The sequence below is a fragment of the Haloarcula hispanica ATCC 33960 genome (genome assembly GCF_000223905.1).
Taxonomy (GTDB): Archaea; Halobacteriota; Halobacteria; order Halobacteriales; family Haloarculaceae; genus Haloarcula; species Haloarcula hispanica.
The window spans coordinates 662,024-771,076 of sequence record NC_015948.1 but is presented as its reverse complement, the minus strand read 5'-3'; the positions used below and the strand labels follow the sequence as shown (position 1 = coordinate 771,076).

The following is a 109,053-nucleotide window of genomic DNA, read 5'->3' as shown; positions in this document are numbered from 1 at the left end:
CCGACGAGACGGAGATGCCGTTCCTCGGGGAGATCCCGCTCAACCCCGAAGTCAGGGAAGGGGGCGCGACCGGGGAACCGCTCGTCCTTGATGAGGACAGCGACGTCGGCGAGTCGTTCCGCGACATCGCCGCCCGCACCGCCAACATGCAGGGCATTATCCACCGAAAGCGACAGAGCGACAGCCAGCGCGCCCAGCCAGAGCAGTAAGGGTTCAGAGCCGATACAGCAGCGGCTCAGTCACCGGCAAGAAACAGAGAGAAAGAACCGAATTACGCTTCGACCGGGTTGTTCATCTTCCGGGTGACGTAGCCGGCGATGCGGTTGCGGACACCCTTGGACTCGATGTTGGTCAGTTCCTCGACGACGTCTTTGTTGTGTTCGAAGTCTGCACCGAAGGCGTCAGGGTATCGCTCCATGAGGAGCGTCCCGGTCTTCTTGACGTAGGCGGGTTTGATTGCCATGCGCGCTACTTGCTTGGTCGCACTCAAAAAGGGTTCGGAACGGACCACGCACGCGAACGTTTATCAGTAGGGGTGGAACGATCCGTTACCGTGCGCTGAACGTCGCCGTGGCAGGGTCCGCGAGAGTGCGACACAGTCTGTCACGGGTCGTCGTGTGTCGCCTGTGTGCCCCTCATTCCGTGCGGCGTCCCTACCACTCGGCATCGATCAGGTCGCGTACGCGCTCGAAAGCCGCTCGCTCGCGTTCGCCGCCGGCCGTTTCGACCACGGACTCGAAGTACGCGAGACGGTCTAGCAGCGTCTCGCTGTCGTAGCTGGGCACGTCAAGTCGCGAGGCCGCGACGGTCGCCTCGACGACGGCGGCGTGGCCGCGGTTCGTCGTCGGCACGACCCGCCGCGTGACGGCGCTGTCGACGGGGTGTAGCGCCCATTCGACCCACTGGGTGTCCCCCTTCGAGCCAGAGTCACGCCGCTCCACATCGACTTCGACCCACGCGTCCACGCTATCGAGGACAGGGACGTCTTCCTCGCGGACCGACAGCGCCGCCTCGGCGAAGTCGACCGGGTCGCGCGTGAACTGGACGTAGCCGCCCCCACGCTCCCGGAAGTTCCGCCAGGTCCGGGTCCGGCCCCACGTCGTCGCCGTGGCTGGTCCGTCGCCGTCCGGCGCATGGACACCCAGTGCGGCGACGTTCCAGCGGTCGTTTGGTCCAAGCGTAGTGACGACGGTCTCGGAGACGCCGGAAAGGGCGACCGGCCACTCCGTCCCGGAGCCACCGGAGTCCGGGCCGCCATCTCCAGAGGAATCCCTGGTCACACTTCGAGCCCCCGTTCGAGCGCGACGAACAGCGCGCCCGCAACGAGATCAGCAGTCGTTCCGGGGTTGATGTCCCGCTCGACGAACTCCTCGGCGAGGCCGGTCGCGGTTTCCGCACCCTCGAGGACAGCCTGTGCCCGTCGCTGGACCTCCTCAGCGGTTTCGCGGTCCTGCCGCGTGACGATGAAGGTGTCCGGTTCCGCCGCGAGCAGTTCGATGAACACGTCCGATGCGCGGTCGGCGACCGGACCGGATCCGTCCAGTAGCCACTCGCTGGCCTCGAACACGCGCTCGAAACCAGACACCCACTCGGCGGCCACGCCATCGACATCCACGCTGGACTGCATCACGTCGAACAGCGTCATCTCACGCGCGCGGAGTTCCGGAATCGCGTCGCGTCCGCGGCGAACGTCGAGCGGCTCCAGCCCGTCGGGCGGGTCGTCGACGGCCACGTCGACATGTTCGAAGGCGCGGTAGAACGCCGCCGCGTCCTCGACGGTCGTCTCATGAACCACAGCATCGACATCGGATGGTGACAGTCGCCCGTCCGCGGCCGCGGCGGCAAGGGGCGTGAGTACCAGCAGGGCCCCGAACTGGGTGTTCCCGCCGGACTGGTCCGCCATCCCGTCGACGGCGGCCTCGAACGCGGGACCAACCGGGTCGCCCGCAGCCGCGCGGTCAAGCCCCGGACGCGCCCCCACAGCCCCGGCCATGAAATGCTCGAACCGCAGGTCGTCGTACTCCCGCTCGCGGTCGACGTTGCCGGGCTTCGGCGTCCCGGAGACCTCCAGCAGCAGTGCAAGCTGGGCGTTCTGTGCAACCGACCGTTCGCTCACAGTGGCACCTCCAACGCGAACCACTCCGCTGTCGTCGCTCGGATCTCGTCGAGCGTCTCCGGCTTGTCGCTCGCGCGACCGACGCTGACGGCGTCAGCGCCGTACGAAAGGTACTCCCGTGCCGTCTCTCTCCCTCGAACGCCGTTGTTCGCGACGACGAACAGGTCGGTGGCGTCGGCCACGTCGGCGACGACCGACTCGGAGTCCATCGCGTCGACGTGGAACAGGTCTCCACCAGCGTCTTCGATGGCTTGAGCGACAGCTGGGAGCGAGACGCCATCAAGTTCGGCACGGCCCTTCACCGACACCGTCGCCCCTGTCGACGCTGCTGTTTCCACGAACGCCGCCAGTCGTTCCGGCTCCCGGAGCAGCGCCTCGCCGGCACCCGCGGCGCACATCTCGTCCTGCCGACAGTGGGCGTTGATCTCGATGATGGCGTCGTGGCGCTGACAGACGGCGGCGACACGCTCGACGGGGCCAAGCGTCGCGCTCCGGACGTTGAACGCCGGGCGCAGTGGTGTGTCCGCAAGCGCGCCGAGCTGGTCGTCGACGAACGCGACCGGGTCATCGGGCAGGAACTCGGAGCGGTCGCGGTCCGTCATCGCTCGGGCGGCCTCGCGGGTCCGGTCGTCGAGCGCGATACCGCCGAGGAACGCACACCCGACGTGGGACTCGACCGTGCGGGCCCACGACGCGTCGGCCTCGCCGCTCAGACTCGCGAGGGCGAGTCGCGGCTCGAACATCAGGCCACCTCCGAGAGAGCTGTTTCGACGGCACGGTTCACCCGTTCAGCGTCGGCCGCGTCGTCGAGGGTCGTATCGGTTCTGACGACCGGCACGTCGAGCAGCGTGGAATCGTCGTCGTCCAGTACGAACGCGTCAGCGAAGGGGTACGCCTCGGCCACGCCGCCAGTGCTGGGCTCCAGCCCGACGCCGGCCATCAGGTCCGCCGCCGGCCCGGAAAACACCGTGTCCTCGATAAACGGCGAGACGGCGACGACCGTTGTCTCGTGTAGCGCCTGCTCGAACTCATCGATGGCGAGCATCGGCCCGAGCGAGGTCACGGGGTTCGACGGGCCGATGACAACCGTATCGTCAAGTGCGGTCAGGACGGCATCCGTCGCGCTGGCCCGTTCTGCGCCCCTGAACTCAACATCTTCGACCGGCGGCACCCCGTTCCGACCGACCCACCACTCCTGAAAGTGCATCGGACCGCTCGGCGTGTGGATGATGGAAGCGACCGGGTCGTCGCTCATCGGTAACAGTGTCCGGTCCAACCCGAACGCGTCGGCGAGCGTCCGCGTCACGGCTGTGAGTGATTGGCCCTCGTCTAGGAGCGAGGTGCGCGTGACGTGGACCGCGCGGTCCCGGTCGCCGATGTGCATGAACTCCGCAACGCCGGAGAAGCGGCGCCAGCGGGCAATACTTCGGCCCTCAGTCTGCGCGTCGTCGGGGAGGTATCGTGGGCCGCCATCGAGCCCGGCGGCGTCGGCGAGCCGCGTCAGTTCACTGTGTGTCTCGGCGGTGTCGTCGGCGATACCCCACCAGGTCTCCCGGTCGAGGACCTCACCGTCGAGAAACAGGACGGTATCGAGGTCCGGGCACACGAGATGGCCTCCCAGTTCGATATCGTCGCCGGTGTTGGCGACGACAGTCGTCGCCGCCGGCCAAAACACGTCGTCGGCACCGGCGAGGAGCTTCGGCGTTCCCGTCCCGCCGGCAAGAAACGTCACCATGTCTCGACGTAGGGGGAACTGACAGTATAAACGTGGCCACTGAAACTGGTCGGAGCTGGAAAGCAGTCTGGCGGAGACAGTGTTCTATTCAGAGAATCACAGCTGAGAATTGGGTGGGTAGAGTGAAGGGTATCGGTAGGATAGGCAGGGTAACGGGTGCTATGCCCATCGTGAATCCACACCGCTTCGCGCCTGCAGCCTCCAACGAAGAGTACGTCTACGGGTCCTGTGCGCCGGGCTGGCATTCGGCCGCCACGCACCAGGACGCGCTCGACGATTGGATCGCACACATGCAGGCACACGACATCGAGCGGGTCTGCTGTCTGCTTCCCGGACAACAGCTCGACGACGCTGGGGCCAACATCCAGCGCTATCGGGAGGCCTTCGGAGCGTCATCAGTCCGCCACGTACCGGTTCCCGACCACCAACTCATCCCCCAAGACCGCCTCCACGACGATATTCTGCCGTTCCTGGTTGACGCCTGTGAGACAGAAGAGCGGGTCGTCGTTCATTGCCTGGCCGGCATCGGCCGCACCGGACAGGTACTCGCCGCGTGGCTGGTGTATCATTACGACTACGGCCCCGACCGCGCCATCGAAACTGTCCAAGAGATGGGCCGTGACCCGCAAGACGCTATCGAATCGGGGAACGCGACTGAAGCGGAGCTGTCCAGTCTGCTGTCGTCGGTCGCACGCTTGTAAAAGGCCCCGTCGGTGCTCAGTCCGTCCGCGGGAGGAGCCGCGCACCGACGGCAAAGCCGACGACGGCACAGACTGTGAGAACGGCGAGTGGGGCGAGTGCTTCACCGGTTCCGGTTGTCGCCGCACGGACGCCACGCGAGAAGTACGTCAGCGGCGAGAGCCAGGTCGGGAGCCACGCGGGCAGGAGGGTCTGTGGGACGAACGTCTCCGAGAGGAAGAGCAGCGGGAGCGCGAGGCCGTTGCTCGCCGCGATGACGCCGTCCTGTGAGTCCGCAAGGCTGCCCAGCATCGCACCGACGGCACAGAACAGCGCGACGCCGAGGCCGACAAAGGGGAGTAGGAGCACAGAGGGGCGGATGGTCGCGCCGGTCAGCCACACCATCATGCCGAGTATGATGAGGCCGGCGATGCCGATGATGACGACGTTGACGAGCGTCTGCGCCAGTAGCCACTCAGTCCGGGTCAGCGGCGTCGTCGCCAGTTTCTCGAAGCGGTTGCCGTCCCGATGCCGCGCCACCTCGCTACCGACGCGGGAGAGTGGCGTAAACAGGACGACGACGGCCAGATAGCCCGGCGCGTAGAAGCTCGGCGGTTCCGTGAACAGGCCGCCGCCGCCAGGCTGGGTCTGGACCAGCACACCGAAGATGACGACGATGATGACCGGGAAAAAGAACGTGAAGAAGACGGCCGTCCGTCGCCGGAGGAAAGCCAGCGACGCCGCGCGCGTCTCCGATGCGAGTCGCCCCAGTCGGCTCATTGGACACCACCTGCCGCCGGCTCTGTCCGGCGCGGTTCACCGCGCTGGCCGACAGCCGTTCCGGTGAGTTCGAGGTACACGTCCTCTAAGTCAGGCTGTTTCCAGGTGAGGCTGTCGTACTCGATGCCCGCCTGGCCCAGTTGCTCGGTGATGTTGCCGATGGACTCCGGGCGGATGCCGTAGACGACCAGCCGGCCGTTCCGGATCGCTGTCTCCGCCGGGTAGTCGATGGCTGAAACGGCGGCCTCGTCGAAGGTTCCGTCGACGATGAGTTGGCTGTCGCCGCCGTGTTCGACCACGAGCTGGTCCGGCGAGTCGAGTGCGATGAGTGTCCCGTCGGCGAGGAGGCCGACGCGGTCCGCGAGCCGCTGGGCCTCCTCCATGTAGTGGGTCGTGACGAGTATCGTCACGCCGCGGTCGGCAAGCCCCTCCAACAGTCGCCAGAGGTCACGCCGACCGGCCGGGTCGATGCCGGTGGTCGGTTCGTCCAGCACAAGTAGGTCCGGGTCGTTGATGAGCGCCGTCGCGACGCAGGCCCGTCGCTGCTGGCCGCCCGAGAGGTTCTCGTATGTCGTGCTGGCAGTGTCGGTCAGACCGACGTCGTCAAGCACGGCTTCGACATCGCGAGTGTCGTCGTACAGGCCGGCGTAGTATTCCAGCAGCTCCCGCGCCGTCAGCCGCTCGTGGGGCGAAAACGACTGTGGCAGTAGACCGATTCGGTCGCGGGCGACCGTTCTGGGCGACTGGCTGAACAGCCGAACCTCGCCGGTCGCGTCTGTCGTTCCGGTCAACGCCCGTACCAACGTGGTCTTGCCAGCCCCGTTGGGACCGACCAGCGCGAGTACCTCTCCGGCGGTCGCGGTCAGCGAAACGCCGTCGAGTGCGACCGTATCGCCGTACCGCCGCCCGACATCCGACGCGACCAGTACCTCGTCCATGCGCCCTCGTCCGGTCGGGTCGCCGAAAGCAGTTCCGTTCTCGTGCGGTCAGCGGCCTACACGTTGCGGCCACATCTCAGACAGACGGCCGGAAGCCACGGCTTGTCCGTGACAACTGGCTGAGTGTCTTCGCAGTGGTCACAGAATTCGGTTTTCGTCGCCATTTACGGAAAATGTCACAGCAAAACAATAAATAGTTTGTTGTGCGGTATACCGTCTCAAACCGATGGCAGCGTCGGCACGGGATTCCACTGATAGCATCGCGATGTCCCGTTACATGACGTGTGAACGGACCGCACGGACTATAGCGTCCACGTCGAACTCGTCGCTGGCCTCGGCTTTGTCGTAGATCGTCTCGTCGTCCACGCTAATCCTGAACACGCCGTGGTCACCCATGACCAGTCGGACGCTGTCGAGTTCCTGCTCAAGTCCGGACAGAATCGCCTGCTGAACGTGTAATGCCCGTTCGCGGAACCCACACGGGACACAGTATTCGATTTCGACAGTGCTCATACCGGTGTTCACGCCTGTCAGCCTGAAAGCTCTATGGCCGACCGACTAACGTTCGGAGACGGCCGATGACCGTCACGTCGAAGCGGTGGACGCCGTAGAGCAGTCCAACGGAGACGAGGAACACCACCGTCGAGAGACCGTACGACTGGGAGAGGGCCGCCTGGGACAGCGTCGCCCCGACACCGACGAACCCGCCCAGTATCGACGCGATAATCGGAAGGACACAGGAGACACAGGAGAACAGGCCGACGATGCCGCCCACCGCGCCGCCACTCGCGTCGATAGCTGTCACGAACACCAGATACGAGAGGGTCAGGTAGCCGGCGACCTTCCACGGGATGAGCACCACGCTGAGGGTCGCGCCGCTGAACACGACCGTCGGCGAGAATCCAGGCGGGGCCTGCGTGACCAGGCGGAGGCCGGTCCCCTGGCCGCCTGTGCCGTACACGCCGCCGACGTATCCCAGTACGAGCAGGTAGCCCAGGGCGACGACCGCACTGCCGAGCGTCCGCCGGCGACTGGTCAGTTCCGGGCGCACTCGCAGGACAACGAGACCGGCGACGTTGAGCCAGATGAACGGGAACAACAGCAGAAACGGATCCGTCGCGGGTTGGGCCGTGTTGACGACGTAGCCCAGAATGAGGATGAACTCCGCGTTCAACACGGCTGCCCAGGTTACCAGCGAGCGCGTGTCCGGGATTGCATCTCTGAGGGTCGCTGTCGTGGTGCTCATAGTGCGAGAGCGTCGATAACGATGGCGACGAGGACCGCCCCGAGGTAGGCGTTCGACGCGTGGAACGCCCGGAACGCCGCCGCTTCGGTCTGCTCGTGGTGGAGTTGGACGACGGCCCAGAGGAACACTGCGCCCAGCAGCACCGACGTGACGGCGTACAGCCAGCCAAGCGACGTGAGCACGCCCAGCACGCCTGAGGCGATGAGTGTCGCGCCGAGGTAGTAGACGATGTGCTTGCGCGTCTCGGTCTCGCCGCGGACGACCGGCATCATCGGGAAGCCGCCCGCCTCGTAGTCGTCCTTGTACGCGAGCGCGAGATTGTAGAAATGCGCCGGCGTCCAGAGGAAGATGACCACCGCGAGGACGACGCCGGGGAGGCCGATCGACCCGTCGGCGGCGACCCAGCCGATGAGCGCCGGCAGCGCGCCGGCGGCCCCGCCGATGACGGTGTTCTGGACGGTGTTGGGCTTCAATACGAGCGTGTAGATGACGCTGTAGAACACAATCGCAGTCAGCCCGAGCAGCGCCACGAGCGCGTTCACCTGCCAGAACAGCCCCAGTGACGCAAACGAAAGCAGCAGGCCGAAGGCCAGCGCATTCCGGACCGGAATCTGGTGGGTCGCGATGGGGCGGTCCGAGGTCCGGTCCATCCGCTTGTCGATGTCCCGTTCGAGGACGTGGTTGAACGTCCCCGACGCGCCGATAGAGAGGACGCCGCCCCCGAGCGTGAGCAGCACCGTCCGAACGGCGAGCGTCTGCCCGGCGGCGAGTGCCATCCCGGCCGCGGCGACCAGACACAGGAGCCACATCAGCCGGGGCTTCATCAGGCGGAAGTACGCTGATGCGGTCTCGACGATGCGCTCGCGGGTGGAAAGCGTCGGCGACCGTGCCGGACCGTCGTCGGCTGGCTCCGGCGCGAGTGTCGGGTTCTTCACGGGGGTCTCGTCATCACTGCCCGTCTCAGCTTCGAGGTGCCACGCCAGAGCCAGCACGAACGAGCCGAAGATGCCCATCCCCAGAGCGAGGTGGGCGCCGGGGAGCGCCGTCTCGGTGCTCGTCGCGACGACGGCACCGAGCGCTATCTGGACCGGGTACAGCGCGGTGCCGAGGAGGATAGCTGCCTTGACGCGGCCGCGACAGCTGGATCGGAGCCCGATAACGGCCACAGCCACCACGAAGAGTCCGACGGCGGCTGCGACGAGTCGGTGTCCCCAGGCGACCAGCAGGGCCGTGTTCGTCACGTCGACCGGTCCGTCACACAGCGGCCATGTAGTACAGGCTGCTGCCGCATCGGTGAGCGTTGTCGTCGCGCCGGCGAGAACTAGCAAGTACACGCCGACGGCGGTCGCGGCGAGCAGCCCGGTGAAGGTCCGGCTCTCTGCCATTATTGTATCCTTCGATGCTGGCCACTTAGACCTCGCGATTCCGCTGTCTCCGTCCGGAGCCGTTCCGCTGCCCTATCGCTACAAATCGGGAGCCTGCGGCGAAGACAGCAGTTATTTATCCCCGAAATCCTAAGCCGCATCCATGACCCGGAAACGCGCCGGTCTGGTCGCTCTGTTCGGTGCTGCGTTGCTCGCGCTCGCCGCCGAGCCGGCCGCCGCCGCACAGATTCAGGACTCGACGACGGATAGCCTCATCTGGGGGCTGAACATGAACCTCCTGTACGTCGCTCTCCCGATTACGGTCCTCGTCGAAGGGATTCTGATCTACACTGTCTGGCGGTTCCGTAATCAGGAAGAGGCGCTTCCCACGCAGGAGAACCGCCGACTCGAAGTCACCTGGACCATCGCGACGGCGATCATTCTCCTGTTCGTCGGTGTCGCCTCCTACCAAGTGATGGCAAGCCCGTACGTCACCGCCGAGGCCGGCGATCAGGCTGCACTGCAGGAACAGGACACTGAACTCATTACCGTCGAAGCACAGCGGTACGGCTGGACGTTCTACTACAACGAATCGAGTTGGGATGGCGAGGCGGAGGTGACCACCACGACAGACCTGAAGATACCGGCTAATCAGGACGTATCCTTGCGGGTTACATCGACTGACTGGCTACACGCGTTCCACGTTCCCGGACTTGGACTGAAATCCGACGCGTTCCCCGGCCAGTACAACCGTCTCCGAACCAACGCGGGTAACACCGGCACGTACCAGCTCTACTGTGCCGAGTACTGTGGCTCTGGTCACTCACAGATGCTCGGGACCGTTGAGGTCGTCCCGCAGGACGAGTACGAGGACTGGCTGGCAGAGCAAAAGAGCGGCGGCGACGACTCCGAAGGCAGCGACGAGTAGCGCGGTAACTGGGCGTCTTTTCCCTTCGAGAACTGCCGGGTTACGGAAGATTATTCTCAGCCAGCAGATCACGAATTTCCGGCAGGGTGAATGGGAGTCACGATCAGATTGAAGTACCGCGCTGAAGCGGCCTGTCAGTCCGTTACTGAACGACCCATCTTTCAGTCACTTCGCCACTCGAATCAACGGTCAGGTTCAGGCTTTGGTGGCTGCTAACCCTATCACTGAATGCGTGCTTGCCGTCGATATATAATCTGATTCCACAGACCTCAGCGTCCGCCTCGCGGTTGATTCGGGCTGATTCGCCTGGTTGAACTGAAAACTCCTTGTTCTGACAGGTGGCAGTTAGCACAACGTCGCCCGAAAAATCACCTGCGACTTGGACTGCCACGAGTTTCGATCCGGCACACATCGATGGCCAACATTCCGGTGTCGATACATCGGAAGGCGGCGTCCCGGTTTCAGTGGCAGTGTCGTTCGGCGTTTCTGTCGCCTTCGGTGCTGAAGAGTTGTTTTCGGTAGTACCGTCAAAATTCCACTCAACACAACCGGAGAGAGAGCTGGAAAGTGCTGAGATTGAGAGGAACTGTCGGCGATGCATGATAGCTGGTGAGACCGGTTGTGTAAGGGTCTTGTGAGGGGCAGGAGAACAGCCACTGGTTTAGCCACGCTATGAGGGGCAGCAGCATGCCGGGGAACGCTATAGACGGATTGAGTACTGCCACCAGCGATTCCCCGACCACAGAGAACAACGAGACAGCGACGGCGCTGCTTGCATTTGGACGAAAAGCGTAGAATCTGAACAGAGAGAGGACGGTGGCAGCAAGACAGCACTCACGAGCAGCCCGGTGGTCAGAACAATTGCCGCGTCGGTCGTCCAGTCCGACCGCTATCCGCAGATGTTGGCAGTCGCGTACACGTTGCCGGTATCGGTTATCTCCACGCCGATGCCGACGAGATTAGCGTTGCGGAGCGTGAGCCGTTCGCGGTAGTCCGGCCACGCCATCCAGTCGTCGACGATCTTTCTGGCGACTTCCTTGTCGGTGGCGTGGAACCGCTCTTTGCCGTCCTCTTCGTACGTTTGTCCGGCGACTGTCTGCTCAACCGCCTCGAACCGGTTTCGGTCCGGTTGCTCTATGTACTCACCCTCCGCAGAGTCGAACGTACACCGGTCATAGAGCCCGGTGTTTTCGTATCGGTCTTTGCTGGAGACACCGTCGATCTTGTGGATCGCCTGCCCTTCGACGGCCATCTGCTCGCTGTGGCCCTTTGCCATCTCGTTCAGATCCTCTTCAGTCCGGAGTCCCGACTCGAACGCTGGGACACCTGCAGCCTTGCGTTCCTCGTTGAGGAACTGCCGGACGTAGTCGGAGACGTTCTGTTCATTGAACTTCCGTGCCGGGATCGACTCCTGTTTCGGGGTCGCAGTCTCGGCCGGTGTCGCCGTCCCGTTTGCTCCTGGCGTCGGTGTTGGCGTAGTACTATTGCCCGCCGTCGCCGTCGTCGTTGAGCCACCGCTACCGTCGTCGCTCTGTGAGTCAGTTGTCTGTGTCGTCGTATCCGCTGTCCCGCCCGCAAACTGTGCTCCGACAAGCACTCCCGTCCCCAAGACCACGAGGAGCACCACGGCGGCGATAGCGAGTAACCCTTTCTTTACCATATACGACGGATAGATTACAGAGGTATGTAAGCTTGATTCTTCATATACTTCATCTGATTTTCATTTCGTCTACTGTCGCCGGTGACGATAACCCATATATGCCACGGGCGGCCACTGCCGGTATGGTCGAGAACGTTATCTGGCCGGCGGCACTCGACGCCAACCGTTCGCGCAGCGACGGGCGTCGCGTGTCACTGGATCTGGCCGTCGAGGACCCGACTGTCGACGAGATCGCTAAAGCCGTCCAGCAGGTCGGTTACGACGCGGTCATCGAGCGGGACAAGACGTATCCACGCGAGTACGAAGGCCGCGGGCGAGTCGTCGTCAAGGACGCGGACGACGCGACGAAAAGCGACCTGCTCGGGGCTGTGGCGGCCTACATGCAGGCGCTACGTGAATGAAACGCATCGGCACTGTCTCGCGGGTCGCACAGGGACTGGCCGTCGTCCGGGCACCCGACGACGAGTACGCGTCCGTGGGAACCGACGTGGTCGACGAAGAACTCCAGACGGTTGGCTCCGTCGTCGACGTGTTCGGTCCGGTCGAGCGCCCGTATCTCGCTGTCTCGCCGAACGACAGCGTGCATCTCCCAGCGCTGGTCGGCACAGTCCTGTACGCGCGGTAAGAGCCCTCCGAACCGCCGACGTCTGTCAACATCTGCTTCGTAACGCTCAAACCGGTTCCTGCAGGACGTGTGTGCATGGAGCGACGGTGGCGAATCCTCGGCGGTTGTGGCCTTATCGCTGGTATCTTCCTGTTCGTCCAACTCGGCGCGCTGGCGCTGGTCCAGCCCTTCGAATCGGCTGGGTACCAGGCCGTCGAAGACCCGTCTGACCCCACGAACAGCCTCATGTACGTCGGGGCGATTCTGGTCGCAACGGCAGTTATGTTGCTTGCCTTCCGCTACGACGTTGACCAGCTCATTCGCGGGCTCATCGTCTTCTCGTCGGCCTGGCTCTCCCTGTACGTGTTTCAGGTGCTGGTCCCGCCGGTGCTCACGTACGCCGGCCTCAACGTCGTTGCCGTCCTGTTGGCGCTGGGCCTGGGGACGGCACTGCTGGTCTATCCCGAGTGGTACGTCATCGACGCCGCCGGTGCGGTGATGGGTGCTGCCGCAGCCGGCCTGTTTGGCATCAGTTTCGGGGTGTTGCCAGCGCTCGTCCTGCTGACTGTACTCGCCGTGTACGATGCGATCAGCGTCTACGGGACTGAGCACATGCTCACGCTGGCCTCGGGCGTCATGGACCTCAAGGTCCCCGTCGTCCTCGTGATCCCGATGACGCTGTCGTACTCCTATCTCGACGCAACGGCGGCGGATTCGGTAGCAGAAGACGAGACTGACGACGACGCAACGGCGGCGGACGACGCGGCCGAGGAGCCGGCGACCACAGAACACGGAGCCGACGCGGACGGTCCGGCGGTTGCGGATGGGAGCCAGCCGGCGGAGCGTCCCGACGACGCGACAGAGACTGGCAAAGCAGACGGAACTGCTGACGTTCACGCCGACCCGCTAGAGCGCGACGCGCTGTTTATCGGTCTCGGTGACGCCATCATCCCGTCGATACTCGTCGCCAGCGCCGCCTTTTTCGCCTCGTCGGACGTACTGTCAGTGTTCGGCGTCCCGTTGCCGGCGCTGACCGCGATGCTCGGGTCCTACGTCGGCCTGGCGATACTGCTGTGGATGGTGCTGAAGGGGCGCGCACACGCAGGACTCCCGCTCTTGAACGGTGGAACCATCGCCGGCTACATCGTCGGCGCACTCGCCGCCGGTATTAGTCTGATAGACGCCCTCGGTCTCGGCCCGTACCTCTAATTCTCCTGCAGCCGCTACCGTCCGGTCAGGGCCTTGCTCGCGGGCGCGAAATCGATCTCCTCACCCCGGCCTTCTGCCTTCGCCCGCTCGTACAGCATGTGGCCCGCGGCGACGGTTTCGATGGCTGTGCCGCCGGAGTCGAAGACTGTAATCTCCTCGGGTGACTGCCGCCCGGGCGCGTTGCCGGCGACGATATCACCTAGCTCGGCGTGGACGTGGTCCTCGTCAATGACGCCCGCATCGAGGGCGTTAATGAACGACCCGGCGTCCTGTGTCACCCGCTCGCGCAAGTCCGGAACGTACGTGGCGCGTTCGATCGTCGTCGCGTCCAGTTCGTTCTTCTCGGGGTGGTACTGGCCCATCGCGGTTACGTGAGTTCCCGGCTCGAGTAGATCGCCGTCGAACACCGGTTCGCTCGCGCTGGTCGCCGTGATAACGACATCGGCCCCCTCGATTGCTGCGGCCGGGGACGCGACAGCAGCCACTGTCGGGTCCAGCGCGTCGTTCATCTCCGCGGCGAAGGACTCGCGGCTACTGGCCGTCGGGGAGTACACCTCGATGCGGTCGAAATCTCGGACTGTCGCCGTCGCACGGACCTGGCCGCGAGCCTGTGCGCCACTGCCGATGACTGCGAGGTCGCTGGCGTCCCGACGGGCCAGTGCGTCGACACCGACCGCCCCGGCCGCGCCAGTCTTGTGGGGGTTCATGCTCGCACCGTCGAGGACAGCAAGCGGGTCACCGCTGTCGGCGTCGAAAATCGGGAGCGTGAAGTGTGCATCTTGCCCGCTGAAACCGGCTGCGTAGGTGTACCCGCCCATCGCACCGGTGTCGGGGAGAATCGCGAGATAGCCCGTCAACATTCCCGCGGGCTCGTCCGAGAACAGCGTTGTTCTGGGAGTCGCCGGGGCACCTTCGCCACGCTGGCGATACCCCTCTCTGACGGCGTCGACGTACTCGGTGGGTTCAGCGAGGTCAGCTACTTCGTCGCTCTGCAGGAACAGCGCTGTCGCATCTGTCGTCATACTCCGTCGTTTGGGCGACCGACTCTTATACTGCCCGGCGGTGCCAATCTGTACGACCGGTTACGGATATCTATCGAAAACGGGAGAGTAGACGGACAGGAAAGCGCCTAGTCCGCAGTCTGTAGCGGGTCCGACTGCGGGCTCTGTTGGGTCGACGTGTCGTTTGGAACCGGGTCGACGGGGGCACGGACGAACATCGCGTGGCCGATGAGGCCGACTGTTACGACAGAGGCCAGCGGAATCGCCGTCGTCAGTTCGAAGCCGACAACGAACAGAGAGGCGGTGATGCCGGCCATGGCGAGCGGAATGAGTCCAAGAATGATGTCGTAATATCCCGTCATAAGTATGAATCAATCTACGATAGCGGAGTATATGAATGTTTCCCTAAAATACGGGATAATACACTCAATGGCCCCTGAGAATTTATTCAGTACCCGCTGAGTAACAAACTCATAAGTTATGAGTTGGATTTTGGGGAAAGATTAATATATGCCTATTCTTGTGGACGGTTCACAATATAAGGGCGGGGACGACCTGTTGTTGCTGGCCCGCAGCCGTACGCAGGATATGATATTTCACCCCAAAGCTGGAATGCGGTGTTTGCCGGCCGGGATGCGATGTCTGCTGTGACGGTTATCTGTTTCTCGGGATAGAGCCCACCGACTCACCTGTTTTCAGAATTTGAGAACTGGATTAGGTGATTCATGGTGTGGTAATGCCCCCTATTTTCTCCGATGATAACTGGGTCCATGTGCTTATTAGGTACGCCAAGATACGTTGAATCGGAGAAAAACGGAACGCCGATTCCCAAACGAGACAATGAGCACGAACGCAACGGACAACACGACAGACGCCGCGACCGACGAGCAAGAACGACGATACGCAGAACTGAATATCGGCGACGAAGAGTTCGTAATCTACGACCGGGAGAACCACCAGGCATGGATTCAGTCGACAGAATCGCTCGAAGTCGCCGACCTGCGATAGTCCGTCAGCGACACCGCAGCTCTGTTACAGGCCGCTTATTTTGCGACTGCAATCGCACCGCGCCAGCACAGCAACAGTGTGCCACCGACGAGCACGGAGACGAGCGCGAACGTCACTGCCGCATTGCCGGGGAACATCGACGTCGAACGGAGCCCCTGCGCGATACCGACTGCCAGTACCCACCCCACGATAGTGCGGCCGAGAGCCGCCCGCACCGTTCCGGTCGCCGCGGCGGTGTACAGCCCCCCGAGTCCGGCGACGAGGAGCCAGCCGACGTAAAATGGCGTCAGCGTCCCAGCGAATCGAGCCGGGCTCAGTATCGGATTGATGCCGTGGGTCAGCTCACCGATACCGACGAACAGGGCAATCGCCAGCAGGTCGCCGACGGCCACCAGCGCCGTCCGGGCGGACAGTTCGATACGACCGTTCCCCACCGTCGAGACGCTCATACAGGTAGTTCCGGCTCCGGCCACTTCGCTCTCCCGGATTCGACGACGGCGGTTGGTGCCTTAGAACAGGGACCAGCACTGATTACAGTGGGCGGCCCCAGTGTCGGTGTATGGAGTTCACGCTGCTCGGCTGGCCCGAGGACGGCCACCGGCTCCGGCTAGATCACGAGCAGTTCGCGTACGCGGGCAAGTTCGTGATGACCTCGACCGGGAAGGCCGTCGTCGGGGACGATGGCGTGGTGGCCGCGGCCGCGTTCGACGCCGACCGGACCGACCCCGACACGCTCTGTGTCCGGTATATCACCGTTCGGCAGGACCGGCAGGGCGACCGGCTCGGTGCCCGCCTCCTCCGGTTCGTTCGGGACCGCGCTACGGAGCGGGGCTTCGAGCGCGTGTCCATCGGTGTCAACAATCCGTTTTCCTACCAGGCCGCCTACCGGGCCGGGTTTTGCTTCAGCGGCGCGGAGTCGGGGATGGCCGAACTCGACCTCGTCTGGCCGGGCGACCGCAGTACCGAACGGTATCAGGCCGGTCTGGACCTGTTTCGGGAGCGCGATCTCTCGCCAGAGGAAGAGTCGTTTCTCGCGGCGAAGGCCGACGCCGACCCGCCGTCGGTCCTCGACGACTGGGCCGAACCGCCGTCCGGACGGACAACCACATCAGGCTGATCGGCCCGATCGAGTCGACTGGCCTGTAGAGTCGTCCCATCTCCGAGAGATTCAAGCGGCTGTCGGCCAAAGGCCTGCCAATGGGAAACGCTGATTTACGGTCGCTCGCGGCGCTGTCGGACGTGTCGTTCGGCGACCTCGGCGGGAGCGTCGTCGCCGTAGACGCCCACAACTGGCTCTATCGCTATCTGACGACGACGGTGAAGTTCACCAGCGAGTCGAAGTACACCACCAGTGACGGCGAGGAAGTGGCGAACCTCATCGGCGTCATCCAGGGGCTACCGAAGTTCTTTGAACACGACCTCACGCCGGTGTTCGTCTTCGACGGCGCGGTCACGGACCTCAAAGACGACGAGGTCGAGAAACGCCGCGAGCAACGCGAGAAGTACGAGTCCGAACTGGAGGCAGCCCGGGAAGCGGGTGACAGCACCCGCGTCGCCAAGCTTGACTCCCGCACGCAGCGGCTGACCGATACCATCGTCGACACGACGCGGGACCTGCTGGAACTGCTCGACGTGCCTATCGTCGACGCCCCCGCTGAAGGCGAAGGGCAGGCGTCGGTGATGGCCCGGCGGGGCGACGTGGACTACGTCGGGACGGAGGACTATGACGCGCTCCTGTTCGGTGCGCCGATGACGCTCCGCCAGATTACGTCGAAGGGCGACCCCGAGCTGATGGACTTCGAGGCGACACTCGAACAGCACGACCTCACCTGGGAGCAACTGGTCGACGCCGCCATCCTGATGGGGACGGACTTCAACGAAGGGATCTCCGGTATCGGTCCCAAGACCGCCGTTACGGAACTCCACGAGCATGGCGACCTCTACGCCGTTCTCGAAGCCCGGGACGAACACATCGACCACGCCGACCGCATCCGGAACCTGTTTCTCGACCCCGAAGTCACCGACGACTACGAGATTCCGGACAGCATCGAGCCGGACGTCGACGCCGCCCGCGCGTTCGTCACCGATAAGTGGGAGGTCGACGCCGACGAGGTCGCTCGCGGGTTCGAGCGCATCGACGAGTCGGTCGTCCAGACGGGGCTAGACCGCTGGGCGTGACAGCGAAAACCCACGACTGACCAATAGCGCACTAAAAACGACCGCGGACGATTTCAGCTCAGACGACCGACTCGACCGTTTCGATCTCGTCGAGCGTGCGGTTCCGGATGGCTTCACCGCTGGCCGTGTCGAAGAGGTGAATCGCGTTCTCGGGGAACCGGACTTTGACGCGCTGTCCGGCCTTGAGCTGTTTCATGCCGCCGACCGTCGCGATGAACTGGTCGTCCATCGGCTCGTCGAACTGCAGGTGGGCCGTGTTCTCGTTCCCGCGTGGCTCGACGACGTTGACCGTGGAATCGAACACGTTCGGGCCGGTGTCAGTCTGGACGAACTCGATGTCTTCGGGTCTGATGCCGAGCGTGATGTCGGTCGTCCCCTCGACTTCGGCGACCGTCTCGTCGCTGAGTTCGTACTCGAACCACTCGCCCCGTAGCGTCGACCCCTCCAGAGTCGTCGGGAAGAAGTTCATCGACGGCTCGCCGATGAAGCCGGCGACGAAGAGGTTGTTCGGCTCGTGGTAACACTCGAGCGGCGTCGCACACTGCTGGAGGACGCCGTCGTTGAGAATGGCGATACGGTCGCTCATCGTCATCGCCTCCGTCTGGTCGTGGGTGACGTAGACAGTGGTGACGTCGAGATCCTGCTGGAGCTCCTGGAGTTCCGTCCGCATCTCCGCTTTGAGCTTCGCGTCGAGGTTCGCCAGCGGCTCGTCCATCAGGAACACTTCGGGGTCCCGGACGATAGCGCGGCCGAGCGCCACGCGCTGTTGCTGGCCGCCGGAGAGTTCGCCGGGCTTGCGGTCGATGAGTTCGAAGATGTCCATGTCCTTGCACGCCTTCTCGACGCGCTCGTTGATCTCGTCGTCGGGCATGTCCGTCGATTCCTCCAGCCCGAACGCCATGTTCTCCCGCACGGTCATGTGCGGGTACAGGGCGTAGGACTGGAACACCATCGCCACGTTCCGGCGGGCCGGCGGCTGGTCGTTGATTATCTGGCCGTCCAGCCGGATCTCGCCGCGCGTAATGTCTTCGAGCCCAGCGATCATCCGCAGGGTCGTCGATTTCCCACAGCCCGATGGGCCGACGACACAGAGGAACTCGCCGTCCTCGATGTCGACCGATACCTCGTCAACTGCGATGATTTCGCCGTCGTCGTCTTGGAACGTCTTCGTTACCTCGTCCAGTGTGAGTTGTGCCATTGTGAATACCTCCGTAATTACTCTCCAGCGACGCCTTTCGCGAACTGTTCGCCGAACACGATGTAGACGAGCAGCGTCGGCAGTGCTGCGACGATGGCGCCCGCCATCGTGGTGTTGAACGACTGGACGACCCCGCCAGTGAGCGCCGCGAGGCGCTGGGTCGCCACCTGCGAGGCCGGCTCGTTGATGAGCACCAGCGCAAACAGCAGGTCGTTGTACACCTGCGTGAACTGGTAGATGAGCGTCACCGCGAACATCGGCAGCGACAGCGGGAGGATGATGTTGCGGTAGATGCTGAACGCGCTCGCGCCGTCGAGGCGAGCGGCCTCGATCATCTCCTCGGAGATGCTCTGGTAGTACGACCGGAACAGCAACGTACAGATCGGAATCCCGTACGCAGCGTGGGTCACCGACAGCTGCAGCAACTGCACGTAGCCGTTACGGCTCGGATACTGCCAACTGCCGCCCGTAATAAAGCCGAAGAGAGTGTTGACGAAACCCTCGACTAGTCCGGGGAACACCTGGAACCAGAACTGTGCTAGCGGGACCAGCACGGCCTGGTAGGGGATGAAGATGCCCGCGATGATGAGAACGACCACGCCGACCTGGCCGCGCCAGCTAATCGTCGTCAGTCCGTACGCGGTCAGGCTTCCAAGCAGCGCAGACATAATCGTCGCCGGGATCGCCATCAACAGCGAGTTTATAAGTCCCGGCCGGAGCGTGTTCCAGGCGGTGCTGAGCGCTTCAAGCGTGAAGCCGTCAGTGCCCGGCGGCGCGAACGGGAGCGTCCGGGCGAACGCGCTCTCGGTCTTGAACATCGTCATCACGGCCGTCTCTACCGGGAAGAGGTAGAAGGCGATACCCGCCAGCAGGAGGGCATACAGGCCGATACGACTGTTCTCTGTACTGCGGAGTTCGTCGATGAAATTGCCGCCTCTGATACTCATAGTTCACCCCGTCGGTATTCGCTGTAGAGGTACGGGCCGATGACCAGCAGCGCGAGGGCAAACAGCACGATAGCGACGGCTGACCCGTACGCCCACTGGAGGCTGTCGAACGCGACCCGATACATCATCGTCGCCAGAATGTCCATGTTCGCCCCCGGCTGTGAGCCACGGAGCGCGTAGATGAAGTCGAACGCCTTCAGCGCGAACACCATCAGCACCACCGACGCGGACACCGCGGAGGCACGGAGTTGCGGGATGATTACCCGCGCATACATCCGAACCGTCGACGCACCGTCGACCCGCGCGGCCTCGTAGTGTTCGGTCGGAATTGCTCGAAGGCCGGCGAGGAAGACGACCATCGCGTAGCCGCTGAACTGCCAGATGAGCGCGAAGATGACCGCCGCCAAGGCGGTCGTGTTCCAGGAGAGCCACTGAATGACCTCGGCGTTGACCCCGGCCGGGCGGAGTAGTCCCACGATGGCACCTTCGAGATTGAACACTCGGAGGAGCTGATTGAGCACGCCGTTGCGGGCGTTGTACACCCACGCCCACATCGTCGCTGTGACGACGAACGAGAGGCTCATTGGGAGCAGGTATATCGTTCGGAACGTGTTCTCGAAGCGTATCTGCTGGTCGATGAGGATGGCCACGAACAGGCCAAGCGCCAGACAGAGAACGGTGAACACGACGAGTAACACCACCGTGTTCTGTGCTGCCTGCCAGAACGCCCCGTCGTTCAGCATACGGCTGTACATACTGAGGTCGAAGGTCTCGTACTGTGCACCGCCGAGGCCGTTGTAATCGGTCAGCGACAGGAGGAAGTTCCAGGCGATAGCGCCGTAGACGAAAAAGCCCGCAAACAGGACTGGTGGGAGCCAGAACGGGGCGGATTCGACGAGTTCCCACTCGACCGGCAGTGAGTTCCGGAGCGAGTCGCCCCGGGTCGTCTTCACGGTCGCCCCCCCGTCTGTTGCCAGTTGGTCGCCGTCCGATTCGTCTCTCGATACCGCCGACCGGAGCCTACCCCCGGTGGCGAGGAGTCTACTGAGTATCTCGCGCATGGTTGTTCAGTGGTTCGCCGACGTGAGTTCGCCGTCCATCGTCCCGACGGATGTGTCGTCAGTCACACAGTCTCGCCAGCCAGCACGCGCGTAACCACGCGACCCGGCCAGCCTGTCGCACCAACACAGGCTGGCAGGCGGCGTGGGAACGCACGGTGACGGGTGTGCCATCCCGTCGTCGTGCCGAGCGGGCGAGCGGTTGCAACGCGGCGGGTACACCGGCTGCGAGCGTTCGCGATGTGTCACGTCCGTCGGTGTCCCATCGGGCCCCGACAGCCGACGACGGCAGCGACACACCGCCGTCACCGGACATTGTGGGGGCATCAGTCATGAACGTCTCTGTGGCGTCGAACTCATGGTAAGTGGAGAGAGATTCTACTTAATATTTCCGAATGATAATACACGTTTATCCAGGTCACGGGTTCTGAGCCCTACGGTCTCCGCTGTCCGACCGGGGACCCGTGGTGCGCAGTGAGCGACTGTCCCGGCAGCCCCAGGCCTGTGCCGAGTGGTGTCCCGACTCGTACCGGTGGGTTTTACGACCGGGCGGACCACCCCCCGGACGTATGACCGACGAGTACCGGACAGAGCAGGACAGTCTGGGTGAAATGCAGGTGCCAGCCGACGCGTACTGGGGCGCACAGACGCAACGCGCCGTCGAGAACTTCCCGATCAGCGACGTGACTTTCGGGCGGCGGTTCATCCGAGCGCTCGGCGTGGTCAAGAAGGCGGCCGCGCAGGCGAACCGCGACCTCGGAACGATACCGGAAGATAAGGCGGACTGTATCGTCGAGGCCGCCGACGAGGTCATCGCTGGCGAACACGACGACCAGTTCCCCGTCGACGTGTTCCAGACCGGGTCAGGCACGTCCTCGAACATGAACGCCAACGAGGTCATCTCCAACCGCGCCACGGAGCTGTACGGCGGTGACATCGGGACCCGCGAGATCCACCCGAACGACCACGTCAACTTCGGTCAGTCCAGCAACGACGTGATTCCGACGGCGATGCACGTCGCCTCGCTGGAGGCCGTCGAGAAGGACGTGATTCCCGGCCTGAAGACGCTTCGCGACGAACTCGAAGCCAAGGAAGACGAGTTCGAGAACGTCGTCAAGACCGGTCGAACCCACCTCCAGGACGCGACCCCGGTGACGCTGGGCCAGGAGTTCGGCGGCTACCGCACGCAGGTCGAGAAGGGAATCTCCCGGGTGCAGGACACGCACGGTCGCCTCGCCGAACTCGCCCTCGGCGGAACCGCGGTCGGGACCGGCCTGAACACTCATCCCGAGTTCCCGGCGAAAGCGGCGGCGTACATCAGCGAGGAAACCGGCCTGGAGTTCCGCGAGGCCGACAACCACTTCGAGGCCCAGGCCGCCCACGACGCGATGTCCGAGGCCCACGGTGCGCTCCGGACGGTCGCCGGCTCGCTGAACAAGATCGCAAACGACCTCCGACTGCTTGCGTCCGGGCCCCGCAACGGCCTCGGAGAGATCGACCAGCCGGAGAACCAGCCCGGCTCCTCGATCATGCCCGGGAAGATCAACCCCGTCGTCGCCGAGGCGGTCAATCAGGTCCACAAGCAGGTCGTCGGCAACGACGCCGCCGTCTCGGCCGGCGCTGCCGAGGGCCAGATCGACCTGAACCTCTACAAGCCCGTGCTGGCCTCGAACTTCCTGCAGTCGGCCAAACTCATCGCCAACAGCAGCGCGGTGTTCGGCGAGAAGTTCGTCGCCAAACTGGAGGCCGACGCCGAGCACTGCGCCGAACGCGTCGAGCAGAGCATGGCGCTGGCGACGGCGCTCAACCCCGCCATCGGCTACGACAAGGCGAGCAAGGTCGCGAAGAAGGCGCTCGCCGAGGAGAAGACCATCCGCGAGGTGGTCCTCGAAGAGGGCTACCTCGACGAGGACGAGGTCGACGACGTGCTCGACCCCGAGAAGATGACGAAGCGTGGTATCCTCGGCGACGAGTAGCGAGGGGCGCGAACGGAGTGAGCGGCCCTCGTACCGGAACGGCGACGTGAGGAGCCGTGATGGAGTAGCGAAGGCTGAGCGAAGCCTTCGGAAATGCGAGCGACGACAGCGGGAGCCGCGAACAGCAGTGTCCCCTGTTGTGTCTCTGTTTTCTGGTCGGTTCTGTGCCGACGGACAGCCGTCACCGCGGGAAACAGCATTGGGCCACCACGGCTGATGCTTCTAGACCCGCGACTCGTCCGCAAGGACGTAGCGGCTCTCGGGGTAGCGCTCGCCGCCGATTTCGGTTTCGCTCTCGTCGGCGAACTCGAACCCGAACCCATTGTAGAACTCGGCTCCGGGCTCGTTCGCCGAAAGGACCATCGCGTTGATCCGGTCGATGTCGTGCTCGAACAGTTCCTCGCAGGTCCGTTCTAGCAGGGTCCGGCCGATGCCCTCGCGCCTGTAGTCGGGATGGACGTACAGCCGGAGAATGTACCCCACGCGGTCGGTTTCGTGCCACGTCGCGTGTGCGAACCCGACAACGCGTCCCTCGCGCTCGGCGACGAACAAGAGCGTCTGCGATTCGACCAGTTCCGATTCGATCTGCTCGGGCGAATACCAGTCGCCAACGCCGTCTTCGACTGTTTCCTGGGTGAGCAACGGGTAATCCGTCTCCCAGGCAGCCGTCGCAACCTGGTTGATTGCCGTCACATCATCCGGAGTTGCCGGTCTGACTGTCATATGGAAACGTATGTCACGGTGTGTGATATGTTTTCCCGCGCAAGTGGATCGAAATATCAGGTCTCGCCTCAACAACCGGATCTGGTCGGCGAGGATGATCACCGGACAATCCAAATTCATAATGTTTTTTAATTATGAAATGGGGTATGTGATACAGATGCGTTACTCGGAAACGTTGCAGTTGTTCGACCAGGCCTGTGAGTTCCCCGCCGACCACACCACTATCGTCCACCAGCTCGGCGACGTCGAGCTGGTCGCCCAGAACGGCGACTCCGTCGAAATGAGTGAGGTGCTGGCTCGGACCAGCGAAGCCACGTACCAGTCCGCAGAGGGGCTGTATAACTCCCTCGTCGGGAACCTCGACGACGATTTCATCGGCCGGAAGTACTACGACGACCGGGCCGGGAGCACGTCCGGAACCGACGAAGTTCGAACGGAAACGGACCGTCTCTAGCCGCTGGATGCGCGGTGCCGCGTGCTGGCCCGACTCAGTTCATCGGCGTTGATTCGTTGAGCCACGCCGGCCGCTCCGCCGTCGTCTCGCCGATGTCCTCGTACCAGAAGCTGTATTCGACGATGCGGTCTTCGGTGCGATACCAAAAGCTGAATCGGCGGACGAGGCCCGCGGGTTCGACCAGCAGTTCAATTCGGAGTTCCTCCAGCCGTTCTGTAGTCGGAATCTCACCGCCGGAACCGCGAATCCGGTAGGCCTGGCTGCCGTCACTGGTGACGACGGTCGTAGAACTCTGGTTGACCACGGCGTAGCGATTCAGGTAGAACGCCGTCCGGTAAGCGTACTTGTCGCGGCTGAAGCGGACCTCGCCGCGCTGGCGCTCGACGGTGCCGTCGTCCCGTCGTTCGTACCAGTTGGTGCCGTCGGCGTAGGTCGACTGCTCGTACCGCTCGACGGTCCCGTTCGAGTCAGTCGTCACTCTGACCATCTCGTCGCGATACCGCGTCGGTGATTCGACGGCGACAGTCTCGGTGCGCCGGACGGAGCTGCTGTCGTTCCCGATTGTGAGCTCGGTGTAGCGTTCGTTCAGAGTGTAGGTAGTGCCGTTGAGTGCCTGCCGGTGGGCGGCGGACAGGAGCGCGACGTTTTCGAGGCGCTCCGTGGTAACGCCGGGCGGCGAGTCCAGCGTCGTTGCCGTGTCCGACTCCGCTGCTGTCGGGACCGGGGCCGGCGTGACGGTACCCTGATTTGCGGCCTCAGCGCCGACGAAGGCGTTACAGCCGGCTGTCAGGAGCAGGACGGCCACCGCGGCTGTCGACAGCCAGCGCATACTGACAGTGAGGGAGAGAGCGTCAAAAGCACGGCGGCGAGCGCGGGAAGGGTGCGTTTTTTGGCCCCCGGTCCCGGACACCTCGACAATGACCGAGTACGACTACGAGGAGCTGGGGCTCGTCGCCGGGCTGGAGATCCACCAGCAACTCGACACCGCGACGAAGCTGTTCTGTGACTGTCCGACGACGATCCGCGAACCCGAGGAGAGCGAGCGCTCCTTTACCCGCTATCTGCACCCGACAAAGAGCGAGCTCGGGGAGATCGACCAGGCGGCCTTAGAGGAGAGCATGGTCGACCGGGAGTTCGAGTACCTGGCCTACGACACGACCTGCCTCGTCGAGGAGGACGACGAGCCACCCCACCGCGTCGACCGCGAGGCGATGGAGACGACGCTGGAAATCGCCCAGCTACTGGATATGTCCGTCGTCGACCAGGTGAACGTCATGCGAAAAATCGTCGTCGACGGGTCGAACACCACGGGGTTCCAGCGGTCGATGCTGGTCGCTAACGACGGGGCCATCGAGACGAGCGCCGGCCCGGTCGGTATCGAGGACATGCTACTGGAGGAGGAGTCCTGCCAGCGCGTCGAGGAGACCGCCGACGGTGTCCGGTTCTCGCTCGACCGGCTCGGCATCCCGCTGGTCGAAATCGGCACGAAGCCGGACATCAGTTCGCCCGAGCAGGCCCGCGAGGCCGCCGAGCGAATCGGGATGCTCCTCCGTTCGACCGGGAAGGTCAAGCGCGGCCTCGGGACCATCCGACAGGACGTGAACGTCTCCATCGAGGAGGGCGCACGAATCGAACTGAAGGGCGTCCAGAGCCTCGACGACATCGACGACCTCGTCCGCAACGAGGTCCGCCGGCAGGTCGAACTGCTGGACATCGCCGACGAACTCGCCGGACGCGACGCCGCCGTCGGCGAGCCACAGGACGTGACCGGGGTGTTCGAAGACACGGAGTCGGGCGTCATCGAAGGCGCGCTCTCCTCGGGCGGCGAGGTACAGGGCCTCCTGCTTTCGGGCTTCGACGGCCTGGTCGGCCGCGAGATTCAGCCCGACCGCCGGCTCGGGACGGAGCTGTCCGACCACGCCAAGCGCCACGGCGCGGGCGGCATCTTCCACACCGACGAACTCCCGGCCTACGGCGTCACCGAGGCGGAAGTCGAGGCACTTCGGGACGCTGTCGGCGCAGGTCCCGAGGACGCTGTCGCCATCGTCGCCGACGACCCGGAGACCGCCGAACTGGCTATCGACGCCGTTGCCGAACGGGCCGAGACCGCGCTCGAAGGCGTCCCCGAGGAGACGCGGGACGCGAACGAGGACGCCACGTCGCGGTACCTCCGACCGCTCCCCGGCGCGGCCCGGATGTACCCCGAGACGGACGTGCCACCGGTCGAACCCGACGTGACCGAAGTCGAGACTCCGGAGCTACTCACCCAGAAGGTCGACCGGTACGAGAGCGAGTTCGACCTCGGCTCCGGCCTCGCCGAACAGGTCGCCTACGGCCAGCGGTGGCCGCTGTTCGAGGCGCTTGTGGAAGGCGAGGGCGTCGACCCGACGCTGGCCGCCGGGACGCTGGAGTCGACGCTGACCGAACTCCGCCGCGACGACGTGCCCGTCGGGAACCTCACCGACGAGCACCTGTGGGGCGCAATCCTGCTGGTCGATGGCGGAGACGTGCCGCGTGAGGGGATCGAGGACCTCCTGACAGCCCTCGCAGAGAAGCCGTCGCTGACGGCCCAGGAAGCCGTCGAGCAGGAAGGACTGGGCGGCGTCGACGAGTCGGAGGTCCGGGACGCCGTTGTCGAGGTCGTCGAGCGCCACGAGGACCAGATCGCCGAAGAGGGGATGGGGGCGTTCTCGGCGCTGATGGGCGAGTGCATGGGCGCACTCCGTGGCAAAGCTGACGGCGATACAGTTAGCGACGTGTTGCGCTCGGAGATACAGAAGCGGGCTTAATTGCTCCGTTCGGGGCGTAAAGAGTCGATATCGACGGCGTTCGATGACAGGCCATTACCGCTCGCGGACAGGTCGTGTTCGATCGTCGACTCGAGCAGCGGGACGAGGGCCGGCGCGTTCGGCCCGATATCGACCATATCTTCCGACTGGTTGTACTGGACGACACCGGCATCGACCAGCCGCGGAAGGTGGTTGTGATAGAGGGCCGTGTAAATCTTGAGTCGCTCGTCGCGGTGCTGTTCGGCCGGTGTCCCGTGTTCGAATTCGGTCACCGTATCCGTGAGTACGGCTAGTGAAACCGGCGTCGTGTACTGTGAAAGCCCGTACAGGAGGTACCGCCGGTAGTGCGACGACAGGAGCGACAGTCGGTCGTCCAGCGGAAGCGAGTCGGGGATCTCAGTTTGTTTCGTATTCATTTTGATTGGTATGGTGCTGGATGGGGACAGCTATCGTGGCAGGTTTGGGGCGGTTCGAACGCTATTGTACCACGGTACGCTCGTGCTCGAGTTTGTCGGCTAGGTCTGCGGCATCCGCGAGACGGTTGACACGGTCGGTGACGCGGTGGACCGTTCCATCCCGCGTACAGGGGGCGACGTGCGTGAGGTCATCATCAACGTATTCGGCGAGGGCAAGCGTCGGCAGCGTGATCACGCTGACCGATTCGTCAGAAACCATGTTCGTCAGCGGGTGCTCCCAGTCGAAGGCGGCAAGCGAGGCATCGGCGTCGCGCTCCCACTGTTCGAACATGGAAAGCCGCTCCAACAGGTGTCGTCCCTCCGCAGTCCGCTGTGCGAGCCGCGGTTCGATCCGGCGCCCCCAGATTAATATCGACAGATCCTCGATATAGCCCGCGTCCTCGAGAGCCTGTAACCGGTCAATCAGGTAGTTCTGTTGTTGCGTTGCATCTCCCGGACAGAGGGACCGGACGAACAGTTCGACGCGAACCGGATTGGCAGTGGAATCCATAGTGAGATGTTGAGTATCCTGTGCCTCGATACAGCGGTAACTGTCCTAAGCACTCTCTCTAGGCCCCTAGAATAAATCGGGACGAATCGGATTCATGGGTGATATATCTGGGTCAATCGGTAATTGGTTAGTATGTGAATATCTGGTAGTTGTTTTGCCAAGTTTGTGTTCAAATCAGCCCGAATAGAGCTCTGGAGTTCGATTTCTGCATAGTATTCACCACAGACGTGTTCCCCGAGAAAATATTACTATTCTAACTAGACACCGGGCGTTAAGTAGCTCGCCGCCACACTTGACTCATGGTCACAAGTGTCATGGATGGCCATGATATCCCAGCCCTGTACGAGCCAGCCATGGATACACTACCACTCATGTTTGCGATCGTAGACGAGTCCGGGGTGATCCTCTCGACGAACGAGACGTGGAGCGAGTTCGGCCGGGCAAACGGAACAGAGCTGACACCGAATACGCTGGGCGTGAACTACTTCGACGTCGCTGACATGGCTGACGACGCGACCGGGCAACAGGCAGCCGACGGGATCAGAACCGTCCTCGCTGGCGAACAACCCACGTTCGAACTTGAATATCCATGTCACGCCCCGTCATCGCAACGGTGGTTCCGGTTGTACGCCGCCCCGTTCACTATCGACGGGGAGACGTATGCGTCCATCGCACATATCGACATCACGGCCCGCAAGCAACGGGAGTCAGTGCTCGAAGCGGCCTACGATATCTGTACCGACGCGAACCGGACATTCACAGAACAACTCGACGCGCTGCTAGAACTCGGCTGTGAGACGCTCGATACGTCGTTTGGGACGCTCTCCCGGGTCCACGGTGACGAGTACGTGTTCGAGGCAGTCGCTGCACCGGCGACTGCCGACCTCGAAGCCGGCAGCACGACCAGCATCGAGGACCTCCCGAACTGCAGACACGTCGTCGAACACCGCGAACCGCTCGCGATCAGTGACGTTGCTGCGGACGCGCCGGACCTCGCTGACCCGGAGTGGGGAATCGCGAACTACATCGGCGCGCCCGTCGTCGTCGACGGGGCCGTGTACGGGACGTTCTGCTTCTACGGGCTGGAACCACGCGAGACAGTGTTCACGCAGTGGGATCTGACGTTCGTCCGGTTGCTCTCGGACTGGGCAGGGTACGAACTCGAACGACAGCGCCACACGGAACAGCGAAGCGCGTTGAATACTGCCCTCCCAGACCCCAGTTTCATCATTGATGCGGAAGGGCGATTTCTCGACTGTCCGACAGATCCCGAGACGATGGTGACGGTCGACGATACGGACACGCTTGTCGGTCAGACGCTACACGAGTTTCTTCCCCACGACACCGCTGATTCGCTACTGGCGACCGTTCGTGCAGCCCTGCGGACCGGGTCGTTCCAATCTGTGGAGTACAAACTGCAGCTTCCCGGTGGCAAGCGGTGGTTCGAGGCGCGGGTCGCGCCGCTGGAAAGCCGCACGTACGACCTCGATACCGTCATTTTCGTCGCCCGAGACATCACTGCGCACAAAGACCGACAGGCCGAACTCGAACGACAGCGTGACGAACTCGAACAGACACAGCGGCTCAACGTGCTGGGCAGAGAGATCGCGAAGGCGCTACAGGACACACAGACGCGTGAGGAAATCGAATCGGCAGTGTGTACGCATCTCACTGAATCGGACCTGTACCAGGCCGTGTGGGCCGGGAGCCGCGGGAGTGCCACGAGGATAACACTGAGTGCCGCCGCTGGGATCGACACGGCAACGCCGGAGCATATTTCGCCCGGCGAGCACAGTCTCGCCATCGATGCCATCGACACCGGCGAGGTACAGGTCGTCGAGGATATCACCGACGTGTCGACGCCCTCGGACACCGGGATGGACCGCCCACTACTCGCAGACCGCTGCTCCGTCGCGGCTGTTCCCCTGACAACTGGCGAGACCACGTACGGCGTCCTGATGGTGTATGCATCGACAGAAGCCACGATTGGCTGTCGTGAGTCGAGTATCCTGGCCGATCTAGGGCGACTTATCGCGCTTTCTATCCAGCGAGTCCACAGTCAGCAGTCACTGCTGGCGGCGACAACGGTCGAACTCGAATTCCTGACGCCGGACTCCGATGACGCCTTCGCCGGCCTCTCAGCGATGCTCGACTGTTCGTTTACGCTCGAACGGCGCGTCCCGACCAGTTCCGGGAACTGCCTCCACTACGTTCGCATCAGCGGTGTGGACACTGACCGGGTGTGTCAGGCGCTCACTGAGACGCCCTCGGTCGAGTCCTGTACCGTCGTGGAAACGGCGGCGGAGAACCGAGCGCCCCTGCTCGAAGTCGCGCTCGACGAGATATCCGCATCGCCGCTCGACACGCTCGCAGATTACGGCGGGGCCGTGCGGCGGGCCGTCGCAGCGGACGGCGACCTGCGGTTCACAGCGGAGATGGCACCGGACATCAACGTCCGCGCCGTCGTCGAGGCGATTCAAGAGATCGCGCCCGGGACAGAACTGCGGAGCAAGCAGTACGTCGACCAGCCAGTCTCGACGGCCACGGATTTCCAGACGCGGATACGCGACCGGCTGACGCCGAAACAGGCCGCCGCACTCAAGACTGGCTACGCACGCGGCTACTACGACTGGCCGCGAGGGAGTTCCGCCGAGGAACTGGCTGAGACACTCGACATCTCCGCGCCGACCTTACACTACCGTCTGCGGAAGGCTCACGACGCCGTCATCGGCGCGCTGTTCGACTCCGACACTGGGTCTGAAAAGCTCGACTGACCCTCAGTCGTCTTCGGCACGCTCGATTCGCTGTCGGGCCTGCCGGAACAGGCCGCGAAGGGTCTTCGTCTCCCGGCCAGTGGGTTGTGCACGCCCGAGCACCCGGCGGAACAGCCGCCGGGCCTTGTGCTGTTTCTCTTCGGGGTGACCGATAGCGCCGAGGAAGCGGTCGAACTCCTCGTGTAGCCCCTCGACGGCCGGCGTCGCGGCGAGCGTGTGCAGCTGTTCGGGGTGCTGGGTCTCGTCGACAGTTAGCTCGCGGAGTTCGTAGAGCACGATGGTGGCCGCCTGACCGAGGTTCAACACCGGGTACGACGCGCTGGCCGGGATAGAGCAGACGACGTCCAGCCGTGCGAGTTCGTCGTTCGAGAGCCCGACCCGTTCGCGGCCGAAGACGACGCAGATGTCGCCCTCGACATCCTGAAGCGAGTCGGCAAGGTCGGCCGGCGTCGTCGCCGGATACCGGACGTGGTTGGCGGGGTCCTCGTTCGTCGTCGCCGTGCAGGCGACGGTGTGGTAGTTCTCGACGATCTCGTCGAACGTTACCGTCCGGGCGTTCGGGAGGATGTCGTCGCGGGCCTGTCCGGCGAAGCCGTACGCTTCGCCGTCGGGGTCCAGCTCCGGCGGGTCGACGAGCAGCAGTTCCGACAGGCCGAAGTTCTTCATCGAGCGGGCGATGGTGCCGACGTTGCCCGGCGTCTCCGCGTCGACGACGGCGACCGAAATCATACGTCCAGGTCGCTCAGGTCCATATCAATTGTGTCGAGGTCTTCCTCGTCCATCTGCTCGACTTCCTCTTCGAGTCCCGGAATCGCTTCGTCCCTGTCGGGGGCCTCCGGCAGCGCTGTCGGGTCCTCCTCGACGTGTTCGAGGCCGACATATCCCTCGGGGGCGCGGTTCCCGTCGAGGAACCACTCGTGGAAGGCCGAGGCCAGGTCCGTCTCTCCAGCGTGGGCCTCGCCGCCCTCCTCGCGGAACCAGTAGATGAAATCCGTCTCGTGGTCCGAACAGACAACCACCTCGCCCATCGGCTCCCCGTAAATAGCATCCGCGACGTTGCACTGCTCGATGTCTTCGTCGCCGTGAATCAGCCAGCAGGCGTCACAGGGGTCGACGACCCGCTCTGCGAGCACCAGCAGCCGCTGGCGGGTTTCCGGTTCCATCGTCTTGAGCGGCCGGACCCGTCCGTCCGGCCCGAGTACGTCCTCGTCGAAGCGCCAGCCACGAAGCCCGATATTGACCTTGCTCATACGTCAGAGTGGGAGAGTCCCGGACTAAAAGAGCGCGATATGCCGGTCGACTGCTACCGATCCGTCCGCGCTCCAGCATCATCGCGGAGTGTGAACCGGGTGTGTCAGCCGGTTACACCCACCGCTCGTTCGAAACATAGACAGTTCTAGCTAAATTTAACATGATTATTCCAGCTAGCATCCGCGGCCAGCATCCAGATCAGGCAAAACTGTTGGTCTCGCCCAAACATTTATACGTGATTGGCTTTTCTCCGTAAAAGAACACATGGAACGGCCGACGCGCCAGCGGGATTCTGACCAGGAGGAACGCGAGGAGGAGTCCGAGAGCACGGGCCAGCAGACCTGCCCCGAGTGTGAGTCGGAGTCCATATCTAGCGACGGCGGTGGTGAACTCGTCTGCGAGGACTGTGGCCTCGTCATCGAGGACGAGAACATCGACCGCGGGCCGGAGTGGCGGGCGTTCAATCACTCCGAACGCCAGTCCAAGTCACGCGTCGGAGCCCCCACGACCCAGACGATGCACGACAAGGGGCTGACCACACAGATCGACTGGAAGGACAAGGACGCCTACGGTCGGTCGCTCTCCTCGGAGAAGCGGAGCCAGATGCACCGCCTCCGGAAGTGGCAGGAACGCATCCGAACCAAAGACGCCGGCGAGCGGAACCTGCAGTTCGCGCTGTCGGAGATCGACCGCATGGCCAGCGCGCTCGGTGTGCCACGGTCGGTTCGAGAGGTCGCGTCGGTCATCTACCGACGCGCGCTCAACGAGGACCTCATCCGCGGTCGCTCCATCGAGGGCGTCGCCACGGCCTGTCTGTACGCGGCCTGTCGACAGGAAGGTATCCCACGGAGCCTGGAGGAGGTCTCGGACGTCTCCCGGGTCGAGCAGAAGGAGATCGGGCGGACGTATCGGTACGTCGCCCAGGAACTCGAACTGAAGATGGAGCCGGTCGACCCCAAGCAGTACGTGCCCCGCTTTGCCTCCGAACTGGAACTCTCCGAGGAAGTCCAGTCCAAGGCCAACGAGATCATCGACACCACCGCCGAGCAGGGCCTGCTCTCGGGGAAATCACCCACCGGCTACGCCGCCGCGGCCATCTACGCCGCCTCGCTGCTCTGTAACGAAAAGAAGACCCAGCGCGAGGTCGCCGACGTGGCCCAGGTGACAGAGGTCACCATCCGCAACCGGTATCAGGAGCAGATCGAAGCGATGGGCATCCACTGACCGGGCGCGTTCCCTGTTGTGCAGTAGCGTCGTTCTCTGGTCGCCGTTTATTCGCTGCGCTGACAGCTGTCGTGTAACGTAGCCGCCCGGTACTGGCTGGGTAGGCGTGCAGAACTATCTGTCTGGACGCCAATACCGTAGGTATGCCTGTCTCGCCCGCACAGAAACGGCTCGCAATTCTCGTTATCGGACTCGTGATCCTCTTTGCACCCGCGCTGTTCGTCGTCGCCACGCTGGAGTTTCTTATCCTGTCCGGTGACCTCGCGCTCAGCGAAATCTCGCTCCTCGAGTTCGTCGAACTGTATCTCATCGACTTAGTGCTGTTCGTCCTGCTCGGCTACGGCGTCTACCGGTTGACGTTCTGGCTGATTGAGAACCAGCTTCCGGAGGCACTCGATAGCGTAGACGAGACCGAGGCAACCGACGCGACTGACGAAGCAGAACCGTCTGGTGGCGTCAATGAGGACCGGTCCTGAAAGACCGGCACTGCTGAGGCGACACAACGACGTGCCGTGAGTTTCTCGCAAAGTCGGGACCGCTCGCGGGTTTTCCGCCGCCGACCGCGTCAACGAGGCCGACCCAGTGCTTGCGGGTCGCTCTCCCCGCTCGCATTTTCGAGGGCGACTCAGTGCTCACGGCTCCTTCCGTCGCCGCTCGCAACAACGAGGGCCGCTCACTGCTCGCGGATCGTTCCTCCCCGCTCGCGACAACGAGGGCCGCTCACTCTGTTCGCGCCCCTCGCTTCGTTCGCGCCCCTCGCTAGTCCCCTGCAACCGCCGTCGGCTCCTCGGCACTCTCGCCGACTGAGCCGAGGTCCATCATTGCCAGCAAGGCAATGACGCCGAAGCCGACTTTCGTGACCACGTCGAGGTACACGATCACGAGTGTCGCAGTCTCGACGTCCATGAGGCCCACTCCTGCCGCACCGAGCAGCCACACGACCGGATACACCATCCAGAGGACGACGACGAAGTTCCGGAGCGTGCGGTACAGGCTGATCTCTATGTCGGACAGGGTCGACTTCGCAGCCGCCGCAATGTTCCCGTAGAGGAGATAGATGACGCCGCCGAACAGCGCCGCGCCGACCGCGAACAGCACGTAGCTGACCGGCGATGGCGTGACCGCGCCGGCGAACCCGAAGACGATAGTCAACGCCTGCAGGACGACGAGTTTCACCGTGTCCTCCCGGCTTGCACCGGCAAGGAGCGCCAGGAACCAGACGTTGAGCGGCGTCGTCAACAGCCAGTCAACGTAACGGATCACGTACACCGTGTGGCCCTGGCTCTGCATCGCTCCGAAGCCGAGCGCCATCAGGGCGTAGGCGACGATGGCGATACCGGGAATCGCTATCAACAGGAGGTAGCGCTTCCGCGTCTCTTCGGGGACGAGCGTGTAGCCGTATGCCAGCACGGCCGTCCCGAGCAGTTCACCCAGTAGTCCCAGCGTGAACCAGGTCGTTATGGTTGCCATTGTTAGTCGTCCCCCACCACAGCCGTGCTGTCGGTGTCCGTCCCGGCCGAGCTTTCGACGGTAAAGCGGTCCAGTAGCGATTCGAGGTCGTCAGCCCGCTGCCTGAGTTCCGTCGCGGAGTCCGACACTTCGTCGATGGACGCGGACTGGTCCTGTGCCGCGCCAGCCACAGTATCTGCCTCCGTCGCCGTCTGCTGACTGATCGTCGTCAGGTCGTCGATGGTACCCATCACGTCCTGTGCGGTCCGGGCCTGTTCCTCGGTCGCCCGGTCGATCTCCTGGATGCCGGTGTCGACCTCTTCCGTGTACTCGACGATGGTCTCCAGCGCGTCGACGGTCTCCTCGACCGTCGAGACGCCTTCAGTAATCCGGTTACTGGTCGACTCCATCGTCTCGACCGTGTCGCCGGCCTGCTCTTGGATGCCCGCAATGCGCTGCTCGATGTCGGCGGCGGCCTCTTTGGTCTCCTCTGCGAGGCCCTTGATCTCGTCCGCGACGACGGCGAACCCTTCGCCGTCACCGTCAGCGTGGGCGGCCTCGATGGAGGCGTTCAGTGCGAGCATGTTCGTCTGCTCGACGATGCTCGTGATGACGCCGACGATCTCGCCGATCTCGTCGAGTTCGTCGTCGAGCGCGTTGATCTCTTCGACGGTCTCGCCGGTCTCGTCCTCGATGGCGCTCATTTCCGCGATGGCCTCCTGGGCGGCTTCGCGGCCGTCCTCACCGACTTCGGCGGCCGACTGGGAGGTGGTCGCGACCTGCTGGGCCGAGGAGGCGACCTGCTGGGCGGTCGCCGAGAGGTTCTGCATCTCGGCGGCCGCCGATTCGAGCCCCTCGTTTTGCTCTGTCGTCCCCTCGAAGATCTCGTTTATCGACTTCGACACTTGCTTGCTGGCCTGGTCGACCCGCTCCGCGTTCGAGTTGACGCGGTCGCTGGACTGGATGACGTTGGCCGCGAACGCCTTCATGTCGGCAATGGTGTCTTCGAGCGCATCCAGCGTCGTGTTGATGTCCTCGCCGACCTCCGCCATCGCCTCGTTCATACTGTCCGTATCTACCCGTGCGGTGAGGTCACCGTTAGCGGCGGCGGCGAGCGCGTCGCTGTACTGCTGTGCCTTGAGTTCGAGGTGGCCGGTCAGCGCCTCCATCTCGTTGCGTTCGGATTCGACGTCCTCACGGGCCGTCTGTGCCTGCTCTTTGGCCTCCTCGGCTTCCTGCCGTGCGGTTTCGGCTTCGGATATCTGCATCCGGAGGTTCGCCCGCATATTGTCGAAGGCGGCGTACAGCGTTCCGAACTCGTCCTCGCGTGACGTGCTGAGGTCGACGTCGAGTTCCCCCTCGGCCATCGCTTCGGCCTTCACCGAAAGCCGTCGCAGCGAAGCGATCGTGTTTCCGCCGATCGTGACTCCGATGAGTCCGAGGTTGACGACGGCAAGCAAAATGAGCCCGATGAGGTCGGAGTTGATCTGGTCGCTCAGGGCGTACGCGTTCTGGCGATCAGCGTGGACCATAACGACCCAGTCCTGTGATTCGAGTCGGTTCAGTCCCATCAGCATACTGTCCGTTTCGTGGAAGGCGCTCTCGCCGGGTTCGAGCGTCCCCAGCGGGTTCGACTCCATCTCCGAGATCGGTGCTGTCGACCCGATCATCGAGGTGTTGGGGTGGGAGACGAACTCGCCGTCAGTGTTGACGACCGTGGTAAACGACCCATCGCGCTGGTTCGATATCTGGTCGGCCTTCTCCCGGAGGTCGATCATATACACGAGCGCTCTGTCTTCGTCACCGGGGACCGGCGAAACGACGGCCACTATCGGATGGTCGACGACCGAGACGGAGAACGGCTCCGTCACATGCGTGTCGTCGGGACCGTCGAACTGTGGCGGGTCCGTAGCGAACGGTGCCCCCTGCTCGGCAGCGTTGACCCCGATGAAGTCCTGATTCGAACTGGCACGGATCTCGTTTGTCTCGGTGTCGAAGTAGTGCACTGCGACGACACCGGGCGGGAGTTCCTCGTTGGACCGTAACTCCTCCAGTCGTTGCTGTTTCTCCGTGTTCGTCCCGTCAGTGAACACGGGGAGTCGCGACGTTGATCGGACATCCCGCTGCGATGTCGTCAACCATTCGTCCAACTGTGCGGCCTGCGTCTCTGACAGCGCCGTGATGTCGTCCGCAACGTCTTCCTCGAGAGTGGCGGACGCCTGCACGCTTGTCAGGACCCCGGCGGCGATAATAACAATTATCGCGAATGAAAGCGCCAACCCGAGTCTAGCAGCGTAACTGCCAGCAATAAAACTCGGGAGCGGCGAGTCCCTATCTGATTCCATCATCCAGTGCTACGCAAACGTGCTAATAAAGCGTTGGTGCGCAATTTTCACCGATGATAAACGCTGTGGCCACTGTGGAAATTCATAGCCCCGGTACGGCTAACGTTGGTTAGTTGTGTTTTTCTGATAATATCATCCGCAGTCGCCGATATGAGTCCTGACCCAACTCGTTCGCTGTCGGCGCTGTCACTCAACGTACCGCGATATGTTGAGAAGCGTATTCGGGGCCGCTCAGTCCGTGGGGAAAGGTTTTCCCGATACCACCTGACGCATACCCCAATGCGTGCTGTACGATTCCACGAATACGGCGGGACGGACGTGCTCCGCGTCGACGACATCGAACGACCCACACCAGGTCCGGAGGAGGTCCTGCTCGAAGTCGAGGCAGCGGCGATCAATCCGGTCGATACGTACTTCCGGGCCGGCGACTACGAGCCGGGCGAACTGCCCTGGATACCCGGCTCCGACTGTGCCGGGACCGTCGCCGCGACCGGCGAGCGCGTGGCCACCGTCACCGAGGGCGACCGGGCGTTCGCGACCGGGCTGGGGAACTGGCTCCAGGGGACCTGCGCGGAGTACGTCACTGTTCCCGAATCGCATCTGGCGCGGCTCCCCGACGGGGTGTCCGCCGAGGCGGGGGCGGCCGTCGCGCTCGTCGGCGTCACCGCCTGGCAGACGCTCGTCGACGCCTGCTCGCTGGAACCGGCCGAGCGGGCGCTGATTCACGGCGGCAGCGGCGGTGTGGGCCACGTTGCAGTCCAGTTGGCTGCGGCGAACGGGGCGCAGGTCACGACGACGGCCTCACCGGCCTACCACAACCAGCTAGCCGACCTCGGCGCGGACGACGTGTTCGACTACAGCCGTGATGACCTCGCTGACGCGGTGGTCAACGCCGGCGCGCCGGACGTGATTCTCGACCACCGGCTCGACGACTATCTCGCATTCGATGCCGAGGTGGCCGCCCAGGGCGCTCGAATCGCCGCTATCGGGAACACCGACCTCGCGGCGACGTTCGAGAACGTCCCGCGCTGCCGGGCCAAAGCCCTCAGCGTTCACCACGTCTCGATGTTCAACACACCGGAGTTCGGCGCGGTGCTTTCCCGACTGGCGACGCTCATGGCCGACGACGACCTAACGCCGGTCGTCGCCCGCCGGTACGACCTCGACGACGTCCCGGCCGCTCACAACGACGTACTGAACGACAGCTTCCTCGGCAAACTCGTCGTCATGCCGTAGACCGGCTACTGCGGACCCCGTCGTCGGTTTACCGGCCCGGTCCTCGCGTTTCCGGGGATTGGCATTTATCCCCTTGCTATCCGTTGACAGATGTATGTCAGTCGAATTTGATTTCGGCGGTGAGATAGCACTGGTTACGGGTGTCGGCGGGGCGCTGGGCAGCGCGGTCGCAAACGCGTTCCTCGAAGCCGGGACGACCGTCTGTGGAAGCGACATCATCGAACCGAATACCGAGGACTTCCTGTTGTCCGATCCCGACAGCGTGGATTTCTACCAGGCAGACTTCAGCGACGAGGAGGCTGTCGCCGAGACTGTCGACGCAGTCGTCGACGAACACGGGCGACTGGACTACTTGCTGAACATCGCCGGAACGTGGCGGGGTGGCACACCGATCCACGAGACGGACGTGGACACGTTCGACTTCCTGTTCGACGTGAACCTGAAGACGATGTTTCTGGCGTCGAAACACGCGGTTCCACACTTGCGGGAGACCAAGGGCGCAATCGTCTCAGTTTCCGCGCGGTCGTCACTGGAGGGCGGTGACGGCGACGGTATCTACCGCGCATCGAAAGCCGGTGTCCGACTCCTGACCGAGACCATCGCGGCGGAGAACCTCGGGGCCGTGCGAGCCAACGCCGTGATGCCGAGCGTCATCGACACCCCGATGAACCGCGAGATGATGCCCGACTCCGACTTCGAAACGTGGGTCGACCCGAAAGACATCGCGGACGTGATGTTGTTCCTCTGTTCGGACGCCGCCACCGTGACCAGCGGCGCAGCGGTGCCGGTGTACGGCGAGGTCTGATACTGTTAGCTAGACCGTCGGACAGCGTCTTCCACCGACAGCACGAACCACTCCACTCACGTTTGACTATTTAGGGTATCGGTGCGATTGCCTGGTCACCCACCGATATCGTGTCCAGAACGACGACCGGGGGTCTGGATGAGCGGGAGCAATCGTCAGAAGGAGACGGTAGATTCGTCTCTGATCTCAGTTCCGATTGCAATCCCCCCGCGATCATCATAGTACTTGCGTCCAATGAATGTCTCGTCGAGATTGCCGATAATCGAGGTGTAAAGCGCATCCGCGGTCAGATAACTCTCCTCTTCGACCGGGTCTAACGTCTCCTGAATAGTCACCGAGTTACCGGAGGGAGACGTTATTTCAATGGCACCGATCTGTTCAATCACAGCCGTATGCGTCGCTGGGAACTCGAGCGATTCATCAACAATCCGCTCTGTATCTGAATAGTCCATGTCTGTTGTCCGAGAACCGGGGGTTCGGTCCCTACGTTCCACAGTACGCGGCGAACATGAATCAAACCCAACAATTTTCACCGTGGACTTGTTTTTGATTATTTGAGGTACAGATTCTGGACGTGGTCATATAGGTAGATTCGAAGTCACATATCCACGCTGTCGAGAAATGACCAGCAAGGAGGTGTCAGTGTGGACCTCTCGGCTGCTGCTGTTCGCCGTCGCAAATGATGTCAGACTGGTCATACTATCGGATGGTATTGCGAACCGGAATCACGGTGGTTTTTATACCCCAAAAGAATATGCCGCATCACAATGAGTGACAGAGAAACGTGGGCCTCACGGCTCGGGTTCCTTCTCGCAGCGATCGGTAGCGCAGTCGGTCTCGGAAACATCTGGCAGTTCCCGTTCAAGACCGCGACAAACGGCGGCGCAGTGTTCCTCGTCTTTTACCTCGCCGCCGTGTTGCTCATCGGCTTCCCGGCAATGCTGGCGGAGTTCATCATCGGTCGGCGAACGAACCGTAATGCCGTCGACGCGTTCGCAGAACTCGGGTTCAAGCAGTGGCGGGTCGTCGGTGGCCTGGGCGTCTTTACGGGATTCTGGATCCTCTCGTATTACAACGTCGTCGGCGGGTGGGTCATGCGGTATATCCTCGGTAGCGCGACGGGCGCATACTTCGGAAACTCCGCGGAGTACTTCGGCGCTATCTCAAGTGGGCCAGAAGCTGTCGCCGGGCAGGCGCTGTTCCTGCTAATCTGTGTCGGCATCGTCGCAGTGGGTGTCGAGGACGGTATCGAGAAGGCGACGAAGGTGATGGTCCCCAGCATCGTCATCCTCATGATCGGGATGGCGGCCTGGGTCACCACACTCGAGGGAGCAGGCGCTGGCTACAGCTACTTCCTCTCGCCGGACTTCTCCACGCTGGCGGCGAACGCCGGCGACCTGATCCCGTTCGCGGTTGGACAGGCGTTTTTCACCCTCTCGCTGGGGATGGCAGCCATGATCACCTACTCCTCGTACATCGGTGACGACGAGAGCCTCCCGGTCGATGGTGGCATCATCGTCGTGACGAACACGCTCGTCGGTGTGCTGGCGGGTCTCGTCGTGTTCCCGATTCTCTTCGCCATCAACATCAGTCCCGACACCAGCGGCCCGTCCGCCATCTTCGTCGCGATGGCGTCGGCGTTCCCACAGCTCCCCGGGGGTCGACTCCTCGGTATCGTGTTCTTCGGCGTTGTCCTCATCGCCGCGATCTCCTCCGCGATCAGCCTGCTCGAAGTTGCAGTCTCCTACGGTGTCGACAACACGCCGTACTCGCGAGTGCAGCTGTCGGCAATTCTCGGAGTTGGGCTGTTCGCTCTGGGTCTGCCGTCAGCCTGGGACCTGGCGTGGTTCGGCTGGTTCGACACGCTCGCGTACAAGCTGTTCCTCCCGCTGTCGGTGCTGCTCGTTCTGGTGTTTGTCGGCTGGGTGCTCTCCTCCAGCGCAGTTGCCGAGCTCCGACAGGGAACGGGTGGGCTCCGGGCGTTCGGCCCGACCTGGCTCTGGATGGTCCGAACGGTGGTCATCCTCGGCGTCATCCTGACGCTGGCGCTCGGCCTGCAGACGCTGTTCCTCGCCGAGGACCCGGCGATCATCCCGCCGATATAACCGACGTACGGTATCAGTTTCCGGCGGACCTTCTTTTCCGCAGTTCGCGGTGACCGCCCAGTGTGTGCGGTTGCTGCGAAAAACAGTCGCAGTGGTCCGACGCGGGTCCAGACAGTTTTTCCAGAGTAGTATTTTTTCGGCCGCAGGAGTCTGAGTAGACTGTACCATAGGGCTGTGTCTCTGTCACGCTTCGCGTAGACGTAGATACACGCCACCGAAGAGGCAGACCGTTGCCACCAGCAACAGACCACCGCTCAGCACGTCTCTGAGGGTCCCGGAAACACCGGGACTTTCTACGATTTCAAACGTAGATTCAAACGCTATCGACTGAATGACCAGAGCCAATCCGCCAATCGGTATCAAGAGCTGTCGAATGCGTCCGTTTTCGTTGAAATTCACACCATTGTAGACACATGATGGCGGTATGAATGCGTTGCTGAATTTCTATGACTGGTGGACTCAGTGTACTAACGATTTAAACTAGACAGCAGCTATACGACACCCTACTAGCCGATTTCAGTCGGATTCGAACCCGCGCGGTTCGTCCGCAATCCCGAGACTCTCGGGGGCAGTGTCACCCTCGTCGGCGGTACCCGGGAGCAGTGCGTGGATATCGACCGACTCGCTGCCAAGCACCGCGAACCCGGTGAAGATGGTCAGAAAGCCGGCCACTGCAGTCGGGGTGATAGCCTCGCCGAGCACGGCCCACCCGCCGAGCGTCGACACGACGGGGACCACGTAGAAGATGAGGTTAGCCTGGATCGCACCGGTGACATCGAGCAGGCCGAAGTAGGCGATGTAGGCGATTGCCCCGGAGAAGATACCGACGTACAGCAGGGCCGCTATCGCAGTCGGAGACCAGACCGCCGTGGCCGCCGATTCGCCCATGCCGATGCTCAGCGCGTGACAGAGCGCAGCGGCGACGGGGAGCGCCCACGCGGTCCGGACTGTACTTGACAGGCCGCCGCCGGACCACCGGATGAGGACGCTGCCCAGCGCGGCGCTGGTCGCGCCAGCGAACAGAACGAGCTTGCCGATGCCGCCGCTCAGGAGCATCGCCGGGTCGGGGCTGACGACGAGGCCGACGCCGAGCAGGCCGATAACCATGCCGAGGCCGCCGCGGGCCGAGAGCCGCTCGTCGGAGAGCAGGATAGCGGCGAACACCGGCGTCAGTATCGGGTTGAGACTGAACACGATGGCGGCGACCGCGCTGGTGGCGGACTGCTGGCCCACGAATAGCAGCGCGTTCGCGAGGCCGAGGGCGAATAGCCCCGTCGAGAGAATCGCCAGCACATCGCCACGGGTTCGCGGGAGCAGTTCGTCCCGTGATCGGGTCACGACGATGTAGCCGAGGAGCACGACGGCGGCGATGTCGAATCGGAGGGCGACGAACAGAAGCGGCGGGAGATACGACAGGCCGGCCTTCGCGCCGACGAAGGTCCCGCCGAGCAGGACGCTGGCGACCGCAGCGAGGGCGAGGGTGCGGCGCGAAATCATACCGCCACCTCGTATTTGGGTTCTGAAATGACTGCACAGCCGACAGAGAGAACGCGTGGAGAAACCTGAATCATCGTACTCTACAGTACGGTATCGATACTTATAGGCCCGTTTAGAAAATATTACATAACGCGAAACGGCCGAACACCCGTGGCGGATGTGCACGGTGTGAAATTATTTCATACTACGAAAGCGATTTAGGACGGACTTCCTAACGTGGCGGTATGGAATCGGCGCTCGAAGAGATCGAGTTCCTCGCGCTCTCGTCAAACCGGGTCGAGGTGTTGCGGCTTCTGGCCACGGAGCCACACTCACGCGGGGAACTGGCGGCCGAAACCGGCGCGTCACAGGCGACGCTCGGCCGGATCATCGCTGACTTCGAAGAGCGGTCGTGGATTCGCCGAACAGGGGGCGAGTACGTCGCCACGGCGACGGGCCGCATCGTTGCTAACGGGTTCACCGACCTCCTCGGTAGCCTCGAAACCGAGCAGCGGCTGCGCGACATCGTCCAGTATCTCCCCACCGATGCGATGGCCTTCGACCTGCAACATCTGGCCGACGCCACGATAACCGTTCCAAGTCAGACGCGCCCGAACGCGCCGGTCCAGCGATTGCTCGACCTGCTTCGAGATGCCGAGGAAGTCCGGACGTTCTCCCATGCGTTCAACGACCAGGCGATTCGAGTCGTTCAGGAACGGGTCACCGCCGGCGAACAGCGGTTCTCGGGCGTGTTCTCGCCCGGCGCGATAGACGCACTGGCGGCGGACGACCGACTCCGGAAACGACTCGAATCGCTGCGTGCCGAACCGGACGCGTCAGTCCGGGTGCGAACCGACGGTGTGCCACTTGCGGTGATGATCGCCGACGACGTGGTCCATCTGCTGTTGCGGGACGACAACGGCGTTCTACAGGCGTCGATCGATACGACCGCGCCGGCCGTCCGCGAGTGGGCTATCGAGGCGTTCGACGCGTACTGGGCGTCCGCGGAACCGCTCTCGGACGAGTGGGCGCTGTAGCCACTGTTTCTGATCGTCGGAGCCGCTGTAAGAATCAATAGAACCGCTACCGGACCAGATACGGGTCGTCGTTCGGCAGGAACCGCCCGAGGTCCGCCTCGCGGCGGTAGTCCGTCTCCAGCAGCGCGGTCAGCGCGTCGACGAGGGCGTCCTCCTCGTCAGCGGTCCACTCCGCGGGCTCTTTGATGGGGTAGACGAGCCAGCCGCTCCCGACGACCTCCGTGGCGTGGCGCGCGTCCATGTCTATGGACTCGGTCGGCTCCGATGTCGTGTTCGCGAACACATGTCGCGTGGCGCGCTCGCCGACAGGTAGGAGAACGTGGGCGGTGATGGCCCGGAGTTCCGTGTCGAACAGCGGTTCCAAGTCGTCGTAGTCCGACTCGGTCGGCGGTTCGCCGCCGCACATATACAGATAGGACAGATACGTCTTTTCGACGGTCGGCGGCGTGCCGGCTTCGGCCAGCAGTCCGGCCTCGACAAGCGCCCGCTGGAGGCGTTCGCCCGCAGCGCTGTCGGTAAAGGGGATGCCGGACGTTTCGCCACCGTGGACACCCGGATGGTCGCCGATGACGTGAAAGTGGGCGTTGGCGTCGCCGTACCCGGGCACGAACGGCTCACACGGTGCGTCGAAGCCGAAGGGGTTGTGCTGGCGGGCCGTGACGTTCTTCACGCGCGAAAGCAACGGGCCATCGCTCAAAACTCCGCCGGTTTCCGTTATCGAATACGAGAAATAATGGTGAAGTTTGATAACGCTTTTCTCGGATGCCCGCAAGGAGTCGGATATGCTCCGGTCCGGGAGAAGTGATATCGCGTGAGCCACGATGACCGTGTCGAGGACCTTCGGGAACGAAAAGCCGAGGCCGAACGAGGTGGTGGCGAGGAACGAATCGAGGCGCAACACGACCGCGGGAAACTCACCGCGCGTGAGCGCATCGATTACTTCCTCGACGACGGCACCTTCGTCGAGATCGACTCGCTCCGTGAACACCGCTCGACGAACTTCGACATGGCCGACAAGAAAGTACCGGGAGACGGCGTCGTCGTCGGCTACGGCAAAGTCGACGGCCGCCGGGTGTACGTCTTCGCCCACGACTTCACCGTCTTCGGCGGGTCGCTGGGCGAGGCGTTCGCACAGAAAGTCTGTAAGGTGATGGACAAGGCCATCGAAACGGGCGCACCCATTATCGGGCTGAACGACTCCGCCGGCGCGCGGATTCAGGAAGGGATCGACTCGCTGGCGGGCTACGCCGATATCTTCCACCGCAATCAGCAAGCTAGCGGTGTCGTGCCACAGATTTCGGCCATCATGGGGCCGTGTGCCGGCGGTGCAGTGTACTCCCCGTCCATTACGGACTTCGTCTACATGGTCGAGGAGACCAGCCACATGTTCATCACCGGGCCCGACGTCATCGAGACGGTGACCGGCGAGGAGGTCGGCTTCGACGAACTCGGCGGCGCGAAGACCCACGCCTCCGAGTCCGGGGTGGCTCACTTCACGGCCGCCGACGAGAAAGAGGCGATGGACGACATCCGGTACCTCCTCTCGTATCTCCCCCAGAACAACGTCGAGGACCCGCCGCGGGTCAAACCCTGGGACGACCCTGAACGGCGGGACGAGGCACTGAAGACGGCTGTTCCCGACGCACCACAGAAACCCTACGACATGACGGATGTCGTTGGGCGCATCGTCGACGAAGACTCCTTCTTCGAGGTGGCCGAGGACTTCGCGCGCAATATCGTCATCGGGTTCGCCCGCATGGACGGCCACAGCGTCGGTGTCGTTGGCAACCAGCCGCGAGTCAACGCCGGCACGCTCGACATCAATGCCTCGCGGAAGGGCGCTCGCTTTGTTCGGTTCTGTGACGCGTTCAACATCCCGATTCTCACGTTCGTCGACGTGCCCGGGTTCATGCCCGGCAAGGACCAGGAGCGCAACGCCATCATCAACCACGGCGCGAAGCTCCTGTACGCCTACTCGGAGGCCACCGTCCCACTGGTGACCGTCATCACGCGGAAAGCCTACGGCGGGGCCTACGACGTGATGGCGTCGAAGCACATCGGCGCGGACATGAACTACGCCTGGCCGACCGCCGAAATCGCCGTGATGGGGCCGAAGGGCGCGGTGAACGTCCTCTACGACGACGAACTGGAAGACGCCGACGACGTGGAGGCCCGCCGGCAACAACTCATCGACGAGTACCGCGACGCCTTCGCAAACCCCTATACGGCGGCCAAGCGCGGCTTCGTCGACGATGTCATCGAACCCCAGGAAACCCGCCCGCGGCTCATCGACGACCTTGACCTCCTCCGGGGGAAACGCAAGGACCAGCCCGACCGCAAGCACGGCAACATCCCACTGTAACGATGGCCGCAGACACTGACTCGGCTGTCGACGCCGAACTGGTCGCGGAGATCGCTGCCCAGCTCGACGACGCGTCGACGGACGAGGCGGCCGCCATCGCCGTCGCCATCGGTGCACACCTCACCGACCGTCAGCGCGCGGCGGCAGCGGCCGCGGCGGCTGCGGCGGCAGACGACGGGGACTCCTGGGACGGCAGACAGTGGTCGTTCTCCGGGCGCGTTGAAGCCACGCAGAAGCGGTCCGTTCGGGTTCGCTCGGACGCGCCGACCGACCCCTGGAGCGCTGCCGGCCGCGCCGAACGGTTCTAATCGCGGACAGTTTTTTGTCAGTTGCTCGGCGACGCCCTGAGTCGGTTTGTGGTCATGTTCCATACTAACATGATTATATATGTAAGTTTGGCCGCTATCTGCGCATAGTTTTATGGGCCGACTCTCAGTATGAGGGCGTATGTTCGATAAGGTGCTCGTCGCTAATCGCGGGGAGATAGCGGTGCGCGTGATGCGCGCATGCGAGGAGTTGGGCATCGGCACAGTGGCCGTCTACTCTGACGCCGACAAGCACGCCGGGCACGTCCGGTATGCGGACGAGGCGTACAACGTCGGTCCGGCCCGTGCCGCAGACTCCTATCTCGACCAGGAAGCGATTATCGACGCGGCCAAGCAGGCCGACGCGGACGCCATCCATCCTGGGTACGGCTTCCTCGCGGAGAACGCCGACTTCGCGGAGCGCGTCCAGGAGACGGACGGCGTCACCTGGGTCGGCCCCGAGAGCGAGTCGATGGAGGCACTGGGCGAGAAGACGAAGGCCCGCAAGATCATGCAGTCGGCCGACGTGCCCATCGTCCCCGGGACGACCGACCCGGTCGATGACCCCGAGGAAGTCGTCGAGTTCGGCGAGGAAAACGGCTTCCCGGTGGCCATCAAGGCCGAGGGTGGCGGTGGCGGCCGCGGGATGAAAATCGTCCACGACCCTGAGGAAGCCGAGGAACAACTCGAAAGCGCAAAGCGGGAAGGAGAGGCGTACTTCTCGAACGATTCGGTGTATCTCGAACGGTATCTTGAGAACCCCCGCCACATCGAGGTCCAGATCATCGCCGACCACCACGGCAACGTCCGGCATCTGGGCGAGCGTGACTGCTCGCTCCAGCGCCGCCACCAGAAGGTCATTGAGGAGGGGCCATCGCCGGCCCTGAACGATGCGCTCCGCGAGAAGATCGGCGACGCTGCCCGACGCGGCGTCCGCGAATCGGACTACTACAACGCCGGGACTGTCGAGTTCCTCGTCGAAGAGGACACCGACCGCGAGCAAGGGGAACTGCTCGGCGAGGAGGCGAACTTCTATTTCCTCGAGGTTAACACCCGCATTCAGGTCGAGCACTGCGTCACCGAGGAGATCACCGACATCGACATCGTCAAGTGGCAACTTCGGGTGGCGATGGACGAGGAGATCACCTTCGAGCAGGACGACGTGGAGATCGAAGGTCACGCGATGGAGTTCCGCATCAACGCCGAGAACGCCGCTGACGACTTCGCGCCCGCAACCGGCGGCAGCCTCGACACCTACGACCCGCCGGGCGGTATCGGCGTCCGCCTCGACGACGCGCTCCGGCAGGGCGACGACCTCGTCACGGACTATGACTCGATGATCGCGAAGCTCATCACCTACGGCGGGGACCGTGAGGAGTGTATCGAGCGCGGGAAACGGGCGCTCAAGGACTTCGACATCGAAGGCATCCCGACTGTCATTCCGTTCCACCGCCTGATGCTCACCGACGAGAAGTTCGTCACCGGGACACACACCACGAAGTACCTCGACGAACACCTCGACCGCACGCGTATCGAAGAGGCGCAGGAGCAGTGGGGCACAGTCACCGAATCCGATGGCGACGAGGACGAGGAAGTCGTCGAACGCGAGTTCACCGTCGAAGTCAACGGCAAGCGGTTCCAAGTCGACCTCGAAGAGCGCGGCGCACCCCCGATCAACGTCGGCGACGTGGACGCCGACGGCGGGAGCCAGCCACAGCGGCCACGGGGCGGCAGTAGTTCAGACAGCGGAGGCGGCAGTGCCACCGCCGCCGAAGGGCAGGAAGTCGCCGCGGAGATGCAGGGGACGATTCTGGAGGTCAACGTCGAGGAAGGCGACGAGGTCGAGGCCGGCGACGTCCTCTGTGTGCTGGAAGCGATGAAGATGGAAAACGACATTGTCGCCGAACGCGGCGGCACTGTCAACGACGTAGCCGTCAGCGAGGGCGAATCCGTCGACATGGGCGACTTGCTCTTTGTGATCGGGTGAGCGAGCGGCCTGCCCGCCGCGCGCTGCAGACGCCTTTTATTCCGGCCGGTCGAAGCCCCCTCCATGAACGAGACACGCCACCGGGTACTCGATGCACTGGCAGACGGCCCTGTCTCGGGGCCGACCCTCGCCGACGAACTGGACATCTCCCGCTCTGCGGTCTGGAAGCACGTCGAAGCCCTGCGTGACGAGGGGTTCGAGATCCGCAGCGACGATGCGGGCTACGTCCTCGATTCGGTACCGGAGTTCGGGGCGAGCGCGGTCGAATACGGCCTCGACGCGCCGTTCTCCGTCGAGTACCACGACAGCATCCCCAGCACGAACGCTCGTGCCCGCGACCTCGCGGCGGAGGGGGCGTCGGACGTCGTAGTGCTGGCCGACGAACAGACCGGCGGCCGGGGGCGACTCGACCGCGATTGGCACTCGCCGAGCGGCGGGGCCTGGCTCTCGGTGCTGTTCCGGCCCGACGTGCCGATGGCCCACGCGCCGGTGTTCACGCTCGCGGCGGCCGTCGCGGTGACGCGGGCGGCCCGCGAGGCCGGCGTCGACGCCAGCATCAAGTGGCCCAACGACGTGCTCGTCCGGCGCGGCGAGGAAGAACGCAAGCTAGTCGGCATCCTCACCGAGATGGAAGGCGAGGCCGACCGCGTCTCGTGGGTCGTCGTGGGCATCGGCGTCAACGCGAACGTCGACCCCGCGGACTTGCCCGACGAAGCGAACCCGACGAGTCTCTCGGCCGAGCGCGGCGAGCCGGTCGACCGACGGCTGTTCACCCAGCGACTGCTGGAGGAGTTCGACTCGCTGCGCCAGGACACGGAGCAGGTCGTCGAGGCGTGGCGGGAGTACGCGACGACGCTGGGACAACAGGTCCGGGTCGAGACGCCGGGCGGCCCCATCGAGGGCGAAGCCGTAGATATCCAGTTCCCGGGCGCGCTCGTCATCGAGACAGAATCTGGGACAGAAGTCGTTTCAGCGGGAGATTGCGAACATCTCCGTCCGGTTACGGAGTGAGGGCGACGACAGGAGACACGTCACTGTGGGACGCCGGTAGGCTGTTCGTCCTCCGAGATATCCTGTGGCGTCGTCTCGACCGGAACAGTGACGACCGGGACGTGGGCCGACCGGACGACCCGTTCGGCGACGCTTCCCAGCAGCAGACGGTCGATGCCGCCGCGTCCATGGGTCCCCATCACGATGAGGTCACAGTCGTGCTGGCTCGCGTAGTCGATGATTTCCCGGCTCGGGCTTCCCTCGGCTGTGGCTCGCGTGACAGTCACATCGTCGGCAACGAGGCGCTCAGCCATGTCCAGGGCCATCTCGCCCTCGCGGTGGAGCGAATCGGTGACGCTCTCCCACGTCGGTTCGTGCGGGAGCGTCGAGAACCGGCCGGTGTCGACGACGTACAGCGCGTGAATCTCGCTGTCGTGGGTCGTCGCAAGTGTTTCAGCGTGTGTGAGTACCGCTTCCGACCCCGGCGAGCCGTCTGTCGGCACCAGTATCCTGTCGTACATGCTGTACTATTGTCTGGCTGAAGGGATATAGTTTGGTAACAGGCAACATACAACAATCGAGCAGGATAGAGCTCAGTTCAGCTCTCGGTCCCGTTCGTACTCTGTTGCCCCGGAGCCATCCAGCGCCGGTTCGTCGAGGGCCTGTTCGAGCCGTCGTTCCAGTTCGGCTTCGGTTATCTCCCCGTTGGCGTAACGCTCGGACAGCCGTTCGACAGGGTCTGTCTCGTCGGCACTGGGCGCACCTGCTGTGTGCGTGGCCTGCGTCTGTGACACGTCAGTGGTCGACGCCGTCGCCTCGTCCTGACCGATGAGTCTCGACGCAAACCAGTACACGGCGTAGCCGATAGCCGCCAGCACCCCGATAGTAGCCGCCAGGGAGACGATACCGAATGCGAGGCCGACAAGGCCCCAGAACAGTCCGAACACGAGTCTCACAGCGGCAAGAACGACAATCAGCGACACGACTCCGAGCAGGCCATACAGGAGTATCTTCAGTGGTGTGCTCAGGGCGCGGTCGGTGGTGGAGGGCATCGCCCAAGGATACTATTCCCGCAGTGATAAGAATTATTCCGTCCCGGGGTGGACGACCCGCCGAACGTCGGCCGTCTCCGCCCGGCGAACGACAGCCCGAACCGGGTTTCGCGCCCCGGAGAGGTTGTCCGAATCCCCGTCGAGAACGAGCAGGCGTGCCGGCTGCCCGGGCTTGACCAGACCGCCGCCAAGCCCAGCGATTTCAGCCCCGTTGACTGTGGCCATCCGCAGTACCTCACGGGCGGAAATGTCGTACAGCTTCGCGGTAAACTCCATCTCGCGGAACATCGACGGGCTGTTGAGCATGACGTTGTCCGTCCCGAGCGCGACTGTCGTCCGGTCGGCCAGTTCCTCGACCGGCGGACGGCCCACGTCGGTGACGATGTTCGACCGGGGACAGACGACGACGGGGATTTCGCTGTCGGCGACCCGTTCGAGATGCAGCGACTCGGCGTGAACCATGTGGACGAGGAAGTCGGGGTCAAGGTCGAGCGCGGGGTTGATGTCGGAGCTGTCGACCTCGCCCGCGTGGATGCCGAACAGCTTCCCGGCCTGTCGTGTCGCGCGCCGTTCCGCCCCGAACTCGCTGTCGTTGGCCCCGCTCGCGCCAAAGCCGTCGGCCAATTCCATTGCATCGGTCGTCTCGCGTCCGAGAATGACGCTGTCGAGGTCTGAACCCGCCAGCGCGTCCTGTATCGCGCGGACGCCCTCAACGCCGCCCTCCCGGAACTCGATGAACGCGCCAGTCCCGGACTGCTCCATGAACGACAGCGTCCGCGCCATCGCGGCCACCAGTTCGTCCCGGCTCGCATCGCGGAGTAATCGGTGTTTCAGGCCGTCCGGCGGCGCGACCAGTTCTTCCAGCGAGAGCCCCTCTCCGGCCTCCTTGGCGATTGAATCGCCGATGTGGGTGTGGGCGTTGACGAACGCCGGGACCACGATGTCGTCGCTGTCGACCGCGGTCTCCTCGACGGCCGCTATCTGTCCGTTCTCGACGACGACGCGGCCCTCGATGGCCTCGAACGACCGGCCCGTCAGAATCGTCCCCTGGAGAATCATACTCCCTGTTCGCCCGTTCTCTCAGTTAAATTCATCGAGGGTCGCATGGAGGCCCGGCCGCACGTCCCGGACTCTGGCTCCGTCGAGGTCGAGTCCCAGTTCGCGGATCGCCGCCGCGCCGACCCGCTCGCTCTCGTCTTCCGGCGCGTAGACGCCGAGCCGCCACTGGTCGCGCTGGGCGGCGCGGATGGCGTTGACCAGTGTCGACTGCTCGCCGAGCCGGCGGACGTCGCCGTTGACGAGGACGCGGCTGCTCGACTCGGTCATCGACGGTTCGGGCGGGATATCGAGCACAACAGCGTCGCTGTCGACGTTCGCTTCGTCGGCGATAGCCTGCTCCATCGCGCCGACCGCTTCGTGGTCGGCCGCCAGAATCTCGTCGGGCACGGCACCCCACTCCGCCCAGACGGCGCGCTTGTACAGGTCCCGCTGACTCAGCCGCCGGGCGTACGCTTCCGTCGCGTCACACTGTCGGAGCGCCACGAGCAGGTCGTTGTCGTCCCATCGGCGAAGCGCCTCGGCCGTCGTGTCAGTCGCGGCGAGCAGTTCCTCAGTCCCCCGGCGCAGCATCGACTTGGCAATGCGGGCGACGTGGTGCTGGTAGACGGTGGGGTTCATCAGCGCCCGCGCGAGCAGAAGCGACTCGGCCGTCTGGACGTTCCCCTCGTCCAAGACGAGTTCGCCGTCGACGAAACACAGCTCCCGGACCAGCCGCTCGTGGTCGATGGTCCCGTAGGGCACGCCCGTGTGGTGGGCGTCACGGACCAGATAGTCCATCCGGTCGACGTCCAGTTCGCCGGAGACGAGCTGGCCCAGTTCGCCTTCGCCAGCAACGAGGCCGGCCACGCGGTCCGGGTTGAGGCCGTGTTCCGAGAGCACCCGCGCGACAGGACCGTCACCGAGCAGTTCGTCCACGTCGTCGTGGTACTTGCCTGTCCGACGGTGGATGAGCGCCTCGACGTTGTGGCTGTACGGCGAATGTCCCACGTCGTGGAGCAGTGCCGCGGCGCGGACCCGTTCGGCCTGCTGGCCCTCAATGCCGAGGTGAGATAGTGCCCGGTCCGCGAGGTGATAAACACCCAGCGAGTGCTCGAATCGAGTGTGGTTCGCCGAAGGGTAGACTAGCGTCACCGTGCCGAGCTGGGAGATGTGCCGAAGCCGCTGGACCGGCGGTGTATCGAGCAACGCCGCCGCGACGCCCTGAATCTCGATGTGGTCGTGGACGCTGTCCTTGATTGTGGTCATTGCCCGGGTCTACGGCGGCGGCCGGCAAAATCGTTCGCCACCGCCCGCGCTGAGAGAGCGGTCGCTTATCGGGGGACCCAGCCGTAGATGTGGTTCAGCATGACGTAGGTCACGAGTCCGAGAAAGAGGCTCAGCCCCCAGGCCGAGACGGCGATGCGGCCCACGCGAGCGTGAATCGTCTCCCTGAGTTCAGCGGGAGAGTGTGTCAGCCCGAGCACGACCGCGTGAACGACGACGGGCACGGACACCGCGGACAGCAGGATGTGGATGGCGAGCATCACGATGTACGCCGTCCAGACGATCCCCTCGGCGACGATCTCCTTCTCGAAGCCGCCGCCGACTTTGAGAATATACAGCGCCAGAAACACCATGATGAGGGTGAAGGCGGTTAGCATCGCTGCGCGGTGTTTCTGTACTTGGTCGTTCTTGATGAAGTAGACGCCGGCGACGATTGCGAGCAAGGCGATACTGTTGACGACGGCGATTGCGTCACCCAGCAGGATGACGGTGTCGTTCGAGAACTCGGGGAGGGGTAATACGCCACCGAACGCGCCGAACACGAGCGCGTAGCCAACGACCGAGACGACAGCGGTGACGAGCCGCGGACGAGCGCGGGCACGCGACTGGAGTGTGTCTGCGACGGCCATAGCAACAGTTCAGGACCGGAGTGGTAACTGTGTTCTGAAACGGGCGGGAACAGCGGCGCGATTGCGAGCCGGAGCGGTGGCTGCTGACTCGGAAAAACGGCGGGAAATCCGATAGAAGCGTGGCCGAATCAGGCGAAGGTCCGGGAGACGTCCTCGTCGTCGGTCTCCTCCTGCTGGATCTTCTCCCAGGCGTTGTGGAAGTCAGCCATCGTGACCTCGGTGCGATCGTCGCGGATGGCGAACATCCCGGCCTCGGTACAGATGGCCTTCACGTCCGCACCAGAGGCGTCCGTTATCTCCTCGGCCAGTGCCTCGAACTCCACGTCGTCGGAGACGTTCATGCTGCGGGTGTGGATCTGGAAGATCTGCTTGCGGCCCTCAACGTCGGGGTTCGGGACTTCGATGAGGCGGTCGAAGCGGCCGGGGCGGAGGATGGCGCGGTCGAGCATGTCGAAGCGGTTCGTCGCGGCGATGATACGGATGTCGCCGCGGTCGTCGAAGCCGTCCATCTCCGAGAGCAGTTGCATCATCGTCCGCTGGACCTCGGCGTCGCCGGAGGTCTTCGACTCCGTCCGCTTGGCCGCGATGGCGTCGATCTCGTCGATGAAGACGACGGCGGGCTCCTCCTGACGGGCCAGTTCGAACAGGTCGCGGACGAGCTTTGCGCCCTCGCCGATGAACTTGTGGACCAGCTCGGAGCCGGCCATCTTGATGAACGTCGCGTCGGTCTCGTTGGCGACGGCCTTCGCCAGCATCGTCTTGCCGGTGCCGGGCGGACCGTGCAGCAGGACGCCGCTCGGCGGGTCGATGCCGACGTCTTCGAACATCTCGGGGCTCTTCAGCGGCATCTCGACGGTCTCGCGGACCTCCTCCATCTGCTCTTCGATGCCGCCGATGTCGGCGAAGGTGACGTCCGGCGACTGGTCGACCTGCATCACGCGGGCGCGAACGTCGGTCTCGTCGTCGAGCTGTTTGACGATAGAGAGCGAGTTGTTGACGGCGACGCGGTCGTCGGGTTCGAGGTCCTCGCGCATCTCGTCAGTGACCTCTGTCAGGGCCTCCTGGTTGTTGCCGTGCTGTTTGATAATCACGCCGTCACTGGAGAGTTCCTGAACGGTCGCGACAAACAGCGGTGACTGCTTGAGCTTCTTGTTCTCGTGCGTAAGCCGTTCGAGCTTCTGCTGGTACTTGTTGTTTTCCGCGTTCGCGTCCAGCAGCTTGTCGCGCATCTCCTCGTTCTGCGATTCGAGCACCTCTAGCCGCTCCTGCAGCGCCTCGATCTTCTGTTGCTGAGACGCGTCATCGTCGTACGGCATATCGACCTCGTCGACGGTGTCGGTCATTACGACGCCTTTAGTAGGTGTACCGTTATGAGGCTTCGGGTAGTCCCAGAAACTGTATCGCCCGGCGTTCGTCCGGAGGGGGCCGCTACTGGCCGCTTCCTGTCCGTAGGTCTCAAACCGGCACGTTTCTTGGCCCCCATCGAAAACATCTGTCTATGCCAACCGACCGCGAAGAAGTCATCATCGTGGGCGGGGGCGTCGCCGGACTTTCGGCGGCGATATACACCGCTCGCGCCGACCTGTCGACTCGGATTATCTCGACCGGTGAGTCGATACTGAACCGCAACGCACACCTGGAGAACTACCCCGGATTCCCGGCGGGAATCAACCCCCGGCTCTTGCTCGAACTCATGCGGGCACAGGCGCGGCGCGCCGGCGTCTGGTTCATCGACGGCGAAGCCGAGCAGGTGACGGAAACTGCGGAGGGCTTCGAGGTAACCTGTACCGACGGCGAGTCATACGACGCGACGCACCTCATCGCCGCGTCCTGGTCGGACCCGTCGTATCTGGAGGGGCTGGAACTCTCGCTCATCGACCGCGGGTCGAAGCAGTTCATCTCGACCGACGAGCAGGGCCGGACCGATATCGAGGGGCTGTACGCGGCCGGCCGGCTGGCCGAGCAGCATCACCAGACCATCGTCGCCGCGGGCCACGGCGCACAGGTCGGGCTGACACTGCTAGAGGACTCAGACATCGACTTCTATCACGACTGGACCGCGCCGGAGGGGTATTTCACCGGCCGCGACCGCCCGGTTCCGCCGGGCTGCGAGGAAATCGACGAGGAAGAGCGCAAAGAACGCGAACAGGAGTCACTGGAGGTCATGCGGCGGTACTTCGAAGAACCGATGCCGGGCGAGCCGACGATGCACCCGAGTGTCGACCAGGATTCAGACTGACCCCGTTTCGAGCGAGCGTGCAACTGACTGCAGCCGTTCGATTCGCTCGGCTGTCGGCGGGTGTGACCGCGCTTCGATAGACAGGGAATCGCTCGACGCCGCCGTGTCGAACCCGTGTGGGAGAAAGCACAGTCCGCGGACGCCCGCGTACGCGGTGCGCTTATCGGTCCCCGGCCGTTCGTCATTTCCTTCGAGTGTCTCTAACGCCTCGACGAGCGCGGCGGGGTCGCCGGTCAACTGGGCCGCGCTCCGGTCGGCGGCGAACTCCCGAGCGCGTGACAGCGACCGGCCGAGGACGACGACGGGGGCAGTGAACACGCCCAGCGCGACGCCGCCGAACAGGACTGTCACCGCGAACAGGAACAGGAAACCAAGCGTGAACGAGAGGCTTCCGACGGGGGCCGCGAGCACCCGGGCGCTGCACACGTACGCGAAGCCGAGCGCGACCAGCCCGAGCGCATAGCGACTCCCGCTCCCGCCGGGGAGGAGGTCATCAAGCGGGTCGTACTCGCCGTTTGTCAGCGACGGGAGGAAACTGGCCAGCGTCATGACGGTCGCGTCGCGGTTGGCGACGTGCATGAGTTCGTGGGCCAGCACCGCGTCGAGTTCGTCACCTCCGAGCGTCGCCAGCAGTCCCTCGCTGACGACCACCGTCGCGCCGCCGAGCGTCCCGATGGCGAAGCTGTTTGGCACGTCGGCGTCTGCGACGGCAATCCGTGGCGGCGTGAGGTCGGCCAGTTGCGCGAGCCGCTGCACCCGTTCGTGGAGGTCGGGGTACTCCTCGGGACCGACGATGCGAGCGTCGACCTCGACCATTGTCTGGGCTCTGGTGTATCGCAGCTGTGCCCAGACAAACGCGACGAGGGCAGGGGCGAGAACAGCCACCCACCAGGCGATGCGTGCCGACGCCCCACCGAACGGGAGGTGAGCCGCGACAGCATCCCGCACCGGCGCAAGCCAGGGTGTCAGGAGCACCGCCGCGGTCGCGACCACAGCGATGTCGACGGCGAGGAGGAGCAGGAGAGTCCACAGCATCCGGCGAGTCAGTGTCCGCATAGAGGTAGTTCTGCTATACCCACAGCGGATGAAAGGTTTTCTGTTCGGACAGTCCAGCAGTGAGGGAAAATATTTATCCTGTCACCGGAAACGGTGCTACAGTGTCAACAAAGCTGGTTCGTGCCGCCCTCGCCCTCCTCTGTGCGGTCGCTGTCCTGTTCGGCACGGCGCTGTTTCCCGGCGCGCTCGGCGTCGAGTTCGAGTCGAGCGGTCCCCTCGACAGCCGAGCGAGCGAGCCGGTCACGCCCGACGGAACAGCACCCGACGACGTCGACAGTGGGCCGACGCCGGTAGCGACGAGCGATGGGGCAGAGACGACGCCGAGGACGAGCGACGAGCCGGCAGCGACAGCGACGCCAACACCGACGGAGACGGCGACAGCGACGCCGGTAGCCGGTGAAGGCGAAGACAGCGGGTCCCCAGTTCTGGTGAAACTGATCGGGCTGGCGCTTATCGGCGGGTTCGGCGCCGTCGCGGTCGGTGTCATCCGGGCGGCATCAGACCCGGAACGCGACGGGTCGACAGACGCCGGACTACTCCTGCATCCGCTCCTCGACAGATTGGCCGGGACAGTCGTCTCGGCGGTTTCGAACGGCGCGGTTGGGCGGACCATCGGCCGGATTCCGAAGGTAACGACCGCCGCGCTGCTCTCGGGGTCGTCGGCGCTCTCACGAGTCGGGGCCGGTATCAGCGCCGTCTCCGGCGGTGTCCTGACCGGATTGGCGACGGGAATCGGGTCGGTCGGCACGATGTCACTGCGAGGGGTCGCCGGCCTGCCGAGTGCGCTCGGGTCGCTCTCGGTCGCGCCGTTCAGAGCCCTCAGGGGCTTCGGTGGGACCGGCGGCTTCCTCGCCTCAGTCCGAAGTGGCGTCGATAGCCCGCCGCTGTTTGGTTCGTCGGACTCGGAGCAGCGGCAGTCGACGGCCACCGAATCGACGGCAGAGGCGGACGACGGCCCGGACATCGATAGCCTGTCCATCCAAGAGGCCTGGGCACTACTGGCCGACCGCGTCTCCGTGTCGGACCCCGAGACGGCGACGCCCGGCGAGTACGCCCGCCGGGCTATCGACAGCGGACTTCCGGCAGAGCCCGTTCGACGGCTAACAACCCTCTTCCGCGAGGTCGAGTACGGCGGGCGGTCGGCGACCGGTGCCCGAGCCGAATCGGCCCGAAACGCCCTCAGACAGCTCCTCGGCGGAGGTGACGACTGATGAGCGATTCAGAGTCACGACAAGGTGAGACCGCCAGCGCAACCATCGACGTCAGCGTCGAACGCCCGACGCCGGGGCGCAAGTTCGTCCGGCACACGCTGTTGGGACTCGTCGCACTTGCCGGAGCGGTGTTCGTCGTTACTTTTCCCTCAGTCCTCCCAGATGTCGGCAGCGGGACGGCTAGACGGCTCCGGCTCGGTGCAAGTATCGGAGCCGTCGTAATCGGCCTCTTCGGTCTGTATACTGTCGTGTTGACACAGGAGTCGGACCTCCCGCCAGTGAAAGGGAGCCAGCCGCGTGACCCGTATCGTGACGACGGTACAGACGACGAGCCGGCAGAACTGCTCGACGAACTGCTGGAACCCGAGGCGACACAGGCGAAATCCGGCGATATGGTCGGCGATGATATCGACGAGCTACTCGCGAAGATCGACGGACGTGTCGACCCCTACAACGGCCTCGAAGCGAGCTATGCGTCCGAAGTCAGGAACAGGCTCCGCGAGGCCGCGAGACAGGTGCTGGTCGAAACGGCGGACATGTCGACGGAGGCGGCGGCCCGGGACGTCCGTACTGGCTCGTGGACGGACGACCGCCGGGCGGCCGCCTTCCTCGGCGGCCCGGACGCACCCGACCCGCCAATCGAGATGCAACTACGTGACTGGGCCAGCGGCGAGGGGTTCGACCGGAAAGTCGAAGCGGCGGCGACCGAGATACGACGGCTCCAGCGAGGTGAGGGTGCATGAGCACCCGAGAGACGACACAGCGAAACGTGGGCGTCTCGGCCGCGCTGGTGGCCGGCGGGGCCGGAATCGTCACCGGGAACCCGGCGGTTTTCATGGTCGCGGCAGTGGCGCTGGTGTACGCGGCCTATCAGGCGGCCATCGGCGACCCTGAACCGACGCTCACGGTCGAGCGTCACGTCGAACCGGCCGACCCGGTCCCCGGGTCGGAGGTGACAGTGACGCTGACGCTCACGAACGACGGGGACGCGACCCTGCCCGACGTTCGCGTCCTCGACGGCGTCCCCGAGCGGCTCGAAGTCGTGGACGGCTCCCCGCGCTTTGGTACCCATCTCGAAGCCGGGGCGTCGGGTTCGGTCACCTACACCGTCGAAGCCCGGCGCGGGGACCACGCGTTCACCGACGTAGCGGTCGTCTGCCGGAACCTGACCGGGACCGTCGAGTTCGCCGAGCAGGTCGCCGTCGAGACGACACTCTCGTGCAGTGCCAGCGTGGACACCGTCCCGCTTTCGGGACAGACACTCTCCCAGTCCGGGCGCGTGCCGACGGACGCCGGCGGGAACGGCCTCGCTTTCTACGCCATCCGCGAGCACCAGTCCTCAGACCCGATGAACCGCGTCGACTGGAACCGCCTCGCGAAGACCAACGAGCTGGCGACAGTCGAGTTCAAGGAGACGCGGGCGGCCACCGTCATCACGCTCGTGGATTCCCGACACCCCGTTGCGGGCGAGACGGGCACGCCCACGGCTGTCCAGTTCTGTGCCTACGCGGCCCAGCAGGTCGGCTCGGCGTTGCTGGACATGGACAACCGGGTGGGTGCCGCCGTCTACGACAGTTGTGAGACGCTCCAGCCGTCGGCCAATCGGGCACAGGAACAGCGATTGGAGGCGTTTCTAGAGGGGACTGTGAACGGGGCGGCCACCGGGTCGTCGGGGGCCCGCGGTTCATCGCTGCTCGACACCGGCACCCGAACCCGGCGGATGCAGTCGCCGACCGGGATGACAGACCGGTACGGCATCGCCGACGGCGGCGACGCGGTGGCGACGCTCGACCGCTCGATACCGAGCGAGTCACAGGTCGTGTTCTGTACGCCCCTGCTCGACGACCGGGCGGCCGATGCGGCGAAACGGCTCGCCGCGTACGGGCACGCGGTCACGGTCGTCAGCCCGGACATGACGACCGGGGACAGTCCGGGCAGTACCGTCGAACGAATCGACCGAACGGCCCGCCTCGACGACCTTCGAGGGAGGGTTCGGGTCGTCGACTGGACGCCCGCGGAACCGCTCGCCAAAGCCCTCATTCGCGCAACGGAGCGGTGGGCATGACGGAACTCGACAGTCGGCCGGCGGCATCGAGCGCGGCGCTGGCCGGAACAGTCGCGGTGCTCGTCTCGCTCGCCCTTGCCGTCGCTGTCGTGGACCCGATACTAGTCCTGACCGGCTTCGTCGGCGGGCTCTGTATCGCAGCTGGGGTCTGGGCGCTCCGTAGCGATACCCACGACCGCATCGCCGGCGGCAGCGTTGCCGTCGTCATCGGCGCGGGCGTGTTCTGTGGAACCGCGCTGTTGGCGACTGACTACTGGTCGCTCGTCGTGGCGCTCGGGTTCCCGCTGGCCGCCACACTCGTCGTCATCGACGCGAGTAGCGGACTGGTGCCGCCGACCGACGCGACGGACGAACTCACGGCGATGCTCGACGAGAGTTTCGTGGTACTGGTGGTCGGTATCTGCGCCACAATCGTCTGTGCCGTCGCCGCTGCCGTCAGGCTGCCCTGGGTGCTCGTCCGTGTCGTTGCCGGCTTCTCGGTCCAGCCGCTCGTGGGCTTCGTGACGCTACAGGTTGGTGTCCTCCTCGCCCTGTTGTTGCTGGACCGAGTCACGGAGACGCTGGAATCGTGGATTCCGGCACCCACGGCGACGACCGACCGGACGCTCGGGCGACTGGACCTGCTGGGGACGAGCTGGTGGGACGTCGACCGCTACGTCAAAGCCGCCGTGGGCCTGCAGTTGCTCGTGGCGTTTGTCCCGACAGCACAGGGACTGTTCGACCGCTTCCTCGATAGCCTCCCGGTGCTCGGCTCGGCCCTGCGGGTCGTTCTCAGTGGTCCGCTCCACCTCCCCCTTGTAGCCGGACTGCTGGCGTTACTGAGTATCCTCGTCGTCGAACGGCTCCGGCAGTGGCTGCTACAGTGGCTGGGGGACAACCCCGGACGGTTGCTGGCGCGGCAGACCGGCAGTATCGTGCTCCCAGTGGTGCTGCTGCTGGGCGCGCTGGTCCTTACGGCCGCTGGCGTGACCCGGCGGGTAGCACCGACCTATACTGGGGGCGGCCACTACGGCTCGGCGACCGTGGTCCTTCTCGGCGTCTTGGTTTCAGTCGTCGTCCTTCGTGGACTCGTCACGGTGCTGTCCGAACTAGTCGGTGCGGAGTTGCTGTCCCGACGTGTGGCGGGATTCGCGGCCGGGAGCGGACTCCTGTTCGTCATGACGCTGCTCGGAGCGGAGCGCGGACTCGCACCGATACTCGTTCTCGTCGGGAGCGCGGCGGCGCTGCTGGTCTGGGACGCCGGCGCGCACGCCAGCAGTATCGGCCACCAGCTGGGCCGGGACGCCGAAACGACGGACAGCGAGTTCGTCCACGTCACCGGCACTGCGGCCGTCCTCACCGGGGCTATCCTGCTCGTGATGCTCGTCAGGTACGTGCTCATCCCGGTCGCGGTTCCGACCACGTCGGCCGAGCTCTCGCTCAGCTCGGTGGTCGCGCTCGGACTGGTCCTGCTTGCGATAGCCGCCTTCACTCTCGCGCTGAACGCCCACGACGGGGGACCACGTACCAGCAGCGACAGGAGTGGTACGCGAAACGAGCAGCCCGCTACTGACGGCGACTAGGCCCGCCGGAGAGACAGGGGCTTTTACCCCCGCACCGCGAACCGGCAGGTATGCTGACCGGAGTCAACGTCGTCCTGGGGGTGTCGGGGTCTATCGCGGCCGTCAAGACGGTGGAGCTCGCACACGAACTCCGACGACAGGGGGCGTCCGTCCGGGCCGTGATGACCGACAGCGCGACGGGCATCGTCCACCCGTGGGCACTCGAGTTCGCCACGGACAACGAGGTTGTTGCCGAAATCACGGGCAGTGTCGAGCACGTCGACCTCTGCGGGCGCTCGGGCTGGGGGGATGTGCTCTTGCTCGCACCGGCGACGGCAAACACCGTCGGGAAGGTTGCGGGAGCCATCGACGACACACCTGTGACGACGTGTGCGACGACCGCTCTCGGCGCGGACGTGCCGGTCGTCGTCGCGCCGGCGATGCACGAACCGATGTACGACCACCCCGGCGTGCTGGACGCCATCGACCGCGTCGAGTCCTGGGGGGTCGACTTCGTGGACCCGCGGATCGAGGAAGGGAAAGCCAAGATTGCAACGGAGGAGGCCATCGTCACGGCGACTGCACGGGCCGCGGACGACCGGCCGCTTGCAGACGAACACGTCGTCGTGACCGCAGGTGCGACCACGGAGTCAGTCGACCCGGTGCGGACGCTCTCGAACCGCTCCTCGGGGCGGACCGGCCGGGCAGTCGCACGGGCCTGTTACGCCCGCGGGGCCGACGTGACGCTCGTCCACGACGGGCCAGACGTGCCGTACGCCACCGTCGAGCAGGTCGAATCAGCCGCGGAGATGACCGAGGCCGTTCGTCGGGTCGCCGACTCGGCCGACGCGCTGGTCTCGGCGGCCGCCATCTCGGATTACACCGTCGAGCAGGCACCGGAGAAAATCAAGAGCGGACAGGCGGAACTGACGCTGACGCTGCAACCGACGCCGAAGCTCATCGACACCGTTCGGTCGGCCCACCCCGACCTCCCTATCGTCGGGTTCAAGGTCGAAACGGAGGGTGACGACGAGACGCTGATCGAGCGCGCCCGCGAGATACGCGAGCGGGCCGGGCTGACTTTCGTGGTCGCCAACGACGCGAGCGTGATGGGGGCCGACGAGACGCGCGCCCTGCTCGTCGACGCGGACACGGCCACGGAGTACGTTGGGGACAAGGAGGGACTCGGCGCTCGTGTCGCTGACGAAATCGGTGACCATCTGTCCAGTCGTGGCTGACCGCGTAACCGATTACGAAATAGTTTTGCGTGTTCCGTTGCTCCGGTCCGATAACGACAGTACTGCCCGACGAACCGCTATTCGGAGTTTCTAAACAGATACTGTGACTGTACTACCACCCCGTCGCCTGCTCGTGCCAGTAGCCGATTCGGTGACGGTCCGTAACACCGTCGCCTACGCCATTGAACAGGCCGAATCGGCGGCCAGAGAGGGACAGCAACAGGTATCCCTGCACCTCGTCGCCGTCGCAAGCACGCGCGCCGTCGACCCCGACGCGCAGACGGAACTCGGACAGGCCAAAGACCTGCTCGACCGCATCGAGGTCTGGCTCGACGAGGATCTGGGTGCTGACCCACCGTCGAACCTCGACGTGGAACTGGGCGTCATCGGTGCCGACCGCTACCTGTTCAGCCCCGGCGATTACGCCGACGTCATACTGGCCTACGCCGACGAACACAGCATCGAACGGGTCGTCCTCGATCCGGAGTTCAACCCGGGCGGCACGACGCCGATGCTCCGGCCGCTCGAAGTCGAACTCGTCCGGGGCGATATCGACGTCGAGACCGCACCCGTCGAGCGGCCGGCGCGGTCGACCGCGCTCGCTCGCGCCGCGACGCTCCCGAAGTATCTCACCATTTTCGGGGCGTCGTACCTGTTTTATCTGCTGTTGAGTTCGTACAAACCGCTGGATTTCCTCACTGGCGCGATAACGGCGACTATCGTCACTGCATTGCTTGCGCCGATCGCGTTCAGTCGCCAGCCGTCGCTGACACGGGTTCCGGGGCAATTCGCCCGGATGGCCCTCTACATCCCGTACCTCCTCAAAGAGATCGCAATTGCGAACCTCGAAATCGCCTACGTCGTCTTGCACCCGTCGCTGCCAATCGACCCCGAGATGGTCGAACTGGAGGCGGCCATCTGGGGAGACGGGCCGGTGACGACGCTGGCAAACAGCATCACGCTGACGCCCGGGACGCTCACCGTCAGCGTCTCCGAACAGGCGTTCGATATCCACTCGCTCACCGGAAGTGCGCGCGAGGACCTGTTCGACGGCGGCCTCGAACGGGCCGTCCGGTTCGTCTTCTACGGCCGGGAGGCCGCAGCGATTCCCTCGCCGCGCGAACGGGGGCAGGGGGACGGCGACGGCACAATCGAGAGCGACATCGACGACCCGGAGGTGGCCGACGATGATTGAGTTCGAGGCGGCGCTGCTGGCGATCGCCAGCGCGTTCGTCCTGTTCGCTATCGTGTCGCTGTACCGCGTGTTCGCGGGGCCGACGGACCACGACAGAGTCATCGCGGTCAACGTGATGGGGACGAACACCGTCATCGCTATCGCACTCGTCTCCGGCGCGCTCGATAAGCCGCTGTTCCTCGATATCGCGCTCGTGTACGCCCTGTTGAACTTCCTGCTCTCGATAGCGTTCTCGAAGTTCAACGTCGAACACGGGGGTGTGCTATGACGCCGCTGGAGTGGGGGATCGTCGTACTCGCACTGGTCGGTGCGTTCTTCGCTGGTGTCGCCTCGGTCGGCATCGTCAGACTGCCGGACGTGTACACTCGGACGCACGCGGCCTCGAAGAGCGATACGCTGGGTGCCGTCCTCGCTATCGGGGCCGCCGCGCTCGCGATTCAGACCGACCTCGCGACGATCAAAGCCGTCTTCCTGCTGGTGTTTATGTTTCTAACGAACCCCACCGCCGCCCACGCCGTCGCACGGGCGGCACAGGACCAGGGTATCGAGCCGTGGACTGCCGGCGATGAGGAGGGCGAGTCATGACGCTCTCGCTCATCGAGGGAGTGTTGCTGGTGTTCGTATTGTGCTGTGCTATCGGCGCGGCCGTACTCCGTGACGTGCTGGCGTCGCTGATGGCGTTTGCCGCCTACAGCCTCGGCATCTCCATTATCTGGGTGATGCTTGAGGCCCCTGACGTGGGGCTGACCGAAGCGGCTGTCGGGGCCGGCATCATGACGATCCTGTTCATCCTGGCGCTGGCAAACACCGTTCGGCCACAGGAAAACGGCCTGTTCGAGTCGATCAGCGTCCCGACCGTCGTCCTGGTCGGCGCGTTCGTCGTCGTCATGATCGCGACGGTTCCGTCGCTGCCTGCCGTTGGGGCGGAGGGCGCGGCAAACCCCGTCGTCAGCGGCGAGGTAACACAGCACTACATCGACAACGCATACGCGGACACGGAGGTCCACAACGCGGTAACGGCCGTGCTCGCGGCCTACCGTGGATTCGACACGCTTGGTGAGGCGGTCGTAGTCTTTTCCGCCGGCGTGGCGGCACTGACCGTCCTCAGACAGGAGGTGTTCGCATGAGTAGCGACGAGCGAACCGGGCTCTATGTCGAGAGCACGATCATCATGACGACGGTCCGCGTGGTGTCGCCGTTCGTCCTCACCTTCGCGCTGTTCGTGATGTTCCACGGCGCGAACTCCCCCGGCGGGGGATTCCAGGGCGGGGTCATCGCCGGGTCGGTCGTGATGATGCTCGCCTTCGCCTACGGCATCGACGCGGCCCGGGAGTGGCTCGACGTCCGCGTCGTCGCCGCGCTCGCGTCCGGCGGCGTGCTCACGTTCGCAGCAATCGGTCTGGGAACGATGCTCCTGGGCGGGAACTTCCTCGAATACCACCTGTACGAACAGTTCATCTCGCATGTGGTCGCTTACGCCATCGAACTCGTCGAACTGGGCATCGGTGGCATCGTCGCCAGCGTTGCCATCGGCCTCTTTTTCCTGCTCGCGGCCGGGTTCGGCCACGCCGTCGACGCACCGGAGGATGAGAGCTAATGTTTGAACTGCTGAACTCACACTACAACTACTTCGCGGTGATGCTCCTGCTGGGTATCGGCCTCTACATGCTCATCGAGTCCCAGAACCTCGTGAAGAAGGTCATCGGGATGAACATCTTCCAGACGGGCATCTTCCTGTTTTTCATCACGCTCGCGTTCCGGGCCGGCGGGGATCCGCCGATAATCAAGGAGGGTGGCGGCCCCTACGTGAGCCCGCTGCCACACGTCCTCATCCTGACCGCTATCGTCGTCGGGGTGAGCCTGACCGCCGTGGCGCTGGCGCTTATCATCCGCATCTACACCGAGTACGGGACGCTGGACGAAGACAAACTCAAACAGCTCTACTATGATTGAACAACTCCCTGTGTTACTGGTGGTCCTGCCGATTATCGGCGGCGCGGTGCCGCTGGTCGCCAGCCTCGTCAGCGACCGGGCAGGGTGGCCAGTCGCGACGCTGACGCTCGTCGGCCAGGCCGGTCTGGCCGGGCTGCTCGCGTGGACTGTCAGCGCGAGCGGGACCGTTTCCTACGCGGTCGGTGGTTTCGCCGCCCCGTACGGCATCGAACTCGTCGTCGACGGGCTCTCGGGGGCCGTCGCCCTGCTCGTGGCCGTCGTGTCACTGGGCGTGCTCGCGTACGCCCGACAGGCCGGCCCGCACTCGAACGCCTTCTACGGCCTGTACCTGCTGCTGGTCGCCGGCCTGACGGGGATGACCGTCACCGGCGACGTGTTCAATCTCTACGTGTTCCTCGAAATCACGGGGCTTGCAGCGTACGGCCTCGTAGCCAGTGGCCGGGACGCGAGCGCCGCCGTCGCGGCGCTGAAGTACCTCATCATCGGGACCGTCGGGGCCTCGCTGTATCTGCTCGGCGTTGGCTACCTGCTCGCGGCGACGGGGACGCTCAACATGGCCGATCTGGCGAGCAAACTCGGGGAGATGGCGGCCTACGACTCGACGCTCGTCCTGACCGCGTTCGGGCTGATGATCGGCGGGCTGACGGTGAAAGTCGCCCTGTTCCCGCTGCACACCTGGCAGCCAGACGCCTACGCGAACGCGCCGGACACCGTGAGCGCGTTCATCTCGGCGCTCGTCTCGACGGTTTCGGCGTACGCGCTCGCTCGCCTGCTGTTTTCCGTGTTCACCGTTGAGTTCCTGACGGCCGTGCCCGTCGCTCGCTGGGCACTGGTCGGCCTGGCCTGCGTGAGCATCATCGCGGGGAGCGCACTCGCCGTCTCACAGGACAGCGTCCAGCGGATGCTCGCGTACTCTTCGGTGTCGCAGTTCGGCCTCGTCGTCGCCGGATTCGCCATCGCGACCCCGCTGGCCGTCGTCGGCGCGACCGTCCACCTGCTCGGCCACGCAGTGATGAAAGGCGGGCTGTTCGCGGCAACGGGGGTCATCGAGCGTAAGACGGGCGCGACGACGGTGAACGGCTACGCCGGGATGGGGAGCCGCGTCCCGATTTCGGCGTTTTGCTTCGCCGTGCTCTCGCTGGCGATGGTCGGCGTGCCGCCGGCGGTCGGTTTCGTCGGCAAGTGGTACATCGTCCTCGGCGCGGTCAACGCCGAGAACTGGCCCGTCGTGGCCGTGTTACTCGCGAGTACCCTGCTGACGCTCGCGTACTTCGCCCGCCTCGTCGAGCGGCTCTACTTCGCCGAGGCGACCATCCACTCGGAGGAGACACCTGCTGAGGCTCCCGTGACGGACGGGAGCGGACAGGCGGTCTCGTTCGGGATGATCGCCGTCGTCGTCATCGCGGCCGCACTCGCGGTCGCGCTGACCGCAGCCGTACCGGAGTTACAAGCAATGCTTGAGGACACACTTCCACCCCTTCTAAACCAATGACTGATTCGCTACGCCCAATCCTGGCAATCCTCGTCTCGGCGGTGGCCATCCCCGCGATTCTCTCGCTCAAGGGCCGACCAAACGTACGGGAGGGGGTGACCCTATTCGTCGCGTTCGCGAAGTTCGGGATCATTGCGAGCATGGTCCCTGGCGTCCTGAGCGGGACAGAGTACGAGTTCGCAATCGGACAGTTCGCCACTGGAATCGAACTGGCGTTCAGCGTCGACCCGCTCGGGTTGCTGTTTGGCCTGCTCGCGAGTCTGCTGTGGATCGTCACGAGCTTCTACAGCATCGGCTACATGCGCGGGCTGAACGAACACGCCCAGACCCGATACTTCGCCTCCTTCGCCGCCAGCCTCGCGTCGGCTATCGGCGTCGCCTTCGCGTCGAACCTGCTGACGCTGTTCGTCTGTTACGAACTGCTGACGGTGTCGACGTACCCGCTCGTCACCCACGACGAGACAGACGAGGCCCGCGCCGCCGGCCGGAAGTACCTCGCGTACACCTTCGGCGGCGGCGTCGCTGTGCTGGGCGGGACCGTCCTCGTGTTCGTCCTCGCCGGGACGACCGCATTCACGCCCGGTGGCCTCGAAGGCCTCGCGACGGCCGACCCGACGTTAGCGCGGGCGGCCTTCGCCCTGCTTGCGGCCGGTTTCGGCGTCAAGGCCGCACTGATGCCGATGCACTCCTGGCTCCCGGATGCGATGGTCGCGCCGACGCCGGTGTCGGGCCTGTTGCACGCCGTCGCCGTCGTCAAAAGCGGCGTGTTCGGTATCGCCAGGGTCGTCCTCGACGTGTACGGAACCGGAACGATGGAGCAACTCGGCGTCGGCCTCCCGCTCGCCGCGATTGCGGCCTTTACCCTCCTGACAGCGAGTATCATCGCGCTCAGACAGGACAACCTCAAGCGGCGGCTGGCGTACTCGACGATAAGCCAGCTCTCCTATATCGTACTGGGACTGGGTCTACTCCACGGACAGGCGCTGACCGGCGGCCTGCTCCACATCCCCGCCCACGCGTTCATGAAGCTCACCCTGTTCTTCTGTGCCGGCGCGATCCACGTCGAGACCCACACCGACGACATCAGCGACATGGCCGGCATCGGGAAGCGGATGCCGCTAACGATGGCCGCCTTCGCCGTCGCTGCGGCCGGAATGGCCGGGATTCCGCTGGTCGCTGGCTTCGTCAGCAAGTGGTATCTCGTCATCGGCGCGCTGAGTCTCGATGGCGGGCTCGTATTCGCCGCCGCGTTGCTGGTCTCCGGCGTGCTCAACATCGCGTACTTCTGGCCCATCGTCTACCAGGCGTACTTCGAGTCGCCGGAGAGCCACGACGAGAAGCCGCTCATCGGGGGACCACTTGGCGGACGAGACGAGGTTCGGGCCGACGGCGGTGAGGACCACGAATCGGGCGCTGCCGACGGTCACTCCGACGAGGGCGATGTTCCGGACCCACAGCACGTCGACCATCTCGGCAAGCACCACGAAGAACACGAACACCACGGCGGCCCGCCCGCAGGCGGCTGGGACGACCGCGGCTGGCGCGGCGGCGAGAGTACGTGGTTTATGCTCGGGCCGATACTCACCGCAGCCACGCTGTCGCTCCTGCTGGGGACGGTGCCACACACGGCGATCTTCCTGCAAATCGTCGATACTATCGTCGAGAATCTCCCGGGGGTGGTCGTCTAATGTCGATGCTGACGACGGTTCCGCCGGTGGTCATACTGCTCGCGCTGGCAATCGTCGTGTCTCGACTCCCGCGGCGTGCCGGACACGCGGTCGGTGCGCTCGTCCCGGCGCTGGCGGTGCCATGGGCAGTCATGGTCCCTGAGGGTGCACACCTCCATGTAGACAGCTTCCTTGGCTTTGAGGCCGTCCTCCTGAACGTCGACCCGTTCTCCCGGCTGATGGGCATCATCTTCGGCCTCATCGCCGCCGTCGCTGTGCTCTACTCCTACGCCAGCGAGGCCGACACGACACAGACCGGCTTTGCCCTTTCGTACGTCGCGACCAGTTTCGGAGCCGTCTTCGCTGGCGACTGGCTGACGCTCATCTTCTTCTGGGAGCTGATGGCCGTCACGAGCACGCTCCTGGTGTGGCACTACGGCGGTAAGGCGGTCCGGGCCGGCTTCCGGTACGCACTGCTGCACGGCCTGGGCGGCACGCTGTTGATGGCCGCCATCCTCCGGCACTACGTCGAGGTGGAGACGTTCCTGTTCGCGTCGGTGCCGGGCGGCCCGGAGACGGCCGGCATCACGTCCGGGCTGGCCGCCGCGCTGGCCGCTATCGGTATCGGCGTCAACGTCGGCTTCGTCGGCCTGCATGCGTGGCTACCCGACACCTATCCGCGCCCGCACATCGCCGCCAGCGTCTTCCTCTGCGTGTTCACGACAAAGACCGGCGTCTACGGGATGTACCGCGCGTTCCCCAACGGCCACGAAGCCATCGCGTACATGGGCGGCGGGATGGCTATCTTCGGCGCGCTGTTCGCACTGTTCCAGAACGACATGCGGCGGCTCCTCTCCTATCACATCCAGTCCCAGGTCGGGTACATGGTCGCCGGCGTCGGTATCGGCTCGCCGCTCGCTCAGGCCGGCGCGTTCGCGCACGTATTCAACCACATCCTCTACAAGGGGCTGCTGTTCATGACCGCCGGTGTCGTCATCTACCGAACCGGTACGGAGAGCCTGAAGAAACTCGGCGGCCTCTGGCGAGAGATGCCTATCACCGCTGGGGCGTTCTCCGTCGCTGCGCTGTCTATCGCCGGCTTCCCCGGCTTCAACGGGTTCGTCAGCAAGGGCATCATCATCTCTGGAAGCCACTACACCTTCGGCAAGGGACCGCTCCCACTCGGTGAGTTCTATACGCTCGAGTGGATGCTGCTGCTGGGCGGCGTCGGCACGTTCATGTCGTTCATCAAGTTCGGCTACTACGCGTTCTTCCACGGCGAATACGACGGCAGCGTGCCGGACGCGAACCGCGGCCAAAGCATCGCCATGGTGTCCGTAGCCGCGCTCTGTATCATCTACGGTGTGTACGACACAGCCCTGTTCACTATCCTTCCGTTCGACGTGACGAGCGGGGCCGTCGTCGACCACGTCTACGAGACCTACACCATTCCCCATCTCATTGAGGGAGTCGCGCTCGCTGTCCTCGGACTGGTCGGCTTCGCGGTGACAAAGAAGCCCCTCTCGAAGCTCGGCCGCGTCCCGGACGTCGATTCGCTGTACAACCCCGCCGTCTTCTATGGCTCCCGCGGCCTCGTCGTCGGCGTGACCGAACTGTACGCCGCCGTCGACCGTGCAGTGGTCCGTGCGACGGGCATCATCACGCGAACAGTGACTTCCCCGAACGACGTGGTTGCACGGCTTCGTGACGACGACAGCCTCGCACATCCGATGCGGGCCGGTATCGGACTCAGCATCCTCATCCTCGCAGTCTTCGTTACGGTGGCACTGCTGGCCCTTTCATGATGTTCTAAAAACACCTTCTGTGATAATTGAGGGCACAGTCGGGGATATTTGGGTTCAAACACCTCAAAATAGTTGTTAGCAGGTGAGGTGATTACAGTCTCTGATAATACAGGTGCAGACTTATATATCTCCATAGCTACGATTCGATAAGCACGGCATAACAGGGGGACCTGTTGATGCGTGCGGACACAACAATGGAACTCAAACGATTCTTCAACGACGACGATGCTGTGTCGCCGGTCATCGGGGTCATCCTGATGGTCGCAATCACGGTCATTCTGGCCGCAGTAATCGCCTCCTTTGTGCTTGGTCTCGGTGACCAGGCACAGCAGGCAACGCCGCAGGCTAGCTTCTCGTGGGACTTTGATGAGAGTACAGGAGCCGATGGCTACGGTGTTGTGACAATAACTCATGACGGAGGAGATACGATCAATGGAGATGAACTCTATGTACGTGGAGAAGGAATCACAGATGCAGATGCCTCTTCACCAGGAGCAGACATCTCCGACTCTGATAAATATGATCTTGACGCGGACACTCCTAACGACCCAACCTTCGGGAACAGCAATACCATAGGTGCAACCGAAGTTTCAGCGGGAACTTCAATGAATGTCGCTGTGACGGACGCTTATGACCTAAGAGTGGTCTACGAGACTGCAGAAGGCGACTCCTCTGCAACACTCGCACAAGACTCTGGTCCGCAGGCGTAATTTATTCCGACTTTTTGATTTTTATAATCGACGAGCAACAGCACTCTCTCCACGATACTTTTATTGCCAGATATCTAGTGACTGGTAACAATGGAAAGAACGCGGGCTGTTGTCACCAGTGTGATAGCCATTATACTCGGCGTCACACTGCTTTCCGGCCCGCTGGTCCCCGGCGTCACGCTGGCATCCGAGCCAGAGTCGGTCGCACTCGAATCGGGCAATGTCACGGTTTCCACAGTTGAAATGCCGGAGGAAGTAACGATTGAGAAAGGGTCCTACGGCGCGGCGAGCTACTACCTCAGCGTGCCGCCAGTCCGCGTACACTTCGCGAATCGGACCGGGCGGCCGACACTCGTCTACGAACTCACAATCGAGGAACTGGGGTACACGCGGACGACGAATCACTTCTTGGACGACTCAGCCAGTGATACCTACGACCTGACGCTGGCGTCGGACACGTTCACCGACGGGGAGATAGAGCGCGAACAGTACAACGGAACAGTGACGGTGAGCAAGCGCGACGAGGCTGGCCACGGCGTAGTGGCGACGCGCAACGTCACGATATCGGTGGTCGAATGACGGCGACGGAGTTCGTCGGGCGTCTCCGACAGCGGACGCCCGCGCTGTCGAACACCCGCGAGACGGCATACTCGGTGCTGTTCGGCGACCGATTCGGCCTGGCTGTGTTTCTCGCCACGGTCGTGCTGTTCGGGCTGGTGTGGCGGACGGCGTTCCTGATAAACGATTCCTACACGCTGGCGAACGGGTTGTACAGCCTCTCGAACGGACAGCTAGCGATGACCGAGGCGGTCTACGGCCCCGGACTCGATACGCCGGGGGCGAGCAGGTACGGCGGCCAGTGGTACGCGCGCAACTACGGTGTCATCGTGCTCTCGTTGCCGGCCGTGTTCGTGCTCGACCTGCTCACCGCTGTCGTCGAACTCCGGATTGCACTGGTCGCGCTCTGGTCGCTCGCGCTGCTGGCACTGGTGGTCCAGTGCAGTCACTACACCGACGGCGACTGGGTCCTCTACGGCGGTACCGTTGCCGTGCTGGGACTGTTCGGGCTGAACGTCGCGCTGGCACAGCCACTCGACGCCGGCCGAACCCATCTGTACGCGCTGCAACTGACGCATCTCCTCATTGCGGCGTTCACACCGGTGGTTTTCTATCGGCTTCTCAGTCGGATGCACACGCGCCGGCTGGGGCTCCTGAGCGCCGTGGTGCTCACAGCCGGGACACCGCTGGCCTTCTGGGCGACGGTGCCAAAGCGCCACGCTGTCACCGGGACGGTGGTCGTCTGCATCGCGTACTGCCTCTATCGGAGCCGCAAGCCAGCGGATGGGCCGGTTATCACGCAGCGGCGAACCTTCCGCGCGCTCGCATATGCGCTGGTGGGATTGTACGCGTGGGTACACGCTCCGGAAGCGCTCCTGCTCTGTGTCGCCCTGGCACTGGTCGATATCCCGACAGCCCCGGACAACAGCCCACGAACGCTTGCTCGTATCGGCATCGTCTTCGCCCTCTCCCTGCTGCCGTTCATCCTCACTAATATCGCCATCTCCGGGTCGCCGATCAAACCCCCGAGGTTGATCTCCGGTGGCGGCTCCCTCGGGGGAGACGGAACAGGCGGCACGAGCGGTGGTGGCGGCAGTGGCGGGTCCGGTGGATTGCTCACGCCGCTGGCACCCTTGCTCGGGACTGTGGAAAGCGGGGTGCGGCCACTGCTGCTGCTTGGCGGCGAACTCGTTTCGGGACTCAAAACGCTCCAGCAACAACCAGATGACGTGTACCACGCGTTCGTGCGGTCGGGAAGCGCGGACGGTGCGCTCGATAACACCGGTGAGGAATCCGTCAATCTCTCGCTGCTCGAATCTGCGCCGGTACTCGTTGCTATGCTCGGCGCGCTTCCAGTCCTCCGACGGCTGCGTTTGCCCTCGTCGATGGCCGACCGGACGCTCAGCGCCGACCGTGTCGTGGACGCGTTCGCCATAACGGCGTTCGTCGGCGTCGTCCTGCTGTACAACAGCCGCTTGCCACTGCACGCACAGGTGACTGCCCGGTATCTGTTCCCGCTCTATCCGCTCGGCGTGTATCTGTTCGTGCGGCTCCCAGCGGTCCGCAAGAGCCTCGCGGATCACTGGGACGTGTTCCTCTGGACAGTTGCGGGGACAGTGTTGATCGGCGGGCAGGTGACCGTGGTGTTCGTCGCGCTGACGGTGAACGGCATCGGCGAAGCGTTCCAGTTGCACGCGCTGCTCGCGCTTGGAATCGCTATTCCACTCGGTATCTGGGCACTGTGTGGTCGCTCCGAAGACCGAGCCGGGCAGGCCGGTGCAGTGCTTCTCGGTGCCGCAACGGGCGTTGCGACGGTGTTTCTACTCCTGACCACCGTCGAGTACTACGCACTGGGTGATTCGCACCTCCTGCCGATGATGCGAGCGCTCGGTGAGTTGCTGGCACTCTACTGAGTCGGTGACGGAGAATTTTAGTACGGGCTTGTAGTACCGACGGCATGGACCGACTCAAGAAGTCCCTACTCGAAGCGCCAATTATCGAGAAGGAAGGCTATCACTACTTCGTCCACCCCATCAGCGACGGGGTCCCGATGCTTCGACCGGAACTTCTGCGCGAAATCGTCATCAAGATCATTCGGAAGGCAGAACTCGACGACGTCGACAAGATCGTCACACCGGCGGCGATGGGTATCCACATCTCCACAGCCGTCTCGCTGATGACCGACATCCCACTCGTCGTCGTCCGCAAGCGCCAGTACGGACTCGACGGTGAGGTATCGCTGTCTCAGGTGACCGGCTACTCCGAGAGCGAGATGTACGTCAACGACGTGTACGAGGGCGACCAAGTGCTCGTCCTCGACGACGTGCTCTCGACCGGTGGGACGCTGGCCGGACTCACGGGCGCGCTCGAAGACATCGGCGCGGACATCCGCGACATCGTCTGTGTCATCAAGAAAGCCGACGGGACGAACAAGCTCGACGAAGCGGGGTACGACGCCAAGACGCTGATCAACGTTCAGGTCATCGACGGCGAGGTCACCATCGTCGACGAGCACGGCGACGACTAGAGCGGCTGTTGATACGGTTCCTGTAGCGAAGCGAGGGCGAGCCGCCAGTAGTCACCAGTAGGCTTACAAAAACCTGAGCCGACACTGGCTGTTGTGTCCCCCTCCGTCCGGTCCCTCACGAAGGATTTCGCCGCACTGTTTAGTTCACTTGTCTTGCTTGGGCCACTGACGCTCGGGCTGCTCGTCTTCGCGGGCAGAATCACCACCCATCTAACAGGAGTCGTGGTTCCGGACCCGATTGGAACCATCGGCTTCAGCGTGGCCGCACTGCTGGCACTCTGGCTGGCGCTGGAGGGGGCGATGGTACAGCGACACGGGCTCGCTACGCTGGACCGCGGCGGTTCACTTCAACGTGCTGCCCGGTATCTGTTAGTCACCGTCACGACACTCGCCGGACTTATCGTCTCTGTCGGGTTTGTAGCGCTGTCGCTCCCGTGGGCATTCGAGACGCAGAACACGGCTGCACAGGTCCTTGGCGTGCTGCTCGTCGCGGCGTTGGTCGCCACGCTGTACCGAACACTCACAGCGGCCGGAGAAGGGTACAGCAAGGAGCAATAGCGGTGAACAGGCTGAAAGCAGTCTGCAGCGCGAGAACATTGGACGGTAGATTTGAACAACGCGACCACCTCGCTATCGCTCGGTGTTCTCTCGGTCAAATCTACTGGACTTCTCCAGTCGCTCACGGATTTGTGAGCGACAGAATATAGCGGGAGGTAGATTTGAACTACCGATCTGCGGGTTATGAGCCCGCCGGAATCTCCTGGCTATCCCATCCCGCTACCTTCTCGTAGTCCGGTCCCCTCATTAAGGGTTGTGATTCGAGTGCCGTCCGTGAGTTAGTAACGCGCTATTCTCACTCGTCCGCGTGGACCTGCCAGGTGAAGATGCTCTCGGCGACGTAGTTGACCAGCATCGCGACTCCAATCGCGAGCGGGCTCGCAGCGATAAACCACAGGTCAGTTCCGGCGACGACGAGTTCAACCGTCAGCCACTGCGTAAGCAGCCAGTAAACGGCGAGCTGTACCGCGACGCCGCCGGACCGGACCAGATGGGATTTCCCGAGCCGTTTGGCGAACGAACGGCGGCCGGTGTCACCCTGGCCGGCGAACGTCCAGTGTTCATTAACGAGAAACATCACCAGAATGGCCGTCTCGACGCCGGCGGCTTTGGCCCACATATCGCTGACGCCGAACGCCAGGCCAAGTACGGCGAGGACCGTGTTGTCGCTGATCGCGCCGACGACACCGACGGAGACGAACTGGCCGAACCGGACGCCCGACACGAGTGACTCGAACCGGTCGGGAACGACGCGGCGAACCTGCTGTTCGATGTCCATCATCGGTCTTTCTCGACAAGGGCAGTTGGTTCGTCGAGGTGATCGGCCAGAGCCGTGTGGAAGCGATCATCGCGCAGTTGCTTCGACCGGTGGCGGGCTGTCAACAGTGCCTCAAGCAGGTCTATCGACGTCCGTATCGGAGACACCGTCGAGCCGGGCTTGTCCTCCCACTCGATTGGGACCTCTTCGATAGACAGGTCCAGCGCCGCGGTGATAGCTATCAGTTCGACATCCCACGCGAAGCCGGGCTCGTACAGATGGTCACGGACGCGCTCCCAGGCGGCTGCGTCGATGGCTTTCGCACCGCACTGATAGTCGTACAGCCGCGCGTCGAGCAACCGGCCGGCGAGCCACGCAAAGCCGTCGCCGAGGAACCGCCGGGCGAACGTCTGATGGGTGGCGACCGTCGCGTCCGGGTGACGGCGGGAGCCAACAGCGAGGTCCGTTCGGCCGTCGGTGACCGGGTCCAGTATCCGTTCGAGCGAGCGGACCGGTGTCGACCCATCGGCGTCGACGAAGGCCAACACGTCGGTCTCCAGTCGCTCGAACCCGGCGGTGATCGCTGCGCCCTTCCCGCGACGGTAGGGCACAGTGTGGACCGCTGCCGGGAGCGAACGGAGCTGTGCAGGGACGCCGTCTCGTGGCGCATCGAGTTCGACGACAATAGTCCGCGGATTGAGGGCATCGTCGATAGCGGCGATATAGGTCCCGAGCTGGTCCATGTCGGGACGGTAGGCTGGGAGGACAACCCCAACGGTCGGCGACATTGCCGAGTAATCGGACAGGCGGAAGTAAAAACAGTTCGAAGCTACCGGTCCCTAATCAGGTCATAAGTCCGGGAGCAACGAAAAAGCGTATAGGCCAGCGAACCGGTCCCTTCACTGATGGAATACGGGCTCCTCGCCACCTGGCTCGCCCTCTACCTCCTGTTACTGTACGCTGGCGGGACCGTCGCTGGACTGCTGTTCCCTCGCTTCGCCGACCGCGGACTCACATTCGGCGTCCCGGTCGCCGTCTCGATACTATGGATAATCACCTATTTTGTCGGTCGCCTCTCGTTGACGCTGGGCGTCTGGCTCGGCATCACCGTTCTCGCCGTGAGTACGCTGGCTGTCTGGCGGGCCGACGGCGGACCGAGCGCCCGTTCGTACGCCGAGACGGCCGGCGTGTTCACAGTCGCGTTCCTGTTTCTCGTCGGCATCCGGGCGCTCGACCCGGCAATCGTCCCCATCGGCGGCGAGAAGTTCCTCGATTTCGGCCTGTTGCAGTCGCTCGTGCGGGCCGACAGCCTCCCGCTAGAGGACATGTGGTTCGCCGGCGAACCGGTCGCGTACTACTACGGCGGCCACCTCGTCGCGGCGATTCTCACCAGAATAACGGGAACCGCGGGACAGTTCGCGTACAATCTCGCCCTGGCTGGCTTTTACGCCACGCTGGTCACGGTAGCGTACGGACTGGCTGGCGCTGTCGCGAGCGAACGTGGCCTCCCGCGACGACTGGCCGCCGGCCTCACAGCGTTCTGTGTCGGCATCGCAAGCAATCTGTCGACACCCGCCAAGTTCGTCATCTGGCTTCTGCCCGGTGAGCTGAGTCAGACCGTCGCCGAGCGGGCCGGCTACGAACTGGAGGGGCTCGCGGCGGGGCCGGACTCGTTCAGCTACTGGGATGCGAGCCGCGTCATCGAGGACAGCGCGGCCGATTTCGGAACGTACGAGCCCGGCGCTGCGCTGGTCATCGACGAGTTCCCGCTGTTCGCCTGGCTCAACGGCGACATGCACGCCCACATGATGAGCACGGGCTTCCTGTTGCTAGCCGCCGCGCTCTGTTTCAGCTACTACCAGACGCCGGCCGCGGAACGCCGACGCCGGCTCGCGTTGCTTTTCGGCGCGCTCCCGGCCGTCGCCGGCATCATGGCCGTGACGAACACCTGGTCGTTCCCGTCGATGGGCGGGCTGGCCCTGCTGACGGTCACCGTCGCACCGGCCGACCCAACGACGCTCCTCCCGAAGCACGTCGGACAGCGGCTCCGGCTGAACGGAGCGAGCCAGGAAGGCGTCCGAATCGGACTGGGGTTGGCCGTCGCTGCTGTCGTGATCGCGTTGGGACTGCTCTGGTCGCTCCCGTTCTGGCTCGGCCCGGCGAGCGGACGCGAGATTGCCGTCCTGCCCGACCGAACCTCACTGCTGGAGCTCCTAGCCGTCCACGGCCTGTTCGTCGCCCCGTTCTGGCTGTACCTGTACGCCCAGACCGGCCGTGCCGTTGGCCGGAGCACGGCCCGTATCGTCGGTCTCGTCACCGTCGGAACGGCGGCGCTTGCGGCCACACTTGACATCGCAGCGGTCGGGCTGCTCGTCCCGCTGCTGCTCGGCGCGTGGCTGTTCGCCCGCTCACCGACGCTGGACCGAACCGTCGATGCGGTTCCGGCGCTCGCTGACGGCGGCGACCGGCCCGTTGGCTTCGAAGCCGTGCTGATTCTCGCCGGTGCGGGCCTCGTTCTCCTCGTCGAGTTCGTCTTCGTCAGGGAGAACATCGGCCGGATGAACACCGTCTTCAAGACGTACATGCAGGTGTGGGTGCTCTGGGGGGTCGCCGCCGGCCCCGTGCTAGCGTGGCTGCTCACCCGCTGGCGGCCGACCGACGACCGCGCGCGAGCATGGACCAGCATCGGCGTCCGTACGTTCGTCGCCCTGCTGGTCTGTTCGGCGTCGCTGTACGGCATGTTCGCCCTCTCGAACCACGTCGAGGCCGCGGGCGACCCCACGCTGGACGGGCTGGCCTATCTCGACGACGACCATCCCGAGGAAGCCGAGGCGATTCGGTGGCTTGACGACAACACTCAGGGCCGGCCAACCATCGTCACGGCCGCACCGGCGAGCTACCAGTGGGATGCTGACGACGGTGAGGGCGCAAGCGCACCGTCGAGCCTGACCGGCCTGCCGACCGTCGCCGGCTGGACTCACGAGGCCCAGTACCGCAACGACACGGTGTATGACCGCCGCGTCGACGACGTGGCGACGATTTACACGGGCGAGCCGGCCGAGCAGCGTCGCCTCCTCGAAGCCTACGACGTGCGCTACGTCTACGTCGGCCCCGCAGAGCGGGCCCGCTACGACGACGTGACTGTCGACCAGCTACAGGGCGTGACCGTGGCGAAACAGGCCGACGGCGTCACTATCTATCAGGTGCGACCGGAGTACTTCTGAAAACGGAGAGCGGATTGCTGCGGGCGAACGGCAGTTACTCAGCGCGCAGTGTCGGGCCGGTCAGGACTCGGCGTTCGGCGGCGCGCGCTCGCGGAGGACGGTAACGGCTTCGGCCTCAATGTCGTCCGTATCCAGATGCATCGGGATGTACTCCTGGCGTTTGAACGTCTCTTCCTCGTCCTCCGAGCCGATGGTACACCAGAGCTGTGGTCGGTCCGGGCCATGCCAGTCGCCCTGCCGCGAAACTGAGAACACCTCGTACTCCTCGTCCTCGTACTCGATGCGGCCGCCCTTTCGCAGCCCCGGGTCGCCGTGGATAATGAGCTTCTTCATGCCCGTTCCTTTGCCAACAGCGTACTTAGTGACTTCGAAGCCGATTGCGACACAGCGCACTAGCCGACAGCGGGCGACAGGTGAACTACCTGTGACTAGAATGACCTTATACTCTTGCCGATAGTGTTTAGATGGTAAACATCCTGATAGCGGATATTTATATATCCGGAATAGCGACAGTCGTGTATGTTGAAACAACAGCAGCGGTCGTGCGAGCGGGCCTCAGTCGTCGTCAGCCCGATGGACGACGACGGACGGATGGAACTCCGGGACGTCGAAGCCGACGAAGTCTACGAGGTCGTGGACTACATCGACGAGGAACTGGCGATGAAGCTGGGGTCGCTCTCTGCTGGCGAAGCGGTGAATCTCGAACTGGTGGCCGGGGCAGACACGTCAGACGTGTTCGGCGCGGTCCGAATCGAGTCGACCGGTCCCTCCGCGCGGTTCCGGTAACGGTGTGGGATAGCTGTCGTAGCGCCGGTCACTCAGTCACAGCAGCGGGGAATCGAGCGCCGCACAACAGGTGCGAACCAAACGGGTTTTAAGCGGCCACGTCAAATCGCTCGGTAAGGCCGATATCTATGCAGATGCCACGACGATTCAATACGTACTGTCCGCACTGTAACGAGCACCAGGAACACGAGGTCGAGAAAGTCCGTAGCGGCCGTCAGACCGGCATGAAGTGGATCGACCGCCAGCGCGAGCGTAACTCCGGTATCGGGAACGACGGCAAGTTCTCGAAGGTCCCGGGTGGCGACAAGCCCACCAAGAAGACGGACCTCAAGTACCGCTGTGGCGAGTGTGGGAAGGCCCACCTCCGCGAGGGATGGCGCGCTGGCCGACTGGAGTTCCAGGAGTAACGATGGCAGGAAGCTTCATCACCGTCGAATGCCCCGACTGCGAGAACGAACAGACCCTCTTCGAGAAGGCCGCGAGCGAAGTTTCGTGCGCCGTCTGTGGCCACACTATCGCCCGCCCGACGGGCGGCAAGGCCGACATCGAAGGCGAAGTGACCGCCGTTGTCGAGGCCCGATAGGATGAAATACAGCGGCTGGCCCGAACCGGGCGAACTCGTCGTCGGCAAGATCGACGAGATCGAGGACTTCGGCGTGTTCGTCGACCTCGACGAGTACGAGGGCAAGCGCGGCCTCTGTCACATCTCCGAGGTCGCCAGCGGATGGATCAAGAACGTCCGCGACCACGTCAACGAAGGGCAGACAGTCGTTGCCAAGGTGCTTGACGTCGACGAGAGCGCCCAGCAGATCGACCTCTCGATCAAGGACGTCAACGACCACCAGCGAAAAGAGAAGATTCAGGAGTGGAAAAACGAGCAGAAGGCCGACAACTGGATGGAACTGGCCTTCGGCGAGGACCTGGACGACGAGACCTACGCCGCTATCGCCAACGAGCTGCTGGCGGAGTTCGGCTCGATGTACGACGGGTTCGAGTCGGCGGCGATCCACGGCAACGACGCCCTCGAAGACGTCGACCTCTCCGAGGAGGAGATCGACGCTATCGTCCAGACGGCCCGGAACAACGTCTCCGTGCCGTACGTGCAGGTCACCGGCTACGTCGACCTGTCCTGTCCCGAAAGCGACGGCGTCGACGTCATCAAGGAAGCGCTCCAGGCTGCGGAGGGCAACGGTGAGGTCCCCAACGAGATCGAACTCGAAGTGACCTACGTCGGCTCACCCGAGTACCGCATTCAGGTACAAGCGCCCGACTACAAGACCGCCGAGGACGCGCTCGAAGAGAGTGCGGACCGCGCCGCGAAGGTCGTCGAGCAACACGGTGGTTCGGGGCAGTTCCACCGCGAGCGCAGCGAAGACGACGAGTAAGTCGATCGTCGCTCCAGTGATTCACCACCGATGAAATCGGACATCCGCGTCTGTGCCGCCTGGGAATCCGAACACGACCGGCCGGTGTACACGCTGGACGACACCTGTCCGGAGTGCGGGCTCGAGGCGGTCAACAGTGCACCCGCGCCGTTCTCGCCCGAAGACAGCTACGGCGAGTATCGACGTTCTCTTAAGCGCCGCAGCCGCGAATAAGCCGTATGGACGAATTCGACATCGAGCGCGTAGCGGACCCCGACCTCGACGAGCCGGTACTGGTCGAGGGGTTGCCCGGCGTCGGCCACGTCGGCAAACTCGCCGCAGAACACCTGCTGGAGGAGCTCGAAAGCGAGCTCGTCCGCCGCGTCTACTCGACGCATTTCCCACCGCAGGTCAGCATCGATGACGGCCAGGCACAACTCGCCTGCGCCGAGTTCCACGCTGTCACGCCAGAGGAGGGCCAGGACCTGCTCGTGCTCTCCGGGGACCACCAGGCGCAGGACAACCAGGGCCACTACGGCCTGACCGACACGTTCCTCGACATCGCCGACGAGTTCGGCGTCCAGCGGGTGTTCGCCCTCGGCGGCGTCCCGACCGGTGAACTCATCGAGGAGTACGACGTACTCGGCGCGACGACGACCGAAGACTTCAAGGAAACGCTGGAGGACGCTGGCGTGGCCTTCCGCGAGGACGAACCAGCGGGCGGTATCGTCGGCGTCTCCGGCCTGCTGCTGGGCCTGAGCAAGCGCCGCGACGTGCCGGCCAGTTGTCTCATGGGCGAAACGTCGGGCTACCTGGTCGATCCCAAGAGCGCGCAGGCCGTCCTCGAAATCCTTCAGGACGTCATCGGGTTCGAGGTCGACTACAGTTCGCTTGAGGACCGCGCCGACGAGATGGAGGAGGTCGTCCGGAAAATTCAGGAGATGGAACAGCAGAACTCCCCGTCGCCCGCCGACGAGGACCTCAGGTATATCGGCTGAGCCGGATTGCCGTTCCCGTGGCTCGGTATTGGTGACCTCGGAGTCGTTGCTACCGGAGAGCGGGAATTTCTTTACCACTGGAGCCTAACGGAGGGGCGTGCAGACAGAACCGGGCGTCCTACCGGAGTGGCTGCTCCTCGGGCTCGTCCTCGGTGTCGCCGGAACCCTCGTCGTCGCCGGGCTGTTCGTCCTCGCCAACCGCGTGTTTCCGGCCGAGCGGCCGAACCGGCAGGCGACCGACGGCGGAGAGATGCGACGCCGGGCGGAGCTGCGGGAGTACCTCACCGCCATCGACGAGCAGTTCGCCGAGAACCACTTCGTCGAGGGGCAACACGTCGCCTTCTACCTGCCGAAACGGGACGTGGCGATCACGTTCGACGCCCGGGCGTACTACCGCATCGAACGGTCGCCGACTGTTCCCGTACTGGTCGAACACGAGATGCCCGGCGTCTACCTCGGCGCGCGCCTGCCCTTCGAGACGCCCGAAGTCAACCTCGGTCCGGACCCTGAGGAGGAACCACACCCGACAGTGCAGGCGTTCAGCGAACTGGGCCTGACCCAGAGCGCGTCGCTGGACGACGTGAAATCGGCCTACCGCGAGCGCGTCAAGGAGGTCCACCCGGACCACGGTGGCAACGAGGACGAGTTCAAGCGTGTCCGGGAAGCGTACACCACTGCAAAACAGCACGCGTCTGGTGCGTCGAGACAGCGCGCATCGTAGGGAGAGACTGAACACCTGTCACTGCATCGGGACACAACAGACCGGTACAGCCGCATTACGGACAACCGTCTCAGTGACGCTTCCGGTCAGATATCGCGTGAGGCCGGATCGACCGTGTGTTCCCATCGCGATGAGGTCGATATCGTGTTCCTCGCTGTAGGAGAGGATAGCGCGTGCAGCCGGGCCGCTTGCGATATTACCCGCGACACTGACGCCTGCATCTCTGGCACGCTCATGGACCGTCTCGAGTGCCTCCTGGCCGGTCTGCTCAAGCGCGTCGTGAATCTCGGCTGCCCCCTCAACGCCGCCGAAGCGACTCGTATCGACGGAATACATCGTGTGTATCGTTGCGTCAAACACCTCAGCTAGCGTGATTCCCCACTCGATCGCGAGTTCTGCGCCCTCGCTGCCGTCAGTCGGGAGCAGAACGTTGTCGTACCGCTGGTCGCCGATTTCGACGATGTCCCCGTCCGGCGTTACCGTGACAATCGGGACATCTGCGGTCCGGAGCGTCTTTTCTGCGACACTCCCGAGGACAACCCGTTCGAACCCTGTCCGTCCCTGTGTCCCCATAACGATGAGATCAATATCGTGGGTATCGACGTAGTCGTTGATCACTTGAAACGGGATGCCCGACTCGACAGCGGTCGTGATGTGCCCAGAGAGATGTGCCCGGGCGAGTCTGGCGATGGAATCCACCGCTCGTTCTGCCTCCGCTTCGAGGAGACGCTCCCGGTCAGTCTGCCCGTCAGAATTCAGATCCGGTTCGATGTCACGGGAGTCAACCGCTGACAGTACGTGGAGGTCGGCACCGATTGTGGCAGCGAGATCGATACCTCGCCGGGCACCGATCCGTGCGCCGTCACTGCCGTCGGTCGGCACGAGAATCGAGTCGATCGTTCGGCTCATGGACACAGTTTGACAGGCTATTGATTTAACACTACGTTCGATTCTCACCACGAAGTAGCGTCGTCCATTCGAGAATCATCTTATGCCGCGTACGCGTGCTGCATCTCGCACGCCTCGTTCAACCGACACAGTACCCGACAAAAGCCGTAGCGAGATAGAAGATCACCACAGTAGTAATACGTCGCTTATCCTGATACTGTCGGCTGTACATCTGTGAAGAATTTCGCCACCTCAGGGTGGCGAATATCTTGAAATAGTTACAGCCAACAGTATGAGACAAGCGCACCACCGTTTTATCAGCCACCTGATCGTAGTCGGGATATGATCTCACAGATTCTCGTTCCGATGGACGACTCGGAGATGGCCCAGCGGGCGCTCGAGTACGCCCTTGAGAACCACCCTGGGGCGGAGATTACTGTCTTACACGTCGTGGGCGGACCGTCACCGTTGGGGGGAGCGGCCACGGCACTGGCTCTTTCGGACGACATCGAAGCGGCCGCGGAGGAGCGTTCGGAGGCGGTATTCGACGACGCTCGGGAGATCGCTGCCGAGTACGATGTCGAAATCACCACCGAGGTACAACTGGGACATCCGGCTCGGGCGATTCTGAATAGAGCCGACGATTTCGATGCGGTCGTACTCGGAAGTCACGGCGGCGCGTTGGCCGATCGACTGGTCGTCGGGAACGTCGCCCAGAAAGTGTTCCGTAACTCACCCGTTCCAGTCATCGTCGCTCGGTGATCGGCGGAGACTGAGAGATGAACTGACGGCCACACATTTGCCCCGTTTCCACCGGAATCGGTCCGGAGAAACACCGTCCCGGGTCGCTGGGGTGACTACGGCGTCACGACGAGCTTCCCGACGCCATCGCGGTCCTGCATCGCCGCAAACGCCGCACCGGTCTCTTCGAGCGGGTACGTTGCATCAATTTCCGGGGTGAGCTCGCCGTCGGCGACGAGGCCGACGAGTCGCTCCAGGTCGCCCTGGGTCCCCATCGTACTCCCGATGATACGTTTGTGGCCGAGGAACAGGTCGGGAATATCGATCTCGGATGTGCCACCGGCCGTCCGTCCACACACGGCCATGCTGCCGCCACGTTGGAGAACGTCAAGACCGAGCTGCGTGTACTCGCCACCGAGGTGATTGAGCACGCCGTCGACGGTTCCGATGTCGGTGACCGCCGCTCGAATCTCGTCCGGGTCGGTGCTCTCGATGGCGTAGTCCAGGCCGAGCGATTCGACCCGGTTCAGTTTCGCCTGTGAGGACGAGGTCCCGACGCTGTGAGCACCGAGGACGGACGCGAGTTGCACGCCTGCGACGCCGACACCGCCGGTCACGCCCGGGATGAACACCAGATCCTCCGGTCCGGCCTCAATCCGGCGGAGCATATGGAAGGCAGTCATATAGGCCGTCGGAAGCGCGGCCGCGTCGACCGTTCCCACGCCGTCGGGGAGCCTGACGAGGCGGTCGGCCTGGACGCGGGCCGCCTCGGCGAGGCCACCGTGGTACAGCGAGAAGTTCTCACAGAGGTTCTCCGGCCCCTCGCGGCAGTAGCGACACGTCCCGCAGGTCTCGTTCGGACAGAGTACCACTCGGTCACCGGGTTCGAGAGCGGTAACGCCCTCGCCCACGGCGTCGACGGTTCCGGCAACGTCGAGTCCGCTGACGAACGGCAAGTCGTCGGTGTCGACCATCGCAGAATCCCCTTCCAGAACCCAGAGGTCGTGGCGGTTGATGGCACACGCTTCGACGGAGACCACCGCCTCGCCACGGTCGGGTTCGGGAGTCGGTTGGTTCACAATCGAGACGCCGTCCGGGCCAGTGAGTTCGCTGAACGCTGCGACGCGCATCGGGTCTGGGTAGTGCCACGACGGGCTAAACAACACCGAAGTATGCGGTGGTGTGCCACGACGGCCAGCGTTCCGGCCGACCGCGCCCTCAGATACCCTGGCTCATGAGGTGACTGCGCAGCAGGTCTGCCTCCTTGCTTCCGGCGACGGGGTTCACGAGGACGACGACGTCGTCATCGTCGAAAGCTCCCTCGTCAGCCAACGCTCTCGCGCCGGCGATTGCCGTCCCCCCGGTCGCGCCGGTCTCCGGTCCCATCTCGCAGCCATCGACGGCACCGGCCAGGATGTCCTTGTCCGAGACGGCGACGCCGTCGCCGCCCGAGCGGTCGAGCGAGTCCAGCGCCGCTGCGCCGGCGGCGGGGTCGGGCACCTCCAGCGGGCCGACGATAGTGTCGGGGTGCTCGATGGTGGCCGGTTCGCTCGCCCCCTCGCGTGCGGCGTCGGCGATGGCGGCCGTCGAGTCCGGCTGTGCGGCGTAGGTTCGTGGCACTGAGTCCGTGAGCCCGCTGTCGGTCGCTGCCCGGAAGCCGCGTTCGAGACCGACGAGGGTCTCACCGTGGCCGGTGGGGTGGACAACCGCGTCTGGGGCCGTCCATTCGAGGTCGTCGATCACCTCGAACGCGACGGATTTGGCTCCCTCGATTCGGAAGGGGTGGCCGGGCGCGACCGTAACCCAGCCGTCAGACGCCTCGGCCAGTTCCTCGTCGAAAGCCGAGACGGCGTCGTCGTACCGGCCCTCGACGACGCGCATGTCGCCGCCGTGGACGTTCACCATCGCCTTGTTGAGGAACGGACACCGCGAGGGGACAAACCCCTTCGATTCGATTCCCGCGCGGGCCGCGTAGGCGGCGTTGGCCTGCGCGCCGTTGCCGGTCGACGGCGTCACGACGCGCTCGGCCCCGCGCTGCGCTGCGGCAGTGACTGAGAGCGAGAGCTTGCGGTCGCCCAATGAGGCCGTCGGATTGCGCCCCTCGTCTTTGACGTACACCGAGTCGACGCCGAGTTCCTCTGCCAGATCCGGAACCGGGACCAGCGGCGTCGCCCCCTCGCCGAGCATCACGGTCGCGTCTTGCGGGAACGGCCGCAGCGGATCGTAGCGGCCGGGTCCGGTCGTGTCTGGCAGGTCCGCAGGCGTCAGGTCCGGAACGCCGTAGTCGCCGACGAGAACGCCGCCGCAGTCGGGACAGCGGTCGCTCGTGCTGTCGGTTTCCTCGCCACACGCCGTGCAGATAAGGCCGCGAAACGCCGCAGTCGTCTCCATGGTTCTCTCTGTGGACGGGACAACCAAGTGTGGTCCGGTCCCGCTTCAGCACGCTCTTGTCCCGGGCGGCCGAACTGGGAGGTATGACAGATGTCGTCGTCGCTGGGGGCGGGCTCGCCGGACTGGTCGCCGCCCGGCACCTGGCCGAGTCGGGCCGAGACGTGACAGTCTTCGAGCAGCGCTCGGACGTGGGCGGTCGCGTCCGGACGGCCCACGAAGACGGCTACACGTTCGACCGCGGGTTTCAGGTCATGTTCACCGCCTACCCCGCGGCGAAGCGCGAACTCGACATCGAGGCGCTGTCGCCGCGGACGTTCACGCCGGGGGCGACAATCGCCAGCCCGAACCACCGTTCGGTGCTGTCGGACCCCCTGCGGAACCCCTCGGCTGCGCCACAGACGCTACTCAACACCGACGTTCGCACGGCCGACAAGCTCCGGCTGTTCCGGCTCCAGCGCGAGCTGGCCAACGTCGAGCCCGTCGAACTGCTCTCCCGTGACGGGCGGACCATCCGGGAGTACCTCGCCGACTACGGCTTCTCACAGCGGTTCGTCGAGCGGTTCGCCGCGCCGTTCTACGGTGGCATCACGCTCGACCGCTCGCTCGGAACCGACAGCAGCATCTTCGAGTACACCTACAAGATGCTGAGCGAGGGCGAGATATTCGTCCCCGCCGACGGGATGCAGGCGATGCCGCGACAGCTCGCCGACCGCGCTCGCTCGGCGGGCGCGACCATCGAAACCGACGCGGCCGTGACGGACCTGGAAACCCACGAAGGCGAGGTCACTGCCGAAGTGGGCAACGAGACGGTGTCAGCCGAGAGCGCCGTCGTCGCGACGGACCCGCAGACCGCGGCGGAGTTGACGGACATCGACGCCATCCCGACCGAGCCCGTCGGCTGTGTCACCCAGTACTTCGCGCTCCCGACAAACCGCGCGCCGACGACCGGACAGCGCATCATCCTCAACGCGGCGGACGACCGACCGAACACCGTCGCGCCGCTGTCGGCCGTCGCCAGCGAGTACGCGCCCGCTGGGATGGAGTTGTACAGCGCCACGTTCCTCGGGACGCCCGAAGCGGGCGACGAGCAGCTGGCCGCCGAGGTCCGTGACGCGCTTCAGTCGTGGTACCCGAACGCGACCTTCGAGGCGCTGGAACTGCTCCGGACCGACCGCGTCCCGTTCGCACAGTTCGCCCAGCCGCCGGGGTACCGGGAGTCGCTCCCGGACCCGACAGCGCCGGACGGAAACGCGGTGCTGGCCGGCGACTACACCCGCTGGTCGTCGATACAGGGCGCGCTGGAAAGCGGCAAGGTCGCCGCTGATCTGCTTCGATAAGGAAAACGCCGATACGACTTCAGGAAGGAAACGGCGGCCTATGCGGCCGGACCGCCGCTATTCGTGTTTCCCTCGTGGTCGTGTCCCTCCCCTTCGAGGACTTCCGAGACGTACTTTATCGTCGCGAAGTACAGCAGCAGTAGCGAAAGCAGCGTAATCGCGATGAGACCCAGCGCGATTTCTGTCTGAACCATGTTCCAGCGTCCACCGTCGTAGCTCAAATATTTACCGTTATAACATTCGACGGAACTCACCCAGCGGCGGGAACGACAGGGTCTCCCGCCCGCTCTCGTCCCAGACTACCGGCTCTAATCGGTCGGCATCAGTAACGAGCGGGGACTGAAAGTCGCTGGCCCGCATCTCGTTGACCTCCACGCCGGCGTTCAGCCTGTTGAACGACGGGAGCATCACCACGTCGCTGCCGCGGTACTGGCCGCTCCCGACGAGATAGCAGGGTTGGCGCTGACCCTCGATGCTGATCGTCGGATGGTCGTGTCCAACGACGTAGCGCTCGGCATCAACGTCGGGTGCCTCGTGGCCGTGACAGACGACGGTTTCGCCGACGCGATACGTCGTTTCGGTCGGGCCGTCCCACACGCTGTCGAGCATCGTGTCGTGGTTACCCGGCGTCACAAGCAGGCGAGCCCCGGCCGCCTGACAGGCGCTTTTGAGCCCTGCCACGGTACTTTCGACCGACCGGGGAACCGTCTGGAACGAGTGGAGGAGGTCGCCGGCGATAATGACCTCCGCTGGGTCATGGCGCTCGACGAGCGACTGGAACCGCTGGACCATGTCCGAACCGGACCCGACCGGGAGTTCGAGGTTCCCGCCGGTGCCCCGGCCGACGTGGAGGTCCGCGACGACGAGCGTCTCCCAGAGCAGGAGCGCCCGGTCGTCGTAGCTGGCTGTCATCGCCGTCCAGTCGGCCCTGGTGACGGTTATATTGTCGGTCACGGCGACGGGCCCCATCGCAGGCGGCCAGACCGTGGCCGAATGTCTCGGCCTGACAGTGTCGGTGGTATTTTTACCTGCGACTCCCGTGACTCCTGTATGGTCGACGTCCTGGAGAACAAGCGGGCCGCGACGCGGTTTCGGGTCCTCGTGGAGATCGCCGAGCGCCAGCCCGCAGTGAGTCAGGGCGAAATCGCCGACGCTGTCGGTGTGACGAGCCAGGCCGTCAGCGAGTACATCCGTGAACTCGTCGACGACGGCCTCGTCGAGAAGGAAGGGCGGTCGCGCTACCGCGTCACGAAGGAGGGCGTCGACTGGGTGTTCCAGTCCGCGACCGACGTGCGCCGGTTCGCCGACCACGTCACCGACGACGTGCTCGGTAGCGTACAGGAGGACGCCGCCATCGCCACGGCGGACCTGGCGGAAGGCGAGACGGTGACGCTCTCGCTGTCGGACGGCCTGTTACACGCCGATCCCGGCGGCGGCGACGCGACGGGCGTGACCACGACCAGCGCCGCGGAAGGCGAGGTCGTCGGCGTCACGGGCTTCGAGGGCGTCATCGACCTCAACCCCGGCCACGTCAGCGTGATACAGGTCCCGCCGGTCCGGTCGGGGCCGGTCGAGAACGTCGACGACATCGCCGCGGCCTGTGCGGACGCCCCCATCGTCACCGCCGCGGGTGTCGAGGCCGTCGTCGCGCTCCGCGATGCCGACATCGAACCGACGACGCACTTCGCGGCGGGCGAGGTGGCCGCCGACGCCGCATCTCGGGGACTCGATGCCGTCGTCGTCGCGACACAGGACACCGTCGGTCGTGTGACCGACGCCCTCCGCGACGCGAGCGTCGACTACGATGTGACGCAGTAACCAGCAAGTAGCGGGACTTTTCCGGTCGGCTACCGTCGGGACAGCCATGAGCGACCACGAGATGCACGACGCCGTCGAAGCGTTCCTGAACGAGGCCGACGACGCCTACGGCGAGTACGAGCAAGGCTACACCGACGCTGATGCGACGCTCCGGCGACTGGAGACGGCTATCGAGGAACTGCGGACGGCAACCGAGGATTGACCTCCTCCCACGCCTGAAGGCGCGGGATTCCCGCGGCACCGCACCGCTAGGTTGGGAGTTTCAGGTTTGTAGCCAGGTCGGCATGACCGGACTCCTGGCGGGGCCAAGCCGCCGTTACTCCTATCCCCGGTATGGGGATTCAGAGTTACCGTGTGTCGGAATCCACAGCCAGCGGCCCGAAAGGGATTCTTTTGGACGTAGCGTGGCCCGAATCCCGATATTATCCGTTTATCTGGGCGGCTGATCCGCCTCGGTATGGTCATGCATACGGTGTCACCGGTTATAAAACTCCGGCTGAGTGAGGCTACAGGCGAAGCTGCCGGGTTGTCGGCTTCATCCACACCCCTGAAGGGGTGGGCTTTCGCCTTGCTCCCGCTGTAAGACGCCGTCCATCGTCGGGCGAACAGTATTGTAGGCTCAGGTTCATGTAGGCCGTATGACGGATGTGGTTCTGGTAGACGGCGCACGCACCGCACACGGTGAACTGCTGGGAGGGCTCGCAGAGCGAAGCGCGATAGAGCTCGGTACTGCAGCCGTCGAGGGACTGCTCGACCGAACCGGCGTCGACGAAGACAGTGTCGACTGGGTCGGCCTCGGAAACGCGGTACAGGCGGGCGTCGGCCAGGTGCCGGCCCGACAGGTCGTCGTCGAGTCACCGCTTCCAGACAGCGTCGCCGCGACGACGCTGAACGAGGCCTCGGGGTCGGGACTGCGGGCGATTATGACCGCCGCCGACCGCATCGAGGCCGGTCGGGCATCGGTGTGTCTCGCCGGCGGCATGGAGTCGATGTCGAACGCGCCGTATCTCGTACCGGACATGCGCGGCGGCCGCCGACACGGGAACAGCGAACTTGTCGACGCGATGATCTGGGACTCGCTGTGGGACAAGCACTACGACGCGCACATGGGCACGCTGACGGAGGAACTCGCCACAGAGCACGACATCAGCCGCGAGGCCCAGGACGAGTACGCTCGGCGGAGCAACCACCGGGCCGGCGAGGCCATCCAGTCCGGGAAGTTCACTGAGGAACTCGTTCCGGTGGAAACGGCTGACGGCCTCGTGACGGAGGACGAGGGACCGCGGCCGGACACGACGGTAGACCAGCTGGCGGCGCTCCCACCGGCGTTTGCAGACGGCGGTACGATCACCGCCGGCAACGCTTCGAAACTCTCCGATGGGGCGGGAGCGGTGGTGCTGGCCGACGCCGAGACGGTAGAGCGCGAGGGGCTGGGACCGATGGCTCACGTCGAGGACTACGCCGTCGCCTACCGCGACCCGTCGGAGTTCTCCATCGCGGTTCGGGACGTCGTCGCTAAACTGCTTGAGCGCAACGACCTCTCCGTCGCCGACGTGGACCACTTCGAACTCAACGAGGCCTTCGCCGCGCAGATGGTGTACGTCGCCGACGAACTCGACATCCCCGCCGAGAAGCACAACCCCCTCGGCGGCGCGGTGGCGCTCGGGCATCCTATCGGAGCCAGCGGCGGTATCCTCACGACCACGATGCTGTACGCGATGGAGCGAGCGGATCATCACCGCGGTATCGTGGGGATGAGCGTCGGTGGCGGTGGCGCAATTGCGATGTCTGTGGTTCGCTAATGAACCGCCGCCATCGAAGCGAGTGAGCGTCGGTGGCGGTGGCGCAATTGCGATGTCCGTGGTCCGGTAGGCCCCGCCAGCGGCGAGGCGAGTGAGCGTCGGTGGCGGTGGCGCAATTGCGATGTCCGTGGTCCGGTAGGCCCCGCCAGCGGCGAGGCGAGTGAGCGTCGGCGGTGGCGGCGCAATTGCGATGTCAAAGCCAGCGTGAAATCCCGCTGAACTGAAAGTGGAAGAGCGAGAGGAGCGCTACGTACGGGACCAGTCGAAACGAGAGAACAGCAATTAGATTACGAGCCCGTTTTTCCGATTTCCTCCAGTGTGAGTGTGTAGTCTCCGCTTCCGCTGTAGACATACACGAGTATGCCGATCTCGCTGACCTGTGAGAAGTCGTCGATGATTATCTGTTCGCTACTGTCCTGCGTATAGGACGCGCGGTCGTAGTCGTTCGGAGTGGGCGTGCGACCGTCGAAGGAGACATAGAGGTCGAAGTCGGCGTCAGATGGGCCATCGAGGCTGAGGATCAGCTGCATGGGCGACTCCGTCTTGAGGGAGTACGTCTGCTTGTCATAATCGAGCATCCCATCGAGTGACCCGGACAACTCTTCGGTGAGACGGTCCTTCGATTCATCGGTGACGGAGACGCTGACTGACGTGGTCGCCTCGGCACCGTCGTTGTCAGTCACAGTGACGGTGACGGTGTAGTCGCCGGTACTGGTGTACGTGTGGCTGACCTCCGTCGCGTCCGCACCCTCGATGGGTTCAGAGCCGTCGCCGAACTCCCAGCGGTAGTTCGTTATCGAGCCGTCGGGATCACGGGAGCCGCTGGCATCGAATATGATCTCTTTATTCACAGTGACAGTTCGTGAATCGTCGTTGAGCGTCACGATCGGCGGTTCGTTTTCGGTTCCGCCACCGGCGGTTACGAAGTTGTATGCATCCGCGAGGCCGAAACCGACGAACTGGCCGTCTGCGTCCAGTGGCTGGGCGGTGTCGAGAAGGTTCTGTCGGGTCTGGCTGACGGACCAATCATGTTTGTCGAGACCGAGCGCAGCGACGCCGGCGACAGCAGGACTCGCCATCGACGTCCCGGGGAACTGCGCGTAGTCTCCCCCCGGAACGGATGAGAGTATGTCATTGCCCGGTGCCGCAATGTCGACCTTCGCGCCGTAGTTCGAGAACTCGGTCGGACTCTTGTTGCTATCGACGGCACCAACGGCGACGCATTCTTCGTAGGCCGCTGGGTACGACACGTCCTGCTGGCTTGGTGGATCACTGTCCTTATGATTCCCGGCTGCACAGATGAGGAGAACACCCTGATCCCACGCGTTTGAGACCGCGTTTTTCATTGTCTGGTTGTAGCCGCCGCCACCGAGAGACATATTGATAATGTCCGCCCCCTGCTCAGTCGCCCACTGGACGGCGTTAGCGATATCGGCGGTTCGGCCCCCGTTCGGTCCGAGTGCACGGCAACTCAGGAGCCGAGAGTTACTGACACCTGCGATACCGGTTTCGTCGTTCGTTTCGCCGGCAGCGATACCGGAGACGTGTGTCCCGTGCTGAGCGGATTGCGGGGCGGGATCGTCGTCGTTGTCGACGAAGTCCCGTCCTTTCTGGCTCCCGAACTGCCCGTCGAGGTCGGGATGGGTGTAATCTGTACCGGTGTCTATGACGGCGATGGTGACGTCTTCGCTTCCGAACGTAATGTCCCATGCTTTCGGGGCATTGACCAGTTGTGGCGCGTACTGGCTGCCGAACCTCGGATCGTTCGGAACCGTGGCGATCGGCTCGCGAACGTGGTTGAATTCCGTATATTTGACCCCGTCAATTCCTTCGACTGTCGGAAGGATTTCGCCCTTGAATTTCTGCGGGACTGCTGAGCGAAGATACGAAAGTGACTCGTTCACGTCGATAATATCGAGCTGTTCGAGGTCAGACCGTTCTTTTATTTTGTCATGAACGTCTGAAGCGTTCCTATCATTTGACACACCGATCAGATACTCTTCTGTATCAGATTCTTGTGATGCAGTGGCTTCTCCACCAAAAGCTGCGACGGTTACAGCGGAGCCGAGTGCCTTGATAACTGATCTTCTGGACGGTTTCGGTAGGGTATGTCGGGACATCCGACTCCCACTAAATATGGGTGGGTTATAAAATTAATATATAATTCCTCATGCAGCCCGGTGTCTAATAAACAAAATTATATATGCTACTTTATAAATACGTGTTTGTTTTGTTTTCTGATATATAAAGGTATGGTTATGAACGTTACAATAGTTTATACCGGTCGGCAATAGCGACAGAACAGACGGACGCCGCTAATGCTACCGCAGCACAAGGAAGAATTATCGGGCCGGCCGCCCCCAAACAGAATATGACTGGATTCTCCCGACGGGTAGAGCAGGTATCGATCTCTGGCATCCGCGAAGTGTTCGAGGCGGCGGGCGAGGACGCCATCAACCTCGGCCTCGGCCAGCCGGACTTCCCGACGCCGGAGCACGCCCGACAGGCGGCCGTCGAGGCAATTCAGGCGGGGGAAGTCGACGCCTACACGTCGAACAAGGGAACCGAGGAACTCCGGGAGGCCATCGCCGCCAAGCACAAGCGGGACAACGACCTCGACGTCGACCCCGGGGACATCATCGCCACCTCGGGCGGGAGCGAGGCGCTGCACATTGCGCTGGAGGCCCACGTCGACGAGGGGCAGGAGGTCATCTTCCCGGACCCGGGGTTCGTCTCCTACGACGCGCTGACCCATCTGGCCGGGGGGACGCCGCGACCGGTCCCGCTGCGTGAGGACCTCACGATGGCCCCCGAAACCGTCGAGGAGGCCATCACCGACGACACGGCAGCGTTCGTCGTCAATTCCCCGGCGAACCCGACTGGAGCGGTGCAGTCACCCGAAGACATGCGGGCGTTCGCCCGCATTGCCGACGAGCACGACGTGCTGTGTATTTCCGACGAAGTGTACGAACACCAGGTGTTCGAGGGCGAGCACCGCTCGCCGGCGGAGTTCAGCGACACGGGCAACGTCGTCGTCGTCAACGCCTGCTCGAAGGCCTACTCGATGACGGGCTGGCGGCTCGGCTGGGTCACCGGCGCGACCGACCGCATCGAGCGGATGCTGCGCGTCCACCAGTACGCGCAGGCCTGTGCGTCGGCTCCGGCCCAGTACGCCGCCGAGGCAGCACTGAGCGGGCCGCAGGACCAGGTTTCGGAGATGCGCGACGCCTTCCAGGAGCGCCGGGACGTGCTGCTGGACGGCCTCGACGAGATGGGACTCGACTGTCCGACGCCCAAGGGCGCGTTCTACGCGATGCCGAAGGTCCCCGACGGCTGGGTGGACGAGGTCATCGACCGCGGCGTCGTAGTCGTTCCCGGCGACGCCTTCGGCGAGCACGGCGCGGGCTACGCCCGAATCTCCTACGCGACGGACATGGAGACGCTGAAGGAGGCCATCGACATCATGGCCGACGCGACGGCGGCGGTTCGCTGAGTGGCCAGCAGTCAGCAGCCGACGCGGACAGTCGCCCCGAAATTGGAACAGTCTCGGTAGAGAGTGCGAAGAAACGCTTTACCCGCCGCCGGTCTTGACTCCGGTATCCCATCGTGGCATATGCATCCGAGTCCAGCGCGCTGTTCGACGGGGAGAGACAGGACTATACGACGGGCAGACGCAGGTCCCGGGAGGACAGTGGGATGGAGAAAGCGCTCTGGTATCTGCTGACGGCGACGCGCGGCGGCGCCAACCGGGCGCGTATCATCGACGCCCTCTCGGACCGACCGATGAACGCCAACGAACTCGCCGACGAACTCGACGTGGGCTACAAGACGATCAGGCATCACATGGAACAGCTTGAGGACCACGACGTAGTCGAGTCCGGCGACGAGGAGTACGCCAAACTCTACTTCCTGACCGACCGGTTCGACAACTACCGCGACACCTTCGAGGAAATCGTGGAGAAGATGGACGAATGACGGGGACAGATATAGAGAGGTGTCGCTGATGGCGATGGGACCGCTCATCACTGCCGCGGCAGCGCTCGCGGGACTCAACGTCCTATTGCTGCTCCCGCTGCTTGGCGTCTGGCTCCGCAACTACGCGACGTTCCGGACGGGACTCGTCGCCGGTCTCATCGCTTTCGCCGTCGCGATGCTCGCCGAGAACGCCATCGCGGTCTACTTCTTCTTCTCGATGCAGAGCTTCTACGCCGGCGATCCACACGTCCAGCAGGCCGTGCTGGTCCTGCGCTCGCTGCAGTTCGTCGCGATTGCCGGACTGAGCTACACCACGCTGCGGTAGCGCGATACCGGGAGTCCCGCAGTGGTGTTGGCGATTCGTTCGGGCTCGGACCACGAGTACTGTACCGCCACGAAGACGAACACGTTCGGGACAAGCGCCTGACTGGCAGGGACCGTCGTCGAACGTATGAGCACAGATCACCAGGAGTCGGTACAGGAACTCGACGTTCGGGACGTCGACGGAGAACCGTTCGAACAGATCATGAACGCCCTCGATTCCGTCGGCGAGAGCGAGGCGCTCCGGCTGGTGAACAGTTTCGAACCGGTGCCGCTGTACGACGTTCTCACGAGAAAGGGATACCAGTACGACACGGAACAGGTCGCCGACGAGGAGTGGCACGTCACGATCCGGCCGGAGTGAGATGCGTCCCGAGCGCGTCTCGCGGTGGTTCGTCACCGCCAGCGCGCTGTTTTTCGTCGGCCTCCACGCCGCGATGGCGGTCGCCGCGCCCCGCCGCGTCGTCGTCACGCTCGGCCTGCACGGGTTCGTCCTGCACGTCCTGTTCGGAAAGGCCTACGCGCTCGTACCGTCGTACTTCAACCGGGACCTCGCGTGGGATCGGGGGCCGGCCGTGCAGTTCCCGCTGTCCGTCCTCGGTACAGCAGGGCTAGCGCTCGCGCCGCTCGGTCCACCGTGGCTCCAGCCCGTCGGAACCACGCTCTGGGCAGGCGGCGTCGCGGTGTTCCTCGGCACGCTGGGGTGGACGATTCGCGACAACGTCACCGGTGCAGCGACTGGGACCGGCGGTCCAAACGCCCATCGGGAGCCGGTCGACCGAACCGCCAACGTCGCGGTCCCGATAGCGCTCGGCTACCTCGCACTCGCAGCCGGTGGCGCGCTCGCTACCACTGCCGGCTTCGAGTCGATGCTCCCCCAGCAACTGTCGCACTTGCTCGCTGCGGGGACGGCCGCGCTGTTCGTCTTCGGTGTCGGCTTCCGCCTGTTTCCCCGGTTTCTGGTCGCTGAAGCGCCGCGACCGGTCGTTACGGTTGTCATCGTTGCCGGCGCTGTCGGTCCCGCGCTGCTGGGCTTCGGACTGTTCGACCGTCGACTCCTCCTCATCGGTGGCATCATGGAAGCAATCGCAGTCGTGGGCTTTGCGCTGTCGTATATCGGGCTCTTCCTGCGGTCGGAGCGCCGTCGCGTCGGGTTCTACGTGGTGCTGGTGGCGGTCGTGGCCGGAGTCGTCGGTATCGGACTCGGACTGACTATCGCCGCAACCGGTCGGAGCCCGGCGCTGGTCAGCGCACACTATCGGGCGATGCTGGCGGGCTTTCTCGGACTCACCGTGGTCGGGGCGGCGTTCCAGTTCTACCCACCGGCGGTCGGCGTCTGGCCCTACGCGAACGACCGGACAGCGCTGGTGACGATTGGACTGCTCGGTGGTGGGCTCGGCGTTCAGCTACTCGGTCTTATCGGTCGGTTCGGCTGGATAATATCGGTCGGCACAGCGGCTGGAGCTCTCGGTGCACTTCTCTATACGTATCTCCTGTTAGCGGCGTTCGCCCGTCGATGGCAGTAGTAGCGACGCGCTGTGGGCCTACTCCGCGATGATACTGTCGAGCAGTTTCGTCTGGGCGGCTGCGAGGTGTTCAGCGAACGTCGAGACGGAGATATCCAGTTCCGACGCCACGTCACCGGCGTTGGCCCCTTTCGGATACTCGAAGTACCCCATCTCGACGGCGGTTTCGAGTACCTCCTGTTGCCGGTCGGTGAGTTTACTTCGGTCGACGAGGATCGAGTCCACCGGGTCAACGTCGCCGTTCCGCCGCATCGACCGGAGCGAGACGCCGTCGTACAGTTCTTTCAGCCGTGTCACGATAGCGCGCACCCGGTCGACATCGGGAGCGTGGAAGGTCAGGTGGAGCTGTCCGCCCTCGGCGCGGATATCAGCGACCGGACAGTCGTATGTTTCGACCGCCTCGCAGACGCACTCAGTTCGCGACCGTGAGAACTGGTAGCGGGAGCCGTTGCCCGTCGCGAACACCTTGTCCATGTCCTCCCGGGCCTCGATTGCCCCTTCGTCAGTGCCCGTCGCGGTGAACTCTTCGATGACTTGCCCGTCTTCATCTGGGCTGCTTCGGGCGACGTCGGTCACGGCCGCGCCCGCCTCGTCCGAGACGCTCGCCACCGGACAGGCCCCAGGGGTGTCGACCGACAGCTCCACTCTAATGCCGGAGTCGCTCATATGAGTTACTGTGACACCACATTACAAAACGGGCGAGGCGCGTTCCCACGGAGTGAAAAACCCCCTCAATCTGCTGGGTGCTGATCGGGAACCGACCCCTCGAACCCATCCGGCTGATAATCACAGAGGGGGTCCGCCGCCAGCGGGTCCCCCGTCGTCGCGTACGCTCGCGACCGACTGCCGCCACAGACTGTTCGGTACCGGCAGGCCCCGCACTTGCCTGTCAGCGCGTCGTCGTCCCTGAGCTGCTGGAACAGCGGTGAGTCCCGGTAAATGTCCACGACGCTTTCCTCTCGAACGCTGCCCGCCGATTTCGGAAGGAACCCGGAGGGGAACACCTCGCCGGTGTGGCTCACGAAGGCAAAGCCCTTGCCGGCGCGTATACCCATCCGGCGGTTGAGCCCGCCGGCACCGTCCTCCTGGTTCTGAATCGCGACGCGCCGGTAATGGGGTGCTTCGGTCGTCTTGAGGCCGAACGATGCCTCCTCGCTGACCTCGTGGAGCCACGACAGCACGCGCTCCGCCCGCTCGGGGGCAATCGGCGTCAGCACCCGCCCGCGGCCGACCGGGACGAGGAAGAACACCGACCACAGCACCGCATCGAGGTCTGCGACGAGGTCCCGGATCGCCGGCAGTTGCTCGACCGTCTCGGCGCAGACGGTGGTGTTGATCTGCAACGGGATATCGAGGTTGCGGGCCGCCTCGGCCGCTGCCATCGTCGCCTCGAAGCTCCCGGATTCGCCCCGGAAGGTGTCGTGAGATTCGCTGTCGCCGCCGTCGATGGACAGGGCCAGCCGCCGGAGTCCGGCGTCGTCGAGTTCGGCCAGTCGGTCCCGCGTGATCGAGTTCGTCCCGCTTGGAGTCAGCGTCATCCGGAGGCCCTGCTCGGTCCCGTAGTCGATGAGTTCCGGGAGGTCCTCGCGGGCGAGCGGGTCCCCGCCCGAGAGGACGACCAGCTGGCCGTCGCCGAAGTCGCGGGCCTGGTCCAGCAGTGCCTTCCCCTCCGCCGTCGATAGCTCGTCGGGGTGGCGGCGCGGCTGGGCGTCGGCCCGGCAGTGTTTACACGCAAGTTCACAGGCCTGCGTCACCTCCCAGATCAGCACGAGCGGCTGCTCGTCGAGGTCGAGTTTCCCCCGCATCTATGCCTCCCGGTGGACGCGGGTGACGTGGCCCCCACAGCCACACTGCTGGACGTACTCCACTGAAATGGTCTCGCCGAACGCCTCCGCCAGCGCATCGAACAGGTAGGTTTCCGGGTGGCCGTGGTCGGCGTGGCTCACCAGATTGACGTGGTTCCCCGCCGTCGTCATCTCGACGGCGTCGATGGCCTGTTCGACGACCACGTCGGGGTCTTCGGCGTGTGCAGGCGTCTCCAGGTTCGCCGACCAGGAGTTGTCGTGAACCTCGGTTGTAACCGGAGGCACGTCCTCGTGGGAATGGCTCATATGTACCGGTTGACGGCGGGCGTCCCTCGGTCCTATCCCGAAGATGTTCGGGTTATTATATACAACGGATTGCAGAGAGGAATTCGTCTGAGCGACTTTATCACACGTATTGCTACGACACCCGTTCGACCAGCCAGTCGAACTGCTTGTTCAGTTCCTTCTTGCGCTGTCGTGAGATAACGGTCGAATCGATCATCTCGCCGAGCACCGGGAGGTCGAGCGCGCTGTACTCCGTCGTCGCCGTGACTTCAGTCCCGCCGTCGACGGCCTCGACCGTGTACTCCGTCATCATTGACTCGAAGATGCCCTGCCGTTGCTCGTACCGCAGCACTGCGTCAGTTTCGACGATTTCGAGGTCCAGTTCGATTTCGAAGAGTCCGACGCGGTTCGTGATGCCGAGGTCGTCCCCGTCGAGTGTCACCTCGTCGAACCCTGCCGCAAGCATAAACGGCTCCACGTCAGTTATCAGGTCGGTGACTGTCTCTGGGTCGGCTGGGACCGTCCGAGTCAGCGAGACGCGTTCCATACCGGACGGCCAGCGGCCGGCGGAATAAGCGTTCGCCATACCCGGAGATGTTCGGCTCAATGGTTTTGCGCGACCTGATCTCGTGGTGATAGTGTGTGACACCACTCCCCAAGTTTCTTATCCCCATCACGACTATGCGAACATGTTCGGGATTACGGACGCGGGGGTCGGGCGAATATATTCGGATACACCAATGCCACACGCTGAACTCACGCTCACGATTCCGGATGAGATCTGGATCGGCGACATCTCGCGAGCGTACGACGACGCGACGTTTCGCATCCTGTCTGCGCTCCCCGGCGAGGACTCCGGTGTCGGGCTCGCGGAGATCACATCGGACGACCTCCCAGCGGTTCTCCGTGATATCGAGAACCGGGAATCGGTCACGACCCTTGAGATACTTTCACACCGGGACGACAGCGCGCTGATTCAGTTCGAGACGTCGATGCCGCTCCTGCTCTTCCCAGTCCAGGGCTCGGGCGTCCCGCTTGAGATGCCGTTCACCCTGTCCAACGGCGAGGCCGTCTGGGAGATATCAGCGCCACAGGAGCGGCTCTCCGAACTCGGCGAGCAACTGGAGGAGTTCGGCATCTCCTTCAGCGTCGACCGCATCCAGCAACACCTCGAAACCGAGCAGGTGCTCACCGAGAGCCAACTGGAACTGGTACAGGAGGCCATCGACGCGGGCTATTACGACACGCCGCGGGAGTGCTCGCTAACGGAACTGGCGGACCGCGTCGGTATCGCGAAGTCGACCTGCAGTGAAACCCTCCACCGCGCGGAGGAGCAGATCCTGAAACAGTTCGTCTCGGACCTCCCCGCGCGGTGAGGGGAAGTCGAAGCGCGTAATACGCGCCTCTGTGAGAGGTACGACATATGAGTTCCGACGCGGTCGACGAGACGCACGAAAACGCCCGACAGGAGGTCATCGCGGTGGACGCCGACGACAACGAGGAGGGGCTGGTCAATCGGCTCGACGCCCACACCGGCGAGGGGGTTCGCCACCGCGCGTTCACTGCCCTGCTGTTCGACGAGAACGATCGGATTCTGCTCGCCCAGCGCGCGGCGAACAAACGCCTCTGGGACACCCACTGGGACGGCACCGTCGCCTCCCACCCAGTTGAGGGCCAGACACAGGTCGAAGCCACCGAGGAACGACTCGAGGAGGAACTGGGTATCGACCCCTCGCAGTACCAGAACCTCCGCGTGACCGACCGGTTCGAGTACAAGCGCTACTACGAGAACGCCGGCCTCGAATGGGAAGTGTGTGCGGTGCTGCAGGCCACGCTCCACGACACCTCGCTGGAACCGAACCCCGAAGAGGTCGACGGCCTCATGTGGGTCCCCTACGAGCGACTGCGTGAACATCCCGAGTACTACCGCCAGCTCCGCCTCTGTCCCTGGTTCGAGATCGCGATGCGCCGGGACGAGGAACGGTAACGCCGACGGTCAGCATCAGCGCGGGCGGCAGGCATCGCAGTGACGCCGCCCCGACCCGTTTCCTTTTCGGCCCGGCCACCCAACCCCGGGTATGGACGTTCCGCTGTACGACTCTCTCGACGGTCAGATCGTACTCGTCACCGGAGCCACGCGGGGCATCGGGAAGGCAATCGCCGACGGGCTGGTCGACCTCGACGCAACGGTGTATGCCGGCGCTCGCGATACCGGCGACATCGCGGCTACGGACCGCCATGCCATCGAACTCGACGTGACCGACGACGACGGGATGGTCGCCGCGGTCGACCGCATCGAGCGTGAGCAGGGACGGCTCGACGTGCTGGTCAACAACGCCGGCGTGATGGACTCACGGGAGCCGCTCGACGAGATGCCGACAGATGTTATCGACCACACCCTCGACACGAACCTCCGGGGGGCGGTCCTCATGACGAAGTACGCCCTCCCGCTGTTGCTGGCCGAGGAGGGCGGCCGTGTCGTCACCATGGCCTCCGGGCTGGGAGCCATCACCGAGAGCCAGTCGGGCGGCACGCCGGCCTACCGCATCTCGAAGACGGGCGTCAACGGACTGACGAAGTACCTCGACGGCGAGTACGCGGCCGACGGCCTCATCGCCAACTCGGTGTGCCCGGGCTACGTCCAGACGGACATGACCGAGGGGAGCGCTCCACGGACGCCCGAAAAGGGGGCTGAGACGCCAGTCTGGCTCGCTCGCTTCCGACCCGATGCACCGAGCGGGCGGTTCTGGCGCGATAGGGCCGAAATCGAGTGGTAGGCAGCCGCGATCAGTCAGCGTTCTCGCTTCCGGCCGTCGCTGGCTCGTCTGTCGCGTGGGCGGGCTCAGCCGCCGGCAGTTGCAGTTCCACAGTCGTTCCCGGCTCGGCCGTATCGGGGAACGACATCCGGCCGCCGAGGTTTCGGACGATCCAGTTGACGAGCCAGAGCCCGACGCCGGAGCCATGTTTGAGCGGCGTTTCGGTTCCCGAGCGGATGACCTCGCGCTCGTGGTCGGTGATACCGGGACCGTTGTCGTGAACGGCCACGCGGACGCCCGGCGTTCCGTCGGTCCGCGTCGCCGTAATCTCGACTTCGACAGGACCCCCATCGGTCGCCTGATGTTCGACGGCGTTCTCGACCAGTTCCTCTAGTGCGATGAGGATCGACGGACCGCCCTGTATCCAGAGATCATCCTCGCAGGTGAGCGTGATCGCCACGTCGGGGCGGCGGTCCCGAGCATCGCTCACGACCGATTCCAGCAGCCTCTGGAGCGCTGTCGGGCTGTGCTGTTCGGTCTCCAGGGCCTCGGTAACTCGGCCGATCTTGTTACTGCGGTCGACGATGTCGTCGACTGTGCTGATAATACGGTCGAGTCGCTCGCGTTCGTCGGCGTCGGCCGTGTCCCGGAGCAGGTCCGCGTTCCCCTTGACGACGTTCATCTCGTTTCGGATATCGTGCCGGAGCAAGCGGTTGAGTACGTCCAGTCGCTGTTCCCGTTGTCGCCGCTCCGTGATATCTCGGAGGCTGATGAGGTGGCCCGAGACGACGCCGTACGCGCGGTACAGCGGTATCACGCGTACGTCGTAGTACCGGACGCTGCCCTCGTGTTCGAGGGTCGTCTCGGTCTGCGTTCGCTCGCCGGGACCGGGAACCGCCTCGGCGAGTGCTGGTAACACCTGTGGTAGCGAACGGCCCAACAGCGCGTCCTGGTCGCCGTCGAACAGCGCCGTAGCAGCCGCGTTGACATCGACAATGCGGCGCTCGTCGTCGACGATGATGACCAGGTCGTCCATTTCGGTGAAGATCGCTTCCCGGCCCAGTTCCCGGGTCACCGGTGCCACGTCGAGCAGTTGCCCGCGGAGGATGGCGACTGAGAGGACCGCCCCCGAGGCGACGTACCCGAGACTTGTTGGGTTGAACGGAGTCGGTAGCGCACCGAGCACGAACAGCGACTGGACGACCGTCGGGACGGCGATGGCGAGCAACAGTGCGATCCCCTGGCCCTGAAACACCTGGTTCGACCGGAACAGCATCCGCAACAGGAGGACACCGCCGGCGAGAATCAACAGCAGTATGTAGGACATGTGCCCCCAGTACATGACTTCGTACGCGGGAGCGAGCGCCACCGACGATGCGGAGACGGATTGTGTCCCATGACCGGACCAGATGAGTTCGTGGGCGTGATTCGACCACACGAGCGTGACAAACACCGCCGGTTCGACGAGCAACAGCGCTGTTCGGCGTTGGGTGAGCCAGTGTGGATGCCCCGTGTACTCGATAACCGTCACGAGCCACGCGACAGGGATGATTACCGAGAGCGTCAGCTGCACCTGGACGAGTCGCTCCATGGTGGCCAATCCCGGCACAGCGAGCTCGATACCGTACGTCACGGCCCAGAGGCTCGCCGCAACGACGAACACTGCCAGCGGTCCTGCGCCCGGCCGGTCCCGATGGAGCCACACCAGAAAGGCGACGCCCATACCGACGACACCCGACAATAAAACGACAGTAAGCGGCGACAGGACCATTCAGTAGCGTAGTAATGGCGTCCCTGATATAACTATTCTCGGTCACTTCGACTGCGAGCGAACCGCGGACCACACGGCGAGGGCACCAAGTACGAACGCCGGAACGAGCGGGAGTGTGAGATATGCGTCCCGGAGCGTGAGCCCGAAACTGCTGATGACGCCCTGTGCGGACGGCAAAAGCAAAATTGCGCCGGGGACGAACAGGAACGCCACGCCGATCATCCCGACCAGAATCCAGCCGCTCGTCCCGAACTCGGGACCGTCGGCGGCTTCCGTACCCGTCTCACTGTCCGCAGATGGGGCGTTTGCGGACTGTGGCTCCGTGTCGGGACGGTGGACGTAGCCGGACTCGTCGTCAGCCATCGGCACGCACCCCGTCGCGCCCGCTCGAACGGTGCGTCACGATGGGACCTCCCCCGGGAGTACCGACGAAACAACGTGGCTGCATGTCTCGGCATCAGGCAAGCGAGCGCAAAACGCTAACGGTCCCGCTACTGCGACAGACCAGGTGCTTCCTGGCTCGAGATGTCACGCAGGCTCATCCGATGCCCGCTGGATGAAGCGTGTGCGTCCCGCTGGCCCTCCGCGACCGACGAGTCTTCGTACAGTCCCTCGAACGCACACTCATGGCAGACGACGTGGTAGCTCCCAGCCATACATTTTGTTTCATATCGCTATATTTTAAGCCTACCGTTTTCAGATATTATATACATTGCAGTCCCGCAAACGGTCGTCAGGGTATTTATCGACCGCGACCGATGGAGTAGTATGGTGGATTTCCAGTCCCGTGACACACGCCGGGGTCCGACCGACGGGGAAGACGACGAGACAGACGAGGACGAGGGCGAAACGGGAGACGACGAGGAATCCGCGGCAGTCGATACCGACTCCGAGGCCGCCAGTTCAGAGCCAACCGAAGCAACGGATACAGCAGCGGAAAACAACGACAGAGAAGCAAGTGGGGGTGACGGAACGGAGACTTCTGCGGCGGACGACGTGACGGGGGACGGTGACGGCTCCACGTCGGAGCCTGAAGCCGACAGCGCCGTCGCAGAACGAATCGACGAGGCGGTAGAGCAAAGCAGCCATCCAGCGGCCGAAACACAGGACGCTGAAGGGGCCGGCGGGGCGGAGCGACCCGACGAGGGCCCCCACGAAGACCCCCTTTCTGAGACACAGGCAGGCGATCCACCGGAAAACACATCGCAGGCTGAGACGCCGCCGACAGCGGATGAACCACCAGCGCAGACAGTCCCACGGGACGACGCGTCGCAAGAACAGTCGGTTGCCGCCGCCGTCGTCACGGTCGGGACAGCGACGGAAACGGGCGACCCGACGGGCGAGGCGGTAGAGACAGCACTCGAAGCGACCGGACAGACGGTCACCGCCCGCGAGCGCCTGCGAGGGGACTACGACGGCATTCAGGGTGCCGTCGACAGACTAGTCGGGCGCGACGACGTGGAGGTCGTCGTCACCGCGGGGGGCCTCGGCGTCGCCCCGTCGGCGCAGACGCTCGAAGCAGTCCACCCACTGTTCGAAAAGGCCCTGCCGGGGTTCGAGGAAGTGTACCGGAGCCTCCTCTTCGAACAGCAGGGAACCGGTGTCATCGCCGTCCGTGCGACTGCCGGGATCGCTGGAGAGACGCCGGTGTTCTGCCTGCCCGCGGACCCGGCGGCGGTTCGTATCGCTATCGACGAGATCATCGCGGCCGAAGCTCCGTCTCTCGTCGCTGACCTGTCCTGAGCCGACACGACGAACTCGCGGTATCAGTCTTGTGACCGTTTAGCCGGCTTAACGTGATATTTGCCGGTTCGTCCCAGGTCGCTAATTTTCCCACTTCCGACGGCTTTTCTCCCGAATATCGGCCGTTTAAACGTTTAAAGCGGCGTGAAAAGTCGTTAACTCCGTCACCCATTGAAGTAGAGACAGCCCACAGGCTCGTGTGTCATGTCCGATCACAACGCGACACGACGCGGCGTGCTCACGGGTATCGGCGCGACAGCTGCAGCTGCACTGGGTGGGGCAGCCATCTCCGGGACGGTTGCGGCGGCCGGTCCCTGGGAGTCCGTCGAGTCCCCGACCGGGAACACCCTCCACGACGTCGAATACACGGCCACCGGCGCGTACGCGGTGGCGGGTGGCGGTATCGTCCTCGAACGGACTAGCAGGGGCTGGCAGAAGGTCATCGGCGGTGGCCCGACCGGCAACGGGAACAGCCTCTACGGGGCCAATGTAACCGACGACGGCAAGGCCCTCTGGCTCGTCGGTGCCTCGGGCGCTATCGGCGAGTACGACGTGGAATCGGGCGTTCTCACCGACCACAGCGCCCCGATGGACGTGACCAACAATTTCAACGACGTGTCCGTGACCGGGAGCGCCGGCGAGGCGAACGTCTACGTCGCCGGCGACTCCGGCAAGATGTACTACAGCTTCGAGAACGGCGCGAGCGAGACGTGGGACTACACCACGCCCGGCTCCGGGTCGGCCATCAACGCCGTCGACTTCCACGGCGTGCGCTCGGGCCACATCGTCGACGGCAACAAGAGCGTCTTCGCCACCGACGACGGCTCGACGTGGAACAAGATCGGCCTCGCCGACGCCAACGTCAACTTCTACGGCGTCGACTCCGACGGCCCAGATGACGTGTGGGTCTCCGGCGGTGGCGGGATGATTTTCCACTGGAACGGGTCCGAGTGGACGCCGACCGACACGGGCGACGCCGGCCTGCGTGACATCGAGGTCACCGGCGACGACAGCACCGGCTACACGGTCGGCGGCGGCGGTAAGGTGTACGCCCTCGGCGATGGCGGCTGGACCCAGGAACAGACGCCCGCTGGCGAGAACCTGAAAGCCATCGTCCGCGGCGGCACCGACATCGCGGTCGGTTCGGGCGGGATTATCCTGGAGCAGTAGCGACGGTACAGTAGGGCAGGCCGGTTCGAGACCGCGGTGCGCCGGAGCCACTGACTTTTCACCGACCCCCTCCAACACCCTGCATGGACGACATTCAGGTCCAGGGTACGTCGGTCCCCGCACTCGGCCTCGGGACGTGGCAGCTCACCGGCCAGTCCTGCCGTGAAACCGTCGAAACGGCGCTGGATATGGGCTATCGCCACATCGACACTGCACAGGCGTACGGCAACGAGCGGCAGGTCGGACTGGGGATGGACGCCGCCGCGGTCGACCGCGAGGACGTGTTCTTGACGACGAAGCTCGACGGCTCCAATCGCGACGAGCGGAGCGTCCGCCGGTCGACGCGGGAGAGCCTGAACAAACTGGGAACGGACTACATCGACCTCCTGCTCATCCACTGGCCGAACACCCCGTGGATGACATCCCTGTCGGAGACGCTCGGGGCGATGAACGACCTCGTCGAGGAGGGGCTGGTCCGGCACATCGGCGTCAGCAACTTCTCGCCGTCGCTGCTGGACAAGGCGCGGGACATCTCCGCGGCCCCTATCTTCACCGACCAGGTGCAGTACCACCCCTACTGGGACCAGCGGAAGCTACTCGACTACTGTCGCATCCACGACGTGCTCCTGACTGCCTACAGCCCGCTCGCCCGCGGCGGCGTCCTCGACGACCCCGCGCTCGTCCAAGTGGGTAACAGGTACGGGAAATCCCCGGCGCAGGTCGCGCTTCGGTGGCTGGTCCAGCAGGACGGCGTGGCCGCGATTCCGAAAGCGTCCAGCCGCGACCACCTCGAAGCGAACATGGCTGTCTTCGATTTCGAACTCACCGACGCGGAGATGGAGCGGATCCGGGACCCGTCGAAGGTCAAGACCGGCGTGCAGTTCGTTCGGTCGCAGTTGCCGTTCTGAGCGCCACAGTTGACTGGTTCTGCGGCCACACCGATTCGTCAAGCGTTTTGACGCCGCCGTTCCAACCCCGCGCTATGGTAACGGCGCTCGCCGATGATATCTGGTGGTACGACCTCACGGGCGTCAACGCAACGCTCGTCGACGACGACGGAGCGCTAACGCTCGTGGACACCGGGCTTCCCTGGCACGGCAACGCGCTCATCGCCGGCCTGAGCGACGCCGGCTACGAACTCCGAGACCTGGACCGAATTCTGCTGACGCATTTCGACTTCGACCACGTCGGCGGGCTGTCGGCCTTCGACGGCATCGACGTGACTATCTACGTCGGGGAGCGGGACGCCCCGCTGGTCACCGGCGAGCAGGCTCCGCCGCTGGGCAACCACAAGGGGGCGTTCCAGCGACTCGTCTCGCCGTTCCTCGACGCGCCGGACAACGACGTGGTCCCCCTCGCCGACGGCGACACCGTCGGCAGTTTCACTGTCTACGATACCCCTGGCCACACGCCGGGGCACGTCTGCTACGTCAGCGAAGACCATTCGCTTGGACTGCTGGGTGACCTCGTCCGGGAGGACAGCGGCCGCTCCGAGCCCTCGCCGTGGCTGGTGAGCTACGATACCGACGCCGTTGCTCGGAGTATCAGAGACTTCGCCGAGCGCGCACCGCGGTTTGAACTCGCTGTGCCGGGCCACGGCGTCCCCTTCGAGGAAGGGGGTTCCGCGAAACTCAGTAAGCTGGCAGCGACGCTGTGAAACGGCTGGCCTAGTCGCTACTGAGCCGGCCAGCAACGAAGTCCTGACCGCCCAGCCCGACCGCTAGCGCGAACCCGATACCGACGGGGAACACGACCGCGAGCAACAACACGGCGAGCAGCAGCGAGTCGACGCCCGCGAGGTTGAGCGCGATAACGGCGGTAAACAGGTAGACGAGCGCCTGCAGCGTTCCCGAGAGGAGCGGCTTCGAGACCCACTCTTCGGCGGCATCGACCGACGTGATCACGTCGGCGACGTGATCAGCAACTAGTGCCCCCAGAACGAGGACGACGAGGGCACCGACCAGGGTCGGCGCGTAGGTCAATCCATCACGGAGCAGGGCCGCGACGGGAGCGATAGTGAGCGTCGCCGCAGCGACGTAGACGGCCGCCGCGTAGACGTAGTACTCGACGACTAGACCAGCCACTCTGCCAACGGTGCCGCTGTCAGCGTCGAGCAGCTGTCCGAGGTGCGTTTCCGGGAAGTTCTCCGTGATA

120 protein-coding genes and 1 tRNA gene (2 of these 121 only partly in view) are annotated in these 109,053 nt (G+C 64.1%); 68 read left to right on the top strand and 53 right to left on the bottom strand.

Annotation, left to right across the window (positions count from 1 at the left end):
- A protein-coding gene (locus HAH_RS03975; protein ID WP_014039754.1) for an Mrp/NBP35 family ATP-binding protein crosses the window boundary here: on the top strand, positions 1–209 show its 3' end. Its footprint begins 853 nt before the window's first position; 209 of the gene's 1,062 nt are visible here — the last part of the coding sequence; its start codon lies beyond the left edge, outside the window; it ends in the stop codon at positions 207–209.
- Positions 210–271: 62 nt separating this feature from the next.
- Here the strand turns inward: HAH_RS03975 and HAH_RS03970 are convergent, their stop codons facing one another.
- The 5 genes from HAH_RS03970 to cofD form a co-directional block, all read right to left on the bottom strand.
- Positions 272–463 carry a 30S ribosomal protein S17e gene (locus tag HAH_RS03970; protein ID WP_004516807.1) on the bottom strand — a complete coding sequence of 64 codons (192 nt, stop codon included), beginning with the start codon at positions 461–463 and terminating at the stop codon, positions 272–274.
- 190 nt (positions 464–653) lie between these two features.
- Positions 654–1,280 (bottom strand): DUF447 domain-containing protein, encoded by a 627-nt coding sequence (locus tag HAH_RS03965; RefSeq protein WP_014039753.1) that lies wholly within the window; start codon positions 1,278–1,280, stop codon positions 654–656.
- Complete coding sequence (locus HAH_RS03960) at positions 1,277–2,140, bottom strand: triphosphoribosyl-dephospho-CoA synthase (RefSeq protein WP_014039752.1); 864 nt, start codon at positions 2,138–2,140, stop codon at positions 1,277–1,279. The genes HAH_RS03965 and HAH_RS03960 overlap by 4 nt, the downstream gene beginning before the upstream one ends.
- Complete coding sequence (locus tag HAH_RS03955; protein WP_014039751.1) at positions 2,113–2,859, bottom strand: tRNA-dihydrouridine synthase; 747 nt, start codon at positions 2,857–2,859, stop codon at positions 2,113–2,115. The genes HAH_RS03960 and HAH_RS03955 overlap by 28 nt, the downstream gene beginning before the upstream one ends.
- A complete protein-coding gene (gene cofD / locus HAH_RS03950) occupies positions 2,859–3,851 on the bottom strand; it encodes a 2-phospho-L-lactate transferase (RefSeq protein ID WP_014039750.1) in 993 nt (330 codons plus the stop codon). Before cofD ends, HAH_RS03955 begins: the two co-directional genes overlap by 1 nt.
- Positions 3,852–4,012: 161 nt before the next feature.
- Between cofD and HAH_RS03945 the strand changes: the two genes are divergently transcribed.
- Entirely contained in the window at positions 4,013–4,552 is a 540-nt protein-coding gene (locus tag HAH_RS03945) for a protein-tyrosine phosphatase family protein (RefSeq protein ID WP_023843156.1), read from the top strand.
- Positions 4,553–4,568: 16 nt separating this feature from the next.
- On the opposite strand, the gene HAH_RS03940 is transcribed toward HAH_RS03945, so the two are convergent.
- The 5 genes from HAH_RS03940 to HAH_RS03920 form a co-directional block, all read right to left on the bottom strand.
- Entirely contained in the window at positions 4,569–5,309 is a 741-nt protein-coding gene (locus HAH_RS03940; RefSeq protein ID WP_014039748.1) for an ABC transporter permease, read from the bottom strand.
- The gene (locus HAH_RS03935) at positions 5,306–6,247 is read right to left on the bottom strand and encodes an ABC transporter ATP-binding protein (RefSeq protein ID WP_014039747.1); all 942 of its coding nucleotides are present in this window, start codon (positions 6,245–6,247) and stop codon (positions 5,306–5,308) included. Before HAH_RS03935 ends, HAH_RS03940 begins: the two co-directional genes overlap by 4 nt.
- Before the next feature lie 273 nt (positions 6,248–6,520).
- Positions 6,521–6,760 (bottom strand): SelT/SelW/SelH family protein, encoded by a 240-nt coding sequence (locus HAH_RS03930; RefSeq protein WP_014039746.1) that lies wholly within the window; start codon positions 6,758–6,760, stop codon positions 6,521–6,523.
- Positions 6,761–6,791: 31 nt separating this feature from the next.
- Positions 6,792–7,493, bottom strand: a complete 702-nt coding sequence (locus HAH_RS03925; RefSeq protein ID WP_014039745.1) for a DUF7546 family protein — start codon at positions 7,491–7,493, stop codon at positions 6,792–6,794.
- Positions 7,490–8,878 carry a heme o synthase gene (locus HAH_RS03920; protein WP_014039744.1) on the bottom strand — a complete coding sequence of 463 codons (1,389 nt, stop codon included), beginning with the start codon at positions 8,876–8,878 and terminating at the stop codon, positions 7,490–7,492. The genes HAH_RS03925 and HAH_RS03920 overlap by 4 nt, the downstream gene beginning before the upstream one ends.
- Positions 8,879–9,020: 142 nt before the next feature.
- On the opposite strand from HAH_RS03920, the gene coxB reads away from it, so the two are divergent.
- Positions 9,021–9,785: a cytochrome c oxidase subunit II gene (gene coxB, locus HAH_RS03915; protein ID WP_014039743.1), complete on the top strand. Its 765-nt coding sequence runs from the start codon at positions 9,021–9,023 to the stop codon at positions 9,783–9,785.
- 889 nt (positions 9,786–10,674) lie between these two features.
- Here coxB and HAH_RS03910 read toward each other — a convergent pair.
- The gene (locus HAH_RS03910) at positions 10,675–11,445 is read right to left on the bottom strand and encodes a CAP domain-containing protein (protein WP_014039742.1); all 771 of its coding nucleotides are present in this window, start codon (positions 11,443–11,445) and stop codon (positions 10,675–10,677) included.
- A 122-nt stretch (positions 11,446–11,567) separates the two neighbouring features.
- On the opposite strand from HAH_RS03910, the gene srp19 reads away from it, so the two are divergent.
- The 3 genes from srp19 to HAH_RS03895 all read left to right on the top strand — a co-directional run bounded on the left by srp19 (position 11,568) and on the right by HAH_RS03895 (position 13,258).
- A complete protein-coding gene (srp19, locus tag HAH_RS03905; protein ID WP_023843155.1) occupies positions 11,568–11,846 on the top strand; it encodes a signal recognition particle subunit SRP19 in 279 nt (92 codons plus the stop codon).
- On the top strand, positions 11,843–12,070 hold the full coding sequence (locus HAH_RS03900; protein WP_014039740.1) for an H/ACA ribonucleoprotein complex subunit GAR1: 228 nt from the start codon (positions 11,843–11,845) through the stop codon (positions 12,068–12,070). The genes srp19 and HAH_RS03900 overlap by 4 nt, the downstream gene beginning before the upstream one ends.
- A 75-nt stretch (positions 12,071–12,145) precedes the next feature.
- On the top strand, positions 12,146–13,258 hold the full coding sequence (locus HAH_RS03895) for a presenilin family intramembrane aspartyl protease PSH (RefSeq protein WP_014039739.1): 1,113 nt from the start codon (positions 12,146–12,148) through the stop codon (positions 13,256–13,258).
- Between the two features lie 14 nt (positions 13,259–13,272).
- Here HAH_RS03895 and HAH_RS03890 read toward each other — a convergent pair whose 3' ends face one another.
- Complete coding sequence (locus HAH_RS03890) at positions 13,273–14,280, bottom strand: ornithine cyclodeaminase family protein (protein WP_014039738.1); 1,008 nt, start codon at positions 14,278–14,280, stop codon at positions 13,273–13,275.
- Positions 14,281–14,387: 107 nt separating this feature from the next.
- Positions 14,388–14,621 carry a hypothetical protein gene (locus tag HAH_RS03885; protein WP_014039737.1) on the bottom strand — a complete coding sequence of 78 codons (234 nt, stop codon included), beginning with the start codon at positions 14,619–14,621 and terminating at the stop codon, positions 14,388–14,390.
- A 478-nt stretch (positions 14,622–15,099) separates the two neighbouring features.
- On the opposite strand from HAH_RS03885, the gene HAH_RS19860 reads away from it, so the two are divergent.
- Positions 15,100–15,267 carry a DUF7331 family protein gene (locus HAH_RS19860; RefSeq protein ID WP_014039736.1) on the top strand — a complete coding sequence of 56 codons (168 nt, stop codon included), beginning with the start codon at positions 15,100–15,102 and terminating at the stop codon, positions 15,265–15,267.
- A 35-nt stretch (positions 15,268–15,302) separates the two neighbouring features.
- Here HAH_RS19860 and HAH_RS03880 read toward each other — a convergent pair whose 3' ends face one another.
- Positions 15,303–15,716, bottom strand: coding sequence for a DUF3054 domain-containing protein (locus tag HAH_RS03880; protein ID WP_014039735.1), 414 nt, complete (start codon positions 15,714–15,716; stop codon positions 15,303–15,305).
- 110 nt (positions 15,717–15,826) lie between these two features.
- Here HAH_RS03880 and HAH_RS03875 point away from each other — a divergent pair, with 110 nt between their 5' ends.
- Together HAH_RS03875 and fen are read left to right on the top strand one after the other, a co-directional pair.
- Positions 15,827–16,384 carry a GNAT family N-acetyltransferase gene (locus tag HAH_RS03875; RefSeq protein ID WP_014039734.1) on the top strand — a complete coding sequence of 186 codons (558 nt, stop codon included), beginning with the start codon at positions 15,827–15,829 and terminating at the stop codon, positions 16,382–16,384.
- Between the two features lie 80 nt (positions 16,385–16,464).
- Positions 16,465–17,445 (top strand): flap endonuclease-1, encoded by a 981-nt coding sequence (fen, locus tag HAH_RS03870; protein WP_014039733.1) that lies wholly within the window; start codon positions 16,465–16,467, stop codon positions 17,443–17,445.
- Positions 17,446–17,503: 58 nt separating this feature from the next.
- On the opposite strand, the gene HAH_RS03865 is transcribed toward fen, so the two are convergent.
- The 3 genes from HAH_RS03865 to HAH_RS03855 are packed head-to-tail and all read right to left on the bottom strand — an operon-like array spanning position 17,504 to position 20,651.
- The gene (locus HAH_RS03865; RefSeq protein ID WP_014039732.1) at positions 17,504–18,643 is read right to left on the bottom strand and encodes an ABC transporter ATP-binding protein; all 1,140 of its coding nucleotides are present in this window, start codon (positions 18,641–18,643) and stop codon (positions 17,504–17,506) included.
- 17 nt (positions 18,644–18,660) lie between these two features.
- Positions 18,661–19,590 (bottom strand): carbohydrate ABC transporter permease, encoded by a 930-nt coding sequence (locus tag HAH_RS03860; RefSeq protein WP_014039731.1) that lies wholly within the window; start codon positions 19,588–19,590, stop codon positions 18,661–18,663.
- Positions 19,587–20,651 (bottom strand): carbohydrate ABC transporter permease, encoded by a 1,065-nt coding sequence (locus tag HAH_RS03855; RefSeq protein ID WP_014039730.1) that lies wholly within the window; start codon positions 20,649–20,651, stop codon positions 19,587–19,589. The genes HAH_RS03860 and HAH_RS03855 overlap by 4 nt, the downstream gene beginning before the upstream one ends.
- Before the next feature lie 566 nt (positions 20,652–21,217).
- Here HAH_RS03855 and HAH_RS03850 point away from each other — a divergent pair.
- Positions 21,218–22,624 carry a class II fumarate hydratase gene (locus HAH_RS03850; RefSeq protein ID WP_014039729.1) on the top strand — a complete coding sequence of 469 codons (1,407 nt, stop codon included), beginning with the start codon at positions 21,218–21,220 and terminating at the stop codon, positions 22,622–22,624.
- A 222-nt stretch (positions 22,625–22,846) separates the two neighbouring features.
- On the opposite strand, the gene HAH_RS03845 is transcribed toward HAH_RS03850, so the two are convergent.
- Positions 22,847–23,347, bottom strand: coding sequence for a GNAT family N-acetyltransferase (locus HAH_RS03845; RefSeq protein ID WP_014039728.1), 501 nt, complete (start codon positions 23,345–23,347; stop codon positions 22,847–22,849).
- 157 nt (positions 23,348–23,504) lie between these two features.
- Between HAH_RS03845 and HAH_RS03840 the strand changes: the two genes are divergently transcribed.
- Positions 23,505–23,801: a DUF5789 family protein gene (locus HAH_RS03840; protein ID WP_044951716.1), complete on the top strand. Its 297-nt coding sequence runs from the start codon at positions 23,505–23,507 to the stop codon at positions 23,799–23,801.
- Between the two features lie 34 nt (positions 23,802–23,835).
- On the opposite strand, the gene HAH_RS03835 is transcribed toward HAH_RS03840, so the two are convergent.
- The gene (locus HAH_RS03835; protein ID WP_023843153.1) at positions 23,836–24,630 is read right to left on the bottom strand and encodes a DUF7537 family lipoprotein; all 795 of its coding nucleotides are present in this window, start codon (positions 24,628–24,630) and stop codon (positions 23,836–23,838) included.
- A gap of 88 nt (positions 24,631–24,718) precedes the next feature.
- Here HAH_RS03835 and gatE point away from each other — a divergent pair, with 88 nt between their 5' ends.
- Complete coding sequence (gatE, locus tag HAH_RS03830) at positions 24,719–26,590, top strand: Glu-tRNA(Gln) amidotransferase subunit GatE (RefSeq protein WP_014039725.1); 1,872 nt, start codon at positions 24,719–24,721, stop codon at positions 26,588–26,590.
- On the opposite strand, the gene HAH_RS03825 is transcribed toward gatE, so the two are convergent.
- The gene (locus HAH_RS03825) at positions 26,587–27,006 is read right to left on the bottom strand and encodes a DUF7344 domain-containing protein (protein WP_014039724.1); all 420 of its coding nucleotides are present in this window, start codon (positions 27,004–27,006) and stop codon (positions 26,587–26,589) included. The two genes, gatE and HAH_RS03825, sit on opposite strands and share 4 nt — an antisense overlap.
- A 61-nt stretch (positions 27,007–27,067) precedes the next feature.
- Entirely contained in the window at positions 27,068–27,556 is a 489-nt protein-coding gene (locus HAH_RS03820) for an HTH domain-containing protein (RefSeq protein WP_014039723.1), read from the bottom strand.
- 299 nt (positions 27,557–27,855) lie between these two features.
- Here HAH_RS03820 and HAH_RS03815 point away from each other — a divergent pair, with 299 nt between their 5' ends.
- Positions 27,856–30,330 (top strand): bacterio-opsin activator domain-containing protein, encoded by a 2,475-nt coding sequence (locus tag HAH_RS03815; protein ID WP_023843152.1) that lies wholly within the window; start codon positions 27,856–27,858, stop codon positions 30,328–30,330.
- A 3-nt stretch (positions 30,331–30,333) separates the two neighbouring features.
- On the opposite strand, the gene HAH_RS03810 is transcribed toward HAH_RS03815, so the two are convergent.
- Both HAH_RS03810 and HAH_RS03805 read right to left on the bottom strand, forming a co-directional pair.
- A complete protein-coding gene (locus tag HAH_RS03810; protein ID WP_014039721.1) occupies positions 30,334–31,059 on the bottom strand; it encodes an RNA methyltransferase in 726 nt (241 codons plus the stop codon).
- Positions 31,056–31,580, bottom strand: a complete 525-nt coding sequence (locus HAH_RS03805) for a hypothetical protein (RefSeq protein WP_014039720.1) — start codon at positions 31,578–31,580, stop codon at positions 31,056–31,058. The genes HAH_RS03810 and HAH_RS03805 overlap by 4 nt, the downstream gene beginning before the upstream one ends.
- Positions 31,581–31,845: 265 nt before the next feature.
- Between HAH_RS03805 and HAH_RS03800 the strand changes: the two genes are divergently transcribed.
- Together HAH_RS03800 and HAH_RS03795 are read left to right on the top strand one after the other, a co-directional pair.
- Positions 31,846–32,805, top strand: a complete 960-nt coding sequence (locus HAH_RS03800) for a transcription initiation factor IIB (RefSeq protein ID WP_008310442.1) — start codon at positions 31,846–31,848, stop codon at positions 32,803–32,805.
- Positions 32,806–32,948: 143 nt separating this feature from the next.
- Positions 32,949–33,281 carry a hypothetical protein gene (locus tag HAH_RS03795; RefSeq protein WP_014039719.1) on the top strand — a complete coding sequence of 111 codons (333 nt, stop codon included), beginning with the start codon at positions 32,949–32,951 and terminating at the stop codon, positions 33,279–33,281.
- Positions 33,282–33,564: 283 nt separating this feature from the next.
- Here the strand turns inward: HAH_RS03795 and sop2 are convergent, their stop codons facing one another.
- Complete coding sequence (gene sop2 / locus HAH_RS03790) at positions 33,565–34,275, bottom strand: sensory rhodopsin II (RefSeq protein WP_014039718.1); 711 nt, start codon at positions 34,273–34,275, stop codon at positions 33,565–33,567.
- Positions 34,276–34,277: 2 nt separating this feature from the next.
- Positions 34,278–36,479 (bottom strand): methyl-accepting chemotaxis protein, encoded by a 2,202-nt coding sequence (locus tag HAH_RS03785; RefSeq protein WP_044951712.1) that lies wholly within the window; start codon positions 36,477–36,479, stop codon positions 34,278–34,280.
- A 399-nt stretch (positions 36,480–36,878) separates the two neighbouring features.
- Between HAH_RS03785 and HAH_RS03780 the strand changes: the two genes are divergently transcribed.
- Positions 36,879–37,835 (top strand): NADPH:quinone reductase, encoded by a 957-nt coding sequence (locus tag HAH_RS03780; protein WP_014039716.1) that lies wholly within the window; start codon positions 36,879–36,881, stop codon positions 37,833–37,835.
- Positions 37,836–37,929: 94 nt separating this feature from the next.
- Positions 37,930–38,640 carry an SDR family oxidoreductase gene (locus tag HAH_RS03775; protein WP_014039715.1) on the top strand — a complete coding sequence of 237 codons (711 nt, stop codon included), beginning with the start codon at positions 37,930–37,932 and terminating at the stop codon, positions 38,638–38,640.
- A gap of 155 nt (positions 38,641–38,795) precedes the next feature.
- Here HAH_RS03775 and HAH_RS03770 read toward each other — a convergent pair whose 3' ends face one another.
- The gene (locus tag HAH_RS03770) at positions 38,796–39,092 is read right to left on the bottom strand and encodes a DUF5789 family protein (RefSeq protein WP_008310451.1); all 297 of its coding nucleotides are present in this window, start codon (positions 39,090–39,092) and stop codon (positions 38,796–38,798) included.
- A gap of 315 nt (positions 39,093–39,407) precedes the next feature.
- Here HAH_RS03770 and HAH_RS03765 point away from each other — a divergent pair, with 315 nt between their 5' ends.
- The gene (locus tag HAH_RS03765) at positions 39,408–40,745 is read left to right on the top strand and encodes a sodium-dependent transporter (protein WP_014039714.1); all 1,338 of its coding nucleotides are present in this window, start codon (positions 39,408–39,410) and stop codon (positions 40,743–40,745) included.
- A 516-nt stretch (positions 40,746–41,261) separates the two neighbouring features.
- Here HAH_RS03765 and HAH_RS03755 read toward each other — a convergent pair.
- Complete coding sequence (locus HAH_RS03755) at positions 41,262–42,242, bottom strand: DMT family transporter (protein WP_014039713.1); 981 nt, start codon at positions 42,240–42,242, stop codon at positions 41,262–41,264.
- A 224-nt stretch (positions 42,243–42,466) separates the two neighbouring features.
- Between HAH_RS03755 and HAH_RS03750 the strand changes: the two genes are divergently transcribed.
- Positions 42,467–43,258 carry a helix-turn-helix transcriptional regulator gene (locus HAH_RS03750; protein WP_014039712.1) on the top strand — a complete coding sequence of 264 codons (792 nt, stop codon included), beginning with the start codon at positions 42,467–42,469 and terminating at the stop codon, positions 43,256–43,258.
- A gap of 46 nt (positions 43,259–43,304) precedes the next feature.
- On the opposite strand, the gene HAH_RS03745 is transcribed toward HAH_RS03750, so the two are convergent.
- Positions 43,305–43,928 (bottom strand): uracil-DNA glycosylase family protein, encoded by a 624-nt coding sequence (locus tag HAH_RS03745; RefSeq protein ID WP_014039711.1) that lies wholly within the window; start codon positions 43,926–43,928, stop codon positions 43,305–43,307.
- 141 nt (positions 43,929–44,069) lie between these two features.
- Between HAH_RS03745 and HAH_RS03740 the strand changes: the two genes are divergently transcribed.
- The 4 genes from HAH_RS03740 (at position 44,070) to HAH_RS03725 (ending at position 48,923) form a co-directional block, all read left to right on the top strand.
- A complete protein-coding gene (locus HAH_RS03740; RefSeq protein ID WP_014039710.1) occupies positions 44,070–45,620 on the top strand; it encodes an acyl-CoA carboxylase subunit beta in 1,551 nt (516 codons plus the stop codon).
- A gap of 2 nt (positions 45,621–45,622) precedes the next feature.
- Positions 45,623–45,928: a hypothetical protein gene (locus tag HAH_RS03735; protein WP_014039709.1), complete on the top strand. Its 306-nt coding sequence runs from the start codon at positions 45,623–45,625 to the stop codon at positions 45,926–45,928.
- Positions 45,929–46,067: 139 nt separating this feature from the next.
- Positions 46,068–47,912 (top strand): acetyl-CoA carboxylase biotin carboxylase subunit, encoded by a 1,845-nt coding sequence (locus HAH_RS03730; protein WP_023843149.1) that lies wholly within the window; start codon positions 46,068–46,070, stop codon positions 47,910–47,912.
- Positions 47,913–47,975: 63 nt separating this feature from the next.
- Positions 47,976–48,923, top strand: coding sequence for a biotin--[acetyl-CoA-carboxylase] ligase (locus HAH_RS03725; RefSeq protein ID WP_014039707.1), 948 nt, complete (start codon positions 47,976–47,978; stop codon positions 48,921–48,923).
- 20 nt (positions 48,924–48,943) lie between these two features.
- Here the strand turns inward: HAH_RS03725 and HAH_RS03720 are convergent, their stop codons facing one another.
- From HAH_RS03720 to pan1, 6 genes are all read right to left on the bottom strand, one after another.
- Positions 48,944–49,423 carry a universal stress protein gene (locus tag HAH_RS03720; RefSeq protein ID WP_014039706.1) on the bottom strand — a complete coding sequence of 160 codons (480 nt, stop codon included), beginning with the start codon at positions 49,421–49,423 and terminating at the stop codon, positions 48,944–48,946.
- A 72-nt stretch (positions 49,424–49,495) separates the two neighbouring features.
- A complete protein-coding gene (locus tag HAH_RS03715; protein ID WP_014039705.1) occupies positions 49,496–49,954 on the bottom strand; it encodes an SHOCT domain-containing protein in 459 nt (152 codons plus the stop codon).
- A gap of 33 nt (positions 49,955–49,987) precedes the next feature.
- Positions 49,988–51,013: an amidohydrolase family protein gene (locus tag HAH_RS03710; RefSeq protein WP_014039704.1), complete on the bottom strand. Its 1,026-nt coding sequence runs from the start codon at positions 51,011–51,013 to the stop codon at positions 49,988–49,990.
- Positions 51,014–51,034: 21 nt separating this feature from the next.
- Positions 51,035–52,258 carry an HD domain-containing protein gene (locus tag HAH_RS03705; protein ID WP_014039703.1) on the bottom strand — a complete coding sequence of 408 codons (1,224 nt, stop codon included), beginning with the start codon at positions 52,256–52,258 and terminating at the stop codon, positions 51,035–51,037.
- A 65-nt stretch (positions 52,259–52,323) separates the two neighbouring features.
- Positions 52,324–52,905 (bottom strand): DUF420 domain-containing protein, encoded by a 582-nt coding sequence (locus HAH_RS03700; protein ID WP_014039702.1) that lies wholly within the window; start codon positions 52,903–52,905, stop codon positions 52,324–52,326.
- A gap of 128 nt (positions 52,906–53,033) precedes the next feature.
- On the bottom strand, positions 53,034–54,248 hold the full coding sequence (pan1, locus tag HAH_RS03695) for a proteasome-activating nucleotidase Pan1 (RefSeq protein WP_014039701.1): 1,215 nt from the start codon (positions 54,246–54,248) through the stop codon (positions 53,034–53,036).
- 155 nt (positions 54,249–54,403) lie between these two features.
- Here pan1 and HAH_RS03690 point away from each other — a divergent pair, with 155 nt between their 5' ends.
- Entirely contained in the window at positions 54,404–55,144 is a 741-nt protein-coding gene (locus HAH_RS03690; RefSeq protein WP_014039700.1) for an NAD(P)/FAD-dependent oxidoreductase, read from the top strand.
- Here HAH_RS03690 and HAH_RS03685 read toward each other — a convergent pair.
- The gene (locus HAH_RS03685) at positions 55,136–56,200 is read right to left on the bottom strand and encodes a M48 family metalloprotease (RefSeq protein ID WP_014039699.1); all 1,065 of its coding nucleotides are present in this window, start codon (positions 56,198–56,200) and stop codon (positions 55,136–55,138) included. The genes HAH_RS03690 and HAH_RS03685 overlap by 9 nt on opposite strands.
- Positions 56,201–56,301: 101 nt before the next feature.
- Here HAH_RS03685 and HAH_RS03680 point away from each other — a divergent pair, with 101 nt between their 5' ends.
- The 19 genes from HAH_RS03680 to HAH_RS03590 all read left to right on the top strand — a co-directional run bounded on the left by HAH_RS03680 (position 56,302) and on the right by HAH_RS03590 (position 74,720).
- Positions 56,302–57,411 (top strand): DUF4129 domain-containing protein, encoded by a 1,110-nt coding sequence (locus HAH_RS03680; protein WP_014039698.1) that lies wholly within the window; start codon positions 56,302–56,304, stop codon positions 57,409–57,411.
- Entirely contained in the window at positions 57,411–58,154 is a 744-nt protein-coding gene (locus HAH_RS03675; protein WP_014039697.1) for a DUF7269 family protein, read from the top strand. Before HAH_RS03680 ends, HAH_RS03675 begins: the two co-directional genes overlap by 1 nt.
- Entirely contained in the window at positions 58,151–59,476 is a 1,326-nt protein-coding gene (locus HAH_RS03670) for a DUF58 domain-containing protein (protein ID WP_014039696.1), read from the top strand. The genes HAH_RS03675 and HAH_RS03670 overlap by 4 nt, the downstream gene beginning before the upstream one ends.
- Positions 59,473–61,038 (top strand): DUF7519 family protein, encoded by a 1,566-nt coding sequence (locus HAH_RS03665; protein WP_014039695.1) that lies wholly within the window; start codon positions 59,473–59,475, stop codon positions 61,036–61,038. Before HAH_RS03670 ends, HAH_RS03665 begins: the two co-directional genes overlap by 4 nt.
- Before the next feature lie 50 nt (positions 61,039–61,088).
- Positions 61,089–62,255 carry a bifunctional phosphopantothenoylcysteine decarboxylase/phosphopantothenate--cysteine ligase CoaBC gene (gene coaBC / locus HAH_RS03660; protein WP_014039694.1) on the top strand — a complete coding sequence of 389 codons (1,167 nt, stop codon included), beginning with the start codon at positions 61,089–61,091 and terminating at the stop codon, positions 62,253–62,255.
- Between the two features lie 151 nt (positions 62,256–62,406).
- On the top strand, positions 62,407–63,450 hold the full coding sequence (locus HAH_RS03655) for a monovalent cation/H+ antiporter subunit E (protein WP_044952163.1): 1,044 nt from the start codon (positions 62,407–62,409) through the stop codon (positions 63,448–63,450).
- Complete coding sequence (locus HAH_RS03650; protein ID WP_005535719.1) at positions 63,443–63,718, top strand: cation:proton antiporter; 276 nt, start codon at positions 63,443–63,445, stop codon at positions 63,716–63,718. The genes HAH_RS03655 and HAH_RS03650 overlap by 8 nt, the downstream gene beginning before the upstream one ends.
- Positions 63,715–64,035, top strand: a complete 321-nt coding sequence (mnhG, locus tag HAH_RS03645; RefSeq protein ID WP_014039692.1) for a monovalent cation/H(+) antiporter subunit G — start codon at positions 63,715–63,717, stop codon at positions 64,033–64,035. The genes HAH_RS03650 and mnhG overlap by 4 nt, the downstream gene beginning before the upstream one ends.
- Positions 64,032–64,577: a DUF4040 domain-containing protein gene (locus HAH_RS03640; RefSeq protein ID WP_014039691.1), complete on the top strand. Its 546-nt coding sequence runs from the start codon at positions 64,032–64,034 to the stop codon at positions 64,575–64,577. The genes mnhG and HAH_RS03640 overlap by 4 nt, the downstream gene beginning before the upstream one ends.
- Entirely contained in the window at positions 64,574–65,047 is a 474-nt protein-coding gene (locus tag HAH_RS03635; protein WP_014039690.1) for a Na(+)/H(+) antiporter subunit B, read from the top strand. Before HAH_RS03640 ends, HAH_RS03635 begins: the two co-directional genes overlap by 4 nt.
- Positions 65,047–65,403: a cation:proton antiporter subunit C gene (locus HAH_RS03630; RefSeq protein WP_014039689.1), complete on the top strand. Its 357-nt coding sequence runs from the start codon at positions 65,047–65,049 to the stop codon at positions 65,401–65,403. Before HAH_RS03635 ends, HAH_RS03630 begins: the two co-directional genes overlap by 1 nt.
- On the top strand, positions 65,396–66,895 hold the full coding sequence (locus HAH_RS03625) for a monovalent cation/H+ antiporter subunit D family protein (protein ID WP_014039688.1): 1,500 nt from the start codon (positions 65,396–65,398) through the stop codon (positions 66,893–66,895). Before HAH_RS03630 ends, HAH_RS03625 begins: the two co-directional genes overlap by 8 nt.
- On the top strand, positions 66,892–68,583 hold the full coding sequence (locus tag HAH_RS03620) for a cation:proton antiporter (protein WP_014039687.1): 1,692 nt from the start codon (positions 66,892–66,894) through the stop codon (positions 68,581–68,583). Before HAH_RS03625 ends, HAH_RS03620 begins: the two co-directional genes overlap by 4 nt.
- Positions 68,583–70,367 carry a Na(+)/H(+) antiporter subunit D gene (locus tag HAH_RS03615; protein ID WP_014039686.1) on the top strand — a complete coding sequence of 595 codons (1,785 nt, stop codon included), beginning with the start codon at positions 68,583–68,585 and terminating at the stop codon, positions 70,365–70,367. The genes HAH_RS03620 and HAH_RS03615 overlap by 1 nt, the downstream gene beginning before the upstream one ends.
- A 194-nt stretch (positions 70,368–70,561) precedes the next feature.
- Positions 70,562–71,077, top strand: a complete 516-nt coding sequence (locus HAH_RS03610; protein WP_049891332.1) for a type IV pilin — start codon at positions 70,562–70,564, stop codon at positions 71,075–71,077.
- Between the two features lie 90 nt (positions 71,078–71,167).
- On the top strand, positions 71,168–71,656 hold the full coding sequence (locus HAH_RS03605; protein ID WP_014039685.1) for a hypothetical protein: 489 nt from the start codon (positions 71,168–71,170) through the stop codon (positions 71,654–71,656).
- The gene (locus tag HAH_RS03600; RefSeq protein WP_014039684.1) at positions 71,653–73,548 is read left to right on the top strand and encodes a hypothetical protein; all 1,896 of its coding nucleotides are present in this window, start codon (positions 71,653–71,655) and stop codon (positions 73,546–73,548) included. The genes HAH_RS03605 and HAH_RS03600 overlap by 4 nt, the downstream gene beginning before the upstream one ends.
- Positions 73,549–73,592: 44 nt before the next feature.
- The gene (hpt, locus tag HAH_RS03595; RefSeq protein WP_004518711.1) at positions 73,593–74,162 is read left to right on the top strand and encodes a hypoxanthine/guanine phosphoribosyltransferase; all 570 of its coding nucleotides are present in this window, start codon (positions 73,593–73,595) and stop codon (positions 74,160–74,162) included.
- Positions 74,163–74,255: 93 nt separating this feature from the next.
- The gene (locus HAH_RS03590) at positions 74,256–74,720 is read left to right on the top strand and encodes a hypothetical protein (protein ID WP_044951705.1); all 465 of its coding nucleotides are present in this window, start codon (positions 74,256–74,258) and stop codon (positions 74,718–74,720) included.
- Positions 74,721–74,866: 146 nt separating this feature from the next.
- Here HAH_RS03590 and HAH_RS03585 read toward each other — a convergent pair.
- The 3 genes from HAH_RS03585 to HAH_RS03575 all read right to left on the bottom strand — a co-directional run bounded on the left by HAH_RS03585 (position 74,867) and on the right by HAH_RS03575 (position 76,265).
- A tRNA-Met gene (locus HAH_RS03585) sits at positions 74,867–74,941 on the bottom strand.
- Positions 74,942–75,015: 74 nt separating this feature from the next.
- A complete protein-coding gene (locus tag HAH_RS03580) occupies positions 75,016–75,498 on the bottom strand; it encodes a GtrA family protein (RefSeq protein WP_014039682.1) in 483 nt (160 codons plus the stop codon).
- Positions 75,498–76,265 (bottom strand): glycosyltransferase, encoded by a 768-nt coding sequence (locus HAH_RS03575; protein ID WP_014039681.1) that lies wholly within the window; start codon positions 76,263–76,265, stop codon positions 75,498–75,500. Before HAH_RS03575 ends, HAH_RS03580 begins: the two co-directional genes overlap by 1 nt.
- A gap of 117 nt (positions 76,266–76,382) precedes the next feature.
- Here HAH_RS03575 and HAH_RS03570 point away from each other — a divergent pair, with 117 nt between their 5' ends.
- A complete protein-coding gene (locus tag HAH_RS03570) occupies positions 76,383–78,701 on the top strand; it encodes a DUF2298 domain-containing protein (RefSeq protein WP_014039680.1) in 2,319 nt (772 codons plus the stop codon).
- 60 nt (positions 78,702–78,761) lie between these two features.
- Here HAH_RS03570 and HAH_RS03565 read toward each other — a convergent pair whose 3' ends face one another.
- Positions 78,762–79,034, bottom strand: coding sequence for an HAH_0734 family protein (locus HAH_RS03565; RefSeq protein WP_004593652.1), 273 nt, complete (start codon positions 79,032–79,034; stop codon positions 78,762–78,764).
- Positions 79,035–79,220: 186 nt separating this feature from the next.
- Between HAH_RS03565 and HAH_RS03560 the strand changes: the two genes are divergently transcribed.
- From HAH_RS03560 to HAH_RS03530, 7 genes are all read left to right on the top strand, one after another.
- Complete coding sequence (locus HAH_RS03560) at positions 79,221–79,487, top strand: hypothetical protein (protein WP_008310538.1); 267 nt, start codon at positions 79,221–79,223, stop codon at positions 79,485–79,487.
- Between the two features lie 128 nt (positions 79,488–79,615).
- Entirely contained in the window at positions 79,616–79,894 is a 279-nt protein-coding gene (locus HAH_RS03555) for a 50S ribosomal protein L44e (RefSeq protein WP_004593654.1), read from the top strand.
- A gap of 2 nt (positions 79,895–79,896) precedes the next feature.
- Positions 79,897–80,070, top strand: coding sequence for a 30S ribosomal protein S27e (locus HAH_RS03550; protein WP_004518703.1), 174 nt, complete (start codon positions 79,897–79,899; stop codon positions 80,068–80,070).
- A gap of 1 nt (position 80,071) precedes the next feature.
- Positions 80,072–80,872 carry a translation initiation factor IF-2 subunit alpha gene (locus HAH_RS03545; protein WP_014039678.1) on the top strand — a complete coding sequence of 267 codons (801 nt, stop codon included), beginning with the start codon at positions 80,072–80,074 and terminating at the stop codon, positions 80,870–80,872.
- 30 nt (positions 80,873–80,902) lie between these two features.
- Positions 80,903–81,085: an RNA-protein complex protein Nop10 gene (locus tag HAH_RS03540; RefSeq protein ID WP_014039677.1), complete on the top strand. Its 183-nt coding sequence runs from the start codon at positions 80,903–80,905 to the stop codon at positions 81,083–81,085.
- Between the two features lie 5 nt (positions 81,086–81,090).
- Positions 81,091–81,849, top strand: a complete 759-nt coding sequence (locus tag HAH_RS03535) for a proteasome assembly chaperone family protein (protein WP_014039676.1) — start codon at positions 81,091–81,093, stop codon at positions 81,847–81,849.
- Between the two features lie 97 nt (positions 81,850–81,946).
- Positions 81,947–82,570: a J domain-containing protein gene (locus tag HAH_RS03530; protein WP_014039675.1), complete on the top strand. Its 624-nt coding sequence runs from the start codon at positions 81,947–81,949 to the stop codon at positions 82,568–82,570.
- 18 nt (positions 82,571–82,588) lie between these two features.
- On the opposite strand, the gene HAH_RS03525 is transcribed toward HAH_RS03530, so the two are convergent.
- Positions 82,589–83,479 carry a universal stress protein gene (locus HAH_RS03525; RefSeq protein ID WP_014039674.1) on the bottom strand — a complete coding sequence of 297 codons (891 nt, stop codon included), beginning with the start codon at positions 83,477–83,479 and terminating at the stop codon, positions 82,589–82,591.
- Positions 83,480–83,800: 321 nt separating this feature from the next.
- On the opposite strand from HAH_RS03525, the gene HAH_RS03520 reads away from it, so the two are divergent.
- Positions 83,801–84,220 carry a universal stress protein gene (locus HAH_RS03520; protein ID WP_014039673.1) on the top strand — a complete coding sequence of 140 codons (420 nt, stop codon included), beginning with the start codon at positions 83,801–83,803 and terminating at the stop codon, positions 84,218–84,220.
- A gap of 95 nt (positions 84,221–84,315) precedes the next feature.
- Here HAH_RS03520 and HAH_RS03515 read toward each other — a convergent pair whose 3' ends face one another.
- Both HAH_RS03515 and HAH_RS03510 read right to left on the bottom strand, forming a co-directional pair.
- Positions 84,316–85,329 carry an alcohol dehydrogenase catalytic domain-containing protein gene (locus HAH_RS03515; protein ID WP_014039672.1) on the bottom strand — a complete coding sequence of 338 codons (1,014 nt, stop codon included), beginning with the start codon at positions 85,327–85,329 and terminating at the stop codon, positions 84,316–84,318.
- Positions 85,330–85,417: 88 nt separating this feature from the next.
- On the bottom strand, positions 85,418–86,590 hold the full coding sequence (locus tag HAH_RS03510) for a threonine synthase (RefSeq protein ID WP_014039671.1): 1,173 nt from the start codon (positions 86,588–86,590) through the stop codon (positions 85,418–85,420).
- 83 nt (positions 86,591–86,673) lie between these two features.
- Between HAH_RS03510 and HAH_RS03505 the strand changes: the two genes are divergently transcribed.
- Complete coding sequence (locus HAH_RS03505) at positions 86,674–87,927, top strand: NAD(P)/FAD-dependent oxidoreductase (RefSeq protein ID WP_044952161.1); 1,254 nt, start codon at positions 86,674–86,676, stop codon at positions 87,925–87,927.
- 38 nt (positions 87,928–87,965) lie between these two features.
- Here HAH_RS03505 and HAH_RS19855 read toward each other — a convergent pair whose 3' ends face one another.
- Both HAH_RS19855 and HAH_RS03500 read right to left on the bottom strand, forming a co-directional pair.
- Positions 87,966–88,121 (bottom strand): hypothetical protein, encoded by a 156-nt coding sequence (locus HAH_RS19855; protein WP_008310556.1) that lies wholly within the window; start codon positions 88,119–88,121, stop codon positions 87,966–87,968.
- Between the two features lie 37 nt (positions 88,122–88,158).
- Positions 88,159–88,839, bottom strand: coding sequence for a metallophosphoesterase (locus HAH_RS03500; protein WP_044952159.1), 681 nt, complete (start codon positions 88,837–88,839; stop codon positions 88,159–88,161).
- Between the two features lie 138 nt (positions 88,840–88,977).
- Here HAH_RS03500 and HAH_RS03495 point away from each other — a divergent pair, with 138 nt between their 5' ends.
- The 3 genes from HAH_RS03495 to HAH_RS03490 all read left to right on the top strand — a co-directional run bounded on the left by HAH_RS03495 (position 88,978) and on the right by HAH_RS03490 (position 91,547).
- Complete coding sequence (locus tag HAH_RS03495; RefSeq protein ID WP_014039668.1) at positions 88,978–89,745, top strand: DUF7839 domain-containing protein; 768 nt, start codon at positions 88,978–88,980, stop codon at positions 89,743–89,745.
- Between the two features lie 46 nt (positions 89,746–89,791).
- Positions 89,792–89,947, top strand: a complete 156-nt coding sequence (locus HAH_RS19850; protein ID WP_014039667.1) for a hypothetical protein — start codon at positions 89,792–89,794, stop codon at positions 89,945–89,947.
- Positions 89,948–90,383: 436 nt separating this feature from the next.
- Complete coding sequence (locus HAH_RS03490) at positions 90,384–91,547, top strand: thiolase family protein (protein ID WP_014039666.1); 1,164 nt, start codon at positions 90,384–90,386, stop codon at positions 91,545–91,547.
- A gap of 287 nt (positions 91,548–91,834) precedes the next feature.
- Here HAH_RS03490 and HAH_RS03485 read toward each other — a convergent pair whose 3' ends face one another.
- Entirely contained in the window at positions 91,835–93,451 is a 1,617-nt protein-coding gene (locus HAH_RS03485; RefSeq protein WP_233425848.1) for a S8 family serine peptidase, read from the bottom strand.
- Between the two features lie 467 nt (positions 93,452–93,918).
- On the opposite strand from HAH_RS03485, the gene HAH_RS03480 reads away from it, so the two are divergent.
- The 5 genes from HAH_RS03480 (at position 93,919) to HAH_RS03460 (ending at position 97,369) form a co-directional block, all read left to right on the top strand.
- A complete protein-coding gene (locus HAH_RS03480; protein ID WP_014039664.1) occupies positions 93,919–95,040 on the top strand; it encodes a pyridoxal phosphate-dependent aminotransferase in 1,122 nt (373 codons plus the stop codon).
- Between the two features lie 203 nt (positions 95,041–95,243).
- The gene (locus HAH_RS03475) at positions 95,244–95,522 is read left to right on the top strand and encodes an ArsR/SmtB family transcription factor (protein WP_004593670.1); all 279 of its coding nucleotides are present in this window, start codon (positions 95,244–95,246) and stop codon (positions 95,520–95,522) included.
- A gap of 28 nt (positions 95,523–95,550) precedes the next feature.
- A complete protein-coding gene (locus tag HAH_RS03470; RefSeq protein WP_044951700.1) occupies positions 95,551–95,847 on the top strand; it encodes a hypothetical protein in 297 nt (98 codons plus the stop codon).
- Positions 95,848–95,973: 126 nt separating this feature from the next.
- A complete protein-coding gene (locus HAH_RS03465) occupies positions 95,974–96,207 on the top strand; it encodes a DUF2249 domain-containing protein (protein WP_008310578.1) in 234 nt (77 codons plus the stop codon).
- Between the two features lies 1 nt (position 96,208).
- On the top strand, positions 96,209–97,369 hold the full coding sequence (locus HAH_RS03460) for a hypothetical protein (RefSeq protein ID WP_014039662.1): 1,161 nt from the start codon (positions 96,209–96,211) through the stop codon (positions 97,367–97,369).
- Between the two features lie 18 nt (positions 97,370–97,387).
- On the opposite strand, the gene HAH_RS03455 is transcribed toward HAH_RS03460, so the two are convergent.
- The 4 genes from HAH_RS03455 to HAH_RS03440 all read right to left on the bottom strand — a co-directional run bounded on the left by HAH_RS03455 (position 97,388) and on the right by HAH_RS03440 (position 100,006).
- Positions 97,388–98,035 carry a helix-turn-helix domain-containing protein gene (locus HAH_RS03455; protein ID WP_023843143.1) on the bottom strand — a complete coding sequence of 216 codons (648 nt, stop codon included), beginning with the start codon at positions 98,033–98,035 and terminating at the stop codon, positions 97,388–97,390.
- Positions 98,036–98,100: 65 nt separating this feature from the next.
- Positions 98,101–99,174 carry a radical SAM protein gene (locus HAH_RS03450; RefSeq protein WP_014039660.1) on the bottom strand — a complete coding sequence of 358 codons (1,074 nt, stop codon included), beginning with the start codon at positions 99,172–99,174 and terminating at the stop codon, positions 98,101–98,103.
- Positions 99,175–99,480 (bottom strand): CGCGG family putative rSAM-modified RiPP protein, encoded by a 306-nt coding sequence (locus HAH_RS03445; protein WP_008310586.1) that lies wholly within the window; start codon positions 99,478–99,480, stop codon positions 99,175–99,177.
- 112 nt (positions 99,481–99,592) lie between these two features.
- Positions 99,593–100,006: an SRPBCC family protein gene (locus HAH_RS03440; protein WP_174878656.1), complete on the bottom strand. Its 414-nt coding sequence runs from the start codon at positions 100,004–100,006 to the stop codon at positions 99,593–99,595.
- A gap of 193 nt (positions 100,007–100,199) precedes the next feature.
- Between HAH_RS03440 and HAH_RS03435 the strand changes: the two genes are divergently transcribed.
- The 3 genes from HAH_RS03435 (at position 100,200) to HAH_RS03425 (ending at position 102,236) form a co-directional block, all read left to right on the top strand.
- Positions 100,200–100,835, top strand: coding sequence for a helix-turn-helix domain-containing protein (locus tag HAH_RS03435; protein ID WP_008310589.1), 636 nt, complete (start codon positions 100,200–100,202; stop codon positions 100,833–100,835).
- A gap of 47 nt (positions 100,836–100,882) precedes the next feature.
- On the top strand, positions 100,883–101,446 hold the full coding sequence (locus HAH_RS03430; RefSeq protein ID WP_008310591.1) for an NUDIX hydrolase: 564 nt from the start codon (positions 100,883–100,885) through the stop codon (positions 101,444–101,446).
- 91 nt (positions 101,447–101,537) lie between these two features.
- Positions 101,538–102,236 (top strand): SDR family NAD(P)-dependent oxidoreductase, encoded by a 699-nt coding sequence (locus HAH_RS03425; protein ID WP_014039657.1) that lies wholly within the window; start codon positions 101,538–101,540, stop codon positions 102,234–102,236.
- Positions 102,237–102,246: 10 nt separating this feature from the next.
- Here HAH_RS03425 and HAH_RS03420 read toward each other — a convergent pair whose 3' ends face one another.
- From HAH_RS03420 to HAH_RS19845, 3 genes are all read right to left on the bottom strand, one after another.
- Positions 102,247–103,986, bottom strand: a complete 1,740-nt coding sequence (locus tag HAH_RS03420) for a histidine kinase N-terminal 7TM domain-containing protein (RefSeq protein WP_014039656.1) — start codon at positions 103,984–103,986, stop codon at positions 102,247–102,249.
- 42 nt (positions 103,987–104,028) lie between these two features.
- Entirely contained in the window at positions 104,029–104,349 is a 321-nt protein-coding gene (locus HAH_RS03415) for a hypothetical protein (RefSeq protein WP_014039655.1), read from the bottom strand.
- 128 nt (positions 104,350–104,477) lie between these two features.
- Positions 104,478–104,642, bottom strand: coding sequence for a hypothetical protein (locus HAH_RS19845; RefSeq protein ID WP_023843142.1), 165 nt, complete (start codon positions 104,640–104,642; stop codon positions 104,478–104,480).
- A gap of 112 nt (positions 104,643–104,754) precedes the next feature.
- Here HAH_RS19845 and HAH_RS03410 point away from each other — a divergent pair, with 112 nt between their 5' ends.
- From HAH_RS03410 to HAH_RS03395, 4 genes are all read left to right on the top strand, one after another.
- The gene (locus tag HAH_RS03410) at positions 104,755–105,729 is read left to right on the top strand and encodes a molybdopterin-binding protein (RefSeq protein WP_014039654.1); all 975 of its coding nucleotides are present in this window, start codon (positions 104,755–104,757) and stop codon (positions 105,727–105,729) included.
- A gap of 204 nt (positions 105,730–105,933) precedes the next feature.
- Positions 105,934–106,899 (top strand): WD40/YVTN/BNR-like repeat-containing protein, encoded by a 966-nt coding sequence (locus HAH_RS03405; RefSeq protein WP_014039653.1) that lies wholly within the window; start codon positions 105,934–105,936, stop codon positions 106,897–106,899.
- A gap of 83 nt (positions 106,900–106,982) precedes the next feature.
- The gene (locus HAH_RS03400; protein ID WP_014039652.1) at positions 106,983–107,807 is read left to right on the top strand and encodes an aldo/keto reductase; all 825 of its coding nucleotides are present in this window, start codon (positions 106,983–106,985) and stop codon (positions 107,805–107,807) included.
- A gap of 74 nt (positions 107,808–107,881) precedes the next feature.
- Positions 107,882–108,556, top strand: a complete 675-nt coding sequence (locus tag HAH_RS03395; protein ID WP_014039651.1) for an MBL fold metallo-hydrolase — start codon at positions 107,882–107,884, stop codon at positions 108,554–108,556.
- A 10-nt stretch (positions 108,557–108,566) separates the two neighbouring features.
- On the opposite strand, the gene HAH_RS03390 is transcribed toward HAH_RS03395, so the two are convergent.
- Positions 108,567–109,053: the 3' portion of a mechanosensitive ion channel family protein gene (locus HAH_RS03390; RefSeq protein WP_014039650.1), read on the bottom strand. 482 nt of this gene lie beyond the right edge of the window; 487 of the gene's 969 nt are visible here — the last part of the coding sequence; its start codon lies off the right edge, out of view; the stop codon is at positions 108,567–108,569.

Bases quoted from the DNA above. Each gene is read 5' to 3' on its own strand.
- HAH_RS03970 (WP_004516807.1), bottom strand. From the start codon at position 463: ATGGCAATCAAACCCGCCTACGTCAAGAAGACCGGGACGCTCCTCATG.
- HAH_RS03955 (WP_014039751.1), bottom strand. From the start codon at position 2,859: ATGTTCGAGCCGCGACTCGCCCTCGCGAGTCTGAGCGGCGAGGCCGAC.
- cofD (WP_014039750.1), bottom strand. From the start codon at position 3,851: ATGGTGACGTTTCTTGCCGGCGGGACGGGAACGCCGAAGCTCCTCGCC.
- HAH_RS03945 (WP_023843156.1), top strand. From the start codon at position 4,013: ATGCCCATCGTGAATCCACACCGCTTCGCGCCTGCAGCCTCCAACGAA.
- HAH_RS03940 (WP_014039748.1), bottom strand. From the start codon at position 5,309: ATGAGCCGACTGGGGCGACTCGCATCGGAGACGCGCGCGGCGTCGCTG.
- HAH_RS03935 (WP_014039747.1), bottom strand. From the start codon at position 6,247: ATGGACGAGGTACTGGTCGCGTCGGATGTCGGGCGGCGGTACGGCGAT.
- HAH_RS03930 (WP_014039746.1), bottom strand. From the start codon at position 6,760: ATGAGCACTGTCGAAATCGAATACTGTGTCCCGTGTGGGTTCCGCGAA.
- HAH_RS03925 (WP_014039745.1), bottom strand. From the start codon at position 7,493: ATGAGCACCACGACAGCGACCCTCAGAGATGCAATCCCGGACACGCGC.
- HAH_RS03920 (WP_014039744.1), bottom strand. From the start codon at position 8,878: ATGGCAGAGAGCCGGACCTTCACCGGGCTGCTCGCCGCGACCGCCGTC.
- coxB (WP_014039743.1), top strand. From the start codon at position 9,021: ATGACCCGGAAACGCGCCGGTCTGGTCGCTCTGTTCGGTGCTGCGTTG.
- HAH_RS03910 (WP_014039742.1), bottom strand. From the start codon at position 11,445: ATGGTAAAGAAAGGGTTACTCGCTATCGCCGCCGTGGTGCTCCTCGTG.
- srp19 (WP_023843155.1), top strand. From the start codon at position 11,568: ATGGTCGAGAACGTTATCTGGCCGGCGGCACTCGACGCCAACCGTTCG.
- HAH_RS03900 (WP_014039740.1), top strand. From the start codon at position 11,843: ATGAAACGCATCGGCACTGTCTCGCGGGTCGCACAGGGACTGGCCGTC.
- HAH_RS03895 (WP_014039739.1), top strand. From the start codon at position 12,146: ATGGAGCGACGGTGGCGAATCCTCGGCGGTTGTGGCCTTATCGCTGGT.
- HAH_RS03890 (WP_014039738.1), bottom strand. From the start codon at position 14,280: ATGACGACAGATGCGACAGCGCTGTTCCTGCAGAGCGACGAAGTAGCT.
- HAH_RS03885 (WP_014039737.1), bottom strand. From the start codon at position 14,621: ATGACGGGATATTACGACATCATTCTTGGACTCATTCCGCTCGCCATG.
- HAH_RS19860 (WP_014039736.1), top strand. From the start codon at position 15,100: ATGAGCACGAACGCAACGGACAACACGACAGACGCCGCGACCGACGAG.
- HAH_RS03880 (WP_014039735.1), bottom strand. From the start codon at position 15,716: ATGAGCGTCTCGACGGTGGGGAACGGTCGTATCGAACTGTCCGCCCGG.
- HAH_RS03875 (WP_014039734.1), top strand. From the start codon at position 15,827: ATGGAGTTCACGCTGCTCGGCTGGCCCGAGGACGGCCACCGGCTCCGG.
- fen (WP_014039733.1), top strand. From the start codon at position 16,465: ATGGGAAACGCTGATTTACGGTCGCTCGCGGCGCTGTCGGACGTGTCG.
- HAH_RS03865 (WP_014039732.1), bottom strand. From the start codon at position 18,643: ATGGCACAACTCACACTGGACGAGGTAACGAAGACGTTCCAAGACGAC.
- HAH_RS03860 (WP_014039731.1), bottom strand. From the start codon at position 19,590: ATGAGTATCAGAGGCGGCAATTTCATCGACGAACTCCGCAGTACAGAG.
- HAH_RS03855 (WP_014039730.1), bottom strand. From the start codon at position 20,651: ATGCGCGAGATACTCAGTAGACTCCTCGCCACCGGGGGTAGGCTCCGG.
- HAH_RS03850 (WP_014039729.1), top strand. From the start codon at position 21,218: ATGACCGACGAGTACCGGACAGAGCAGGACAGTCTGGGTGAAATGCAG.
- HAH_RS03845 (WP_014039728.1), bottom strand. From the start codon at position 23,347: ATGACAGTCAGACCGGCAACTCCGGATGATGTGACGGCAATCAACCAG.
- HAH_RS03840 (WP_044951716.1), top strand. From the start codon at position 23,505: ATGCGTTACTCGGAAACGTTGCAGTTGTTCGACCAGGCCTGTGAGTTC.
- HAH_RS03835 (WP_023843153.1), bottom strand. From the start codon at position 24,630: ATGCGCTGGCTGTCGACAGCCGCGGTGGCCGTCCTGCTCCTGACAGCC.
- gatE (WP_014039725.1), top strand. From the start codon at position 24,719: ATGACCGAGTACGACTACGAGGAGCTGGGGCTCGTCGCCGGGCTGGAG.
- HAH_RS03825 (WP_014039724.1), bottom strand. From the start codon at position 27,006: ATGAATACGAAACAAACTGAGATCCCCGACTCGCTTCCGCTGGACGAC.
- HAH_RS03820 (WP_014039723.1), bottom strand. From the start codon at position 27,556: ATGGATTCCACTGCCAATCCGGTTCGCGTCGAACTGTTCGTCCGGTCC.
- HAH_RS03815 (WP_023843152.1), top strand. From the start codon at position 27,856: ATGGTCACAAGTGTCATGGATGGCCATGATATCCCAGCCCTGTACGAG.
- HAH_RS03810 (WP_014039721.1), bottom strand. From the start codon at position 31,059: ATGATTTCGGTCGCCGTCGTCGACGCGGAGACGCCGGGCAACGTCGGC.
- HAH_RS03805 (WP_014039720.1), bottom strand. From the start codon at position 31,580: ATGAGCAAGGTCAATATCGGGCTTCGTGGCTGGCGCTTCGACGAGGAC.
- HAH_RS03800 (WP_008310442.1), top strand. From the start codon at position 31,846: ATGGAACGGCCGACGCGCCAGCGGGATTCTGACCAGGAGGAACGCGAG.
- HAH_RS03795 (WP_014039719.1), top strand. From the start codon at position 32,949: ATGCCTGTCTCGCCCGCACAGAAACGGCTCGCAATTCTCGTTATCGGA.
- sop2 (WP_014039718.1), bottom strand. From the start codon at position 34,275: ATGGCAACCATAACGACCTGGTTCACGCTGGGACTACTGGGTGAACTG.
- HAH_RS03780 (WP_014039716.1), top strand. From the start codon at position 36,879: ATGCGTGCTGTACGATTCCACGAATACGGCGGGACGGACGTGCTCCGC.
- HAH_RS03775 (WP_014039715.1), top strand. From the start codon at position 37,930: ATGTCAGTCGAATTTGATTTCGGCGGTGAGATAGCACTGGTTACGGGT.
- HAH_RS03770 (WP_008310451.1), bottom strand. From the start codon at position 39,092: ATGGACTATTCAGATACAGAGCGGATTGTTGATGAATCGCTCGAGTTC.
- HAH_RS03765 (WP_014039714.1), top strand. From the start codon at position 39,408: ATGAGTGACAGAGAAACGTGGGCCTCACGGCTCGGGTTCCTTCTCGCA.
- HAH_RS03755 (WP_014039713.1), bottom strand. From the start codon at position 42,242: ATGATTTCGCGCCGCACCCTCGCCCTCGCTGCGGTCGCCAGCGTCCTG.
- HAH_RS03750 (WP_014039712.1), top strand. From the start codon at position 42,467: ATGGAATCGGCGCTCGAAGAGATCGAGTTCCTCGCGCTCTCGTCAAAC.
- HAH_RS03735 (WP_014039709.1), top strand. From the start codon at position 45,623: ATGGCCGCAGACACTGACTCGGCTGTCGACGCCGAACTGGTCGCGGAG.
- HAH_RS03730 (WP_023843149.1), top strand. From the start codon at position 46,068: ATGTTCGATAAGGTGCTCGTCGCTAATCGCGGGGAGATAGCGGTGCGC.
- HAH_RS03725 (WP_014039707.1), top strand. From the start codon at position 47,976: ATGAACGAGACACGCCACCGGGTACTCGATGCACTGGCAGACGGCCCT.
- HAH_RS03720 (WP_014039706.1), bottom strand. From the start codon at position 49,423: ATGTACGACAGGATACTGGTGCCGACAGACGGCTCGCCGGGGTCGGAA.
- HAH_RS03715 (WP_014039705.1), bottom strand. From the start codon at position 49,954: ATGCCCTCCACCACCGACCGCGCCCTGAGCACACCACTGAAGATACTC.
- HAH_RS03710 (WP_014039704.1), bottom strand. From the start codon at position 51,013: ATGATTCTCCAGGGGACGATTCTGACGGGCCGGTCGTTCGAGGCCATC.
- HAH_RS03705 (WP_014039703.1), bottom strand. From the start codon at position 52,258: ATGACCACAATCAAGGACAGCGTCCACGACCACATCGAGATTCAGGGC.
- HAH_RS03700 (WP_014039702.1), bottom strand. From the start codon at position 52,905: ATGGCCGTCGCAGACACACTCCAGTCGCGTGCCCGCGCTCGTCCGCGG.
- pan1 (WP_014039701.1), bottom strand. From the start codon at position 54,248: ATGACCGACACCGTCGACGAGGTCGATATGCCGTACGACGATGACGCG.
- HAH_RS03690 (WP_014039700.1), top strand. From the start codon at position 54,404: ATGCCAACCGACCGCGAAGAAGTCATCATCGTGGGCGGGGGCGTCGCC.
- HAH_RS03685 (WP_014039699.1), bottom strand. From the start codon at position 56,200: ATGCGGACACTGACTCGCCGGATGCTGTGGACTCTCCTGCTCCTCCTC.
- HAH_RS03675 (WP_014039697.1), top strand. From the start codon at position 57,411: ATGAGCGATTCAGAGTCACGACAAGGTGAGACCGCCAGCGCAACCATC.
- HAH_RS03670 (WP_014039696.1), top strand. From the start codon at position 58,151: ATGAGCACCCGAGAGACGACACAGCGAAACGTGGGCGTCTCGGCCGCG.
- HAH_RS03665 (WP_014039695.1), top strand. From the start codon at position 59,473: ATGACGGAACTCGACAGTCGGCCGGCGGCATCGAGCGCGGCGCTGGCC.
- coaBC (WP_014039694.1), top strand. From the start codon at position 61,089: ATGCTGACCGGAGTCAACGTCGTCCTGGGGGTGTCGGGGTCTATCGCG.
- HAH_RS03650 (WP_005535719.1), top strand. From the start codon at position 63,443: ATGATTGAGTTCGAGGCGGCGCTGCTGGCGATCGCCAGCGCGTTCGTC.
- mnhG (WP_014039692.1), top strand. From the start codon at position 63,715: ATGACGCCGCTGGAGTGGGGGATCGTCGTACTCGCACTGGTCGGTGCG.
- HAH_RS03640 (WP_014039691.1), top strand. From the start codon at position 64,032: ATGACGCTCTCGCTCATCGAGGGAGTGTTGCTGGTGTTCGTATTGTGC.
- HAH_RS03635 (WP_014039690.1), top strand. From the start codon at position 64,574: ATGAGTAGCGACGAGCGAACCGGGCTCTATGTCGAGAGCACGATCATC.
- HAH_RS03630 (WP_014039689.1), top strand. From the start codon at position 65,047: ATGTTTGAACTGCTGAACTCACACTACAACTACTTCGCGGTGATGCTC.
- HAH_RS03625 (WP_014039688.1), top strand. From the start codon at position 65,396: ATGATTGAACAACTCCCTGTGTTACTGGTGGTCCTGCCGATTATCGGC.
- HAH_RS03620 (WP_014039687.1), top strand. From the start codon at position 66,892: ATGACTGATTCGCTACGCCCAATCCTGGCAATCCTCGTCTCGGCGGTG.
- HAH_RS03615 (WP_014039686.1), top strand. From the start codon at position 68,583: ATGTCGATGCTGACGACGGTTCCGCCGGTGGTCATACTGCTCGCGCTG.
- HAH_RS03610 (WP_049891332.1), top strand. From the start codon at position 70,562: ATGGAACTCAAACGATTCTTCAACGACGACGATGCTGTGTCGCCGGTC.
- HAH_RS03605 (WP_014039685.1), top strand. From the start codon at position 71,168: ATGGAAAGAACGCGGGCTGTTGTCACCAGTGTGATAGCCATTATACTC.
- HAH_RS03600 (WP_014039684.1), top strand. From the start codon at position 71,653: ATGACGGCGACGGAGTTCGTCGGGCGTCTCCGACAGCGGACGCCCGCG.
- hpt (WP_004518711.1), top strand. From the start codon at position 73,593: ATGGACCGACTCAAGAAGTCCCTACTCGAAGCGCCAATTATCGAGAAG.
- HAH_RS03580 (WP_014039682.1), bottom strand. From the start codon at position 75,498: ATGGACATCGAACAGCAGGTTCGCCGCGTCGTTCCCGACCGGTTCGAG.
- HAH_RS03575 (WP_014039681.1), bottom strand. From the start codon at position 76,265: ATGTCGCCGACCGTTGGGGTTGTCCTCCCAGCCTACCGTCCCGACATG.
- HAH_RS03570 (WP_014039680.1), top strand. From the start codon at position 76,383: ATGGAATACGGGCTCCTCGCCACCTGGCTCGCCCTCTACCTCCTGTTA.
- HAH_RS03565 (WP_004593652.1), bottom strand. From the start codon at position 79,034: ATGAAGAAGCTCATTATCCACGGCGACCCGGGGCTGCGAAAGGGCGGC.
- HAH_RS03560 (WP_008310538.1), top strand. From the start codon at position 79,221: ATGTTGAAACAACAGCAGCGGTCGTGCGAGCGGGCCTCAGTCGTCGTC.
- HAH_RS03555 (WP_004593654.1), top strand. From the start codon at position 79,616: ATGCAGATGCCACGACGATTCAATACGTACTGTCCGCACTGTAACGAG.
- HAH_RS03550 (WP_004518703.1), top strand. From the start codon at position 79,897: ATGGCAGGAAGCTTCATCACCGTCGAATGCCCCGACTGCGAGAACGAA.
- HAH_RS03545 (WP_014039678.1), top strand. From the start codon at position 80,072: ATGAAATACAGCGGCTGGCCCGAACCGGGCGAACTCGTCGTCGGCAAG.
- HAH_RS03540 (WP_014039677.1), top strand. From the start codon at position 80,903: ATGAAATCGGACATCCGCGTCTGTGCCGCCTGGGAATCCGAACACGAC.
- HAH_RS03535 (WP_014039676.1), top strand. From the start codon at position 81,091: ATGGACGAATTCGACATCGAGCGCGTAGCGGACCCCGACCTCGACGAG.
- HAH_RS03525 (WP_014039674.1), bottom strand. From the start codon at position 83,479: ATGAGCCGAACGATCGACTCGATTCTCGTGCCGACCGACGGCAGTGAC.
- HAH_RS03520 (WP_014039673.1), top strand. From the start codon at position 83,801: ATGATCTCACAGATTCTCGTTCCGATGGACGACTCGGAGATGGCCCAG.
- HAH_RS03515 (WP_014039672.1), bottom strand. From the start codon at position 85,329: ATGCGCGTCGCAGCGTTCAGCGAACTCACTGGCCCGGACGGCGTCTCG.
- HAH_RS03510 (WP_014039671.1), bottom strand. From the start codon at position 86,590: ATGGAGACGACTGCGGCGTTTCGCGGCCTTATCTGCACGGCGTGTGGC.
- HAH_RS03505 (WP_044952161.1), top strand. From the start codon at position 86,674: ATGACAGATGTCGTCGTCGCTGGGGGCGGGCTCGCCGGACTGGTCGCC.
- HAH_RS19855 (WP_008310556.1), bottom strand. From the start codon at position 88,121: ATGGTTCAGACAGAAATCGCGCTGGGTCTCATCGCGATTACGCTGCTT.
- HAH_RS03500 (WP_044952159.1), bottom strand. From the start codon at position 88,839: ATGACAGCCAGCTACGACGACCGGGCGCTCCTGCTCTGGGAGACGCTC.
- HAH_RS03495 (WP_014039668.1), top strand. From the start codon at position 88,978: ATGGTCGACGTCCTGGAGAACAAGCGGGCCGCGACGCGGTTTCGGGTC.
- HAH_RS19850 (WP_014039667.1), top strand. From the start codon at position 89,792: ATGAGCGACCACGAGATGCACGACGCCGTCGAAGCGTTCCTGAACGAG.
- HAH_RS03490 (WP_014039666.1), top strand. From the start codon at position 90,384: ATGACGGATGTGGTTCTGGTAGACGGCGCACGCACCGCACACGGTGAA.
- HAH_RS03480 (WP_014039664.1), top strand. From the start codon at position 93,919: ATGACTGGATTCTCCCGACGGGTAGAGCAGGTATCGATCTCTGGCATC.
- HAH_RS03475 (WP_004593670.1), top strand. From the start codon at position 95,244: ATGGAGAAAGCGCTCTGGTATCTGCTGACGGCGACGCGCGGCGGCGCC.
- HAH_RS03470 (WP_044951700.1), top strand. From the start codon at position 95,551: ATGGCGATGGGACCGCTCATCACTGCCGCGGCAGCGCTCGCGGGACTC.
- HAH_RS03465 (WP_008310578.1), top strand. From the start codon at position 95,974: ATGAGCACAGATCACCAGGAGTCGGTACAGGAACTCGACGTTCGGGAC.
- HAH_RS03460 (WP_014039662.1), top strand. From the start codon at position 96,209: ATGCGTCCCGAGCGCGTCTCGCGGTGGTTCGTCACCGCCAGCGCGCTG.
- HAH_RS03455 (WP_023843143.1), bottom strand. From the start codon at position 98,035: ATGAGCGACTCCGGCATTAGAGTGGAGCTGTCGGTCGACACCCCTGGG.
- HAH_RS03450 (WP_014039660.1), bottom strand. From the start codon at position 99,174: ATGCGGGGGAAACTCGACCTCGACGAGCAGCCGCTCGTGCTGATCTGG.
- HAH_RS03445 (WP_008310586.1), bottom strand. From the start codon at position 99,480: ATGAGCCATTCCCACGAGGACGTGCCTCCGGTTACAACCGAGGTTCAC.
- HAH_RS03440 (WP_174878656.1), bottom strand. From the start codon at position 100,006: ATGGAACGCGTCTCGCTGACTCGGACGGTCCCAGCCGACCCAGAGACA.
- HAH_RS03435 (WP_008310589.1), top strand. From the start codon at position 100,200: ATGCCACACGCTGAACTCACGCTCACGATTCCGGATGAGATCTGGATC.
- HAH_RS03430 (WP_008310591.1), top strand. From the start codon at position 100,883: ATGAGTTCCGACGCGGTCGACGAGACGCACGAAAACGCCCGACAGGAG.
- HAH_RS03425 (WP_014039657.1), top strand. From the start codon at position 101,538: ATGGACGTTCCGCTGTACGACTCTCTCGACGGTCAGATCGTACTCGTC.
- HAH_RS03420 (WP_014039656.1), bottom strand. From the start codon at position 103,986: ATGGTCCTGTCGCCGCTTACTGTCGTTTTATTGTCGGGTGTCGTCGGT.
- HAH_RS03415 (WP_014039655.1), bottom strand. From the start codon at position 104,349: ATGGCTGACGACGAGTCCGGCTACGTCCACCGTCCCGACACGGAGCCA.
- HAH_RS19845 (WP_023843142.1), bottom strand. From the start codon at position 104,642: ATGGCTGGGAGCTACCACGTCGTCTGCCATGAGTGTGCGTTCGAGGGA.
- HAH_RS03410 (WP_014039654.1), top strand. From the start codon at position 104,755: ATGGTGGATTTCCAGTCCCGTGACACACGCCGGGGTCCGACCGACGGG.
- HAH_RS03405 (WP_014039653.1), top strand. From the start codon at position 105,934: ATGTCCGATCACAACGCGACACGACGCGGCGTGCTCACGGGTATCGGC.
- HAH_RS03400 (WP_014039652.1), top strand. From the start codon at position 106,983: ATGGACGACATTCAGGTCCAGGGTACGTCGGTCCCCGCACTCGGCCTC.
- HAH_RS03395 (WP_014039651.1), top strand. From the start codon at position 107,882: ATGGTAACGGCGCTCGCCGATGATATCTGGTGGTACGACCTCACGGGC.